At 67.5% G+C, this 113,377-nt stretch carries 109 protein-coding genes and 3 tRNA genes (2 of these 112 running past the window's edge); 77 read left to right on the forward strand and 35 right to left on the reverse strand.

What is annotated here, in order from left to right:
* From MRBLWH7_RS02135 to MRBLWH7_RS02155, 5 genes are all read left to right on the forward strand, one after another.
* Nucleotides 1–749: the 3' portion of an ABC transporter substrate-binding protein gene (locus MRBLWH7_RS02135; RefSeq protein ID WP_341998713.1), read on the forward strand. Its footprint begins 193 nt before the window's first position; the window shows 749 of its 942 coding nt (coding positions 194–942); its start codon lies off the left edge, out of view; the stop codon is at nt 747–749.
* A gap of 46 nt (nt 750–795) precedes the next feature.
* Nucleotides 796–1,728: an amino acid ABC transporter permease gene (locus MRBLWH7_RS02140; protein WP_341998716.1), complete on the forward strand. Its 933-nt coding sequence runs from the start codon at nt 796–798 to the stop codon at nt 1,726–1,728.
* Nucleotides 1,725–2,492 (forward strand): amino acid ABC transporter ATP-binding protein, encoded by a 768-nt coding sequence (locus MRBLWH7_RS02145; RefSeq protein ID WP_341998719.1) that lies wholly within the window; start codon nt 1,725–1,727, stop codon nt 2,490–2,492. The genes MRBLWH7_RS02140 and MRBLWH7_RS02145 overlap by 4 nt, the downstream gene beginning before the upstream one ends.
* Before the next feature lie 201 nt (nt 2,493–2,693).
* Nucleotides 2,694–3,875, forward strand: a complete 1,182-nt coding sequence (solA, locus tag MRBLWH7_RS02150; RefSeq protein ID WP_341998721.1) for an N-methyl-L-tryptophan oxidase — start codon at nt 2,694–2,696, stop codon at nt 3,873–3,875.
* Nucleotides 3,876–3,932: 57 nt separating this feature from the next.
* Nucleotides 3,933–4,607, forward strand: a complete 675-nt coding sequence (locus tag MRBLWH7_RS02155; protein ID WP_341998723.1) for a haloacid dehalogenase type II — start codon at nt 3,933–3,935, stop codon at nt 4,605–4,607.
* A 609-nt stretch (nt 4,608–5,216) separates the two neighbouring features.
* Here MRBLWH7_RS02155 and MRBLWH7_RS02160 read toward each other — a convergent pair.
* From MRBLWH7_RS02160 to MRBLWH7_RS02180, 5 genes are all read right to left on the reverse strand, one after another.
* Complete coding sequence (locus MRBLWH7_RS02160) at nt 5,217–5,951, reverse strand: SDR family NAD(P)-dependent oxidoreductase (RefSeq protein ID WP_341998726.1); 735 nt, start codon at nt 5,949–5,951, stop codon at nt 5,217–5,219.
* A 4-nt stretch (nt 5,952–5,955) separates the two neighbouring features.
* Nucleotides 5,956–7,071, reverse strand: a complete 1,116-nt coding sequence (locus MRBLWH7_RS02165) for an alanine racemase (RefSeq protein WP_341998728.1) — start codon at nt 7,069–7,071, stop codon at nt 5,956–5,958.
* Nucleotides 7,072–7,158: 87 nt separating this feature from the next.
* Nucleotides 7,159–7,635: a RidA family protein gene (locus MRBLWH7_RS02170; RefSeq protein ID WP_341998730.1), complete on the reverse strand. Its 477-nt coding sequence runs from the start codon at nt 7,633–7,635 to the stop codon at nt 7,159–7,161.
* Nucleotides 7,632–8,381 carry a GntR family transcriptional regulator gene (locus MRBLWH7_RS02175; protein ID WP_341998732.1) on the reverse strand — a complete coding sequence of 250 codons (750 nt, stop codon included), beginning with the start codon at nt 8,379–8,381 and terminating at the stop codon, nt 7,632–7,634. The genes MRBLWH7_RS02170 and MRBLWH7_RS02175 overlap by 4 nt, the downstream gene beginning before the upstream one ends.
* Nucleotides 8,382–8,412: 31 nt before the next feature.
* Entirely contained in the window at nt 8,413–9,093 is a 681-nt protein-coding gene (locus MRBLWH7_RS02180) for a haloacid dehalogenase type II (RefSeq protein ID WP_341998733.1), read from the reverse strand.
* 141 nt (nt 9,094–9,234) lie between these two features.
* Here MRBLWH7_RS02180 and MRBLWH7_RS02185 point away from each other — a divergent pair, with 141 nt between their 5' ends.
* From MRBLWH7_RS02185 to MRBLWH7_RS02230, 10 genes are all read left to right on the forward strand, one after another.
* Nucleotides 9,235–10,512 (forward strand): FAD-binding oxidoreductase, encoded by a 1,278-nt coding sequence (locus MRBLWH7_RS02185; RefSeq protein WP_341998734.1) that lies wholly within the window; start codon nt 9,235–9,237, stop codon nt 10,510–10,512.
* A gap of 304 nt (nt 10,513–10,816) precedes the next feature.
* Complete coding sequence (locus MRBLWH7_RS02190; protein WP_341998736.1) at nt 10,817–12,016, forward strand: substrate-binding domain-containing protein; 1,200 nt, start codon at nt 10,817–10,819, stop codon at nt 12,014–12,016.
* A gap of 19 nt (nt 12,017–12,035) precedes the next feature.
* Complete coding sequence (locus MRBLWH7_RS02195; protein WP_341998738.1) at nt 12,036–12,848, forward strand: ABC transporter ATP-binding protein; 813 nt, start codon at nt 12,036–12,038, stop codon at nt 12,846–12,848.
* A complete protein-coding gene (locus MRBLWH7_RS02200) occupies nt 12,845–13,585 on the forward strand; it encodes an ABC transporter ATP-binding protein (protein WP_341998740.1) in 741 nt (246 codons plus the stop codon). The genes MRBLWH7_RS02195 and MRBLWH7_RS02200 overlap by 4 nt, the downstream gene beginning before the upstream one ends.
* Nucleotides 13,582–14,457: a branched-chain amino acid ABC transporter permease gene (locus MRBLWH7_RS02205; RefSeq protein ID WP_341998742.1), complete on the forward strand. Its 876-nt coding sequence runs from the start codon at nt 13,582–13,584 to the stop codon at nt 14,455–14,457. Before MRBLWH7_RS02200 ends, MRBLWH7_RS02205 begins: the two co-directional genes overlap by 4 nt.
* A gap of 92 nt (nt 14,458–14,549) precedes the next feature.
* Nucleotides 14,550–15,611: a branched-chain amino acid ABC transporter permease gene (locus MRBLWH7_RS02210; protein ID WP_342001869.1), complete on the forward strand. Its 1,062-nt coding sequence runs from the start codon at nt 14,550–14,552 to the stop codon at nt 15,609–15,611.
* A complete protein-coding gene (locus MRBLWH7_RS02215; protein WP_341998744.1) occupies nt 15,608–17,233 on the forward strand; it encodes an AMP-binding protein in 1,626 nt (541 codons plus the stop codon). Before MRBLWH7_RS02210 ends, MRBLWH7_RS02215 begins: the two co-directional genes overlap by 4 nt.
* 2 nt (nt 17,234–17,235) lie before the next feature.
* Entirely contained in the window at nt 17,236–17,907 is a 672-nt protein-coding gene (locus tag MRBLWH7_RS02220) for a TetR/AcrR family transcriptional regulator (RefSeq protein ID WP_342001871.1), read from the forward strand.
* Complete coding sequence (locus MRBLWH7_RS02225) at nt 17,904–18,659, forward strand: 3-hydroxybutyrate dehydrogenase (protein WP_341998746.1); 756 nt, start codon at nt 17,904–17,906, stop codon at nt 18,657–18,659. The genes MRBLWH7_RS02220 and MRBLWH7_RS02225 overlap by 4 nt, the downstream gene beginning before the upstream one ends.
* Nucleotides 18,656–19,558: an alpha/beta hydrolase gene (locus MRBLWH7_RS02230; RefSeq protein WP_341998748.1), complete on the forward strand. Its 903-nt coding sequence runs from the start codon at nt 18,656–18,658 to the stop codon at nt 19,556–19,558. The genes MRBLWH7_RS02225 and MRBLWH7_RS02230 overlap by 4 nt, the downstream gene beginning before the upstream one ends.
* 124 nt (nt 19,559–19,682) lie before the next feature.
* Here the strand turns inward: MRBLWH7_RS02230 and MRBLWH7_RS02235 are convergent, their stop codons facing one another.
* Complete coding sequence (locus MRBLWH7_RS02235; RefSeq protein WP_341998750.1) at nt 19,683–20,471, reverse strand: IclR family transcriptional regulator; 789 nt, start codon at nt 20,469–20,471, stop codon at nt 19,683–19,685.
* 108 nt (nt 20,472–20,579) lie between these two features.
* Between MRBLWH7_RS02235 and MRBLWH7_RS02240 the strand changes: the two genes are divergently transcribed.
* Genes MRBLWH7_RS02240 through MRBLWH7_RS02250 form a run of 3 tightly spaced genes read left to right on the forward strand, consistent with a single transcriptional unit; the run spans nt 20,580 to nt 23,216 of the window.
* Nucleotides 20,580–21,380, forward strand: a complete 801-nt coding sequence (locus MRBLWH7_RS02240; RefSeq protein ID WP_341998752.1) for a CoA transferase subunit A — start codon at nt 20,580–20,582, stop codon at nt 21,378–21,380.
* A gap of 1 nt (nt 21,381) precedes the next feature.
* Nucleotides 21,382–22,035, forward strand: a complete 654-nt coding sequence (locus MRBLWH7_RS02245) for a CoA transferase subunit B (protein WP_341998754.1) — start codon at nt 21,382–21,384, stop codon at nt 22,033–22,035.
* Nucleotides 22,032–23,216 (forward strand): acetyl-CoA C-acetyltransferase, encoded by a 1,185-nt coding sequence (locus tag MRBLWH7_RS02250; RefSeq protein ID WP_341998756.1) that lies wholly within the window; start codon nt 22,032–22,034, stop codon nt 23,214–23,216. The genes MRBLWH7_RS02245 and MRBLWH7_RS02250 overlap by 4 nt, the downstream gene beginning before the upstream one ends.
* A gap of 56 nt (nt 23,217–23,272) precedes the next feature.
* Here MRBLWH7_RS02250 and MRBLWH7_RS02255 read toward each other — a convergent pair whose 3' ends face one another.
* Nucleotides 23,273–23,527: a hypothetical protein gene (locus tag MRBLWH7_RS02255; RefSeq protein WP_341998758.1), complete on the reverse strand. Its 255-nt coding sequence runs from the start codon at nt 23,525–23,527 to the stop codon at nt 23,273–23,275.
* A gap of 136 nt (nt 23,528–23,663) precedes the next feature.
* Here MRBLWH7_RS02255 and MRBLWH7_RS02260 point away from each other — a divergent pair, with 136 nt between their 5' ends.
* From MRBLWH7_RS02260 to MRBLWH7_RS02330, 15 genes are all read left to right on the forward strand, one after another.
* Nucleotides 23,664–25,109: a trehalose-6-phosphate synthase gene (locus MRBLWH7_RS02260; protein WP_341998760.1), complete on the forward strand. Its 1,446-nt coding sequence runs from the start codon at nt 23,664–23,666 to the stop codon at nt 25,107–25,109.
* Nucleotides 25,106–25,885 (forward strand): trehalose-phosphatase, encoded by a 780-nt coding sequence (otsB, locus tag MRBLWH7_RS02265; protein ID WP_341998762.1) that lies wholly within the window; start codon nt 25,106–25,108, stop codon nt 25,883–25,885. The genes MRBLWH7_RS02260 and otsB overlap by 4 nt, the downstream gene beginning before the upstream one ends.
* Nucleotides 25,886–25,946: 61 nt before the next feature.
* Entirely contained in the window at nt 25,947–27,665 is a 1,719-nt protein-coding gene (gene ilvD, locus MRBLWH7_RS02270; protein WP_341998764.1) for a dihydroxy-acid dehydratase, read from the forward strand.
* Nucleotides 27,666–27,711: 46 nt separating this feature from the next.
* Nucleotides 27,712–29,517 (forward strand): acetolactate synthase large subunit, encoded by a 1,806-nt coding sequence (locus MRBLWH7_RS02275; protein ID WP_341998766.1) that lies wholly within the window; start codon nt 27,712–27,714, stop codon nt 29,515–29,517.
* A 3-nt stretch (nt 29,518–29,520) separates the two neighbouring features.
* Nucleotides 29,521–30,030 (forward strand): acetolactate synthase small subunit, encoded by a 510-nt coding sequence (gene ilvN / locus MRBLWH7_RS02280; protein WP_341998769.1) that lies wholly within the window; start codon nt 29,521–29,523, stop codon nt 30,028–30,030.
* Nucleotides 30,031–30,054: 24 nt separating this feature from the next.
* Entirely contained in the window at nt 30,055–31,125 is a 1,071-nt protein-coding gene (gene ilvC, locus MRBLWH7_RS02285) for a ketol-acid reductoisomerase (protein ID WP_342001873.1), read from the forward strand.
* A gap of 126 nt (nt 31,126–31,251) precedes the next feature.
* A complete protein-coding gene (locus tag MRBLWH7_RS02290) occupies nt 31,252–33,087 on the forward strand; it encodes a 5'-nucleotidase C-terminal domain-containing protein (protein ID WP_341998771.1) in 1,836 nt (611 codons plus the stop codon).
* Nucleotides 33,088–33,338: 251 nt separating this feature from the next.
* The gene (locus MRBLWH7_RS02295) at nt 33,339–33,545 is read left to right on the forward strand and encodes a hypothetical protein (protein ID WP_341998773.1); all 207 of its coding nucleotides are present in this window, start codon (nt 33,339–33,341) and stop codon (nt 33,543–33,545) included.
* Between the two features lie 82 nt (nt 33,546–33,627).
* Nucleotides 33,628–34,344, forward strand: a complete 717-nt coding sequence (locus MRBLWH7_RS02300) for a copper homeostasis protein CutC (RefSeq protein ID WP_341998775.1) — start codon at nt 33,628–33,630, stop codon at nt 34,342–34,344.
* Between the two features lie 79 nt (nt 34,345–34,423).
* Nucleotides 34,424–37,657, forward strand: coding sequence for a metallophosphoesterase (locus tag MRBLWH7_RS02305; protein ID WP_341998776.1), 3,234 nt, complete (start codon nt 34,424–34,426; stop codon nt 37,655–37,657).
* A gap of 80 nt (nt 37,658–37,737) precedes the next feature.
* The gene (locus MRBLWH7_RS02310; protein WP_341998778.1) at nt 37,738–38,592 is read left to right on the forward strand and encodes a peptidoglycan-binding protein; all 855 of its coding nucleotides are present in this window, start codon (nt 37,738–37,740) and stop codon (nt 38,590–38,592) included.
* Between the two features lie 73 nt (nt 38,593–38,665).
* Nucleotides 38,666–39,202 carry a DNA polymerase III subunit gamma/tau gene (locus MRBLWH7_RS02315; RefSeq protein WP_341998780.1) on the forward strand — a complete coding sequence of 179 codons (537 nt, stop codon included), beginning with the start codon at nt 38,666–38,668 and terminating at the stop codon, nt 39,200–39,202.
* On the forward strand, nt 39,199–39,561 hold the full coding sequence (locus MRBLWH7_RS02320; RefSeq protein ID WP_341998782.1) for a bacitracin resistance protein: 363 nt from the start codon (nt 39,199–39,201) through the stop codon (nt 39,559–39,561). Before MRBLWH7_RS02315 ends, MRBLWH7_RS02320 begins: the two co-directional genes overlap by 4 nt.
* A 129-nt stretch (nt 39,562–39,690) precedes the next feature.
* Complete coding sequence (serA, locus tag MRBLWH7_RS02325; protein ID WP_341998784.1) at nt 39,691–41,295, forward strand: phosphoglycerate dehydrogenase; 1,605 nt, start codon at nt 39,691–39,693, stop codon at nt 41,293–41,295.
* Nucleotides 41,296–41,315: 20 nt separating this feature from the next.
* On the forward strand, nt 41,316–41,810 hold the full coding sequence (locus MRBLWH7_RS02330) for a DUF2867 domain-containing protein (RefSeq protein ID WP_341998786.1): 495 nt from the start codon (nt 41,316–41,318) through the stop codon (nt 41,808–41,810).
* Between the two features lie 81 nt (nt 41,811–41,891).
* Here the strand turns inward: MRBLWH7_RS02330 and MRBLWH7_RS02335 are convergent, their stop codons facing one another.
* Nucleotides 41,892–42,437, reverse strand: a complete 546-nt coding sequence (locus tag MRBLWH7_RS02335) for a TetR/AcrR family transcriptional regulator (protein WP_341998788.1) — start codon at nt 42,435–42,437, stop codon at nt 41,892–41,894.
* A 66-nt stretch (nt 42,438–42,503) separates the two neighbouring features.
* On the opposite strand from MRBLWH7_RS02335, the gene MRBLWH7_RS02340 reads away from it, so the two are divergent.
* The 5 genes from MRBLWH7_RS02340 (at nt 42,504) to MRBLWH7_RS02360 (ending at nt 48,402) form a co-directional block, all read left to right on the forward strand.
* Nucleotides 42,504–44,042 (forward strand): MFS transporter, encoded by a 1,539-nt coding sequence (locus tag MRBLWH7_RS02340; protein ID WP_342001875.1) that lies wholly within the window; start codon nt 42,504–42,506, stop codon nt 44,040–44,042.
* A gap of 7 nt (nt 44,043–44,049) precedes the next feature.
* Nucleotides 44,050–45,102: a 3-isopropylmalate dehydrogenase gene (locus MRBLWH7_RS02345; RefSeq protein ID WP_341998790.1), complete on the forward strand. Its 1,053-nt coding sequence runs from the start codon at nt 44,050–44,052 to the stop codon at nt 45,100–45,102.
* Between the two features lie 60 nt (nt 45,103–45,162).
* On the forward strand, nt 45,163–46,269 hold the full coding sequence (locus MRBLWH7_RS02350; protein ID WP_341998792.1) for a branched-chain amino acid aminotransferase: 1,107 nt from the start codon (nt 45,163–45,165) through the stop codon (nt 46,267–46,269).
* Between the two features lie 71 nt (nt 46,270–46,340).
* On the forward strand, nt 46,341–47,108 hold the full coding sequence (locus MRBLWH7_RS02355; RefSeq protein WP_341998794.1) for a fumarylacetoacetate hydrolase family protein: 768 nt from the start codon (nt 46,341–46,343) through the stop codon (nt 47,106–47,108).
* On the forward strand, nt 47,101–48,402 hold the full coding sequence (locus MRBLWH7_RS02360) for an MFS transporter (protein WP_341998796.1): 1,302 nt from the start codon (nt 47,101–47,103) through the stop codon (nt 48,400–48,402). Before MRBLWH7_RS02355 ends, MRBLWH7_RS02360 begins: the two co-directional genes overlap by 8 nt.
* A 207-nt stretch (nt 48,403–48,609) precedes the next feature.
* Here the strand turns inward: MRBLWH7_RS02360 and MRBLWH7_RS02365 are convergent, their stop codons facing one another.
* Nucleotides 48,610–49,677 (reverse strand): aminotransferase class V-fold PLP-dependent enzyme, encoded by a 1,068-nt coding sequence (locus MRBLWH7_RS02365; RefSeq protein ID WP_341998798.1) that lies wholly within the window; start codon nt 49,675–49,677, stop codon nt 48,610–48,612.
* A gap of 82 nt (nt 49,678–49,759) precedes the next feature.
* Here MRBLWH7_RS02365 and MRBLWH7_RS02370 point away from each other — a divergent pair, with 82 nt between their 5' ends.
* From MRBLWH7_RS02370 to MRBLWH7_RS02395, 6 genes are all read left to right on the forward strand, one after another.
* Nucleotides 49,760–50,731, forward strand: a complete 972-nt coding sequence (locus tag MRBLWH7_RS02370) for a LysR family transcriptional regulator (protein WP_341998800.1) — start codon at nt 49,760–49,762, stop codon at nt 50,729–50,731.
* Nucleotides 50,732–50,742: 11 nt separating this feature from the next.
* Nucleotides 50,743–52,272 carry a glutamate--tRNA ligase gene (gene gltX, locus MRBLWH7_RS02375; protein ID WP_341998802.1) on the forward strand — a complete coding sequence of 510 codons (1,530 nt, stop codon included), beginning with the start codon at nt 50,743–50,745 and terminating at the stop codon, nt 52,270–52,272.
* Nucleotides 52,273–52,341: 69 nt separating this feature from the next.
* Nucleotides 52,342–52,413: transfer RNA gene (locus MRBLWH7_RS02380), tRNA-Gln, on the forward strand.
* Between the two features lie 196 nt (nt 52,414–52,609).
* Complete coding sequence (locus MRBLWH7_RS02385) at nt 52,610–52,810, forward strand: helix-turn-helix domain-containing protein (RefSeq protein WP_341998804.1); 201 nt, start codon at nt 52,610–52,612, stop codon at nt 52,808–52,810.
* Complete coding sequence (locus tag MRBLWH7_RS02390) at nt 52,803–54,008, forward strand: site-specific integrase (RefSeq protein ID WP_341998806.1); 1,206 nt, start codon at nt 52,803–52,805, stop codon at nt 54,006–54,008. The genes MRBLWH7_RS02385 and MRBLWH7_RS02390 overlap by 8 nt, the downstream gene beginning before the upstream one ends.
* Before the next feature lie 20 nt (nt 54,009–54,028).
* Nucleotides 54,029–54,559, forward strand: a complete 531-nt coding sequence (locus tag MRBLWH7_RS02395) for a hypothetical protein (protein ID WP_341998807.1) — start codon at nt 54,029–54,031, stop codon at nt 54,557–54,559.
* 592 nt (nt 54,560–55,151) lie between these two features.
* Here MRBLWH7_RS02395 and MRBLWH7_RS02400 read toward each other — a convergent pair.
* Complete coding sequence (locus tag MRBLWH7_RS02400) at nt 55,152–55,322, reverse strand: hypothetical protein (RefSeq protein WP_341998808.1); 171 nt, start codon at nt 55,320–55,322, stop codon at nt 55,152–55,154.
* Nucleotides 55,323–55,513: 191 nt separating this feature from the next.
* Between MRBLWH7_RS02400 and MRBLWH7_RS02405 the strand changes: the two genes are divergently transcribed.
* From MRBLWH7_RS02405 to MRBLWH7_RS02445, 9 genes are all read left to right on the forward strand, one after another.
* On the forward strand, nt 55,514–56,074 hold the full coding sequence (locus MRBLWH7_RS02405) for a hypothetical protein (RefSeq protein WP_341998810.1): 561 nt from the start codon (nt 55,514–55,516) through the stop codon (nt 56,072–56,074).
* Nucleotides 56,075–56,158: 84 nt separating this feature from the next.
* Nucleotides 56,159–57,163: a diacylglycerol kinase family protein gene (locus MRBLWH7_RS02410; protein WP_341998812.1), complete on the forward strand. Its 1,005-nt coding sequence runs from the start codon at nt 56,159–56,161 to the stop codon at nt 57,161–57,163.
* Nucleotides 57,164–57,233: 70 nt separating this feature from the next.
* Nucleotides 57,234–57,316, forward strand: a tRNA-Ala gene (locus MRBLWH7_RS02415).
* 157 nt (nt 57,317–57,473) lie between these two features.
* Nucleotides 57,474–57,707: a helix-turn-helix domain-containing protein gene (locus tag MRBLWH7_RS02420; protein WP_341998814.1), complete on the forward strand. Its 234-nt coding sequence runs from the start codon at nt 57,474–57,476 to the stop codon at nt 57,705–57,707.
* A 71-nt stretch (nt 57,708–57,778) separates the two neighbouring features.
* On the forward strand, nt 57,779–58,975 hold the full coding sequence (locus MRBLWH7_RS02425) for a tyrosine-type recombinase/integrase (RefSeq protein ID WP_341998816.1): 1,197 nt from the start codon (nt 57,779–57,781) through the stop codon (nt 58,973–58,975).
* Between the two features lie 387 nt (nt 58,976–59,362).
* Nucleotides 59,363–59,638, forward strand: coding sequence for a hypothetical protein (locus MRBLWH7_RS02430; RefSeq protein ID WP_341998818.1), 276 nt, complete (start codon nt 59,363–59,365; stop codon nt 59,636–59,638).
* On the forward strand, nt 59,631–60,599 hold the full coding sequence (locus MRBLWH7_RS02435; RefSeq protein WP_341998820.1) for a hypothetical protein: 969 nt from the start codon (nt 59,631–59,633) through the stop codon (nt 60,597–60,599). Before MRBLWH7_RS02430 ends, MRBLWH7_RS02435 begins: the two co-directional genes overlap by 8 nt.
* A 91-nt stretch (nt 60,600–60,690) precedes the next feature.
* A complete protein-coding gene (locus MRBLWH7_RS02440; protein WP_341998821.1) occupies nt 60,691–60,852 on the forward strand; it encodes a hypothetical protein in 162 nt (53 codons plus the stop codon).
* Nucleotides 60,852–61,655 (forward strand): nuclease-related domain-containing protein, encoded by an 804-nt coding sequence (locus tag MRBLWH7_RS02445; RefSeq protein ID WP_341998823.1) that lies wholly within the window; start codon nt 60,852–60,854, stop codon nt 61,653–61,655. Before MRBLWH7_RS02440 ends, MRBLWH7_RS02445 begins: the two co-directional genes overlap by 1 nt.
* A 156-nt stretch (nt 61,656–61,811) precedes the next feature.
* Here MRBLWH7_RS02445 and MRBLWH7_RS02450 read toward each other — a convergent pair whose 3' ends face one another.
* The 4 genes from MRBLWH7_RS02450 to MRBLWH7_RS02465 form a co-directional block, all read right to left on the reverse strand.
* Nucleotides 61,812–62,225: a cupin domain-containing protein gene (locus tag MRBLWH7_RS02450; RefSeq protein WP_341998825.1), complete on the reverse strand. Its 414-nt coding sequence runs from the start codon at nt 62,223–62,225 to the stop codon at nt 61,812–61,814.
* Nucleotides 62,222–63,091 (reverse strand): helix-turn-helix transcriptional regulator, encoded by an 870-nt coding sequence (locus tag MRBLWH7_RS02455; RefSeq protein WP_341998827.1) that lies wholly within the window; start codon nt 63,089–63,091, stop codon nt 62,222–62,224. The genes MRBLWH7_RS02450 and MRBLWH7_RS02455 overlap by 4 nt, the downstream gene beginning before the upstream one ends.
* A gap of 74 nt (nt 63,092–63,165) precedes the next feature.
* Nucleotides 63,166–63,924, reverse strand: coding sequence for an SDR family oxidoreductase (locus MRBLWH7_RS02460; protein WP_341998828.1), 759 nt, complete (start codon nt 63,922–63,924; stop codon nt 63,166–63,168).
* Nucleotides 63,925–63,929: 5 nt separating this feature from the next.
* The gene (locus MRBLWH7_RS02465) at nt 63,930–64,811 is read right to left on the reverse strand and encodes an aldo/keto reductase (protein ID WP_341998830.1); all 882 of its coding nucleotides are present in this window, start codon (nt 64,809–64,811) and stop codon (nt 63,930–63,932) included.
* Between the two features lie 101 nt (nt 64,812–64,912).
* Between MRBLWH7_RS02465 and MRBLWH7_RS02470 the strand changes: the two genes are divergently transcribed.
* On the forward strand, nt 64,913–66,319 hold the full coding sequence (locus MRBLWH7_RS02470; RefSeq protein ID WP_341998832.1) for an MFS transporter: 1,407 nt from the start codon (nt 64,913–64,915) through the stop codon (nt 66,317–66,319).
* 64 nt (nt 66,320–66,383) lie between these two features.
* Here MRBLWH7_RS02470 and MRBLWH7_RS02475 read toward each other — a convergent pair whose 3' ends face one another.
* Nucleotides 66,384–67,112, reverse strand: coding sequence for an SDR family oxidoreductase (locus MRBLWH7_RS02475; protein WP_341998834.1), 729 nt, complete (start codon nt 67,110–67,112; stop codon nt 66,384–66,386).
* A gap of 116 nt (nt 67,113–67,228) precedes the next feature.
* Between MRBLWH7_RS02475 and MRBLWH7_RS02480 the strand changes: the two genes are divergently transcribed.
* The 6 genes from MRBLWH7_RS02480 (at nt 67,229) to MRBLWH7_RS02505 (ending at nt 73,657) form a co-directional block, all read left to right on the forward strand.
* Entirely contained in the window at nt 67,229–67,678 is a 450-nt protein-coding gene (locus MRBLWH7_RS02480; protein ID WP_341998836.1) for a hypothetical protein, read from the forward strand.
* A gap of 319 nt (nt 67,679–67,997) precedes the next feature.
* Nucleotides 67,998–68,738, forward strand: coding sequence for a DUF5677 domain-containing protein (locus tag MRBLWH7_RS02485; RefSeq protein ID WP_341998838.1), 741 nt, complete (start codon nt 67,998–68,000; stop codon nt 68,736–68,738).
* Between the two features lie 155 nt (nt 68,739–68,893).
* A complete protein-coding gene (locus MRBLWH7_RS02490) occupies nt 68,894–70,828 on the forward strand; it encodes a P-loop NTPase fold protein (RefSeq protein WP_341998840.1) in 1,935 nt (644 codons plus the stop codon).
* A 2-nt stretch (nt 70,829–70,830) separates the two neighbouring features.
* Nucleotides 70,831–71,598: a hypothetical protein gene (locus MRBLWH7_RS02495; RefSeq protein ID WP_341998842.1), complete on the forward strand. Its 768-nt coding sequence runs from the start codon at nt 70,831–70,833 to the stop codon at nt 71,596–71,598.
* Between the two features lie 2 nt (nt 71,599–71,600).
* Entirely contained in the window at nt 71,601–72,893 is a 1,293-nt protein-coding gene (locus MRBLWH7_RS02500; RefSeq protein WP_341998844.1) for a hypothetical protein, read from the forward strand.
* Nucleotides 72,890–73,657: a TatD family hydrolase gene (locus MRBLWH7_RS02505; protein ID WP_341998846.1), complete on the forward strand. Its 768-nt coding sequence runs from the start codon at nt 72,890–72,892 to the stop codon at nt 73,655–73,657. The genes MRBLWH7_RS02500 and MRBLWH7_RS02505 overlap by 4 nt, the downstream gene beginning before the upstream one ends.
* A 234-nt stretch (nt 73,658–73,891) precedes the next feature.
* Here MRBLWH7_RS02505 and MRBLWH7_RS02510 read toward each other — a convergent pair whose 3' ends face one another.
* The 17 genes from MRBLWH7_RS02510 to MRBLWH7_RS02590 form a co-directional block, all read right to left on the reverse strand.
* Nucleotides 73,892–74,458, reverse strand: coding sequence for a hypothetical protein (locus MRBLWH7_RS02510; RefSeq protein WP_341998848.1), 567 nt, complete (start codon nt 74,456–74,458; stop codon nt 73,892–73,894).
* Between the two features lie 11 nt (nt 74,459–74,469).
* Nucleotides 74,470–74,895, reverse strand: coding sequence for a single-stranded DNA-binding protein (locus tag MRBLWH7_RS02515; RefSeq protein WP_341998850.1), 426 nt, complete (start codon nt 74,893–74,895; stop codon nt 74,470–74,472).
* 55 nt (nt 74,896–74,950) lie between these two features.
* Entirely contained in the window at nt 74,951–76,798 is a 1,848-nt protein-coding gene (locus MRBLWH7_RS02520) for a TraM recognition domain-containing protein (protein WP_341998852.1), read from the reverse strand.
* Nucleotides 76,720–77,298, reverse strand: a complete 579-nt coding sequence (locus MRBLWH7_RS02525; protein WP_341998854.1) for a hypothetical protein — start codon at nt 77,296–77,298, stop codon at nt 76,720–76,722. Before MRBLWH7_RS02525 ends, MRBLWH7_RS02520 begins: the two co-directional genes overlap by 79 nt.
* A complete protein-coding gene (locus MRBLWH7_RS02530) occupies nt 77,295–78,788 on the reverse strand; it encodes an ATP-binding protein (RefSeq protein ID WP_341998856.1) in 1,494 nt (497 codons plus the stop codon). Before MRBLWH7_RS02530 ends, MRBLWH7_RS02525 begins: the two co-directional genes overlap by 4 nt.
* A 569-nt stretch (nt 78,789–79,357) precedes the next feature.
* The gene (locus MRBLWH7_RS02535) at nt 79,358–80,818 is read right to left on the reverse strand and encodes an SCO6880 family protein (RefSeq protein ID WP_341998859.1); all 1,461 of its coding nucleotides are present in this window, start codon (nt 80,816–80,818) and stop codon (nt 79,358–79,360) included.
* Nucleotides 80,815–82,191 (reverse strand): conjugal transfer protein TrbL, encoded by a 1,377-nt coding sequence (locus MRBLWH7_RS02540; protein WP_341998861.1) that lies wholly within the window; start codon nt 82,189–82,191, stop codon nt 80,815–80,817. Before MRBLWH7_RS02540 ends, MRBLWH7_RS02535 begins: the two co-directional genes overlap by 4 nt.
* Before the next feature lie 31 nt (nt 82,192–82,222).
* Nucleotides 82,223–82,492, reverse strand: a complete 270-nt coding sequence (locus MRBLWH7_RS02545; protein WP_116193375.1) for a DUF6112 family protein — start codon at nt 82,490–82,492, stop codon at nt 82,223–82,225.
* A 97-nt stretch (nt 82,493–82,589) separates the two neighbouring features.
* Nucleotides 82,590–82,856 carry a DUF6112 family protein gene (locus MRBLWH7_RS02550; protein WP_341998866.1) on the reverse strand — a complete coding sequence of 89 codons (267 nt, stop codon included), beginning with the start codon at nt 82,854–82,856 and terminating at the stop codon, nt 82,590–82,592.
* Between the two features lie 4 nt (nt 82,857–82,860).
* Entirely contained in the window at nt 82,861–84,039 is a 1,179-nt protein-coding gene (locus MRBLWH7_RS02555; protein WP_341998868.1) for a M23 family metallopeptidase, read from the reverse strand.
* Between the two features lie 11 nt (nt 84,040–84,050).
* Complete coding sequence (locus tag MRBLWH7_RS02560; protein ID WP_341998870.1) at nt 84,051–84,731, reverse strand: hypothetical protein; 681 nt, start codon at nt 84,729–84,731, stop codon at nt 84,051–84,053.
* Nucleotides 84,731–85,741, reverse strand: a complete 1,011-nt coding sequence (locus MRBLWH7_RS02565; RefSeq protein ID WP_341998872.1) for a ParB N-terminal domain-containing protein — start codon at nt 85,739–85,741, stop codon at nt 84,731–84,733. The genes MRBLWH7_RS02560 and MRBLWH7_RS02565 overlap by 1 nt, the downstream gene beginning before the upstream one ends.
* Complete coding sequence (locus MRBLWH7_RS02570) at nt 85,738–86,637, reverse strand: hypothetical protein (RefSeq protein ID WP_341998874.1); 900 nt, start codon at nt 86,635–86,637, stop codon at nt 85,738–85,740. Before MRBLWH7_RS02570 ends, MRBLWH7_RS02565 begins: the two co-directional genes overlap by 4 nt.
* A gap of 10 nt (nt 86,638–86,647) precedes the next feature.
* Nucleotides 86,648–87,067 carry a hypothetical protein gene (locus MRBLWH7_RS02575; RefSeq protein ID WP_341998876.1) on the reverse strand — a complete coding sequence of 140 codons (420 nt, stop codon included), beginning with the start codon at nt 87,065–87,067 and terminating at the stop codon, nt 86,648–86,650.
* Nucleotides 87,064–87,678, reverse strand: a complete 615-nt coding sequence (locus MRBLWH7_RS02580) for a DUF2637 domain-containing protein (RefSeq protein ID WP_341998878.1) — start codon at nt 87,676–87,678, stop codon at nt 87,064–87,066. Before MRBLWH7_RS02580 ends, MRBLWH7_RS02575 begins: the two co-directional genes overlap by 4 nt.
* A 38-nt stretch (nt 87,679–87,716) precedes the next feature.
* A complete protein-coding gene (locus MRBLWH7_RS02585; protein ID WP_341998880.1) occupies nt 87,717–88,598 on the reverse strand; it encodes a bifunctional DNA primase/polymerase in 882 nt (293 codons plus the stop codon).
* On the reverse strand, nt 88,598–89,680 hold the full coding sequence (locus MRBLWH7_RS02590; RefSeq protein WP_342001877.1) for an ArdC family protein: 1,083 nt from the start codon (nt 89,678–89,680) through the stop codon (nt 88,598–88,600). The genes MRBLWH7_RS02585 and MRBLWH7_RS02590 overlap by 1 nt, the downstream gene beginning before the upstream one ends.
* A 200-nt stretch (nt 89,681–89,880) precedes the next feature.
* On the opposite strand from MRBLWH7_RS02590, the gene MRBLWH7_RS02595 reads away from it, so the two are divergent.
* From MRBLWH7_RS02595 to MRBLWH7_RS02620, 6 genes are all read left to right on the forward strand, one after another.
* Nucleotides 89,881–90,555 (forward strand): helix-turn-helix transcriptional regulator, encoded by a 675-nt coding sequence (locus tag MRBLWH7_RS02595; protein WP_341998882.1) that lies wholly within the window; start codon nt 89,881–89,883, stop codon nt 90,553–90,555.
* 90 nt (nt 90,556–90,645) lie between these two features.
* The gene (locus MRBLWH7_RS02600) at nt 90,646–91,161 is read left to right on the forward strand and encodes a hypothetical protein (RefSeq protein WP_341998884.1); all 516 of its coding nucleotides are present in this window, start codon (nt 90,646–90,648) and stop codon (nt 91,159–91,161) included.
* Nucleotides 91,161–92,117, forward strand: coding sequence for a hypothetical protein (locus MRBLWH7_RS02605; protein ID WP_341998885.1), 957 nt, complete (start codon nt 91,161–91,163; stop codon nt 92,115–92,117). The genes MRBLWH7_RS02600 and MRBLWH7_RS02605 overlap by 1 nt, the downstream gene beginning before the upstream one ends.
* Nucleotides 92,118–92,119: 2 nt before the next feature.
* Nucleotides 92,120–93,247: an alpha/beta hydrolase gene (locus MRBLWH7_RS02610; RefSeq protein WP_342001879.1), complete on the forward strand. Its 1,128-nt coding sequence runs from the start codon at nt 92,120–92,122 to the stop codon at nt 93,245–93,247.
* Nucleotides 93,248–93,822: 575 nt separating this feature from the next.
* Nucleotides 93,823–94,215, forward strand: a complete 393-nt coding sequence (locus MRBLWH7_RS02615) for a helix-turn-helix domain-containing protein (protein WP_341998887.1) — start codon at nt 93,823–93,825, stop codon at nt 94,213–94,215.
* Nucleotides 94,216–94,234: 19 nt separating this feature from the next.
* Nucleotides 94,235–94,306, forward strand: a tRNA-Arg gene (locus tag MRBLWH7_RS02620).
* Between the two features lie 4 nt (nt 94,307–94,310).
* Here MRBLWH7_RS02620 and MRBLWH7_RS02625 read toward each other — a convergent pair.
* Nucleotides 94,311–95,330, reverse strand: coding sequence for a site-specific integrase (locus tag MRBLWH7_RS02625; protein ID WP_341998889.1), 1,020 nt, complete (start codon nt 95,328–95,330; stop codon nt 94,311–94,313).
* Nucleotides 95,331–96,099: 769 nt separating this feature from the next.
* Here MRBLWH7_RS02625 and MRBLWH7_RS02630 point away from each other — a divergent pair.
* The 3 genes from MRBLWH7_RS02630 to MRBLWH7_RS02640 all read left to right on the forward strand — a co-directional run bounded on the left by MRBLWH7_RS02630 (nt 96,100) and on the right by MRBLWH7_RS02640 (nt 101,921).
* Complete coding sequence (locus tag MRBLWH7_RS02630) at nt 96,100–97,332, forward strand: hypothetical protein (RefSeq protein WP_341998890.1); 1,233 nt, start codon at nt 96,100–96,102, stop codon at nt 97,330–97,332.
* Nucleotides 97,333–98,004: 672 nt separating this feature from the next.
* Nucleotides 98,005–101,490, forward strand: coding sequence for a MobF family relaxase (gene mobF, locus MRBLWH7_RS02635; RefSeq protein ID WP_342001881.1), 3,486 nt, complete (start codon nt 98,005–98,007; stop codon nt 101,488–101,490).
* Nucleotides 101,491–101,570: 80 nt separating this feature from the next.
* Complete coding sequence (locus tag MRBLWH7_RS02640; protein WP_341998892.1) at nt 101,571–101,921, forward strand: sulfate permease; 351 nt, start codon at nt 101,571–101,573, stop codon at nt 101,919–101,921.
* A 98-nt stretch (nt 101,922–102,019) separates the two neighbouring features.
* Here MRBLWH7_RS02640 and MRBLWH7_RS02645 read toward each other — a convergent pair whose 3' ends face one another.
* Nucleotides 102,020–102,832: a GIY-YIG nuclease family protein gene (locus MRBLWH7_RS02645; protein ID WP_342001883.1), complete on the reverse strand. Its 813-nt coding sequence runs from the start codon at nt 102,830–102,832 to the stop codon at nt 102,020–102,022.
* 95 nt (nt 102,833–102,927) lie between these two features.
* On the opposite strand from MRBLWH7_RS02645, the gene MRBLWH7_RS02650 reads away from it, so the two are divergent.
* The 3 genes from MRBLWH7_RS02650 (at nt 102,928) to MRBLWH7_RS02660 (ending at nt 105,612) form a co-directional block, all read left to right on the forward strand.
* Entirely contained in the window at nt 102,928–103,674 is a 747-nt protein-coding gene (locus tag MRBLWH7_RS02650) for a hypothetical protein (protein ID WP_341998894.1), read from the forward strand.
* A gap of 437 nt (nt 103,675–104,111) precedes the next feature.
* Entirely contained in the window at nt 104,112–104,555 is a 444-nt protein-coding gene (locus MRBLWH7_RS02655; protein WP_341998896.1) for a MarR family winged helix-turn-helix transcriptional regulator, read from the forward strand.
* Between the two features lie 58 nt (nt 104,556–104,613).
* A complete protein-coding gene (locus MRBLWH7_RS02660) occupies nt 104,614–105,612 on the forward strand; it encodes a hypothetical protein (protein ID WP_341998898.1) in 999 nt (332 codons plus the stop codon).
* 473 nt (nt 105,613–106,085) lie between these two features.
* Here the strand turns inward: MRBLWH7_RS02660 and MRBLWH7_RS02665 are convergent, their stop codons facing one another.
* The gene (locus tag MRBLWH7_RS02665; protein WP_341998899.1) at nt 106,086–107,252 is read right to left on the reverse strand and encodes an IS30 family transposase; all 1,167 of its coding nucleotides are present in this window, start codon (nt 107,250–107,252) and stop codon (nt 106,086–106,088) included.
* Between MRBLWH7_RS02665 and MRBLWH7_RS02670 the strand changes: the two genes are divergently transcribed.
* The 5 genes from MRBLWH7_RS02670 to MRBLWH7_RS02690 all read left to right on the forward strand — a co-directional run.
* Nucleotides 107,251–107,592, forward strand: a complete 342-nt coding sequence (locus tag MRBLWH7_RS02670; RefSeq protein ID WP_341998902.1) for a hypothetical protein — start codon at nt 107,251–107,253, stop codon at nt 107,590–107,592. The genes MRBLWH7_RS02665 and MRBLWH7_RS02670 overlap by 2 nt on opposite strands.
* 30 nt (nt 107,593–107,622) lie before the next feature.
* Nucleotides 107,623–107,931, forward strand: a complete 309-nt coding sequence (locus MRBLWH7_RS02675; protein ID WP_341998904.1) for a hypothetical protein — start codon at nt 107,623–107,625, stop codon at nt 107,929–107,931.
* Nucleotides 107,932–108,066: 135 nt separating this feature from the next.
* Nucleotides 108,067–109,884 carry a hypothetical protein gene (locus MRBLWH7_RS02680; protein ID WP_341998906.1) on the forward strand — a complete coding sequence of 606 codons (1,818 nt, stop codon included), beginning with the start codon at nt 108,067–108,069 and terminating at the stop codon, nt 109,882–109,884.
* Nucleotides 109,885–110,216: 332 nt separating this feature from the next.
* Nucleotides 110,217–113,111: an SNF2-related protein gene (locus MRBLWH7_RS02685; RefSeq protein WP_341998908.1), complete on the forward strand. Its 2,895-nt coding sequence runs from the start codon at nt 110,217–110,219 to the stop codon at nt 113,109–113,111.
* A gap of 53 nt (nt 113,112–113,164) precedes the next feature.
* Nucleotides 113,165–113,377 carry the 5' end (the start) of a site-specific DNA-methyltransferase gene (locus MRBLWH7_RS02690; RefSeq protein ID WP_341998909.1) on the forward strand. Its footprint extends 1,695 nt past the window's final position, so the window shows 213 of its 1,908 coding nt (coding positions 1–213); the start codon lies at nt 113,165–113,167; the stop codon falls past the right edge of the window.

Here is a 113,377-nt window from a genome sequence, read left to right on the forward strand (position 1 = left end):
AATCCGTGAAGGAGAAGGGCACTCTCACCGTGGCCATGGATCTGCACTATCCGCCGACGACGTTCCTGGCGGAGGACAACGCCACCCCCATCGGCCTCAATCCCGACATCGCCCGCCTCATCGCCAAGAAGCTCGACCTCGACCTCAAGTTCGAGAACACGGGCTTCGACACGATCATCCCCGGTATCGACGGCGGTCGCTACGACTTCACCGTGACGACGATGTCGCCAACCCCCGAACGACTCGAGGTGCTCGACATGGTCAACTATCTCTCGGTGGGCGTGTCGGTGGCGGTCAGTCACGGAAACCCGCTCGACATCAGCAACGACGACATGTGCGGCCGCAACATCGCCGTCACCAAGGGATCGAACGCGCAGCTGGTGCATCTGCCGAACATCTCCGAATGGACCTGTGAGTCGAAGGGCAAGCCCGCCATCAACGGCGTCACGCTGCCGAATGTCCAGGAGGCGCTGACCCAGCTGGTCTCGAAGCGGGTCGACGGCGTCTTCTACGACACGCCAGCCCTCGTCTGGGCTGCCACGCAGCAGCCGAACACGTTCACGGTCCTCGAACCGCAGGTCGACACACGCACGACGCACACCCAGGCGGTCGGTCTGAAGAAGGGGTCCGAGCTCACGCCGGCCGTCCTGGCCGCTGTGCAGTCGATCCTCGACAGCCCCGAGTACGAAGAGTCGCTCGAGAAGTGGGGACTCACCGCGGCGGCCATTGACACCGCGTCCCTCAACTGACGAGTACTTCGTGCTCCCACCGACCTCCCAAGGAAGTGAGACCCTCATGCGTCAGATCGACGCGACACTCAAGCCGAGGATCCGGCGCCGGAGTGTCTTCGAGTACGTGGCATGGATCGTCTCGATCCTCTTCGCCGCGGGCATCCTCTACTCAGTGGCGACCAATCCGAACTTCCAGTGGGCGGTCGTCGCGGAGTACTTCACCGAGGAGACCATCCTCCGCGGCCTGCTGATGACCATCGTGCTGACGGTGATCAGCATGGTGGCCGGCACGCTGCTGGGCTTGGGGCTCGCCATCATGCGGTCGTCGAGCATCAAGCCTGTTGCCGCCATTGCCTCCGTGTACATCACGTTCTTCCGCGGCACGCCGGTCCTCGTCCAGCTCATCTTCTGGTTCAACATCGCCGCGCTGTATCCCAACCTCACGATCGGGATCCCGTTCACGCAGTTCCAGCAGGAAGTCGACGTCAACGCACTGATGGCACCGGTCACCGCCGCCATCATCGGCCTGACGCTGAACGAGGCGGCCTACATGGCGGAGATCATCCGCGGCGGGTTCACGTCGGTCGGCAAGGGCCAGATCGAAGCGGCCGACTCGCTGGGCATGAGCGGCGCCACGAAGATGCGGAAGGTCATCATCCCGCAGGCGATGCCGTCGATCATCCCGGCCACCGGCAACCAGGTGATCGGCATGTTCAAGGAGACGTCCCTGGTCAGCGTCCTGGGGGTTGCGGAGCTGCTCCAGAGCGCGCAGCTGATCTACGCCCGCACGTACCAGACCATTCCTCTCCTCATCGTCGTCAGCCTCTGGTACCTGGTGATGACGCTCATCCTGAGCTACCCGCAGTCCCTGCTGGAGAAGAAGTACTCGCACTCCTCCTCCGTGATTCCCAGGAAGGCGAGGAAGGTCGTTCCGCCCGAGCCTGATGACGTCACGGCACCCGTCACCCTGACCGACCAGGAAGGTGTTTCACGATGAGCGACGACGGAACGATCTTCGCCCGAGGGGTTCAGAAGTCCTTCGGATCCAAGGCCGTACTCCATGACATCGACCTCGAGATCGCCTCGGGTGAGATCTGCTGCATCATCGGACCCAGTGGATCGGGGAAGTCCACCCTGCTCCGATGCATGAACGGTCTGGAGTCGGTCAACCGGGGAGTCCTCAAGGTGAACGGCGAGCACCTGGGCTACTACGAGACCGAGAACGCGTTTCACGCGCTGCCGCCGAAGAAGATCGCTGAGCAGCGCACGAAGGTCGGCATGGTCTTCCAGCAGTTCAACCTCTTCCCGAATATGACGGCCCGCGACAACGTCATGGCGGGCCCGGTTCTGGTCAAGCACGGCAACAGGAAAGAAGCATCCGCGCGTGCTGAGGAGCTCTTGACCAGCGTCGGGCTCAGGCGGTTCGCGGACTATTACCCCGCTCAACTCTCGGGAGGTCAGCAGCAGCGCGTCGCGATCGCCCGCTCGCTGGCGATGGACCCGCGCATCATGCTGTTCGATGAGCCCACGAGTGCCTTGGATCCCGAGAAGGTCGGCGAAGTCCTCGTCGTGATGCAGAACCTCGCGAAGAGGGGGATGACAATGGTCGTCGTGACCCATGAGATGGGCTTCGCGCGTGAGGTGGCGGACTCCCTCCTGTTCATGGACGAGGGGTTCATCGTCGAGCGTGGTGATGCGCGCGAGGTGCTCTCCAACCCGAAGGAGAGCCGCACGCAGGCCTTCCTGGAGAAGGTGCTCTGAGAAGCTGAGCCGAGTCGCCGCGAGCCCTGAGGGCTCGCGGCGACTCGGCTCCCTACACGGAATCTCCTGGCGATCCGGCGCCGCCCGCGCGAGCGGCTCATTGCCCGGGCGGCGCGCAGGGTCGACTGACCGGGCGCCCCAGGAGTTCCGTGACTCGAACCCGACGATGGCGTGCAAGTAGCAGCGAAAGCAGGGAAGCACATGACGGCACTCGAAACAGATGTCGTGGTCGTCGGCGTCGGCTCGATCGGAAGCATGGCGAGTTGGCAGCTCGCGTCCCGCGGCCTGCGAGTCATCGGCGTGGACAGATTCTCGATCCCTGGTCCCTTCTCCGCGTATGGGGGGGAATCGCGCATCTTCCGGAAGGTCTACGTGGAAGGCGCGCACTACACGCCGCTCCTTCAGAGGTCAGAGGAACTGTGGCGCGATCTCGAGCGGACCAGCGGAACCCGGTTGCTCGAGACCGACGGCGCCGTCACGATTTACGACGAGCACAATCCGAAGCTGGCGACACTGATCGCAGCCGCGCAGGAGCATGGGCTCGAGTTCGAGCTGCTCAGGGGTGATGAGGCAAGGTCGCGGTATCCCGAACAAGTGATCAGGGACACGGATGTCACGGTCTTCGATCCCGGGGGCGGTTACCTCAGATCCGAGCGGGCCGTGACGGCCGCACTCGTGGAAGCCGCACGGCTCGGCGCCGAATTCCTCGGGAGCCGCACGGCGCACAGCGTCGAGGCGTACGGGGACCGGTACCTCGTCCGGACGGATCATGAGGAGATCATCGCCTCTCGCGTGGTCATCTCGCCGGGCAACGGTGCCCGCGCGGTCTGCAGGGAACTCGGTGTGCACCTCTCCGTCCTGCCGCAGGTCCTGACTTGGTTCCCCGCCGTGGACCCGTCGCGGCTCCGCTCGCACATGCCCGTCTTCCTCAGGAGGGCCGAGGAGGACGGCAGGCCGGACCAGGCCAGGTTCTACGGCTTCCCGACCGCAGACGGTTGGACGATGAAGGTCGTGGGGAGCGTCTACATGGACGAAGCGGTGTCGATGGAGACGCCGCCCACCTGGGATCCGGGCTTCCTGGACTCCATCCGGGCCTGGGTCCGGGAGTTCCTTCCAGGGCTCATCCCCGACCCGGTCCGCGTCGCCACCTGCGCCGATGGGCACTCGCCGGACGCGACCGGGCTGTTCGGAACGGTGCCTGGAATGGACGGCGTCGTCGCGGCAGCCGGGTTCTCCGGCCACGGCTTCAAGATGGCCTCCGCACTCGGTGCCATCGCTACCGACCTCGTGCTCACGGGCACGACGGCCACCGACGTCGAGTTCATGAACCCCGCCAGGTTCCTCGGACCCGACGCGCGACTCACGTCGTTGGCACTGAGCTGAGCGCAGCGCCGAACCCGAGCCCCAGCAGGCGCAACCCCAATTGAAAGGACAGAAATGATGACGACCACGAACTTCCGACCGAAGTACGTCTCCTTCGACTGCTACGGCACGTTGATCAACTGGAATACCGATCCCACCACGCGTCGACTGCTCGACGGGCGCCTGCCCGAAGACCAATGGCCAGCGTTCAAGAAAGTGTTCCGCGGGTATCGGTTCGACGAGGTCACCGGCGACTACAGGCCCTACGAGCAGATCCTCCAGGACTCCTTCGACCGCGTCTGCCGGTTCTGGGGCCTGGACCCGACCCCGGGCGCCGGCGCGGCGTTGGCTGAGGCGGTGCGCAGTGGGGGTGCCCACGACGACGTGCCCGTTCCGCTCAAGCGCATGGGCGAGAACTACCAGCTCGTGATCCTGTCGAACGCCGACGACAGCTTCCTGGACATCAGCGTTCCTAGGCTCGGAGCCGACTTCCACGCCGTCTACACCGCTGAGCAGGCCCGGGCCTACAAGCCGCGGTACCAGGCCTTCGAGTACATGCTCGACACGCTGAACGCCCGGCCGGAGGACTTCCTGCATGTCTCGTCGCACACGCGGTACGACCTGATGCCGATGCACGACATGGGCTTCCGGAATCTCGTACTGCTGGATCGCGGCTGCGACCCGATCACCGGGGGATACGACTACACCAACGTGCAGTCGCTGGAGGAGCTGAACAAGCTCCTCGGTCTCTGAGGCGGCCGGAACGCGGAGCCTCTGTTCGGCTCACGGCCGTGGGGCGTTCCGCCTGAGAGCACTGGATCGGAAGGATCGATCCTAGCCGCGAGACCCTGTCGCCGGTGCGCGATGGCTGCGCTGATCCGGCGGGGAGTCCTGGCAGCGATGGAGTAGAGCGCGAAGATGTCGGCACCGGGCGTCGGTCCCGTACGTCGACGTACTGTCCCAGCTCCCCGAAGCGCCACAGGGCGTAGCCGGGATCGTTCTCGCGCAGGACGATGCGCTCCTCGAGTTGGCCATGCTGCCCGGACGGAGCCTCTTCGAGATCCGACTTCTGCTGCAGGGATCGTCAGGGTTCGGGCCGCAGAGCGCGGGCCCCTCTTCCGTGGCGACACCACGTTCCTCGGCCGCGCGCTCCGTCGGTGCGCGTCGGCGGTGTGCAGGCCGCGTACGCGCGGTCGATCAGGCGTTCCTCGAGGCGCTCTGACGCGACCCGATGGTCCGCGTTCCGACGGGTGGCCACCGGATCGTCCGGTTCGTTCGAGCCGGACGAAACCGATGCCGGCGACCGTGGCGTGGCCTCGTCGGGTACGGAGGCGAGTCCTTGCCGCGCCGGTGCTGTCGGCGTCAGGCGGCGGTGTAGCCGCCGTCGACGGGGAGGACCGCACCCGTGATGTACGACGACTCCGACGACGCGAGGAACAGGACGGCGTCGGCGATCTCCGACGGCGACGCGAGTCGCTGGAGCGGGATCTGGCTCTCACGCTGACGGCGGTACGCCTCGGGGTCGGACCTGCGCTGGAACGACGATTCGATGATCGGCGTCGCGGTGAGGCCCGGCGCGACCACGTTGACGCGGATGTTGCGTGGGGCCCACTCGATCGCCGCACCCTTTGCGAGCATGATCAGGCCGCCCTTCGCCGCCGAGTAGAGCACTTCACCGGGCATGCCGACCATGCCGAGCCGTGAGCTCACGCACACGAACGAACCCCCGGTCGCGGGCATCAGCGGTGCGAAGTGCTTCAACACGAGGAATGCGCTGAGCAGGTTGCTGTGCAGCACGTTCTTCGCGTCGTCCGCGGCCATCTCGGTGAGCGGGCTGCTGGCCTGGAGGCCGTGGTTGAGCACGACGACGTCCACGGCACCGAAGGTGTCGGCGGCGTGGTCCGCCAGGCCGGCGACGAAGGCCTCGTCGTTGAGGTCGCCAGGGACGTAGACGTCATCGGGCTGAGCGATATCCAGATGCTCCCGACGACCGGTGAGCATCAGGCGCGCGCCCTCCCGCCGGAAGTGGGAGCACACCGCTGCTCCGATTCCGCTGCCGGCACCGGTGACCAGGGCGGTCGCGTTCTCAAGTCTCATCTCATCATCTCCCCGTGGGTCGGACGTCGGTCTTGCGGGCGAGGTCTCCGGCCAGTCCGCCGAGCAGCCCACGCGCGGCGACCGGCCATCGCTCCAGCATCGTCCCTTCGGTGTCCGTCACGACCAGCTCCTCGAAGTTGTTCACGACCGGGCAGACGTGGTTCGGGACCACCGGGATCACGGTGCCGACGCTCGGGCGTGACTCGCCGCCGGGCAGTGCCGCGAACCCGTGGTACTCGTTGAGCTTGGTGAGGATCGCGTGCTTCCCGGCGATGCCGCCGTACCCTCGTTCGGCGTCGCCCTCGCGGCCCAGGGCCTTGGTGCCGACGTCGACGATCACCTGCCCGGGCACCTGGTCGCTGACCGCGGTCGCGGCGACGAACAGCGCGATCCAGTCCTCCTGGCACGCCCCGAGGCGGAGGTTGTTCAGGTCGCAGAAGACGTACTCGCCGGGTCGGATCTCGGTGATCACGCTGCCGGTCGAGAATGCGACCGTCGGCGTCGAGCCTGCGCTGACCACCTCGGCGGTGACTCCGGCGCGCTCCACGCTGCGCACGGCGGCGGTCAGGGCGGCCTCCTGGTCGTGTGCTGCCGGTTCGCGGGAACCCGGCCCGGCGCTGCCGTGTCCCGGATACGTATAGACCCCGACGGGCACCAGCCCGCGATCGCGGGCGGCACGTGCAAGGTCGCCCGCCGCCTCGGGCGGTGCTCCGGATCGACGGGCACCGCAGTCGATCTCGACCAGCACCTGAAGCCGGTCGGCGTCCCCGCCCATGACGTCGGCGAGGGCGCCGATCGCGGCGAGGTTGTCCACGCCTACGCGCAGCGATGTGTCCTGCGCCAGCCGGCGGATGCGGTCGCCCTTTGCACGCGAGGGCCAGACCGGGTAGGCGAGGAAGATGTCGTCGAATCCCGACCGTGCGAACACCTCTGCCTCGCCGACGTTGCCCGCTGTGATGCCGACGGCGCCCGCCTCGACCTGTCGACGTCCCACTTCGATGCACTTGTGCGTCTTGACGTGTGGCCGCAACTTCAGACCGTGCTCTCGCGCGAAGCCTTGCATGCGGTCGATGTTGCGCTGCATGACGTCGGCCAGCACGATCGGCGCGGGGGTGTCCAACCGATCTCCCAGCCGGTCGAGTACTCGTTGGAATCGGTGCATGGTGCCTCGCAATCGTCGGGTTCGGGTCTCGCGATCAGCGCGGCCCTACGCGGCCGTGCAGATCATCTGGATCTCGACCGGTGTGTTGAGCGGCAGACTCGCGACGCCGATCGCGGTGCGAGCGTGCCGACCGTTCTCTTGCAGCACGTCGAGGAGAAGGTCGCTGGCGGCGTCGGCGACCTTCGACTGCAGGCCGAACTCGGGCGTGCTCGCCACGAAGACGAGCATCTGCACGATCCGGACCCGGTCGAGGTCGCCGAGAGCCTCCGCGGCGACGGCGAGCGCGTTGAGGGCGGCATGGCGGGCAAGCTCACGACCGGTGTCGAGGTCGACGTCCCGCCCCAAAACACCTTGACCGAGAAGCTCGTCGTCCTTGAACGGCAGTTGCCCTGCGACGTGGATGCTGGAATCGACCCTGCGGTGGTTGTCGTACTTCGAACTCGGCCGCACCGGCGGCAGTTCGAGGCCGAGGGCCTCGAGCCGCCGCACTGCGGAATCGGTCTGATGGCGCGTTGGGGTCATCTCTTCTGTGACTCCGTGTCGAGGTGGCGGTCGGGTGGTGAGCTCGGCGAGTCGAGCCCGCCGATGCCGGGGCTGATCGAGTCGAGATCCCGAGCGACGGCACCGGGGCCGAGCGCATGGGGGAAGTGGCGGGCCACCTCCCGGCGGAACCCGTCGATGTCCCCACCGAGCACGCAGGCGACCAGTCCTTCGTGCTCGCGGGCGATGTCGTGTGCGTCGCGGTAGGAGCGATGATCGACCGCGAAATAGAGGCGTAGCTTGCTCTCCCACCCGTTCCACAGGTCCTGCAGGATGCGGTTGCCCGAGTGGTCGTAGAAGAGTCGGTGCAAGCGGAGGTGCGCATCGATGCTGGCCGGGACGTCGTCATCCTGGGCGGCCCTGCGGAGGTCCTCGATGGTCCGCATCAACGTCGGCCGATGCCGGCCGCGCAGCGCGTCCATCGCGAGTTCCCCGGCGAAGGGCTCGACCCGGAGCCGGATCGAGGCGATCTCGGCGACATCCCGCGCGCTCACCTCCACGACGAACGCTCCGCGGAAGGGTATCCTCACGACGAGCCCTTCCTCCTCGAGTTTCGTGAGCGCCTCCCTGAGGGGGGACCGACTGATCCCGAGATCCGACGCGATGTGCGCTTCTCGCAGCTGCCCGCCGGGTGGCACGTGCCCATCGAGGATGGCGGCACGCAGGACGCGGTAGACGCCATCAGGCGTGGTCGTGCGCTTCTCGTGCCATTCGAACGTGGGATCCATACTGCAGCCCTCGGGGAATCTCAGGATGCAGTCAGGGACGCGGCAGGCCGAAGAGGACGGGCAGATCGGCGACGTCGGTGATCCGCTCGTAGCCGAGCCAGTGCTCGTCGTGCTCGAACCCGCGGTCCATGTACACCTTGCGCTCGATGCCCATCACCGCCGCGGGGCGATGGTCGTACATGGGGCTCGCGGAAACGTGCACGAGCTCGTCCGGCGTCGCGTCCAGCCGCTCGAACAGGTACTCGAAGGCACGGAGGCGTGGCTTGTATACGCCCATCTCCTCGGCGCTGATGACAACCTCGAACGGCGCCTGGAGGTTCTCGGCGAGACGAACGGCGTGCGCGGTGTCGCTGTTGGTGATGATCACCAGCGGGACCGCCTCGGCCAGGCGGTTGAGCGCCTCGGTGACGCCGGGGTACGGACCCCATGTGGGGACCGTCTCGTAGACGGCCTGCGCGTCGCTCTCGCGGAACTCGAGGCCGACCCTGCGCGAGGCGCGTTCCATCGAACGGGCGACGATCCGGTGGAAGGGCTGGTAGTCGCCCGTGCACTCGTCGATCCGGTAGGCCTTGCACATCCGCAGGTACTCGTCGGCGATCTCGGCCGGCAGTCGATCGCCGAGCACCTCGCGGATGGCATCGTTGATGCGAAACCGGATGAGCGTGCCGTTCATGTCGAACGTCACGAATCGCGGCATGGTGTCGAATCCCATGAATTCCTCCCACGTGGTTGGGTCGAAGCGGAGTGTTCCGCTCTGGTCGATTGTCGACAATACGTGTAGGATCGTCAACTGTCAACAATCTTTGTTGCTCCAGTGCCGTCGCCGGCCCGGGGCCAACGTGAGGAGTAACCGATGAAGTTCACGTCCTACTGGCTCGACACCGCTCCCGCGGGTCATTCGCAGCGATCGCAGACCACGGTGGCAGGGCGCACCGACGTGGCCGTCATCGGGGGAGGCCTCACCGGGGTCGTCGCGGCCCTGCACCTCGCTCGAGGCGGCGCGAACGTCCATCTGTTCGAACAGCACACCGTGGGATTCGGCGCATCCGGGCGCAACGGAGGCATGGCGACCACCGGGATGTCGATCGGCATCCGCGCCGCTGTGGAGCGGCTCGGATTCGACAGGGCGGCCTCCTTGTACCGCAGGTACGGCGACGCTGTCGACCTCATCGAGAAGCTCGTCACCGAGGAAGGCATCGACTGTGCCTTCGCTCGCCCCGGCAAGCTGATCCTCGCGTCGAAGCCCGCGCACTACGAAGGATTCGAGAAGACCGTCGAGCTGCTGACCGACCGCCTCGGGGTGGACACGCGGCTGGTGCCCAAGGGCGAACTGCATCAGGAGATCGGCTCGGATGAGTATCACGGCGGGATGGTCGACTCCAAGAGCGCCGGCCTCCACGTCGGCAGGTACATCCGCGGTCTGGGTGAAGCGGCTGAACGCGCGGGCGTCACCATCCACGAGAACGCGCCGGTGCTGGAGCTGACTCGGCGCGGGTCGCGCCATGAGCTCGTGACCGCGCGAGGGCGGATCCAGGCCGACCAGGTCCTCCTCGCGACCGGCGCTTACACCCGCCGGCCCTTCCGCTGGCAGCAGGTTCGCATCGCTCCCGTCGGCAGCTTCATCATCGCCACCCAGCCGCTGGACGCAGCCGTGTGCGACGACCTGCTGCCCACGCGCAGGATGGCCTCGAACTCCATGAACCTCCTCAACTACTTCCGGATCACGCCCGACAACCGCCTGCTCTTCGGCGGCAGGGCACGGTTCGCGATGTCGAATCCGCACTCCGATGCAAAGAGCGGCCGCATCCTGCGGGATGCCATGGTGCGGACGTTCCCGCAGCTGGCCGACGCGAGGATCGACTACTGCTGGGGGGGCCTGGTCGACATGAGCATGGACCGCATGGTGCACGCCGGCCAGCGCGACGGCGTCCACTACTCGATGGGGTACGCCGGACACGGCGTGCAGATGGCCACGTACATGGGACGCCAGATGGCCGCGTACATGTCCGGCGATCCGGAGGCGAACATCTGGCGCGACTTCGAGTTCCGTCGCATTCCCGGGCACTTCGGACCGCCCTGGTTCCTGCCCGTCGCCGGCGCGTACTACAGGTTCAAGGACGTCGTCAGCTGACTCCGACGCGGACCCCGCACCCCGGCAGCATTGCGCGCGTTCGATGCGCAGCGCGTCCTGGTTGCGCAGGATCCTGAGCGTCGCCGCCGTGCAGGGCAGGGGCGTCGGCAATCTCGAGCGCCATGATGCGGGTGACCGATTCGCGTCTTCGTCGCGATTCGGTAACGAGGGCGGGGGCGAATGCCTCCCGACTTGACCTCCGCGCTTGGGCTTCGTAGATTGCAAGAACCTGAATCGGATCTCATGTTTGAGATCGAAGCACCGGTTCACGCACCAGATCCTTCCAATGGGGAAAGGCACGCACATGCGGGTTACGAAGAAGTTGCTCCTGGGCTCCGTGGTCGTCACGGCAGCGCTCGCCCTGGCGGCCTGCGCGCCGACCACCGAGACGCCGTCGGGCGAGGCGACCGACGGCGGACCGTCCGAGGTGACCGTCGGCGTCGTCACCAGCGAGTCCGGTCCGCTCGCCGGCTACGGCAAGCAATACCTCGACGCGTTCAAGGCAGGGCTCGACTACGCCACCGACGGCACCGGCGAGATCGACGGCACAGCGATCACCGTCGAGTATCGCGACGACGCGGGCGATCCCGACAAGGCCGTCACCGCCGTCAAGGAGCTCATCGGCGAGGGCGTCGACATCATCGCCGGCACCGCCTCGTCGGGCGTGGCGCTGGCCGTCGCCGAGCAGGCCGAGCAGAACAAGGTGCTCTACATCTCCGGCCCCGCCGCCGCCGACGCGATCACCGGCATCAACGACTACACCTTCCGCTCGGGCCGTCAGAGCGCGCAGGACGTCGCTACCGCGGGCACGTTCCTCGACGACCTCGAGGGCAAGACGGTCGCCGTCTTCGCGCAGGACAACGCGTTCGGTCAGGGCAACGTCGCGGCGGTTCAGGCGATCCTCGGCGGCGCGGGCGCCACCGTGACGCCGGTACTGGTCGCCGAAGATGTCACCGAGTTCACGCCGTTCGCGCAGCAGGTGCTCGCGGGCGCTCCCGACCTCGTCTTCGTGGCCTGGGCCGGCGCGACGTCGGGCGCCATGTGGCAGGCGATGAGCCAGCAGGGCGTGCTCGACGAGATCCCGGTGGTGACCGGTCTCGGCGACGCGGCGACGTTCGGCGCGTACGGCGAGGCATCCGAGAAAATCAACTTCCTCAACCATTACTTCCCCGAGGCTCCCGACAACGACGTCAACACCGCCATGGTCGAGGCGATCGAAGAGGCCGGGGGCACGCCCGACCTGTTCAGCCCCGACGGTTTCAACGCGGCGATCATGATCGTCCACGCGATCCAGGAGGGCCAGGGCGACGTCGACGCGATGGTCTCGGCGCTCGAGGGCTTCGAGTTCGAGGGGCCGAAGGGCACGATGACGGTGCGCGAGAGCGACCACGCTCTCATCCAGGAGATGTACCAGGTGAAGCTCGTCGCCGACGGGGGCACCTTCGTGCCCGAACTCGTCGACACGGTCTCGGCCGACGACGTCGCTCCCGCCGAAGCCGAGTGATCAGGGGCTTCGCGAAGCGATGAGCACCACAGTCCCGTCCGCATCCGTCGCGGAGTCCGCGCGCCGGGGATCTCCGCTGAAGATCGAGGGCCTCGGCCTGCAGATCGGTGGCGCGACGATCCTCAAGGACGTCGAGCTCGACGTCGCCGCCGGCTCTCTCGTGGGAGTCATCGGTCCGAACGGCGCCGGCAAGACCACGCTGTTCAACGTGATCTCCGGGCTCATGAAGCCGACCGCCGGCCGCGTCGTGCTGGACGACCGGGACATCACGACGGCGTCGGTGCCCGCGCGGGCGCGGGCGGGACTGGGGCGCACCTTCCAGACCTCGAGCCTCTTCCCGAAGCTCTCGGTGCTCGAGAACGTGCGGCTGGCTGCCCAGGTGTCGCTCGGCGGCTCGGGCTCGCTCCTGCACTTCCCGAAGCGGACGGATGCTGCCACCGAGGTCGCGCTCGAGAAGCTCGAGGCCGTCGGGCTCAGTCACAAGCGTGACGCGCTCGCGGGTGACATCTCGCACGGCGACAAGCGCAAACTCGAGATCGCAGTCCTGCTGGCCACCGAGGCGAGCATCGTGCTGCTCGACGAGCCCATGGCGGGCGTCGCCTCGGGCGACGTCGCCGGGCTCGTCGAGAACATCCGACAGATGCAGCGCGAGAAGGGCTGCACCCTGCTGATGGTGGAGCACCACATCGACGTGCTCATGGGGCTCGTCGAGAAGGTCGCAGTCATGTACTTCGGCACGATCATCGCCTACGACACGCCGCAGCGGATCATGGAGAACCCTCTTGTGCAGAGCGCGTACCTCGGCACCGGGTCGGCGGGGGAGGCGGCATGAGCGGCATCGATGCCGGGGGCGGCGCCGCCAGCGCCCCCATTCTCACCGTTCGGAACCTTCGCTGCACCATCGGGGGTCAGCAGGTCGTGGAGGACGTCTCGTTCGATGTGCCCGCCACCGGCATCACGGCGGTGCTCGGCCGCAACGGCGTCGGCAAGACCTCGTCGCTCCGCGGCATCCTCGGGCTCATCTCGCGTCGCGGCGAGGTGACGCTCGCCGGCGAGCGCATCGACGGTCTGCCGACGCACCGCATCGTGCGACGCGGCGTCGGGTACGTCCCTGAGGACCGCGAGGTCTTCTCGAAGCTCACCGTCGCCGAGAACCTTGCGCTCGCGGAGCGGCAGCGCAACCCGCGACACGAGTTCGTGGCGCAGCTCTTCCCCGACCTCGTCGCCCGTCGCGACCAGCAGGCCGGCACGCTCTCCGGCGGCCAGCAGCAGATGGTGTCGGTCGCGCGGGCGCTGCTCAACGACAACCGGCTGCTGCTCGTCGACGAGCCCACCAAGGGCCTCGCCCCGAAGATCGTCACCGAGGTCGCCGACGCCCTCCAGGAGGCGTCGAAGTCCGTTCCGATCCTCCTCGTCGAGCAGAATCTCGAGGTCGTGCGCCGCCTGGCCGACGACGCCGTGGTCATCGCCGGCGGACGCGTCGCGCACGCCGGCAAGGCGCGCGACATCCTCGACGACGAGGACCTCACCCGCCGCCTCCTCGGCGTCCACGTGGAGCACGCTGCATGAGCACCCTCGTCCTCACCCTCATCACCGGCGTCGGCCTCGGCGCCCTCTACTTCCTCGTCGCCAGCGGGCTGAGCCTCATCTACGGACTCATGCACGTGCTCAACTTCGCGCACGGCGCGTTCCTCACCTTGAGCGCGTTCATGGGCTTCATGGTCGCCCAGGCGCTCGGCACCGAATCCTGGGGATCGTTCCTGCTGTCCGTCCTCGTCGGCGCGGGCGTGGGGGCCGTGTTCGCGACGCTCACCGAGCTCGTGCTCATCCGCCCGCTGTACGAGCGGCACATCGAGCAGGTGCTGGTGACGGTCGGCCTGTCGTTCGCCGCCGTCGCGCTGTTCGAGGGGATCTGGGGCACCGACCCCATCCACATCGGCGGACCCCCGTGGCTCACGCAGACGACGGACGTGCTCGGCGCCCGCATCCCGAACACCTACTGGGTGCTGATGATCGCCGCGGTGCTCGTGCTCGCCGCGCTCGTGCTGTTCCTCCAGAAGACGCGCTACGGAATGATCATCCGGGCAGGCGTCGAGAACCGCTCGATGGTGACGGCGCTCGGTATCGACGTGCGGCGCTCGTTCACCCTGGTCTTCGCGATCGGCGGCGCGGCTGCGGGAATCGGCGGTGTGCTGGCGATGCACTATTCGACCTTCGTGTCGGCGCACCTCGGGCAGACGCTCCTCATCTTCGCGTTCATCGTCACCGTCGTCGGCGGCCTCGGCTCGCTCACCGGCGCGGCCGTCGCATCCGTGCTCGTCGCGGTGCTGCAGCAGTTCGCCAACTTCTACCTCGGCGGCACCGGCGACTTCATCGTCGTCATCCTGCTCGCCCTCGTGCTGCTGGTGCGCCCGACCGGACTCCTCGGGAGGAAGGCATGACCCTTCGGCAGGCTCAGGGGCCGGGCGCCGCCTCGGAGCGCAGCATCCGTCGCGTCATTCCCGCCGTTGTCGGCGTCGTGCTCGTCGCGTTCATGGCGGCGCTGCCGCTGCTCAACCTCTCGCTCCCGGGCATCCTGCCCACACCGACGTACATGCCGGGAACGCTTGCGCTGCTCTCGCTGTGCATGGTGTTCGCGGCGCTCGCGCTGTCGTACAACCTGCTGCTCGGATCCGGCGGGATGCTGTCCTTCGGCCACGCCCTCTACTTCGGCGCCGGCGCGTACGGGCTGGGCATCGCCCTCGAGCACTTCGGCGTGCCGCTGTGGCCGGGCGTCTTCATCGCCCTCGTCGGCGGCATGGTGATCGCCCTCGTCACCGGCGCCGTGTCGATGCGGGTCTCGGGCATCCCGTTCGCGATGGTGACGCTGGCGTTCGCGCAGGCAGGCTCCGTGCTGGTGCGCCGCAACTCTCAGGTGACCGGCGGCGAGGAGGGGCTGAGCCTCAACACCGCGCAGGTGCCCGACTTCCTCATCGGGGTCGTGAACACGCGCAACCTGTACTGGTTCACGCTCGCCGTTCTGGTGATCGTCTACCTCGTCGTCCTGTGGGTCGACACCTCGCGCCTCGGGCACCTCGCCCGCGCGACGCGCGAGAACGAGCAGCGCGTGCGCGTGCTCGGTCTTTCGCCGTACCGCGTCCGGCTGATCGTGTTCGTGATCGCCGCCGGGCTCGCAAGCCTCGCCGGCGTGGCGTACATGCTGCTGCAGTCGGGGACCGTCCCGCGGTCCGTGTCGGCCGACCTCACGATCACCGTCCTGGTGATGGTGGTGCTGGGTGGCGTCGGGTTCCGCTGGGGTGCCATCGTGGGCGGTGTGCTCTACACGCTGCTCGATCAGCGACTCACGGTGCTCGCCGGCTCCGACGCCGTCGCCGGGCTTCCCGACGTGCTGCGGATTCCGCTGTCGGAGCCGCTCTTCCTTCTCGGAGTCCTCTTCATCATCGTGGTGATGTTCCTCCCCGGCGGTATCGCGGGCACGCTCGACACCGCCGTCCGCCGCCGCCGCGGCGAGAAGGTGCGCGGGACGCTGCGACAGCTCGACGACGCCGAGCAGGCACCCGAGACGGCCGACGCGCCGGCTGAGGTGCGCGCATGACCTGGACCGCCGACCCCGATCTCGACGACGGACCGCACACCATCGGCCGGTGGATCGTCGACCGCGCGACGCGCTCGCCCGAGCGCATCGCCATCGACGACCGCGGCGTGACGGCGGACTATGCGACGCTGGCGGCCCGCGCGACGGAACTGGCCGAGGCGCTGCGGCAGGCGGGCTACGGGCCCGGCGACCGCGTGGCGACGGTGTCGGGCAACTCCACCGACCACGTCGTGGCGTTCTTCGCGTGCGCGATCGCGGGCATCGCCTTCGTGCCGCTGTCGTGGCGGCTCACGCCGCGCGAGCTCGCCGACGTGCTCACCCGGTCCGCTCCGGCTCTGGTGCTGATCGAGGACGAGCACGCAGCGCTCGCCGGCGAGGCGCTGCGTCTCGCGGACGGGATGCCGCGCGTCGCGGCGCTCGGTACCACAGGGGTGGAGGCATCCGTTCCCCGCGCAGCGAACCCTGTGCCGCGCCGGCCCGTGCGCGACGACGACCCCCTGCTCGTCATCTTCACGTCGGGCAGCGAGGCGGCGCCGAAGGGCGTCGTGCTGACGCATGCCAACTGCTTCTGGAACAATCTCGCCCTCGCGCAGGCGCTGCCGCTCACGCAGGACGACGTCGTGCTCGCGATGCTCCCGCAATTCCATGTCGCCGCGTGGAACTGCCAGCCGCTCCTGGCGTGGTGGGTCGGCGCGACCGTCGTGCTCGAGCGCTCGTTCCAGCCGGCGCGCGTGCTGCAGCTGATCGCGGACAGGCAGGTCACCGCGATGATGGGTGTGCCGACGCAGTACGCGCTGCTCGCGGGAGACCGCGAGTGGCGGCAGACGGATGCCTCATCCCTTCGCCTCGCCCTGGTCGGCGGCGCGACGATGCCGGCGTCACTGCAGGAGGCGTGGACGGAGCGGGGCGTGCCACTGACGCAGGGCTACGGGCTCACCGAGGCGGCGCCCAACGTGCTGCATCTGCCGGTCGCGGAAGCGGCCGAGGCGCCGGGCGCCGTCGGCCGGCCCTACCCGCACGTGTCGGTGCGCATCGTCGACCCGGCGACGCGGCTCGCGCTGGAGGGCGAAGCCACCGGCGAGCTGTGGGTGCGTGGTCCGAGCGTCTTCGCCGGCTACCTCGGCGACGACGACGCGACCGCCCGCGCGATGAGCGGCGAGTGGCTGCGCACCGGCGATCTCGCATCGCGCGACGCGTCCGGCGTGTACCGAATCGTCGACCGACTCAAGGACATCTTCATCTCGGGCGGCGAGAACGTCGCCCCGGCGGAGGTCGAGTACGCCCTCTGCCTGCACCCGCTGGTGGAGGCGGCCGCCGTCGTGGGCGTGCCGGACGCGGTGTGGGGCGAGCGCGGGGTCGCGTTCGTCGTGCCCGCCGGGGGAGCCGCGCTCTCGGCAGACGAAGTGCTCGCGCACGCGCGGCGCAACCTTGCGGCCTTCAAGGTCCCGGTCCATGTGGAGTTCGTCGACACGCTGCCGCGGTCGACGATCGAGAAGCTCGCACGATCCCGTCTCCGCGACGAGGCGATGCTGCTGGTCGAACCGCGCGCGGACCAGGAAGATCGTGCTGGGGAGCGCGCACCCGTAGTGGTGCGCGAGCGTACGAAGGGGGAATCCCGATGAGCATGTCCGACGAACTCGTCGACCAGGAAGAAGAGCTGGTGTCGTCCGCCACGGGCCGCCCGCTCACCAAACGGGGCGAGGCGACGAGGCGCCGCCTGCTCGAGGCGGCCGAGCTCGTGTTCGCCGAGCAGGGCTACCACGAGGCATCCATCGTCAAGATCACCGAACGAGCAGGGATCGGCCTCGGCACGTTCTACCTCTACTTCGACAGCAAGCAGACGATCTTCGAGGCACTCGTGCTCGACCTCAACCGTCGCGTGCGCCATTCGATGTCGGAGGCGATGGCCGGAGCCTCCGGTCGCCTCGAGGCGGAGCGCGCGGGGTTCGCCGGGTTCTTCCGGTTCACGGCGGCGCACCCGGCGCTGTACCGCGTCGTGCGGGAGGCCGAATTCGTCTCGCCCGAGGTGCTGCGCACGCATTACACGCGCATCGTCGAGGGCTACGAGGCCGGACTGCGCGCCGCGCAGGCGGCCGGTGACGTCGACCGGGCTCTGGACCCCGAGACGACGGCATGGGCCCTCATGGGCATGGGCGAGCTCATCGGCATGCGATTCCTGCTCTGGGAGCGCGACGCCGACGGCAAGCCGCCCGCACAGCTCGACCCGGTGGTGTTTGCCGGCATGACCCGGTTCATCGACAACGCGCTCGCGCCGCGAGCGGGAGAGACGGAGTGACGGTGGAGAAGGATCTCGCGGGCAAGCGCGCGCTGGTCACCGGCGGGGCGAGCGGCATCGGCCTCGCCTGCGCCCACGAATTCGCCGCGCGCGGCGCGCACGTCGTCATCGCGGACCTGAACGCAGATGCCGCGTCGGATGCCGCCACCGCCGTCGGCGGCGAGTCCTGGACCGTCGACCTCGCCGACACCGCCGCGCTCGACGTCCTGACGCTCGACGTCGACATCCTCGTGAACAACGCCGGGATCCAGCGCGTCGCACCGATCGCCGAGTTCGATCCGGACGCGTTCCGGCTCATCGTGCGGCTCATGCTCGAGTCGCCGTTCCTCCTCATCCGCGCGGCGCTGCCGGCGATGTACGAGCGCGGGTGGGGGCGCGTCGTCAACATCTCGAGCGCACACGGACTGCGGGCGAGCGCGTTCAAGTCGGCGTACGTCTCGGCCAAGCACGGTCTCGAGGGGCTGTCGAAGGTGACGGCGCTCGAGGGCGCGCCGCACGGCGTGACGAGCAACTGCATCAACCCTGCCTACGTGCGGACCCCCCTCGTCGAGAAGCAGATCGCAGCTCAGGCCAAGGTCCACGGCATCCCCGAGAGCGAGGTCGTCGAGAAGATCATGCTCACCGAGAGCGCCGTGAAGCGGCTCGTCGAGGCCGACGAGGTCGCCTCACTCGCGGGGTGGCTCGTGTCGGACAAGGCCGGCATGGTCACGGGCGCCTCGTACACGATGGACGGCGGATGGACCGCGCGATGAGCCACGCCTATCGGACGATCGACGTCCCCGTCGACGGCGGCGCGCTCCGCGCCGGCGTGTGGGAGCCCGCGGATGCTGCAGCCGACGCCCCCACCGTGCTGCTGGTGCACGGCGTCACGGCGTCGCACCTGGCGTGGCCGTTCGTCGTGGACCGCCTGCCGGGAGTCCGCGTCGTCGCGCCCGACCTGCGAGGACGCGGACGCAGCAACGGCATCGAGGGTGCCGCGGGGATGGCCGCTCACGCAGCAGACCTCGCGGCGCTGCTGGACGCGCTCGGAATCGAGCGCACGGTCGTCGTCGGGCACTCGATGGGCGGGTTCGTGTCCGTCGTGTTCGCGCACCTGTACCCCGAGCGCGTCTCGCGGCTGCTGCTCATCGACGGCGGGCTGCCGCTCGATGTCCCGGCTGGGCTCAGCACCGACGAGCTCGTCGCGGGCATTCTCGGCCCCACGGCGGCGCGTCTGTCGATGAGGTTCGCGGGCACGGATGAGTATCTCGACTTCTGGCGGCAGCATCCGGCGTTCACCGGCGTGTGGACGCCCGAACTCGAGCGCTACCTCGCGTACGACCTGGTCGACGACGGCGCCGGTGCCTTCCGCCCGGCGACCAGTTACGCGACGACCGCGGACGACACCGTCGACCTGAACGCGGGCACGTCGCTGCCGGCAGCGCTGGCCGGGCTGCAGCATCCGACCCGCCTCATCACCGTGCCGCGCGGCCTGCAGAACGAGCCCCCCGGCCTCTATGCCCCGGAGCACCTCGACCGGCTGCTCACGGTGTACTCCGGGGTCGAGCACGAGCGGGTCGAGGGCTTCAACCACTACACGATCGTCATGTCTCCCGCCGGTGCCGACGTGGTCGCGGCGGCTGTCCGCGAAGAGCTCGCCGCTCGCGTGTGATGGCTCATGCGTCAATCATTCAGGAACCGCGCCGTCGGACGGCAGTGCGGAGCGCCTTTCGGCGCCGGGTTTCCTGAATCATCGACGTGGCGCAGGCGGAACAACGCGCTCGCGTTGAAGGGCGTCACCGGGAGGCGGCGATGCGGGTGGTGAGCTGGTGTGCGTGGGCCAGTAGGGTGCGGCCGAGCTCGGGGAGGCGGTCCGGACCGAAGCGGAACTCGACGCCGGTGAGGCTCAGCGCCCACTGCGGGTGGCCCTCGCGCGTGAAGACCGCGGCGCCGATGCCGTAGGAGCCCTCGACGATGAGCCCGGGGTTCACGGCGTAGCCGCGCTCCTGCGTGTCGCGCAGGCGCGTCCGCAGGCGCTGCTCGCTGTGCGCGACACCCCATTCGAGCGGGAGCCCGGGGTGACGCTCGAAGTAGGCGTCCACATCGTGGGGCGGCAGGAAGGACAGGATCGCGAGACCGGCCGAGGCGACGCCGAGCGGGAACCGCACGCCCTCCGAGAGCACGAATGAGCGGATCGGAAAGCTCCCCTCCTCGCGCAGCAGGCACACCGTCTCGTCGCCCCGGCGGACCGAGAGGAACGCGCTCTCTTCGGTGCGCACGGCCAGCGAGCGCACGATGTCGCGCGCGACAGCGGTGATGTCGTATCGGGATGCCGCGACTGTGCCCATCAGATACAGCTCGGGTCCCGGCATCCATCGTCCGGTTCGCTCATCCTGATCGACCAGGCCTTCGTGGCGCAGCGCGGTGAGCAGGCGGTGCGTCGTAGGGCGCGTGAGGCCGGCGCGGCGGGCGAGTTCGGCCACCGGCATCCCGTTGTCTCCTCCTGACGTCACCAGGCGCAGGAGCTGGGCAGCGCGAGCGACCGACTGGGCTCCGGGAACACTGCGCTTCGAGGTGGTGTCCACAATATGGACGCTACGGGGCAGGGCGGCCACATGGCAAGCAGGGAGGTGGTGCGGTCGCTCGCGGAGCCGCAGGATGGACATCGAGCGACCGGAATGCAAAGGAGCACAATGATCGACAAGACCTGGGGTTCGGCGGCCGAGGCTGTCGCCGACATCCCCGACGGCGCGTCCCTCGCGGTGGGAGGGTTCGGGCTCTCCGGCAACCCCATCGCACTCATCGAGGCGCTGCTGGCGCAGGGCACGAGCGACCTCAGCATCGTCAGCAACAACTGCGGCGTCGACGACTGGGGACTCGGCATCCTGCTGAACGCCAAGCGGATCCGCAAGATGACCTCGTCCTATGTCGGCGAGAACAAGGAGTTCGAGCGGCAGTTCCTCTCGGGCGAGCTCGAGCTCGAGCTGACGCCGCAGGGCACGCTCGCCGAGAAGCTCCGTGCCGGCGGCTCGGGCATCGCCGCGTTCTACACGCAGACCGGTGTCGGCACGCAGGTCGCCGAGGGCGGACTGCCGCGCCGCTACGCCGCGGACGGCAGCGTCGCGGTCGCTTCCCCCGTCAAAGACGTGCGGAGCTTCGACGTGTCGGGCGCCCCGCGCGACTACGTGCTGGAGGAGGCGATCGTCACCGACTACGCCCTCGTCCACGCGCTCAAGGGCGACCGCCACGGCAATCTGGTCTTCAACAAGGCCGCTCGCAATTTCAACCCGCTCGCCGCGATGGCGGGGCGCGTCTGCATCGCCCAGGTCGAGCAGCTCGTGGAACCGGGCGAACTCGGGGCCGACAGCATCCATCTCCCCGGCATCTACGTGCACCGCATCGTGGAAGTCGGGTCGGACATCGAGAAGCGCATCGAACGGCGCACGGTATCGGTCGCTCAGGCCGCTGCGCGCGCGATGCCGGAAGGAGCCTGACATGCCGCTCACCCGCAACGAGATGGCCGCTCGCGCGGCCGAGGAGCTCGCCGACGGCGCCTACGTCAACTTGGGCATCGGCCTGCCGACGCTGGTGCCGAACTTCGTGCCCGACGGCGTGACGGTCGTGCTGCAGTCGGAGAACGGCATCCTGGGCGTCGGGCCCTACCCGACCGAGGAGAACGTCGACCCCGACCTCATCAACGCCGGCAAGGAGACGGTGACCACGCTGCCGGGCGCGGCCTTCTTCGACTCCGCGACGAGCTTCGGCATGATCCGCGGGGGCAAGATCGACGCCGCCATCCTCGGCGCGATGCAGGTGTCCCAGACGGGCGACCTCGCCAACTGGATGATCCCCGGGAAGATGGTGAAGGGCCCCGGCGGCGCCATGGACCTGGTGCACGGCGCCGCGAAGGTCATCGTGCTCATGGAGCACGTCGCGAAGGACGGCTCGGCCAAGATCGTGAACGAGTGCTCGCTGCCCCTCACCGGGCGCGGCGTCGTCGATCGCATCATCACGGACCTCGCGGTCATCGACGTGACGGATGCCGGACTGGTGCTGGTCGAGACGGCCCCCGGCGTCACGGTGGAAGAGGTCATCGCGGCGACCGAACCGGAGCTGACGGTCGCCGTCGGAGAGAGAATCGAAGCATGAACCACGACGACGTCGTCATCGTCGCCGCTGCGCGCACACCGCAGGGGCGGCTGAGGGGCCAGCTGGCTCCGCTCACTGCGGTGCAGCTGGGCAGCGCCGCCATCAAGGGCGCACTGGAGAAGGGCGGCATCCCCGCCGACGCCGTGGACGCGGTGCTCGTCGGCCAGGTGCTCGCGGCCGGTTCCGGGCAGAATCCCGCGCGCCAGGCGGCGGTGGGCGCCGGAATCGCCTGGGACGTCCACTCCGGCTCGGTCAACAAGGTGTGCCTCTCGGGGCTCACGGCGATCATCGACGGCGCGCGCATGCTCGCTGTGGGCGACGCGACCGTCGTGGTCGCCGCCGGAATGGAGTCGATGACCCGCGCCCCGCACCTGCTCATGGGCTCGCGCGACGGCTGGGCGTACGGCTCGATCGAGGTGCTCGACCACATGGCCTACGACGGCCTCACCGACGCCTACGACCGCGAGAGCATGGGCGCGTCGACCGAGCGGCACAACGAGCGGCTCGAGGTGACGAGGGAAGCTCAGGATGCTGTCGCAGCCAGGTCGCACCAGCGTGCGGCGACCGCGCAGACCGAGGGAGTGTTCGAAGCCGAGATCGTCCCTGTCGAGATCCCGCAGCGAAAGGGCGCCCCGGTCGTCGTGACGAAGGACGAGGGGGTCCGCCCGGAGACCACCGTCGACACGCTCGCTGGCCTTCGGCCTGCCTTCGCATCCGACGGGTCGATCACGGCGGGCAACTCGTCGCAGATCTCGGACGGCGCGTCGGCAGTCGTTCTGACCACGCGCTCACACGCCGACGAGAACGGCTGGGACGTGCTCGCGGTCGTCGGGGCGTCCGGTCAGGTCGCCGGGCCCGACAACTCGCTGCACTCGCAGCCGGCGCGCGCGATCGAGAAGGCACTGGCCAAGCAGGGCATCGCCGCGGACGACCTCGACATCGTCGAGATCAACGAGGCGTTCGCAGCGGTGGTGGTGCGCTCGCAGGCGGAACTCGGCCTCTCGGACGATGTGGTCAACCCGCACGGCGGCGGCATCGCGATCGGACACCCGATCGGTGCATCCGGCAACCGCCTCGTCGTGCACGCCGTGCACGAGCTGATCCGCCGCGGCGGTGGCACGGCGGCGGTCGCGCTCTGCGGTGGCGGCGGTCAGGGAGACGCGCTCATCCTCACGCGCTGAGAGAGGTCGTGATACGCAAGCGCCACGGGACCGGCAGGTCTCGTGGCGCTTCGGTGTCAGGACTCGATACGGCGCCTCAGCAGCTTCTTCTCGCGTCCGTGGACGGGGGAGTCGTTCGCGATGAGCTCGCCGCGCGAGGCGCGGCGGACGTCCACGATCGCGCCGATCGCGAGCGCCAGGGTGATGCCCCAGCTGAGCCACGCGAGCGCCATGCGCCATGTGAACGGCTCGTTCTCGCGGAGCCCTCTCATCAGCGTCAGCCCGCCCGTGATCGCGGTGAGGATGCCGGTGCCGAAGAGGTACTTGCGCATAGGGCCACGTTAGCGCGGCGCATCCCGGCATCGCGCCCCTTGACACAGCGCCGTGCGGCGCGTCAAGGCGCGACGGGGCTGTGAGCGGCGCTGTTAGCCTGGGCGTGCCGAGTCCACGAAACCGTCAGGAGACCGCGTGACAGAGCCCGTCCCGCCCGCCGCCCAACTCGTCGTCGTCGCCAATCGCCTCCCCGTCGACCGGGTCGTCGACGTCGCCGATGAGCAGGACTGGCGCCGCTCGCCCGGAGGGCTCGTGACGGCCCTCGAGCCGGTGATGCGGCGCGCCGACGGAGCGTGGGTGGGCTGGCCGGGCCAGCCTGACATCGAGGTCGAGCCGTTCGAGTTCGAAGGCACGCATCTGGTCCCGGTGTCGCTGAGCGCCGAAGAGGTCGAGCTCTACTACGAAGGCATGTCGAACGACACGTTCTGGCCCCTCTACCACGACGTGATCGCGGCGCCGCGGTACCGGCGCCTGTGGTGGGATGCGTACGTCAAGGTGAACCGCCGCTTCGCCGAGGCAGCCGCAGGCGTGGCCGCCGAGGGCGGCACGGTGTGGGTGCAGGATTACCAGCTGCAGCTGGTGCCCCAGATGCTGCGCGAAGCGCGCCCCGACCTCACCATCGGCTACTTCCACCACATTCCCTTCCCGGCATACGGGCTCTATTCGCAGCTGCCCTGGCGACGTCAGGTGCTCGAGGGCCTGCTCGGCGCCGACGTCATCGGCTTCCAGCGCGTGGCGGATGCCGGCAACTTCGCGCGCGCCGTGCGCCGGCAGCTCCGTTACCAGACGAAGGCGACCGGCATCACGGTGCCCGAGCCGGACGGCTCGACCCGCAACGCGCTCGCCAAGGCGTTCCCGATCTCGATCGACACCGGCTCGTACATCGAGCTCGCCGGACGCCCCGACATCATGGCCCGCGCGGCCGAGATCCGCGAGAGCCTCGGCAACCCGAAGAAGATCCTGCTCGGGGTCGACCGGCTCGACTACACGAAGGGCATCCGCCATCGTCTGAAGGCGTTCGGCGAGCTCCTCGAGGACGGCCGGATCGACGTCGAGGACGTCACCCTCGTGCAGGTCGCGAGCCCGAGCCGTGAACGCGTCGAGGCATACATGCAGCTGCGTGACGAGATCGAGCTCACCGTCGGCCGCATCAACGGCGACCACGACACGATGGGGCACACCGCCATCCGCTACCTGCACCAGGCGTACCCGCGTGAAGAGATGGTGGCGCTGTTCCGCGCCGCCGACGTCATGCTCGTGACGGCGTTGCGTGACGGGATGAACCTCGTCGCCAAGGAGTACGTCGCAGCGCGCACCGACAATCGCGGCGTACTGGTGCTGAGCGAGTTCGCCGGCGCCGCCGACGAGCTTCCGAGCGCCATCCGCATCAATCCGCACGACATCCACGGGATGAAGGAGGCGATCATGCGCGCGATCGAGATGCCGGCCGCCGAGCAGGGCCGCCGCATGCGGGCGCTGCGCAAGAAGGTCGTCGAGAGCGACGTCGCCAGCTGGTCGCGGTCCTTCCTCGACGCGCTCGACGCCGCGCGTGCGAGCAAGCGCGCGAAGGCCGGCGCATGACCGCAGCGGACGACGCGATCGCCCGGCTCGCAGCATCCGATCGCCTGCTCGTCGCCCTCGATTTCGACGGCACGCTGTCGCCGCTGGAGGATGAGCCGATGGATGCGCGGATGCTGCCCGCCGCACGGGACGCCGTGGACGCGCTGGTCGCGACGCCGGACACCATCGTCGCGTTCGTGTCGGGGCGGAGCCTCGTGGACCTGCGGGTCATCGCCGAGCACGGCGACGGTTCGAGGGAGCTTCTCGCCGGGTCGCACGGCGCGGAGTTCTGGATACCGGGCGAGGGCATCGCGAGCCACGGCGAAGACGAGGCGGGTGTCGCCCTGCGCGACGCGCTGCGGGGCCACGCGGAGGACGCCACCGCGCACCTCGAGGGCGTCTGGATCGAGCCGAAGACCTTCGGGTTCGGCGTGCACACCCGGCGCGCCACGACCGAGGCGGCCGCCGAGGCGAATCGCCTCGTCGACGAGATCGTCGCTGCCGAAGCGCCGCACTGGCGCCGCCGCACCGGGCACAACATCGTCGAGTTCGCGTTCCGGCACGAGGGCAAGGACTCCGCGATCGCCGAACTGCGCGAGCGCGTCGGCGCGACGGCCGTGCTCTTCGCCGGCGACGACGTCACGGACGAGGACGCGCTGGCGAGCCTCGGAGAGGGGGACGTCGGCGTGCGCGTGGGGGAGGGGCAGACCTCCGCCACGGTGCGGGTCGCCGACATCGCGGCTCTCGCGGCGCTGCTGCAGCGGCTCGCAGCGGCGCGTTCGCTGAGCCGGGCATAGGTCACGCCCCGCCTCCGTCACTCTGGGCGAGCGAGTCGCCGTGCGGGAATACACTGAACCAATGGCCCAGCCCGATTCGCTTGCTGACAACTCCATCGACATCAAGCCCCGCAGTCGCGTCGTCACCGACGGCATCGAAGCCACGACATCGCGCGGCATGCTCCGTGCCGTCGGCATGGGCGACGCGGACTGGGACAAGCCGCAGATCGGCATCGCGTCGAGCTGGAACGAGATCACCCCCTGCAACCTGAGCCTCGACCGGCTTGCGCAGGGCGCCAAGGAGGGTGTGCACGCAGGCGGCGGATACCCCCTCCAGTTCGGCACCATCTCGGTGTCGGACGGCATCTCGATGGGCCACGAGGGCATGCACTTCTCGCTCGTCTCGCGCGAGGTGATCGCCGACTCGGTCGAGACCGTCATCATGGCCGAGCGCCTCGACGGCTCGGTGCTGCTCGCCGGCTGCGACAAGTCGATCCCCGGAATGCTGATGGCATCGGCGCGCCTCGACCTGTCGAGCGTCTTCCTCTACGCCGGCTCGATCGCGCCCGGCTGGGTCAAGCTCTCGGACGGCACCGAGAAGGACGTCACCATCATCGACTCGTTCGAGGCCGTGGGCGCGTGCCTCGCGGGCAAGATGAGCGAAGCCGACCTCAAGCGGATCGAGTGCGCGATCGCTCCCGGCGAGGGTGCGTGCGGCGGCATGTACACGGCCAACACGATGGCCTCCGTCGCCGAGGCGCTCGGCCTCAGCCTCCCCGGCTCGGCCGCGCCGCCCTCGGCCGACCGCCGCCGCGACTACTTCGCGCACCGCTCCGGCGAGGCGGTCGTCAACCTGCTGCGCCAGGGCATCACGACGCGCGACATCCTCACCAAGGAGGCGTTCGAGAACGCGATCGCGCTGGCGATGGCGCTGGGCGGCTCGACCAACGTCGTGCTGCACCTCCTCGCGATCGCCCGCGAGGCCGACGTCGACCTGAGCCTGCACGACTTCAACCGCATCGGCGACAAGGTCCCGCACGTGGCAGACATGAAGCCGTTCGGCAAGTACGTCATGAACGACGTCGACCGCCATGGGGGCATCCCGGTCATCATGAAGGCGATGCTCGACGAGGGCCTGCTGCACGGCGACGCGCTGACCGTCACGGGCAAGACGCTGGCCGAGAACCTCGCCGACCTGAACCCCGGCCCGGTCGACGGCACCGTCATCCACTCGTTCGACGACCCGATCCACGCCAAGGGCGGCATCACGATCCTGCACGGCTCGATCGCTCCCGAGGGAGCCGTCGTCAAGTCCGCCGGCTTCGACGCGGATGTCTTCGAAGGCCCCGCGCGCGTGTTCGAGCGCGAGCGCGCCGCGATGGACGCCTTGGAGGCCGGCGAGATCGCGGCGGGCGACGTCGTGGTCATCCGTTACGAGGGCCCCAAGGGCGGGCCGGGCATGCGCGAGATGCTCGCGATCACCGCCGCCATCAAGGGCGCGGGGCTCGGAAAAGATGTACTACTCTTGACGGACGGCAGATTCTCAGGCGGCACAACCGGACTGTGCATCGGCCACATAGCACCCGAAGCGGTGGACGCAGGTCCCATCGCCTTCGTGCGCGATGGTGATCTGATACGGGTCGATATCGCGGCTCGCACTCTCGACCTACTCGTCGACGAGGCTGAGCTTGACTCCCGCCGCTCTGGGTGGGAGCCGCTTCCCCCGCGCTATACCCGTGGCGTCCTTGCCAAGTACTCCCGACTCGTGCGCTCCGCTGCGGAGGGCGCGACCACCGGTTGAGCCTGGCTTCCGACATCCCCTCCGACCCACTTCAGAGGAAATCACCATGTCAGCCGACACCGCTGCGGCCGTTCCCCGGCCGCCAGCCCGCACCGCCTCGACGCCCGTGCTCTCGGGCGCGGAAGCGGTCGTCCGTTCACTCGACCTGCTCGGAGTGACCGACGTCTTCGGTCTTCCCGGCGGGGCGATCATGCCCGTCTACGACCCGCTCATGGACGACGAATCCGTGCGCCACATCCTCGTCCGTCACGAGCAGGGCGCCGGTCACGCCGCCGAAGGCTACGCGGCGGCATCCGGTCGTGTCGGCGTCGCACTGGCGACGTCGGGCCCGGGCGCCACGAACCTCGTCACCGCCATCGCCGACGCGTACATGGACTCCGTGCCGATCGTGTGCATCACCGGCCAGGTCTTCTCCACCCTCATGGGAACCGACGCGTTCCAGGAGGCCGACATCGTGGGCATCACGATGCCGATCACCAAGCACTCGTTCCTGGTCAAGCGCGCGGAGGACATCCCGGGCGCGATCGCCGCGGCGTTCGAGATCGCGTCGACCGGACGACCCGGCCCCGTGCTCGTCGACATCACGAAAGATGCGCAGCAGGCCGAGGTGCCCTTCGTGTGGCCGCCGAACATCGACCTGCCGGGCTACCGCCCGGTGACCAAGGCGCACGGCAAGCAGATCCACGCCGCGGCTCAGCTCATCGCCGACGCCAAGAAGCCCGTCCTTTACGTCGGCGGCGGCGTGATCCGTGCTCGTGCGTCCGAGGAGCTCCGTTCGCTCGCCGAGACGACGGGCGCGCCGGTGGTCACGACCCTCATGGCCCGCGGCGCGTTCCCGGACTCGCACGCGCAGCACCTGGGCATGCCCGGCATGCACGGCACGGTGCCGGCGGTGCTCGCGCTGCAGGAGGCCGACCTCATCGTCGCCCTCGGCGCGCGCTTCGACGACCGCGTCACCGGCAAGGCCGCGCTGTTCGCCCCCTACGCGAAGGTCGTGCACGTCGACATCGACCCCGCCGAGATCTCGAAGATCCGCACCGCCGATGTGCCGATCGTGGGCGACCTCAAGGATGTGCTCGTCGACCTCGACGTCGCGTTCCGTGCGGTCAGCGGGGGCACCGAGCCCGACATCTCCGAGTGGTGGTCGTTCCTCGACGGCCTGCGCGACGAGTTCCCGCTCGGCTACACGCAGCCGACCGACGGGCTCATGTCGCCGCAGTACGTCATCAAGCGCATCGGCGAGCTGACCGGCCCCGAGGGCGTCTACGCCGCCGGCGTCGGCCAGCACCAGATGTGGGCCGCGCAGTTCATCAAGTACGAGCGTCCGAACGCGTGGCTCAACTCCGGCGGTGCCGGCACGATGGGCTATTCGGTGCCCGCCGCGATGGGCGCGAAGGTCGCCGAACCCGACCGCGTCGTGTGGGCGATCGACGGCGACGGCTGCTTCCAGATGACCAATCAGGAGCTCGCCACCTGCGCGATCAACAACATCCCGATCAAGGTCGCGATCATCAACAACTCGTCGCTGGGTATGGTGCGCCAGTGGCAGACGCTGTTCTACGACGGCCGTCACTCCCACACCGATCTCAACACCGGCCACGGAACGGTGCGCATCCCCGACTTCGTGAAGTTGGCGGAGGCGTACGGCTGCCTCGCGATCCGCGTGGAAAAGGAGGAGGACGTGGATGCCGCGATCCGTACGGCCCTCGAGACGAACGACCGTCCCGTGGTCATCGACTTCGTGGTGAGCGCCGACGCGATGGTGTGGCCGATGGTGCCGCAGGGCGTGAGCAACAGCTATGTCCAGTACGCGCGGGACCACTCGCCCGCCTTCGACGAGCAGGAGGACTGAGACATGACGAGTCACGTGCTGAGCCTCCTCGTGGAGGACAAGCCCGGTCTGCTGACGCGCGTCGCGGGTCTGTTCGCCCGTCGCGGCTTCAACATCGAATCGCTCGCGGTGGGTGTCACCGAAGTGCCCGGACTCTCGCGCATCACGGTCGTCGTGGACGTCGACGAGCTTCCCCTCGAGCAGGTCACGAAGCAGCTCAACAAGCTGATCAACGTCATCAAGATCGTCGAGCTCGACCCCGCTGCATCCGTCCAGCGCGAGCACATGCTCGTGAAGGTGCGCGCCGACAATCAGACGCGCTCGAACGTGCTCGAGGTCGTGAACCTCTTCCGCGGCCAGATCGTCGACTACGCGCCCGACGCGCTGGTGGTCGAGGTCACCGGCGACAAGGGCAAGGTCGACGCATTCCTGCGCGCGCTCGAGCCGTTCGGCATCAAGGAGCTGGCGCAGTCCGGCCTCCTCGCCATCGGTCGCGGCGGCAAGAGCATCACCGAGCGCGTGCTGCGCGGCTGAGGCCTCGCCACGCTCCGCCGCAGCATCCGACACTTTTCCAGAACCGATCAATCAAGGAGAAACACGAAGATGGCTGAGATCTTCTACGACGCCGATGCCGACCTGAGCATCATCCAGGGCAAGAAGGTGGCGATCGTGGGCTACGGCTCCCAGGGTCACGCGCACGCCCAGAACCTTCGCGACTCGGGTGTCGAGGTCGTCATCGCCCTCAAGGACGGCTCGAAGTCGATCGAGAAGGCGCAGGACGAGGGCTTCGAGGTGAAGTCCGTCGCCGACGCGGCCGAGTGGGCGGACGTCATCATGATCCTCGCACCCGACCAGCACCAGCGCGGGATCTACAACGACAGCATCAAGGACAAGCTGACCCCGGGCAAGACGCTCGCGTTCGCGCACGGCTTCAACATCCGCTTCGGCTACATCGACGCACCCGAGGGCGTGGACGTCATCCTCGTCGCGCCGAAGGCACCGGGCCACACGGTGCGACGCGAGTACGTCGCGGGTCGCGGCATCCCCGACATCATCGCCGTGGAGCGCGACGCGACCGGCAACGCGTGGGCGACGGCACTGTCGTACGCGAAGGCCATCGGCGGCACGCGCGCCGGCGTCATCAAGACGACCTTCACCGAGGAGACCGAGACCGACCTGTTCGGCGAGCAGGCCGTCCTCTGCGGTGGCGTGTCGCAGCTCGTCCAGTACGGCTTCGAGACCCTGACCGAGGCGGGCTACCAGCCGCAGATCGCCTACTTCGAGGTGCTGCACGAGCTGAAGCTCATCGTCGACCTCATGTGGGAGGGCGGCATCGCCAAACAGCGCTGGTCGGTCTCCGACACGGCCGAGTACGGCGACTACGTCTCGGGCCCGCGCGTCATCGACCCGCGCGTCAAGGAGAACATGCAGGCTGTGCTCGCCGACATCCAGTCGGGCGCGTTCGCCAAGCGCTTCATCGACGACCAGGACAACGGCGCCGTCGAGTTCCTCGAGCTGCGCGAGAAGGCCGCCGCCCACCCGATCGAGTCGGTCGGCAAGGACCTGCGCTCGCTCTTCGCGTGGAAGCAGCAGGACGAGGACTACGTCGAGGGTTCGGCCGCGCGCTGACCCCCTCACTGAAGGCCCGGTTCCCTGAGGGAACCGGGCCTTTTCGCGTTGCTGAGAGTTTCCTCATCCGGGGAGTCTTGTCGGCGCGCGTGGCCACATGGTTCGATCCTCGCCATGGGAGAAAACATGCCTGATCACGCGCCCGACCACGACCTCGGGACACCGGCGGAGAACCCGCCCCGTTCCGGTCTGAGCCGGCGCAATTTCCTCGTCGGCGTCTCCGCAGCGAGCGTGCTCGCCGCGGCCGGCTGGGTGCAGTCGCCCCATGCCATCGCCGCGTCCGGCGGAAGGTCGGTGACCATCACGGTCATGGGCACGTCCGACATCCACGCGAACGCGCTCAACTGGGACTACTACAGGGACGCCGCTTACAGCGACAGCGCGGGAAACACGATCGGGCTGGCCCGCGTGTCGAGCCTGGTGAACCAGATCCGCGCCGACCGGGGACGGGGCCGAACGTTGCTCTTCGACGCCGGCGACACGATCCAGGGCTCGCCGCTGGGCTTCTACTACGCGACGGTGGACCCGGTGACCGCCTCGGGCGCGATCCATCCGATCGCCGCGGCGTTCAACACCATCGGCTACGACGCCGTCGCGCTGGGCAACCACGAGTTCAACTACGGCCTCGACTTCCTCGACAACTGGATCTCGCAGTTGGATGCCCCGGCGCTCGCCGCGAACGCCGTGCACGCGGGGACGACCGACCCGGCGTTCCGGCCGTATGTCGTGAAGAAGATGAACATCCCCGGCTACAAGCCGATCCGCGTCGGCGTGCTCGGGCTCACCAACCCCGGTGTCGTGATCTGGGACAAGGCGAACGTGAGCGGCCGCATCGACGTGCTCGACGTCGTCGAGACGGCGGCGCGCTGGGTGCCGGTGATGCGGGCGGAGGGCGTCGACGTCGTCGTCGTGAGCGTGCATGCCGGCGACAGCGGTCTGTCGTCGTACGGCTCCGACATCCCGGTCGAGAACGCGTCCGCGCTGCTCGCGGAGCAGGTGCCGGGGATCGACGCGATCCTCTTCGGCCACGCACACCTCGACATCCCGCAGCGCTTCGTGACGAACAAGGTCACGGGCAAGCAGGTGGTCATGAGCGAGCCGAAGAACTGGGGACAGCGCCTCAGCGTGTTCGACCTCACGCTCACGATCGAGCGCGGCAAGTGGGTTGTCACCGCCGCGAAGTCGCTCACCGTCAACACGAACACCGTCGCGGACGACCCCGCGCTCGTCCAGGTCGTGAAGGCGCAGCACGATGCGGTGGTCGCGTACGTCAACACGCCGGTCGCGACGTCCACCGAGGTCCTCTCCGCCGCCGAGTCGTGCTGGAAGGACACCGCGGTCCTCGACTACGTCCACCACGTCCAGATCGATACGGTGTCGAAGGCGATCGCGGGCACGCCCGAGGCATCCCTTCCCATCATCTCGCTCGCGGCGCCGTTCAACCGCGCCGCGACATTCCCGGCCGGGCAGGTCACGATCAAGGACGTCGCGGGGCTGTACATCTACGACAACACCCTGCTCGGGTCGGTGATCACGGGCGCGCAGATCAAGGACTACCTCGAGTATTCGGCCAAGTACTTCCAGCAGGTCGCGCCCGACGCTCCTGTCGCACCCGCCACCTGGACCAACGCCCTCAGCACGCCGGACTACAACTTCGACCAGTTCTCGGGCGTCACGTATGACATCGACATCTCTCAGCCGCAGGGTTCCCGCATCGCGAACCTCGCTTTCGAGGGCGCCCCGGTCACGGCCGACCAGCGGTTCGTGGTGGCGATCAACAACTACCGGCAGTCCGGTGGCGGCGGATTCCCGCACGTCGCGACGGCACCCGTTGTGTACAACGCGCAGGTCGCGATCCGCGAGGCGATCGTCGCGTACGCCTCGGCGACCGGGGTGATCGACCCCGCCGACTTCCACGTCGAGAACTGGCGGCTCGTGCGCGCGGGCACGCCGGTGTTCTGACGCGTGCGGTGAAGGCCCGGCGCTCTCCGGGCGCCGGGCCTTCCCCTCGCTCCAGCACGCCTCGGCGAGATCGCCCGGCGCGACAGTTCGCCCCGCTCTCACGACGAATACCGGACCAGTGCCGGGCGCACCCGATTGCGATACCGGATGCCGCGACCCTGTGTTCACGGCCCTGCGTATCACCGCACCGCGACCGCAACTCACATCACACAGCCTCGCCAACCCGGGCGAGCATCATGAAAGGAACGGCCATGGACGGGAGCACCCTGACCTTCACGGCCGACCGGCTCGATCGCGAGCGGGCGGCCGCCCTGGATCGCGAGAACGAGATTCTCCGCAGCATCGCCGACCGCGGCGCGACAGTCACGCCCGAGAGCCCGGCGTCGCATGTCATCGCAGGCCTCGGCGTGTGGTTCCGCAGCCTCTTCGCGAGGCCGCGGCAGCTGCGATTCTCGTGAACCCGTCGGGACCCGCCGCCCGGGAGCGCGGCGGGTCTCACCATGTCTGCGGCGCGCGACGCGCCCGGACTAGGCTCACGACATGCCTGCGCCGCGCCCCGTCGAGATCGCCGTCCAAGACCCCGCCGGAGCTCGTGCTGCGATCGCCGCCGGAGCCGCGCGCCTCGAACTGTGCCAGGCATTGGACGTCGGAGGCCTGACGCCGTCGCTCGCGACTCTCGAGACGGTGCTGTCCGCCGTCGACCCCTCCACCGTGAACGTGCTGGTGCGTCCGCGCGGCGGCGGGTTCGTCTACGACCCCGACGAGGTCGCTCTCGTCTCGGCCGACATCCGCGCGTGCGTCGATCGTGGCGCAGGCGGCGTGGTCGTCGGCGCGCTGACTTCCGCGGGCGGTCTCGATGTCGACGCCCTGCGCAGATGGCGGGATGCCGCGGGCCCGGCGACCCTCGTGTTCCACCGCGCCGTCGACGCCTCCGCCGACCCGTCGGCCGTCTTCGACGCGCTGGTGGCCGAGCGCGTCGACCGCGTGCTCACCTCGGGCGGGGCGCCGCGCTCCATCGACGGCCTCGCGACGCTGGCGGCGTTCGCATCGCGTTCGGGCGACGTCGAGGTGATGGCGGGCGGCGGCGTGCAGCCGGCCGACATCCCGGCGCTGTTCGCGGCCGGCGTCGACGCGGTGCACCTGTCCGCGCGATCGCGCGTCGGCCACGACGCGCCATCCGGCCCGGGTGGCGGCTCAGCCGGGTACGACGCGACGGACCCCGCGCTCGTGGCCGAGGCCGTCGCCGCCGCCGGCTGAGACAACCGTCCCGCAGCTGTACACCGGATGAGCACCGGGGTGCCCGCGCCGGTTCACCTCGCCCGGTCACGGTCGGCTCGTGCGCGCCACGAACCGTGTGACCACATTCCTTGCGGCATCCCTCGTCCTCGTCGGGATCGCTGCGTCGATGGGCGGCCCCGCCGGTGCGGCGGAGGCACCGCGGGGTGTTGCGTCGACGGGCACCGTGTCGATCGCCGAGGTCTCGCCCGCGGGCGTCCGGGGGCCGACCTCCGGCTTCTTCGAGCTTGCCAATCCGGGGGAACACCCCGTGGACCTCACCGGGTACGCAGTCTTCCGCTGCGACGAGGAGGGGCTGCGCTCACGCCCGTCGGATCCTGAGGCGGACCTCGGCGGCGTCATCCTCGCCGCGGGGGAGCGGCGTGCGTTCCCCACCGCGCGCCTCGCGGAGCGCGGGTACGGGCTCGTCGTCATCGCCCCATCGGGCGAGACCGTCGACGCGCTCGCGGCGTACTCGGATGATCCCGCGCCGACGACGTCGGAGTGCGGCGGGGGTGTCGAGCTTCCCGTCACCACCGCCGCGGCGCTGGGGGAGAGCTGGCAGCGTGCAGGGTCGTCCGGCGACGCACGATGGGTGCGCGCGGTCGGAACCCCCGGCGAACCGAACCGGCTCGCGGACGTCTCCGGTGCGTCCGTGAGGGTCTCCGAGATCGCCGCGGCAGGGCCGGCCGGCCACGGCGACGACCTCGTCGAGCTCGACAACGACGGCGCGACCGGCGTGGACCTCGGCGGCTGGCGGCTGTACCGCTGCACTGCGACCGGAGCCGCGCCGACCGCGGCGCTCCAGCACGTTTTCGGCGCCGACACGGCGCTGGCGCCGGGCGAGCGCCTCGTGGTCGGCGGTCCCGCGTTTGCGCGACAGCCCGATGTCCGAGTGCCCACCTCTCTCGCCGACACCGCATACGGCGCCCTCCTCGTCGCCGCGGACGGGCGCAGGGTCGACGGCATCGGGGTGTCGTCCCGGGAGGACACCGCCTGCCAGACGGGACGCGACAAGGTGCCCTCGACGCTGGACTACCGCACCGGTCAGAGCTGGCAGCGGCAGGCGGACGGCGGCTTCGCGGTCGCGGTCCGCACGCCCGGCGAACCGAACGCAGTGCGCTCTGCTGTCGGCGCGGCGACCAGCGCGACGTTCGCGTACGGCGACCGGGTCGGCGTCGCGGTCAGCGAGATCGCGACGGACCCGGCGATCGACGGGATGCCGCGACGCAACTTCGTCGAGCTCGCGAACTTCGACGCGCGTGAGGTGGACATCTCGGGGTGGACGCTCGTCGCGTGCGGGGCCGACGGGTTCCGGCGGTTCGCCGACCTGGCCGTGGTGCCGTCCGGCACGGTGCTCGGTCCCGACGACACGTGGACGGCCGCCCTCGCGGGCACCCCCTACGCGGACGCCGCCGATGCCGCCTATGACGACGCGCTCGAGCTCGCGGGAGCGGGGGTATGGGTGGAGGACGCCTCCGGACGCCGCGTCGACAGCGTCGGGGTCTACCACCGCAACGAGATGGACAGCAGCGTGGACCGGGAGAGCCCGTGCACGAAAGGGCTCGCCCTCTCGACGTTCGCGGTCGACCGGCTGCGGGGAGAGACCCTGCAGCGCGCCGCGTTCACCGGCGACGACGCACGTGACTTCGTGCCGGCCGCCGCGAGTCCTGGCGTCGTCGCCGGAACCCGCGCGGTCTCCGCCGACGATGTGGTGGAGCGCGCGCTCGACCGAGCCCGGTCGGACGCGGCCGATTCCGCGATCGGCCGGGCCGCAGCATCCGTATCCGTTCCACAGGGCGGGGATGGAGTGCCGCTGGAGGTGATCGCGGCCCACGCCGGGTCCTCGTTCTCGCCCCGCACGAGCCGCAGCGCACCAGGCGAGCGGGAGGTCTCCGCAATAGAGCCGACCGCGCGTGACGACGCATACGACCTGCCTTACGTGCGGATGCGGGTTCGACTTCCCGAGAGCGGCGGCGCCGTCTCGTGGAGAGGTCGCACCGTCGGGCGCGCGGAGGTGCGTCTTTCGGTGTGGGTGGCGGAGTCGGGAACGGGATGGCGGGCACTCGACCACGCGGCGGGCGCGGCGACCGGGACGGATGCCGCCGCCACCGCGGCAGTGAGGCTCGAGGGCGTCGTACGTGCGGAGGAGATCGTCGACGGCACCGCCGACCTGCTGGTGCAGGTCGTGCCCGCCGCGGAGTCGCCGGCCGCCGCCGCGGACGGAATGGCAGACCCCTCGGACTACGACCTCGCGCTCGGCCACATCACCGACACGCAGTACTACTCGGAGGCGCACCCCGAGGTCTACGCCGGTGAGGTCGCGTGGCTCGCCGAGAACGCCGAGGCGCGCAAACTCGCCTTCGTCACCCACACGGGCGACCTCATCCAGAACTGGGTCGATCCCGGCCAGACGGAGGAGCGCGCCCGCCGCGAGTACGAGGTGGCGTCGCGGCTGCAGGGCGTGCTCGATGACAACGGCATCGCCAACAGCGTGCTCCCGGGCAACCACGACAACAAGCGCGGAGTGAGCAACGATCTGTTCAACGAGTACTTCGGCCCCGAGCGCTACCGCGAGCAGCCGTGGTTCGGAGGCTCGCTCGCCTCGGACGACAACAGCGCGAACTGGTCGTCGTTCGAGGCGGGCGGTGCGCGGTTCGTGATGGTCTCGCTTCCGTACGCCTACGGCGAGCGCGAGATCACCTGGGCCGAAGACGTGGTGGCTGCTCACCGGGACGCGAACATCGTCATCTCGACGCACGAGCACCTCACGCCGGCCTCCGCCGAGGACGACGCGGAGCGCTCGACCACGTCACGGTGGGTCTCGCACGGCGACCTGCTGTGGGAACGGGTCGTGGCGCCGAACCGCAACGTCGTGCTCGTGCTGTCGGGGCACTTCCACGGGCTCGGCGCGATCGTCACGGAGAACGCCGGGGGCATCCCCGGACACACCGTGCTCGAGGCGCTCGCGGACTATCAGGAGTTCCGCACTCCGACGGGGGAGCGGGCGACGGGGTTTCAGCGGCTGCTCCAGGTCGATCTCGCCGCCGGTGTGCTGGCCGTCGACACCTTCTCGGTGCCGCTCGGCGCGACCGCGAGCCATCCGTACGACTACACGCAGTTCCTCCCGGACGACGCACGCGAGGCGACGCCGTCGAACGAACGGCCGTGGCGGATCCTTGCGCAGGGGCTGCAGCACCGCTACACCGAGGAGGACGACGCCTTCGCCGTGCCGCTGGCGCTCCAGCACGCGAAGGCGGTGGAGACGGATGCCGTCACCCTGCTTCTCGACTGAGGTATCAGGGCACAAGGAGCGCGCCTCGGAAGCGTGAGGGGTCGCGCGCCCCGCATTCGACCCAGAGCAGAGGAGCTGTCATGAACGTCGAACCGTGGAGCACTGTCGGACCGGGATCGTCGGCGGCGATCGTCCCGGGCATCCAGTACCTCCTGCGTGCGCACGGCCACGCCGTCGCCGTCACCGGAACATACGACCCCGCGACCACCGCAGCGGTCACGGCACTCCAGACCGCGCAGGGCGTGCCGGCAGACGGCATCGTCGGACCCGTGACGTGGCCCGAGCTCGTCATCGCGGTGCAGCAGGGATCGACCGGTGACGCGGTGCGGGCGGTGCAGCAGTTCGGACTCGTGCGATCGCCGGGGGAGGACCCGCTGGTCGTGGACGGGGATTTCGGCCCGATCACGAAAGAGCGCGTCGAGTTCTTCCAGGAGTCGTGGGGCCTCACCATCGACGGCATCGCCGGCCGCGAGACCTGGTCGTTCTTCAGCACGTTCCTGCCGGGCGAGCGCCCGTGGGCCCTCGTGAAGCAGGGTTCGACGCAGGCCACGAACTGGCGCGTCCTCGCTGCGCAGCACCTGTTGCGTGCGCGCGGTGCGACCATCGCCGCCGACGGCGCTTTCGGTCCGCAGAGCGGGCAGGCTGTGAAGACCTTCCAGCAGACGCTGCGGGCCGTCGAGATCTCGACCACGCTCGGCCAGCTCGACTGGCCGAGCCTCATCCTCACCGTGAAGCAGGGCGATGGCCCTGCCGGGGCTGAGGGCGAGGCCGTGCGGGCCGTACAGACGCTTCTCGCCGGCCTCACCGTCGACGGCGACTTCGGTCCGGCCACCGACGCCGCGGTCCGCGAGTTCCAGCAGCTGTTCGCGCCGCCGGTCGACGGGATCGTGGGTCCGGTCACCTGGCACACCCTGATGCTGCGGCTCTTCGAATGAGCGACGCAGGCCCGGGTGCCGCGCCCGCCGCGGGGTGCCCGGGCTTGCAGGGCCGCGGCGCTACGCTGAGAACGTGACCACCGGACGCGACGACGACGCCCTCACCTGGGACGGCGACGACGATCCCACGCTCGACCACGGTGCGAGCGGCAAGCCGGACGACGAGTCCGAGACCGAAGCCGCGTCGACGCCGGTCGAGCTGCCGGAGGGCTTCACCGCCGTCGGCAGGGGCAGCGACACCCTGGTCTCCGCGGATGCGCCGGCCACAACATCGGCCGAAGTGTCGTCGACCGAGGACCCCACGAACGCCCGGCGACAGCCCATGGGGAATGTTGAGCTCGTCTCACTCGGTGTGCTCGGTGGAATCTACGCGCTATTCGCCGTCGGCTGGTTGATCGGCGGACTGCGGCTTCAGGCGCGGCTCTTTCTGGATGACCCGATGTTCTTCGCCAGTCTGTGGCTCGCCGTTCTCGCTCCGCTGCTGTGGTTCGCTACCGTGTTGCTGCTGACGCGTGGCTCTCGCTCATGGATTCGGTTCGTATGGCTCTCCGCGGGCGCGATACTGCTCGTTCCTTGGCCATTTCTAATGCTTGGGGCGGTGGCGGTATGAGCGATGCAAACCGCTCGAACCTGTCGGCAAGACGGATGCCCGTTTGGCTCGTTGTTGCGATTTCCGGCATCGCGGGGCTCTTTTACGCGTTCGCGGTGTGGAGCGCGATAGCCAACCTCGTACAGGCGATCGCCTTCTACGCCAATGGTGGCTACGAGATCAACGCGCTTGGCTGGTTTGTCTGGATCTTTGCCGCGCTTTTCCCGCTAATCGTGTGGGCGATCGCCTTCGCGTTGGGCTATCGCCGCCAGGCGCACGAGTTTCTGCTGCTAATGGTGACAGGTCTCGCGGTCGTCGGGGTTTTCTGGCTGAACGTGGTTGCGTACACCGGCCTGAACACGACCTCTTTCGTCGGCTGACGCCGTCACACGGTCGGGGGCGTCGCCGCGCGGGGGGTAGGCTGGCACAGGCCTCGCCCCCCGACGGCGTGCGGCGCGGCATCCGGTTCTGCTCCGCGCGTTCGCGCACCGCCCCACTAAGGAACACCCGTGCCGAAGCCTGTCGTCCTCATCGCCGAAGAGCTCTCTCCCGCCACGATCGATGCCCTGGGTCCCGACTTCGACGTGCGCAACGTCGACGGCACCGACCGCCCCGCGCTGCTCGAGGCCCTCGCCGACGCCAACGCGGTGCTGATCCGCTCGGCGACGAAAATCGATGCCGAGGCGATCGCCGCGGCGCCCGTCCTCAAGGTCGTCGCCCGCGCCGGCGTCGGACTCGACAACGTCGACATCAAGACAGCCACCACCGCCGGTGTCATGGTCGTGAACGCCCCGACATCCAACATCATCTCGGCGGCCGAGCTCACCGTCGGCCACATCCTGAGCCTCGCGCGCCGCATCCCCGCCGCGCACGCGTCGCTCGCCGGCGGCGCGTGGAAGCGCAGCTCGTACACCGGCACCGAGCTGTTCGAGAAGACGGTCGGCATCATCGGCCTGGGCCGCATCGGCGCCCTGATCACCGCCCGCCTCCAGGCGTTCGACGTCCGCGTCATCGCGTACGACCCTTACGTCACGAGCGCTCGAGCGCAGCAGCTGGGCGTGCAGCTGGTCACGCTCGACGAGCTGCTCGCGCAGAGCGACTTCGTCACGATCCACATGCCGAAGACCCCCGAGACGACGGGCATGATCGGTGCCGAGCAGTTCAAGATCATGAAGCCGACCGCGTACGTCGTCAACGTCGCGCGCGGCGGACTCATCGACGAGGAGGCGCTGCACGCCGCCCTGACCGCGGGCGAGATCGCCGGTGCGGGTCTCGACGTCTTCACGTCGGAGCCCCCAGCGGAGGGCGGCACCGCGGCGGCCCTGCTGGACCTGCCCAACGTCGTCGTCACGCCGCACCTCGGCGCCTCCACCGAAGAGGCGCAGGAGAAGGCGGGCGTCTCGGTCGCGAAGTCGGTGCGTCTCGCGCTCGGCGGGGAGCTCGTTCCGGATGCCGTCAACGTCGCGGGCGGCGTCATCGACCCGTACGTGCGCCCGGGCATCCCGCTGGTCGAGAAGCTCGGCCAGATCTTCTCGGCGCTCGCCCGGTCGCCCCTCACGAGCCTCGACGTCGAGGTACACGGCGAGCTGCAGGCGTACGACGTCAGCGTGCTCAAGCTCGCCGCACTCAAGGGCGTCTTCACGAACATCGTCAGCGAGACGGTGTCGTATGTGAACGCGCCGCTGCTCGCCGAGCAGCGCGGCGTCGAGGTGCGTCTCCTCGTCGACGACGACAGCCCGGAGTACCGCAACGTCATCACACTGCGCGGCGCCCTGTCGGACGGCTCGCAGCTCGCGATCTCGGGCACGCTCACCGGTCCGAAGCAGGTCGAGAAGCTCGTCGGCATCAACGACTACGCGATCGAGCTGCCGATCGAGACCAACCACGTCGTCATGCTCTACACCGACCGCCCCGGCATCGTGGCGATCTACGGCCAGAAGTTCGGCGAGGCGGGCATCAACATCGCCGGCATGCAGATCGCGCGCCAGACGGCCGGCGGTCAGGCGCTCTCCGTGCTCACCGTCGACTCGCCGGTGCCCGACGATCTCCTCGACGAGGTGAGCTCGGCCATCGAGGCCGATCTGTTCCGCCAGATCGAGATCACCGAATCCTGACCTGCAGCGCCGGTCCGACGATGAGCTCCCTCGACGAGCGCGCCGGCGGGCCGGCGTTCCGGAGTCTCGCCTTGCACGGCTGGCCGCGCTTCGACTACGGCGACGTCATCCTCGCCTCGCTGCCACCGGAGGCGACCGACGACCCGCGCGCCTGGGCCGAGACGCTGTTCTCGCCCGCGACGGCGCCCGTCTGGGTCAAGGCTGCGATGGGCGTGCGGATGGCCCTCGCGCCGCTCATCGGCCTCGAGGCGGCTCCTCGCGGCGTGTTCGACGTGCGGCGGGTCGAGGGCGACGAAGCGCTCATCGAGTACGTCGACGCGCATCTCACCTTCCGCTGCGGAGTGGGAGTGGATGCCGCCGCCGCCGTCGTGCGCGTCACCACCGTGGTGCGCTTCAACGACTGGCGCGGCCGCGTCTACTTCACGCCGGTGTCGCTCGTGCATCCACTCGTGGTCGGGGCGATGCTGCGCCGCGCCCGGCGCGCGCTCGCGAAGCAAGGCCGCTTCTCGCGCTGAGCAACGCTGCCCGCGTCAGGCGCCGTCGGACTGAGGACGGGCACTGAGCGCCGAGCGGGCCGCGGCACACGTGGGAATGCGTCAGCCGCGCGTCGCCTGCTCGACGACCTCGACCAGGGCGTCCATCGCGGCGCCGCGGGGGACCGGGCCGGGGATCGAGCCGCCCGAGAGCGCGTTGTTGAAATAGAGCCCGTCGCTGACGAGCATGACGAGATCGAGGGCCGTGGCGTCCTTCGTGTGCGGCCGCAGCACGTCGGCCCACTCGTCGCGGATGCCGCGCAGTGCATCGGCCGCAGCGGTGTTGCCGCCCTGCGCGAGCCGCGACGCCGCCAGGATGGCGCGATCGATGGGGTCGTTCTCCATCGCCGAGGACCGCAAGAAGTAGGCGATGGGCCCCTCGGGTGCGGCTGACATCGCGGCGACATCCTCCGCGACGACTGCGCGCAGGCGATCGATGATCGCGACCTCGAGCGCCTCCTTCGTGCCGAAGTGGTAGAGCAGGCCGCCTTTGGATACGCCTGCAGCCTTCGCGGTGGCATCCATCGTCGCCGCGCGCTCGCCTTCCTCGATGAGGATCTGCTCGAAGGCGTCGAGCACCTTCTCGCGGGCCAGGGGAGGGCGGCTCATGGCCTCGATGGTATCGACAGGTGTCGCGGCATCCTGTTACTATACCGGCTGGACGGTATAGAAATGATGACTCTCACTCAAGAACTCTCGCTCGCCGACGCGCAGGGCCGTAAGGTCGGCTGGCGCGGCTGGGCGGCGCTGGTCGTGCTGATGCTGCCGGTGCTGCTCGTCTCGGTCGACAACACCGTGCTGAGCTTCGCGCTGCCGTCGATCGCCCTCGAGCTGGGGCCCTCGAGCGCTCAGCAGCTGTGGATCATCGACGCCTACCCGCTCGTGCTCGCGGGTCTGCTCGTCACCATGGGCACGCTCGGCGACCGGTTCGGGCGACGACGGATGCTGCTCATCGGCGCGACCGGCTTCGCTGCCGTCTCCGTGCTCGCGGCCTTCGCGCCGAGCGCCGCGTGGCTCATCGCCGCCCGCGCCGCGATCGGCGTGTTCGGCGCGATGCTGATGCCGTCGACGCTGTCGCTGCTGCGCAGCATCTTCACCGACCGCGATCAGCGGCGCCTCGCGATCGCGGTGTGGGCGTCGATGTTCTCCGCCGGTGCTGCGCTCGGACCGATCGTGGGCGGCCTGCTGCTGGAACACTTCTCGTGGGGCTCGGTGTTCCTGCTCTCGGTTCCTGTGCTCATCCCGCTGCTGGTGCTCGCCCCTCTCCTCGTGCCCGAGAGCCGCGACCCGAAGCCGGGCCGCATCGATCCGCTCAGCATCGCGCTGTCGATGGCCACGATGATCCCGATCGTCTATGGCATCAAGGAGCTCGCCGTCCACGGCTTCGCGGTCGCGGCGTGGCTGCCGATGCTCGTCGGACTCGGGTTCGGGGTGCTCTTCGTCCGCCGGCAGCTGCGTGCCAGGACTCCGATGCTCGACATGCGGCTGTTCGGCCTCGGCACGTTCAGCGGTGCGCTGCTGGTGAACCTGCTCAGCGTGATCGCGCTCGTCGGCTTCCTGTTCTTCGTCGCGCAGCACCTGCAGCTCATCGTGGGGCTGTCGCCCATGCAGGCGGGACTGGCACTCGTCCCCGGACTCGCGATGATGATCCTGGCCGGCCTCGCGGTCGTGCCGATCTCGAAGAAGTGGCCCGCCCGCGTGGTGGTGCCGGCCGCGCTCGTGTTCTCGGTCGCCGGCTACATCGCGGTGGCATTCGCCACCGGCCCCGACAGCGTCGGCACGCTCGTCGCGGCGTTCATCTCGCTCGGCATCGGCATCGGCGCGGCCGAGACCGTGTCGAACGAGCTGGTCCTCTCGAGCGCGCCGCCTGCGACGGCCGGCGCTGCGAGCGCCGTCTCCGAGACCGCCTACGAGCTGGGCGCCGTCCTCGGCACGACAGTGCTGGGCGGCATCCTGACCGCGCTCTACCGGTCGAATCTCGTGGTGCCAGACGGCGTGACGGATGCTGCGGCCGCGGCCGCGTCCGAGACCCTCGCCGGTGCGGTGCACGCCGCCGGCCAGATCGGCGGAGCGACCGGCCAGGCGCTCTTCGAGGCGGCGGCGACCGCGTTCGACGCGGGCGTGACCATCACTGCCCTCATCGGGGCGGCCCTCGTGGTCGTCGCGGGGGTCATCGCGGCCACTACCCTGGGAGGGTCCCGCCAGAAGTCGTAGGAGCACCATGTCGCGCGTCGTGAAACTGGCCGTCATCCCGGGTGACGGCATCGGTCCGGAGGTCATCGCCGAAGCGGAGAAGGTGCTCGACGCCGCGACCGCGGGGAGCAGCATCCGTTTCGAGAAGACGCGGTACTCGCTGGGCGCCGGGCGCTTCCTCGAGACCGGCGACACGCTCACCGACGACGACCTCGACGCGATCAAGGACCACGACGCGATCCTCCTGGGCGCCGTCGGGGGAGTGCCGGGTGACCCGCGGCTGAAGAACGCGAACATCGAGCGCGGGCTGCTGCTGAAGCTGCGCTTCGAGCTCGACCACTACGTCAACCTGCGTCCCTCGAAGCTCTACCCGGGCGTGCCGGGACCGCTGGCCGAGCCGGGGGACATCGACTTCGTCGTCGTGCGCGAAGGGACCGAGGGGCCGTATGTCGGCAACGGGGGCTCGATCCGCACCGGCACGCCGCACGAGGTCGCCAACGAGACCTCGGTGAACACCGCGTTCGGCGTCGAGCGGGTCGTGCGGTATGCGTTCGACCTCGCCGAGCGCCGGTCGAAGCGGGTGACCCTCGTGCACAAGACCAACGTCCTCGTGCACGCCGGCGGCATCTGGAAGCGCCTCGTGGACGAGGTGGCGCGGGAGCACCCGGACGTGACCGTAGACTATGTGCACGTCGACGCGGCCACCATCTATCTGGTCACGAACCCGGGTCGTTTCGACGTGATCGTCACCGACAACCTCTTCGGAGACATCCTCACCGACCTGGCCGGCGCCGTCACCGGTGGCATCGGCCTCGCAGCCTCGGGCAACATCAACCCCGACGGCGCGTTCCCCTCGATGTTCGAGCCCGTGCACGGATCGGCGCCCGACATCGCAGGCCAGCAGAAGGCCGATCCCACGGCCGCGATCCTCTCCGTCTCGCTGCTGCTCGATCACCTCGGGCTCACCGACGAGGCACAGCGCGTCACCACGGCTGTCGAGGAGGACATCGCGAGCCGGGGCACGGCATCCCGCACCACCGCGCAGATCGGCGACGCCATCGCCGGCCGGCTCCAGGCGTAACCTGGATCCCGCAAGCGCCTCCATCCTCGCGGATCCGTCCGCACGAAAGCACAGGCCGACATGACTCTCATCGATTCCGACCCCGACACCGGACTCGCGCCGCTCGAGTTCACCGTCAACCGCAACCTCCAGGCGAAGAGCGCCCAGCAGCGCGAGGAGATCCTCGCGAACCCCGGCTTCGGCACCAGCTTCACCGACCACATGGTCGACATCTGCTGGTCGGTCGGCGGGGGATGGCACCGTCCGCGCGTCCAGCCGTACGGTCCGCTGTCGCTCGACCCCGCGGCGGCCGTCCTGCACTACGGCCAGGAGATCTTCGAGGGCATCAAGGCCTACCGCCACGCTGACGGCTCGATCCACACGTTCCGCCCCGACCAGAACGGCCGGCGCCTCCAGCGTTCCGCGCGTCGCCTTGCGCTGCCCGAGCTGCCGGTCTCGTACTTCATCCAGTCGCTGCGCGAGCTCATCGCCGTCGACGGCGCCTGGGTGCCCTCCGGCGACGACCAGAGCCTGTACCTGCGTCCGTTCATGTTCGCCAAGGAGGCGTTCCTCGGCGTGCGCCCCGCGCACAAGGTCGGCTACTACGTGATCGCCTCGCCCGCCGGCGCCTACTTCAAGGGCGGCGTGCAGCCGGTGTCGATCTGGCTCAGTGAGGACTACGCGCGCGCCGGCAAGGGCGGCACGGGTGCCGCCAAGACCGGCGGCAACTACGCCGCCAGCCTGCTGCCGCAGTCCGAGGCGTACGAGAACGAGTGCGACCAGGTCGTGTTCCTCGACCAGGACCGCAACGTCGAGGAGCTCGGCGGCATGAACGTCGTGTTCGTCTACAAGGACGGCACGATCGTCACCCCGCAGTCCGACTCGATCCTCGAGGGCATCACCCGCGACTCGATCCTGCAGCTCGCGGCAGACCGCGGCCACAAGGTCGAGGGCCGTGCCGTGTCGTTCGACGAGTGGCGCCAAGGTGTCGCCTCCGGGGACATCGTCGAGGTGTTCGCGTGCGGCACCGCTGCCGTGCTCACCCCGATCGGCGTGCTCAAGGGCAAGGACTTCCTCGACGAGCAGCCGACCGGCTCGCTCGCGCTGTCGCTGCGCGAGGAGCTCACCGACATCCAGTACGGGCGCCGCGAAGACAAGCACGGCTGGCTCGTGCGCCTCGACGCCTGACCGATCTCGAACGAAGGCCCGCGGGAGACCGCGGGCCTTCGTTCGTCGGAGCAGGTGGCTAGGCTGAGCGGGTGAGGATCGCGCGCTTCAGCCACAACGACGCCATCAGATTCGGGATCGTCGACGAGGGCGAGCTGGTCGTCCTCGCCGGCGACCCGATGTTCGCCGGCTACGAGACCACGGGGGAGCGCGTCCCGCTCGCCGACGTCGCGCTGCTGGCACCGGTGATTCCGCGCTCGAAGATCGTGGCGGTCGGGCGCAACTACCGCGACCACGCGGCCGAGATGGGAAACGACGTGCCCACGGCGCCGATGCTTTTCTTCAAGCCGAACACGTCGGTCATCGGCCCCGGCGACGCCGTGGTTCTGCCGAAGGGGTCGGACTTCGTCAGCTTCGAGGGCGAGCTCGCCGCGGTCATCGGCCGCATCGCCAAGAACGTCTCCGCCGAGAACGCCCTCGACTATGTGTTCGGCTACACGATCGCGAACGACCTCACCGCGCGCGACTGGCAGAAGTCCGACGGCCAGTGGGCACGGGCCAAGGGGTTCGACACGTCGTGCCCCCTCGGCCCGGCGATCGAGACCGATTTCGACGTGACCGGCCCCGCCGTGATCACGACGCGACTCAACGGGGAGGTCCGCCAGCAGGGTCCGATCAGCGACATGATCTTCTCCCTCGCGGACGTCATCGCCGTCGCCTCCGCCGCCTTCACGCTGCTCCCGGGCGACGTGATCCTGACGGGCACACCCGCCGGCGTCGGCCAGATCAGCGCCGGAGACACCGTCGAGGTCGAGATCACCGGGCTGGGGACGCTCCGCAATCCCGCGCGCGATGCCTGAGACCGGGTCAGAACCGGCGGTCGACCTCGCGCCGACCGCCGACGAGATCGCCCGCGTCCAGCGGCGCACGGTATGGGTGCTGTCGGGCGGACAGGTACTCGGCGGCCTCGCGTTCGGTGCAACGCTGTCGCTCGGCGCTGTGCTCGCGGCCGAGCTGTCGGGCGAGGACGCGTTCTCCGGCCTGGCAGCGGCGGCCGTCACGTTCGGCACCGCGCTCACGGCCGTGCCGCTGGCGGCGATCGCCCGCCGCCGCGGTCGCCGGCGGTCGCTCACGACCGGTATGGCGGTCGCGCTCATCGGCGTCGGCCTCGTCATCCTCGCCGTCGCCCTGCGGTCGTTCCCGGTGCTGCTCGGCGGGTTCCTCATCATCGGCTCGGGGCAGGCCGCGAACCTGCAGTCCCGCTTCGCCGCAACGGATCTGGCGACGGATGCCTCGCGCGGGCGCGATCTGTCGGTCGTCGTGTGGGCCACCACCGTGGGCGCGGTGCTCGGCCCCAACCTCACCGGCCCCGGCGAGGTGATCGGCGGGGCGATCGGGATGCCCCCGCTGACGGGAGCGTACCTGTTCACCGTCGTCGCGCAGGGGCTCGCCATCATCCTGTACCTGGTCGCGATGCGTCCCGATCCTCTGCTGCTCGCGCAGCGCGTGGTGGCCTCCGCGAAGGCGGGAAGCCGCGCGATCGCCAAGGCGGACAGACCCGTGGCCGCGCGGTACGCGATCTTCGCGGTCGCCGCGGCGCACGGCACGATGGTGTCGGTCATGGCGATGACGCCCGTGCACCTGGCGCATCTGACGCACGAAGCGTCGGAGGCGGCGACGCTCTCGATCATCGGCCTCACGATCAGCCTGCACATCGCCGGCATGTACGTGCTGTCACCGGTCTTCGGCATCCTCGCCGACAGGGTGGGTCGAGTCCCCACGATTCTCATCGGACAGGTGCTGCTGGCGGCTGCGCTGCTCACGGCCTCGTTCGGTCAGGCGTCGACCACGGCGGTCACCGTCGCCCTCGTGCTCCTCGGCCTCGGCTGGAGTGCCACGACCGTCGCCGGGTCCACACTGCTCACCGAATCCTCGTCGGAGGAGCTGCGCACCAGGCGCCAGGGCATCAGCGACTTCACCATGAGCATCGTCGGCGGCGTCGGAGCGATCGCCGCCGGCGCGCTGCTGGGCTGGATCGGCTACGGCGGCCTCGCCCTCGTCGTCCTGGTGCTCGTCGCCGCTTCTGTGCTGCTCTCGCCGCTCGGCTGGCGGGCCTCGGCCGCGAGGGCACCGGAGGCCGCGTCGGGCTCCTGACCGCGGCCGGACGCGAGCCTCAGAACGCGTCTCGACGAGGTCCGTGATGGCTGGCTCGAGGTCGTCGAGAGAGTCCACGATCGGCACGAGCCGCGACATGTCGAGCGTCGTGCAGGGGCGCGAAGGCCCGAACACGTGGTCTCCGTCGTGGGGACTGCCGACCCGCCGGCAGTCGCGCAATCGCCCGGAGGCCCCCGAGGCGTGTCGTCAGTGACCCACGGCGGCGAGCGCCAGATCGACGTCATCCATGTCGTTGAACACGTGGAACGCCACGCGTGCGCGGCCAGACCGACCGGATGCGGTGATCCCCGCGGTCGCGAGGCGTGCGAGATCGCACCCGTCCGGATCGTCCCACGTGACGATCGCCGACGCGCGCTCGGGCTGTGCGAGGCCGAGCCCGGTGCGGAACGCCGCGGCGAGCCCGGTCGCGTGCTCGTAGAGTTCGGCGGGGTCGAGCGCGGCGAACAGCTCGAGGGCGGGCGCCGCGCCGACGAACGCCTGCCACGCCGGCGACACGTCGAAGCGGCGGGCGTCGGCGGCGAGCTCCACCTGGCCGCCGTAGCACGACGACCACGGGTCGTCTCCGGCGTACCAGCCGGCGTTGAGCGGCGTCATGCGCGCACCCAGGCGGTCCGACACGGTCAGGAACGACACGCCGCGCGGCGCGCACAGCCACTTGTACGCGTGGCACACGACGGCATCGAAGACGGATGCCTCGACCCGCAGCCAGCCGACGGCCTGGGTCGCGTCGCACAGCGTGAGCGCGTCGTGCGCGGCTGCGGTAGCCGCGATCGCCGCGGTGTCCGCCACCTCGCCGGTCGCGGACTGGACCACCGAGAAGGCCACGAGGGCCGTGGTCGGACGAACGTGCGCCGCCAGGTCGGCGAGCGGTGCGGTGCGCACGACGAGCTCACGCCCGGAGTGGATGAACGGCAGCACGACGGACGAGAACTCGCCGTCGGGCACGAGCACCTCGGCTCCCCGCGGGAGCGCGGACGCCACCATCCCCGCCGCGACCGAGGTCTGCGAGCCGATGGCCACCCGCTCGGCACCGACGCCGACGAGCGACGCGAACAGAGCGCGCGAGCGTTCCACCGCCGCGCCGTACGCGGCGAGGTCGGGGCGCCCGGAGGCGGAGGCGTCGAGGTCTGCCAGCACGGCGCGTCGCGTCGCGCGGCTCGGCAGGCCCACCGTGCACGCGGCGAGGTAGTCGCGGCCGCCCGCGAACTCCCGCCGGGCGGCATCGAGAGGGGAGGAAGGAGCGATCGCGAGCATGCATCCAGAGTGGACGGCAGCGAATATTCGCGTCTACGCCAGGTGTTCCATGCCGTACATAACAGATGCTTATGATTCAGGCATGACCGATCCTTGGGACGACGACCCGGGTTTCGACGCGCGCGAACTCCGCGTCGTGAAGGCGATCGCCGACGAGGGCTCCATCACGGGCGCCGCCCTCGCCCTCGGCTACAGCCAGCCCGCGGTGAGCCAGCAGCTCAAGCGACTCGAACAGCGCCTCGGAGTGGCGATCGTCGAACGCGTCGGTCGCCGCGTCCGCCTCACCGACGCGGGCCGCATCCTCGCGCGCCACGCCCCAGCGGTGACGACGGCATTGGATGCTGCCGCCGGCGAACTCGCCGAGCTCCGCGGCCTGCGCTCCGCGCGCGTGCGGCTCGTCGGGTTCCCCTCCGCCTCGCCCACGATCGTGCCGCGCCTGCTCGCGGACCTCGCGCAGCAGCATCCGGGGATCTCCCTCACGTACGTCGAGGCCGAACCGCCCGAGGCGGTCGAGGCGGTTCGCGAAGACCGCACCGATATCGCCCTCACCTTCAGCTACCCAGGCGACCGCGACGACCCGCATGGTTCGAGCGCCCGCGGCCTCGCGGTGCACACCGTCGGCGCCGACGAGCTGCTCGCGGTGCTCCCCGCCGAGCATCCCGTGGCGACCGCGGAGGTCATCGACGTCGCGACCCTCGCCGACGACGACTGGATCGCCGGCTGTCCGCGCTGCCGGGGCCACCTGCTCGAGCTGTGCGGACGCGCCGGGTTCGCGCCGCGCATCGCGTTCGAGACCGACAACTTCGTCGCCGTCGAAGGGCTCGTCGCGCAGGGGATCGGCGTCGCGACGCTGCCGCGGATGGCGGTCGAGTCCTTCCCGCAGCTGCCCGGGGTGGCCGTGGTGCCGCTGCCGGCCGGGGAGCAGCGCCGCATCCACACCGTCACGGCCCGCGGCGCGGATCGCGTGCCGGCTGTGCGGGCGACGCTGGACGCCCTCGCGCGGCTGATCGCCGAGCCCGCGGACGAGCCGGGTCCCGCAGCATCCCGCAACTAGACTTGACGGCGATGTCTTCTTCGCCTGATCCCCGCACCACGACCGCCACCGGCACGGACGTCCGCGTCCGCTTCTGCCCCTCGCCGACCGGTCTTCCGCACGTCGGACTCATCCGCACGGTGCTGTTCAACTGGGCGTATGCGCGTCACACGGGCGGCAAGCTCGTGTTCCGCATCGAAGACACCGACGCGGCGCGCGACAGCGAGGAGAGCTTTCACCAGCTTCTCGACGCCCTCCGGTGGCTCAAGATCGACTGGGACGAGGGCGTCGAGGTCGGCGGTCCGCACGGGCCGTACCGCCAGTCGCAGCGCCACCACATCTACCGCGAGGTGCTCGACAGGCTGATCGCCTCCGGCGCCGTGTACGAGAGCTACTCGACGCCCGAAGAGATCGACGCCCGCAACGAGGCGAACGGCCGAGCGAAGCAGCTCGGCTACGACAACCACGACCGCGACCTCACCGACCAGCAGAAGGCCGCCTTCCGTGCCGAGGGCCGCGAGCCCGCCTGGCGGCTGCGCGTGCCGGACGAGGACCTCACCTACTTCGACCTCATCCGCGGCGAGGTCACCTTCCCGGCGGGCTCGTTCCCGGACTTCGTGCTGGTGCGCGCGGGCGGCGTGCCGCTGTACCCGTTCGTGAACCCCGTGGACGACGCGCTGATGGGCATCACGCACGTCATCCGCGGCGAGGACCTCATGCCCTCGACCGCTCGCCAGCTGGCGCTGTACAGCGCGCTGGTGGATGCCGGCGTCACGACCTTCATCCCGCGCTTCGCGCACATGCCGCTCGTGCTCGGCGAAGAGGGCAACAAGAAGCTCTCCAAGCGCGACCCCAAGGCCGACCTGTTCCTGCAGCGCGACAAGGGCTTCATCCACGAGGGCCTGCTCAACTACCTCGCCCTGCTCGGCTGGTCCATCGGACCCGACCGCGACGTTTTCTCGCTCGAGGAGCTCGTCGCCGCGTTCGACATCGCCGACGTCAACCCGAATCCGGCTCGCTTCGACCAGAAGAAGGCCGAGTCGATCAACGGCGACCACATCCGCATGCTGCAGCCCGACGACTTCGCCGACCGCCTGGTGCCCTACCTGGCCGCGGCCGGCGTGGTCGACGATGACCCGACGGCGGCGCAGCGGGCGATGCTCGTCGCCGCCGCGCCGCTCGTGCAGGAGCGCATGCAGCTGCTCGGCGACGCCCCGGGACTGCTCGGCTTCCTGTTCTCCGACGTGGTCTCCTACCAGGATGACGCCCTCGCGTCGCTTCCCGCGAACGCGAACGAGGTGCTGGTCGCGTCGGTCGGCGCGCTCGAGCTCGTTCCCGACACCGAGTTCACGGCCGCGGCCGTGCAGGACGCCCTCGCCGGCGCCCTCATCTCGCCGGTGGAGGAGGGCGGCCTCGGCCTCAAGCCTCGCGTCGCGTACGGCCCGCTGCGCGTCGCGCTGAGCGGGCGCCGCGTGTCGCCGCCGCTGTTCGAGTCGATGGAGCTGCTCGGCAAGTCCCGGTCGATCCGCCGGCTCGGAGCACTGCTCGACGCGCGCGGGTGACGGCTCGGTTTGGAGCAGGTGCCGGCGTCGCGTAGACTCTATCCTCGGCACGGCTTCGGCTGACAGCCTTGGGGTATGGTGTAATTGGCAACACGGCTGATTCTGGTTCAGTTGTTCTTGGTTCGAGTCCAGGTACCCCAGCAGTAGTTTCCGCAGGATTCCGCAGCAGAATTCAGCCTCGTTTCGAGGCGTCTCGACCCGTCCGATCGGGCTCGGGACCACAAACGGGACCAAATACTCGCACGCGTGCATGCGCGCGGAGTTGGTGTCCCGATCTCCACGTTCTGGAGGCATCCCGTACGGGTGTCCACGGACGACGCCGGCGCACCTGATGTGTATGGACATCGGCGCTTCGGGAGTGGCACCCCCGGCCTTCAAGACGCAGGCGGAGATCGCCGAGATCATCAAGGTGCCCGAGCGCACGCTCGAGGACTGGCGCCTCAACCATCTCGGCCCGCCCTACATGAAGCTCGGCCGTCACGTCCGCTACGACCTGCTCGAGGTCGTTGCCTGGGCGCGGGAGCAGCGACATGCCTAGGCCCCGGATCCAGGCCGGCGAGGTCGGCGCAGTTCAGATCACGAAGCTGGCCGGCGGCCGCGTGCGTGCCCGTGCGCGTATGCGCGACGATGCCGGCGATCTCCGCCAGCTCAAGGTCACGGCCGACACCGAGGAAGATGCCCGCGCCGAGCTCCAACGTGCAGCCGCTTCCCTCACGTCGGGCGGCGCGGGGGCACTCACCGGATCGAGCACACTCGCCGAGGCTGCCGACGCCTGGCTCGTGCACGCCAACGGGCGTGCCGACTCGGGAAGCCTCGCCCACTCCACACTCGAGTCCTACGAGTCGGCCGTGCGGCTCATCCTGAAGCCGGTGTGCGGTGCGGTCACGCTGGATCAGCTCACGGTCGGTCGGTGCGATCGGATCGTCCAAAGCATCATGCGCGACGGGTCGGTCTCAAGGGCCCGCAAGGCGCGTGCCGTGCTCGGACTGATCTGCGGCTACGCCGTCCGGGATGACGCGATCCCACGCAATCCCGTCCGCGACGTCCAGCGCCTGCCGATGCCAGAAAAGAAGACCTCAGCGCTGACCGCCGAACAAGTGGCGGCGATCCGCGACCTAATGCACGCCTGGCGGGCAACGGGCGGATCCGGTCCTCGCCCGAACTACCGTGCGCTGGTCGATGGCATGGCCATCATGCTCGGCACCTCGGCGCGCGTGGGGGAGTGCATCGGCCTGCGGCGCAAGGACGTCGACATGACGACCTCGCCGCCGACGGTGCTCGTCGATGGAACCATCGTGAGCACCAAGAAGCAGGGGCTCCACCGAAAGGATGCGCCCAAGCGTGCGCGGCAGCGGCGTCGAATCGCGTTGCCGGCCGTGGCTGCCGCCGCTGTGCGCAACCGACTGGTTCTCGCGGGGCCAGGGGACGAGGCGTACCTCTTCCCGACGAAGACGGGGCGACCGATGAGCGTGAGCAACTACGAGCGGCTGCTGCGTACCTTCGTCGACGACAACGCCCAGGCACTGACTGATTTGGGCGTCAACGTCGACGAGTTCACAACGCATGTATATCGCCGCACGACCGCGACATTCGTCGAGCGCGCCGCGGGCATCACGCTCGCGTCACGACTGCTCGGACATGCGAACGAGCAGATCACGCGTGCAAGCTACGTCGTCTCAGCAGTCGAGGTTGACCCGATCACGATCGACATCTTGGACGAGATCCTCGGATCCTGACGAGGGAAGGAAGGCGCGACATGAGAACGGGACGACCGCCCATCGAAATGGGCGCGCATGGCAAGATCTCCACCGAGGACATCGGCGACGGGCGCACCCGCGCCGCGGCACGCATGCGGACATGGGATGGGGACATCCATCGGGTCACCGCGGTCGGCGAAACTGCCGCCGATGCTCGAGCGCTGCTCGAACGCCGGATGGCGGATCGGCTGCGACTTTCCGAGCTTCATGCCTGGCGGTATCTCACGGCAGACGACCCCTTCGCCGACGTTGCGGCATACTGGCTCGACTGCCTCTGGGAATGGACGACCGTGAGCGACGCCGCCATCGCCAGCTATCGGCGGGTCGTGCAAAGGCAGCTGACTCCCGGGTTCGAAAACGTGACGATCGGCGAGCTCACGATGGAGCGGGTCGAACGGCACCTGGCCGCCCTGGGCAGGGCAGAGTCGGCGGCATCTGCGAGGATGGCGCCGGAGGTGCTCAACCTCATCCTGGAGTTCGCGCTCAGAGAGGGTGCGCTCGCCTCGAACCCGCTCGGCGCGGAGGAATAGATCGAGCGCTCCTAGAGCGACGGAGCTTGACTCGGTTCCCGGGCACGCCCGAGCATGCTCCGCGGCAAGGTGGTGTCGGTTGACGTGGCTCGCAGAATGACCGAGCCTGCGGGTGTCCAAAGGGAGACATGTCTGCCGACCGCACCGCCGACGCCAGATGGCTTGACACGGAGCCCGGCCCTTCGGCTGAACCGTCACAGTGCTGCCTCGAACCCCACGGTCAGCGGATCTCATCGAAGAAGAATGAGGTAGCGGAATGACTGCTTTTGGCCGGACGCGTCAAGCACGTAATCGGCGTCGACCCCGACTGTGACCGCGTCACCGCAGCTGCCATGAGTGTTACGTGGCAAGGAGAGCCGGCATCGGCGACGTTCCCAGGCAACGAGGCGAGGAGACGGGCAGGTGATCAAACTGTGGAGAACGCGCACCGGCGACGAGCAGCCACGTTGGGCTGGGCAGACGGGACCCGATTCAATGCCCACTGCTCCAGCAGCGCCAGACGGTGCACTGGATCTCAGGATGGATGCGCCGTTGCGTGCAGCCGGGGTTGATGCGGGACGGGCGCGAATCGGTGGGGTAACGCGGTCGCTCTTCAGGCGTCCTTGCTACGGCGGCTGGCCGCGCGCCGAACGAAGAAGAAGATCAGCGTGCCTACGAAGAGGATCACGCCGATTATTCCCAGCCAGAGCAGGCCCTCGAGCGCGAATCCGACCACCGCCAGGATCGCCCACACCACCAGGAGGATCACGATCACCGTTGTCATCTCCTCACGCTACTCGCGCGGACCGCACATGGGTAGGGCGCGACCAACCTGGTGACACCCTCGCCCCTCCGCACAGTCGGCGCGCGCTTCAAGCGGCCGGCGGGCGCGGCCTCCCGGGCCGCGGGCTCGGCGACACGCGCTCGTGCACCGAACCTGTGAGTCGCACATGTGGGAGGCGTAGCGTCCGGGGTATGGACACGCACACACGCACGAGTGACGCACATTCGGCGACGCTTGGCCTGGGATCGGTGCTGGTGGCTTCGCTGCCGGCTGCGCTGATGACTGAGGCAGCGCCTGACCGCTACACGGTGGAGGCCGTATTCACCCGCCGCCCTGAGAAGGAAGAAGTGGCGGAGATTCTGGGCACCCGCACACGTGACGATCTCGTCAGTGCCGGGTACCCAACGGTGGAGCTAGCGGTCGCCGACCGACGCCTCGTGATCGCCAACACAAACCTGGAGGAGTTGCGCGACGGACTCGCAGCCGTCATCGCCGACCGACTTGCCGCGATCAGCACGAGGATCCGCGAGAAGCAGGATGCCGCCGCGATCCGGTTCGAAGAAGCAGCAATGCGCGAACATACACGTGCCGCAGCAGTCACCGCCCTCGCAGAATCGATCACATTCGAAAGTCCACGGAGTGCAGCGAATCCTCACCCCGACTCGACGGATGCCGCCGCCAGCAACGACGACGACGAGCAGATCGCGGGTTGGAGCAGCGAGGGTGGGCACGGGCGTTACGCGCGACCGTGACGGAACAATGACCATGGCGTGAGTGGTCCAGACAAAGGCGATCGCAGTGGTCCGCCACTCCGTCCGCTCGACGACGGGTCCAAGGTGACCGCGACAGAGTCGGCTGCCGAGACACGCCGACACGCTGCCGTGGTCTACAACCCCATCAAGGCTCGACTTGACCCGATTCGCAGCGCAGTCATCGACCAGGAACGGGCCAACGGGTGGGATCGAACACGCTGGTACGAGACGAGCAGCGCAGATTCCGGACGATCGGCCGCAGCACAGGCGCTGGGCGAGCAACCTGCCGTCGTCGTCGTGGTCGGCGGTGATGGGACGGTGCGAGCCATTGCGGAGGTGATGCACGGAACCGGCATCCCCGTCGCGTTGCTGCCCGCCGGCACCGGCAACCTACTCGCACGCGAACTCAGCACGCCCCTCAATGACGTCGCCGCGTGCATCGCCGCTGCGTTCACGGGCGACGACCGCGGGATCGATGTGGGGACAGCTGACCTCGAGGACGAGACCGGAACACGCAGCACGCACGCGTTCGTGGTCATGGCGGGCATCGGCCTCGATGCGGATATGGCACAGCACACCAGCGCGATCGCGAAGAAGCACCTCGGATGGCTCGCATACGTCACCCCCATCGCCCGATCCATCATCAGGAACCGCCTCTTCCATCTCAATTACCGGATCGACGACGAGCGCGTCAGTTCCACCCGCGCCCACACCGTCATCGTCGGAAACTGCGGAACACTGACAGGGAACCTGCTCCTGCTACCGGCCGCAGTCATCGACGACGGACTATTGGACGTCGTGATGATGCGCCCGGAGGGTGCATTCGGGTGGGCGCGGATCGGGACACGGCTGACCCTGCAGGGCATCGCCCGCCAATCGCGGGTGACGGGAAGCATGATGCGGCGGACCCCAGACCTCCTCTCGCTCGCCTATGTCCAAGGCCGGCAGTTCGAAGCACGCTTCGACACGCCACACGTCATCGAGCTCGACGGAGATAGCTTCGGACACGTCACACGCGTCAGAATGAGCCTGCACCCCGGCGCACTGCTCGTTCGGGTCGCCCCACAAGCGTTCCGCCGTCGGGAATGAGCGCGTAAGACCCAAGTAGACCAGGAACACAGGACAGACCATGGCCTGCGGCGCGGCTGCAGCGGCCCCCGGAGGCTCCCCTCCGAGGACAAAGTCGGGTGCACCTGGACGGCATGCAGGGGGTCAGGGGTTCGAGTCCCCTCAGGTCCACCAAAACTCCCGGTAAAGCACCGAAACTTCACTCCCTGTACAGGGAGTTTGAATGTTTGGTAGTCGTTTACTGGACACTTCGCCGAGTCGCCAGAGGGCGCTTTCGAGCCTTCTTGGGGTATCTGGAGGGTACGCGGCACAGCCCGCGCACCTTCGCGATATGGACGGCGTTGGCACCTCAGATTCGGGACACGGGAACTATGTCTCGCTCGCTGAGCTTGCCGCGCAGCTGAAGGTCTCCGTCCAGACGATCTACGACCTTCGCAGCAAAGGGCGCGGACCCCGCGGGTTCCGTGTCGGCACCCAGTTGCGGTTTCGCGAGAGCGAGATCGACGCGTGGGTCGAGCGCATGGAGCTGGCCGACGAGCAGCGCCACGCCGGTGGCGCATCGTGAAGGGTGGGCGGCCATGCACCCAGATCGGCTCGTACGGCACCATCAGCGTCAGCAGGAGAGGCGCTTCCTACGTGGCGCTCGCGCGCATTCGGGATGCTGACGGGCGCCTGCGGAGAGTCACCGGCGCCGCGCGCACCGACTCGGCGGCCCGGGCGAGGTTGAAGCAGCGACTGCTGGAACGGCCGAGCTTTGGTACGGGTGGCCTGCTTGATCTCACCAGCTCGTTCCGCGACCTCGCCGAGCTGTGGCTGGAGGACCTCGCGCTGCAGAAGCTCTCCGACGGTACGAAGGACAACTACCGCGACGACTTGCGCCTCCACGTGTTGCCACAATTTGAGCACTTCACTCTGGGGGATATCACGACCGGGCGCGTCGAGTGGTTCCTCCGTTCTGAGGCGGCTGTGTCCTTCTCCCGCGCGAAGCACTCGCGGACAATGCTCAATCTGCTGTTCGGGTTCGCGCTCCGACACGATGCGATTCCGCGCAACCCCGTGCAAGGCACGAGCCCACTCCGCCGTCCCAAGGGCGAGCCACAGGCCCTGACGGTCGACCAGATCAATGCGATCCGTGACGCCGCGAGTCGCTGGCGGACCGGTCCCGACGTCAGGGGACCCAAGCCGGATGGCCAAGTCCGTGACATCATCGAGGTGCTCCTCGGAACCGCGCTGCGCATCGGCGAGTGTCTCGCTCTCCGTGCGTGCGACGTCGATGACGGTCCATGTGGGATGACGATCTCGGTGACGGGGACCGTCGTGTTGCGAACGGGGAGCGGCGCTGTGCGTCAAGATCACCCGAAGACCGAGCACTCAATCCGCCGCATCGCGGTCCCGGACTTCGCAACTGCCGTGCTTCGGGCCCGCCTCGCTGGCATCCCGACCAGCGACCGTCAACGGACTATCTTTGCCAACCGCGCAGGCAAGCCTCTGAGCCCGTTCAACGTGCGACGGACCTTCCGCGCCTTCCTCGAGGTGGCGGATCTCGCGGGGGAGGGGATCACCCTTCGCTGGTATCGGCGCACGGGCGCAACCGTCATCGCGCGAGGTGCGAGCGCGGACGCTGCCGCGACCTTCCTCGGCCACGGATCGACGGCGATCACAGAGGGGCACTACATCGAGCCTGATCGCACTGTGGACCGGGGGCCGGCAGGAATCCTCGAGCGGACTCTGCGCCGCACGAATCCGGACACCTCGCTTCTCTCGACAGACGACGGGGCGGCTGACGATCCGGTGCTCGACTTCCTTGACGAGGAAGATACCGAAGCCGCGTAGAAGATGATCGACCTACCGGTTCGGGTCGCTTCGGCCCCAACTCGCGATCGGTCCACCTCTCGGCCCATGAGCTTGAACGAACGCGGCGTGTACGCGCTCGCAGGCGACGTTGAGGCTCGTTGACCAGCCGATGACCTCTCGCTGAAAGGTAGCGCGGTAGCGGACGTCGGTGGCGTTCACGCGGCGGATCTCGATGGTGCCGTACACGCGCTCGAACCCGTCGAGCAAGCTCCACGTGCCCGGCGGACCTTCCCTCGCCGCGAGGATCGGGTGCCATCGGCTCGACTCGGCCATTGGGTCTCCTCCTCCGGCCGAACACCCATGAGCGTAGAAGGGTCACAGACACCGCCGGGCGACGCTTGGGCGCGGAATGTGCACCTTCCTGCCATGAGTGATCGTGAGCACGCTGACGCCGTCCTGGAGCACGTAGCTGTGCTCGCCTTCCTCTACTACCCCGGCATCGAGGCGGATGATCCGAGCTACAGCCTCGACGAGGACATCGAATGGTGTCTGGCGCGCCTCGGCGACGCTTCCGACGCCGAGCGGGGCCGACTGGCTGCCCTATTCGGGCGAGCGATCACCGACCCCACTGCGACACGTGAAGAGTTGTTCACTGCGCTCGCGGAGCTCGACGGCGTGCTCGTCGCAGATGACCATGAGTGACACCCCCTCGAGTGATGAGGAGCGTGCGGCCCGCCTGGCCGCACAGCGGAAGGCCTGGAACGAGGCGCACCCGGGCTATTACGCCGAGTACCGGGAGCGCAATCGCGAGGACATCCGTCGCAAGAATCGTGACCGTGAGCGCGACCGCGCGCAACGGGAGCGGGAGGAGAAGGCGCGACGCCAGAAGGGTATCGATCGCGCAAAGGAATGGGCGAAGGAACACCCGGAGGAGCGTCAGCAGGCGCGCGAGCGGTACAAGCAGAAGCACCCCGAGGCATACAAGCAAGCACAGCGCGACTACTACCACCGGAATCGGGACGCGATCGCGGAGCGTCGTCGCGCACGTGAGGCGGCCGACCCTCAGAAGGCGAACGAAGCCCGCAGCCGCGCTGTCGACCGCGCCAGGGCCGGCGGTCGCGACTCTGCCTGGTCGCCCACTCCGGATCAGCGTGCAACGTATCGAGAGCGAGAGAACGAAGCGAGGCGCCTCGCCCGTCGCCGGGCGCGTGCCGGGCTCCCCGAGCGACAGCTCCACCGGGTACACGCTCCGGATCGACGCCACAACGACGCTGCTGCGGACGAGTTCTTCGCGAAACCGCGCAGTGGTGAGGAAGTCGCCCGAATCAGAGAACAAGACGTGCCGACCCCACCCGAGTTGGTTCACGCGATGCAGGAGCGTTCGGAGAACCGACGTGTCGTCCGCGAGATCCTCGCGATCGCTGAGGAGTACTTCGCCGAACACGAGGTGGAACTTCGTGCGCGCGTCGCAGAGGTCTCGCGGGTGAGATTCCGGGGTGGGATGCTGCCCCTGGACGTGTACACCGAGCCGCGCCGTCATGCGCTCGAGTTCGCCAGCCGCGGCTACCTCCGCGCTAGCGTTGCTTCACCGACGGCGTCGATCGCCGTCTTCCGCTGGCTCGCGACGGATCTCGCTAAGCGCGGGCCCGACATCACGCTCTGACGCGACCCTTGACGGGCATTGGGCGATCAGCGCAAGTTTACAGTCGCGTGTACCGGGGTGCGACGTCGTCACCGACCCCTAGGCTGACCACATGATCGACTTTGGGGAAGTCGTTTTGGACGGCTTCGCCACGGGATTCGGCATGCTGTGGGCGGCGCTCACGGCGAACCCGTGGATTGCTCTTCTGTTCGCGGGGATCGTCGTCGGGGCCCTGTGGCTCCAGCTCACCCCGGCGCGGCGGCGTCGGCGCTGATGACGACGACAGATCCAACCGAACAGTTCGGAAGCATCCCCGCCGCTGCGGTGATCGCCGCCTGCCTTCAGGCTCAGGCCAGCGTTCCGCCGCGATCAGGTGTCTCGCGCGTGTTCGGTCGATCGCCGCTCTCTGATGACTCGCGCCCCTGGTACCTCGGTGCGCTGGGCGAGCTGCAAGTCGCGGCACGGTTGGCCAAGCTCGGTCCAGGGTGGAAGGTCTTACATTCCGTCCCGATCGGAGAGCGCGGCAGCGACATCGATCACGTTGTCGTCGGCGCAGCAGGAGTCTTCACGATCAATACGAAGTTCCATGAGGATGCCCGGATCTGGGTCGGCAGCAAGCGGCTGCTTGTCAACGGCCAGAAGACCGACCACCTCCGCAACTCGCGGTTCGAGGCGCAGCGCGTCGCACGAGCGCTCACGGCGCCCGCGGGTTTGCCGGTCGATGTCCAACCCGTGATCGTTCTCGTCGGGATCCGCAACATCACGGTGCGCGAGCGACCCGTAGATGTGGCGGTGGTCCGGGACACGGAATTGCTCCGCTGGCTTCATCGCCGGCCCACCACACTCGATGCTGACCTGCGGGACCGCCTAACCGCGGCGATGGCGCAGCGGATTCACTGGGCTGCGCCACCTGCCCAGGCATCCGAGCCGGACCTGCCAGCATTCGCCGCCCTCCGTCGAGAGGTTGATACCGCGCGACGTACGCGCGTGCTGTGGGCTATGACCGTGCTGGCCGGCTTCGTGACAGTTGCCGCCACGCTGGCCGTCAGCACCTACTCATCACTCCTCGGCGGATAGAGAGCGCTGACGTCGGTTCCCCGAGTGACCCCGCCGGCGCCCGGGTGCGCCCCGTTCAGACCCGATCCCTCTGCGGGCATCCGCCCATGAAGGGTCGGTTATCGAGCATCCCGCGATGTCAGGGCATCAGTCCTGATGCTCTAAGAAGTTAGATGCTCAATCGCGGGCGGGCGGATATTCTGCGGCTCGCCCCAGTTCAACGCTCGCAAGGTAGGCGTTGTCGTCGACGCGTTCCTGCCAATCCACGGTGGCTTCGTCGGGTGCCATCGCGGCGATCGCGACATGGGCCATGAAACGGTCCGGCGTCGCACCGTGCCAGTGCCGCACGCCGGCTGGCGTGAAGTGCGTCGTACCTGCGGTTACGAGGACAGGATTTTCGCCTTCGATGTGCACGATGGCGATGCCGTCGGTCACGTGGAGGGTCTGCCCCAGCGCATGGGAGTGCCAGGCGGTCCGGGCGTTCGGCGCGAACCGCACAATCCCGGCGCTAATACCGGCCTCCGGTGGTGCGATGAGGTCCACCCAGACATCGCCGGTGAACTTCGCGGCGTCGCCCTTCTGCGTGCTCACTCGGTGACCTCTGACGCTGCCGCCGGTGTAGCGGCGAGGCTGCCGAGCAGCCGCAGCCGCTCTCCGGTCGGGGTATCAAGGGCGGGCGTCATTGTAAACATGAGAAGGCCCGGGTCGGCGGGCAGTTCGAGGGCTTCGTAGTCGAAAATGAGGTCGCCGACGTCGGGGTGGTGGATGCGCTTGCTCCCGGTGCGATGGAATCGGACGTCGTGGGCCGCCCACCGGGTACGGAAGACATCGCTGCGGGTAACGAGTTCACCGATGAGGTCGGTGAGTGCCTTGTCGTGCGGGTTGCGGCCCGCTTCAACGCGCAGCGACGCGACGATGCTGTTCGCGCCCGCCTCCCAGTCGATGTAGAAGTTCTGCGACGCGGGGTTGAGGAACGTGAATCGGGCGTTGTTGCGTGCGTTGGCGGGGTCGTCGATGATCGGCGCGAACACGGCGTGGCCGATGTGGTTGACGGCGAGGAAGTCCTTCCGGGTGTTAGCGATGTAGGCAGGTGCCGTGATGCTGTCCAGGAGCCGCTGAAGCGACGGGCGGACGACGTTCGCGGTGCTGCGAGGCTTCTTACGTGCGAGGCCCGTAGGTGCGGCCGCGCGCGCGAGGTCGTGCAGGTGCGTTGTCTCTGCCTCGTCGAGGTGAAGAGCTCGAGCAAGGGCGTCGAGGACTTCTGGGGAAACGCCCGAGAGGTTGCCGCGTTCCATGCGCGCGTAGTAGTCGACGCTCATGCCCGCGAGCATCGCGGTCTCCTCGCGCCGCAGTCCCGCTACGCGGCGCCGGCCGCCGCCGATGATGCCCGCCTGCTCGGGGGTCAGCCGGGAGCGACGTGTCATGAGGAACTCGCGCACCTCGCTCCGGTTGTCCATGTTCCCCACGCTATGCCTCCTACGGTTCTCGATGGGTCGTGCCGGCCGAGCTATCGCGCTCGGCCGGCACGTTGTCAGTGTCGGCGCCCCAACGCGTCCAGATCTTTGTGGACGCGATCGGGTTCGTCGTGGATCGGCATGTTGTCCGGGTCCAGCGCTCCGTCGATGTCGGTGTCTGCGGTCAGTGCAGCGAAGAGCGGACCCAGGTCGTCCTGCGCGGCACCGTGGTCGGCGACCAGCTCGAGCGTCTTGTGATCGGCGGTCTGGCTGGTGAGGCTGTCGACGAGGACCCGGGCGAGTTGGTCACGGGCGATGACGCCGTCCGCGGGTGACGCGGTGCTGAACCGGTCTCCCTGCCGCATCACGATGCGTCGCTGGTCCGGCTCGTTGTAGTCGAACCAGCCCGGACGGACGATCGTGTACGCGTTGCCGGATGCGCGGACGAGCCGCTCCGCCCGCCGTTTCCAGTCGTGGCCCTCTCCCGCGCGATCGGTGGTGCCGACAGCCGTCATCAGCGCGACCCGGACCGGACGGTCACCCAGCGCGGTGAGGGCGTTGCGCACCGCACCGTAGTCCACGCGCTCCGCCTCGCCCGGGGCGCCATGGGAGCCGTGGACGAACACGATCGCGTCGACACCGTCCACAGCGCCGGCGAGGCCCGCAACCGAAGTGAGGTCGCCGGTGACGATCTCCGTCGCCGGCGGGAGGTTCCGTGCGCGCGATGCGTCCCGCACGAGTGCCCGCACCCGATGGCCCTGGCTGAGCGCTTCGCGCACCACATGAACGCCGACGCTGCCGGTCGACCCGACGACGAGGACGGTGAGCTGGGACATCCGGCTCACTCCTCCGGGATGTCGCGGCCGAACGCTTCGAGGGTGATGACCTCGGGCTCGGGTCCACCGCGCACACCGGTGTCGAGGTCGTCGATGCGTGCGATCTCTTCGGCGGTGAGCTCGAAGTCGAACACGTCGAAGTTCTCCGCGATGCGTGCGGGCTTGACCGACTTCGGGATGGCCTGGACGCCGTGCTGGATGTGCCAGCGCAGCATGACCTGGGCGGCGGACTTGCCGTGGGCTTCGGCGATCGAGACGATCACCGGGTCGTTGAAGGTGCTCTTGGAGTCATCGCCGCGGTAGGAGGTGATGCCGCCGATCGGCGACCAGGCCTGGGTGAGGATGCCGCGCTCGGCGCCGAAGGCCTGCAGCTCGCGCTGCTGGAAGTAGGGGTGGACTTCGATCTGGTTGACCGCCGGCACGATGTCGGTCTCCGAGAGCAGGCGCTCGAGGTGTTCGATCATGAAGTTGCTGACGCCGATCGCGCGGACCTTCCCATCGGCGAGCAGCGCTTCGAGGGCCTTGTAAGCGGCGATGGTCTTGTCGAACTCGCTCGGCAGCGCCTGGTGGAGGATGAACAGGTCGATGACGTCGACCTGCAGCTTGCGGGCGCTCTTCTCGTACGCGTGCAGCGTTTGGTCGTAGCCGTAGTCGGAGATCCACACCTTCGACTCGAGGAACACCTCGTCACGGTCGAGCCCGGAGGCCTTCAGCGCGTCGCCGACGCCGCGTTCGTTCGCGTATGCGGCAGCGGTGTCGATCAGGCGGTAGCCGGTCTCCAGTGCGGACGCGACCGCGACCTGGGTCTCGTCGGGCGGGGTCTGGAAGACGCCGAAGCCGATCGCGGGGATTTCGACGCCGTTATTCAAGGTCAGGTGGCTGGTCATGGCATCGACGCTACGGCGGCCCAGCACCCGGTGGGAGTGACTGTCATTACATGGATAACCCGTCACTCCCACGCGCGAGGTCGGCGCGGTCGGATGGTGTCATGGCCTCCACTGTTTCCGCCACGACGCGGCGCGTATCGCGCCCGGGCGTGGTGCTCGTCGTCGTCCTGGTCAGCTACTTCATGATCGTTCTGGACAACTCGATCGTGTTCACCGGGCTCGCCCGCATCCGCGACGATCTCGGCTTCAGCACCGCCGGTCTGTCCTGGGTGCAGAACGCCTACGCGCTGGTCTTCGGCGGACTGCTTCTTCTCGCCGCACGCGCCGGAGACATCGTCGGCCGCCGCCGCATGTTCCTCATCGGCCTCACGATCTTCGCTTCCGCGTCGTTGCTGATCGGGCTCGCGCCGACTGCGGAGTGGATGATCGCCTCCCGCGCGCTGCAGGGCGTCGGCTCGGCAATCCTCGCCCCTACCTCGCTCGCGCTGCTCACCGCCAACTTCCCCGAGGGTCCCGCCCGCACCAGGGCGATCGCCGCGTACGGCTCGACCGCCGGCATTGGCGCCAGCCTCGGCCTCGTCGTCGGCGGTATCGTCGCCGACCTCACCTCTTGGCGCGTCGGATTCCTGATCAACGTCCCCATCGGCATCGCCCTCGGCATCGCCACGCTCCTGTACATCAGCGAGACATCACGGTCGCGTGGCAGGTTCGACATCGCGGGTGCCATCACCTCCACGCTCGGCATGACCGCGCTCGTGTACGGCATCACCCGGACCGCCGACGAAGGATGGTCCGACCCTGTCGCACTGGGCGCACTCGGGGCGGGCCTCCTCGTGATCGCCCTGTTCGTGCTCATCGAGACTCGCGCCGTACAGCCGATTCTTCCGCTGCGTGTGCTGCGTAGCCGAGTCCGGGGCGGAGCGTTCGTCGCGCGGATGCTGTTCGCGGGGTCGATCTTCGGCTACTTCTTCTTCATCAGCCAGTACATGCAGGCGGTGCTCGGCTTCACCCCGCTGCAGGCAGGCCTCGCGTTCCTTCCCATGACAGTGGTGCAGTTCGCGCTGTCCCTCCTCGTGCCCCGCCTGACCCGACGCTTCGGGAACGCGACACTCGTCACGATCGGCCTTGCCATCACGTTGGCCGGCATGACGTGGCTCGCCTTCATCGACGCGCACAGCGGCTACTGGACGGCGGTCGCCCTTCCGATGCTGCTACTCGGAGCCGGGCAAGGCCTGGGATTCGCGCCCCTCACCGCCGCGGGCGTCAACGGCATCGAGCCGCGGGATGCCGGTGCCGCATCAGGTGCGGTGAACGTCGCCCACCAGCTCGGCGGCGCGCTCGGCGTCAGCGTCATGGTCGCCGTCGCATCCTCACTCGCGTCAGGTGAGAGTACGGCCGCGGTCGCCACAGAGTCCGCCGCCGGGATCGCCACGGGAGCCGTTCTCCTCGCCCTCGCACTTCTCGCGGCGCTCTTGCTCGTCCTGCCCGGCGCCCGCCAGCGCCACTGACGCCGCCGACATAGCGAACGGGGTCGGCATCTGAGTGAGATGCCGACCCCCTTCCCTGCTTCGGTCAGAGCTGCGTGGCTGGCCGCAGGAGGACTTCGTTGATCGCGAGGTGCTTCGGGCGCTGCACCACGAACGCGATGATCTCCGCCACGTCCTCGGCGGTCACTGTCGCCTCCGCGTACATCGCGTTGACGGCGGCGTTGGTCTGCTGGTGTGTGATGTGCGTCGGCAGCTCGGTGGCCACGACGCCGGGTTCGATGAGCGTGACCCGCACGTCGGGCAGCAGCTCCTGCCGCAGCGACTCTGACCAGCCGTTGACGGCCCACTTGGTCGCCGCATAGACGCCGTTACCCGCACGCGCGGTGCGCCCCGCCACGGAGGAGATGTTGACGATGTCGCCGCCGCCGTCGACCAGCTGGTCCAGGAACACCTCCGTCGCGGTGATCGCGCCGAGGAGGTTGACGTCGACCATCCGGCGGTAGTCCTCGCGCTGCTCAGGCGAGAATGGCCCCAGCAGCATGACGCCCGCGTTGTTCACGAGGATGTCGACCCGTCCCAGCTCCGCTCGCATTCGCGCGGCCGCTGCGACGAGCGCGTCCCGGTCCGTCACATCCGCCGCGATCGCGATCGCGCCATCACCCAACTCGGTCGCGATCGACTCGATCCGGTCAGCCCGCCGCGCGAGCAGCGCAACCTTGTAGCCGGCGGCGTGGAACGCACGCGCCGTTGCCTCCCCGATGCCGGAGGAGGCACCGGTAACCAGCGCGACCCGAGTGTTGCTGTCAGTAGTCATGAAGATTCCCTTCGTCCAAGGCATCACACCGCGGCGCCGGCCACACGACCAGTGACCGGTTATCCGTGTAACAGCAGACCCTCCCTCGTGCGACCCGCGCGGCGTAGCGTCGCACCATGCCACGCAAGACGACCACACACCTCAGCCGGCGTCCCTACGCGGCGATCGCGCTCACCGCAGCGATCTCGCCGCTCGCCGCATGCGCCGGCCCCGCGACAGTGCCCCCGACCACCGCGCCGCAAGAGACGGAGACGAACGTGCCCCAGACCTCCGCGTACGTCGACGGCGAGCACAGCGCACGCGGCTGGTACGGATCACTTCCCTCCCACCAGGACGTCACGCTCACCATCGACGACGGCGCGGTGACCGAGGTGCAGATCACCACCCCCGCCGAGGATGAGACCTCGCTCGGATACCAGCAGCGATTCGCGCAGGCGCTGCCCGGCGCGATCATCGGGCGGTCCCTCGACGAGATCGCCATCGACCGCCTCGCCGGTGCGAGCGGATGCTCCGAAGGATTCATGAACGCCCTCACCCAGATCCGCGAAGCCGCTACCAAGAACTGAGCAACGACGGAGTCGTCGTGACGCAGAACGTCAGCTGCGCACACTAGCTTGGAGGCGACATTGCCCCAAAACTCGCGCACCTTACCGACGACTTGTCTTCGACCGCGGGTGGGCGCCGCCAGCTGTCAACGCCCCGGACGCGAGCTCACCGCCGATGTCGCGCAGCTATCCATTTAGCGGCATCGAACAGCAACGGCTCCCAGCGCCCATCTGGATTCCCATACGGGCAATGCGCGATTGCGGGACGTCCGCGTGCTGGGGTTCCGGTGGACGCTGACGCGGTCAGGTTGCCTGACCGGTCCCGCCATACGGTAGGTGAATGCCCAACGTTCCTGAAGCGGCCCTGGGGGGCTGGATCCGCGCCTGCGTCTCCAGCCTGCGCGATGTCAACGGCTTTATTGTCGACAAGGCCCACGCCGACGAGTTTCTCCTGCTCTACGGCCTGATCGCGCGGACGTTCCGCTATAGCAATGCCTACCTGATACTCGTTGACGCCGAGATGGAAGGCGAGGCGGTCCCGCTGGCGCGCGCGGCACTGGAACACGCCATCACCCTGCAGTGGGTTTTCGTCATCGACGGCGGGGTCAAGAAGTACCGAAACTCGGTCGCGCACGATCGGGTCGAGCACTACGGCAAACTCGCCCAGTGGCTGGACAACGAAGGTCTGCGCGAGGCCTTGACCGAGCTCGGTCCGGTCCCCGAGGGGAGCCGACTCGGCAAGTTCATGGACATGGTCCGCGACCTTGACGAAGACGCCTTCCTCGAGACGAGCTACCACATACTCTCCCAGCACGTGCACGTCACCCATAGTGCCGTGACATCGTTCCTTCAACCTGGCGAGGGCGAAACGCACATCCTTTACGACCAGGAGTATGCCTACCGTTACCAGGCAACCTACGCGTGCGCCATTGCTTGCATGCTCGCACGATGGGTTCTCGCGCGGCTGAGCGACGACGACACGTCGCTGGAAGAGCTCGACCAACTCTCGGATGAGCTCCAGCTCCCCATGCACCTCGCTGACCAGATAAAACCGCCGCGCAAGCGACGCACCGGCATCTGAATTTCACGTGATCGCTACTGTTCGCGATACACACGGGAGCAAATGGGGCGATTCCTGACGCTCAGCTAATGCCGGTGGTGGCATATTCAGACGTGCAGCGAAGCATCTGCGAGTTCGCGGATGAAGCGCGGAGAACTCTACTGGGGGATCTGAGCATGACGGAACCGGAGCAAGGCATTGCCGATTCGAAGCGTTACCCGCTTCTGCTCGATGAGCCGACGGAAGTTGACCTGCTCTCCTTTGATGCTGTCGCGTCGACGGTGGTGGATGCAGTCCTCGATCCTCGCCTCGATCCCATCGCACTCGGCCTTTCTGGTAGCTGGGGCAGCGGTAAGACCTCAGTGCTTCGTATCATCGGACGCCAACTACGCCCGGCCGGGGGCGCGAAGCCGACCCGCATCGTGATCGAAACCGACCCTTGGCGATACGATCCACAGCTCGGCATCAAGGAATCGCTGATCGGCGAGATCCTCACTGCCATCGAGGCCGCACTCCCAGCCGATGGCTTGGGCGAGAAGTCGAGGTCGCTTCTCAAGCGTCTGGTAAGACGGGTCGACTGGACCAAGGCGATGAAGCTTGCGGCGACCTCTGCGATCACGGTCACCCTGCCGTCCGTCGACAAGGTGCTCGAACTTGTGAAGCCGAAGGGTGAAGTCGAGGGCGATGCACAGCCTGAACCGATCACTGACATGGTGCAGTTCCGAGCCGAGTTCGAGAAGCTCCTTGAGTCTGAGGGTTTGGCTGAGATCGAGAACGTCGTGGTGCTGGTCGATGACCTCGATCGCTGTCTTCCCGAGACCGTAGTTGAGACGCTCGAGACCATCCGACTCTTCCTGTCGGTGCCGAAGATGTCCTTCGTTATCGCGGCCGATGAGGAGCGCGTTGCGGAAGCGATCGCGACCCGCTTTTCGGATAGCGGCGAGATCGGCGAGGAGTCCCCAGCGCGACTGTATCTCCACAAGATCGTTCAGACGTCCGTCCCTGTTCCGGCGCTCAGCGATTTCGACACTGAGGCCTACCTCGTGCTGCTTCAGATTCGCTCGCTCGTGCCCGACGATTCTGACTACGACGTGATCGTCGCTGAGGTTGCCGAAGCGCGTCGCGCGGCCGCGACCCTCGAGTCCGTCAAGTCATTGCAGCGCGCGGGCTTCGCCGAACAGCGCAACAACGCGGCGCGCATTCGTCCGATCATCCATGAAAAGACCCGTGGCAACCCACGCCGCATCAAGCGGTTCCTGAATGACCTCTCCGTGAGGCTCTCGATCGCTGCCAAGCGAGGTATCGCTCTCGATGAGGCGACCATCGCCAAGCTGATGGTGCTTGAGCAGTATTTTCCCGAAGACTTCAAGACCCTGACGGATTGGCTCCGTCAGCGCACACTTCGCACCAACCTCGAAGCGCTCGAAGCCCTCGCGGGTACGCCAGAACCGACCGAATCGACTGAAGAGACGCCGGGTAGCGAGGTAGCCGAGCCTGCAATCGAGCCCAAGTCTGATGCGAAAGGCAACTCCGACGCAGGGGGCTCTAGGAAGGCGGTCGCGAAAGCTGCGAAGCCCGAGCAGCCGGAAGCCAAGCCTCAATTCAGCGAGGGTCTTGTTCGGTGGGCTCGGCTCTCGCCTGCTCTCGCGAAAAAGGACATCACGCCGTACCTCGTATTCGCGGCGAGCTTTAAGAGCGTCTTCCTCGAGTCTGACGCGCTTCCGGAGTCGACCCGTGACATGGCAACGCAGCTGCTTTCTCGTTCTGTGGGCGAGGCTCGTCGCGTCACTGACGACATGCTTCAGCGGCTCGAGCCAACCAATGCGACGCGCCTCGTCTCCTACATCGGCGGCGTCATTGTGGACGAGCCGGCTCGCCAGACCCAGGGCGTCATCGCTATGCTGCGCATCGCCCGGCTGCAAACGAACTCTGTCGAGTCGGTGGTGAATGCACTCAAGCGCATCAGGCCTTCCGATCTCAAGGTCTCTTCGCTTACGACCCTTCGTGCGACCGATTCTCCCGAGATCCTTGCGCAATTCGAGGCGATGACGAACGCCAGCGGCAAGGAAGCGCTCGTGGGCGCGTTCGGTGCCGTAAAGGAAGGCATCTAGTCGTGGGTACGAGCTCGTCCTACAAGGGCTCGACGAGTAAGGCCGCGAGTGCGCTGCGCGACGGCGTTGATTCTTGGTCGCAGTCGCAGACCGACGGATCCAAGACTCCGGTACCACCGAGCGTGGTCGCGCAGGCGCTCAGAATCCCTGTCTTCTCGCGCTCGGGTGGCGGTTCCGGAGGAGGCGGCGGCGGTGCTGGTGGAGGGGGTCGCCAAGGCGGAGGGTCCAAGAAGCAGAGTTCCCCTCGCCGCGATGCGCGTGCCTACGCTTCAACCGCCAGTCGTGCCGCCGGGCTCGCAAGGGCGTTTCGAGAGGGCGACCGCGACGCGCTCGCCAAGGCGGGCCTCGACTTCGATCGTCTTTCCGAACTCCCATCTCGCTCCGAACTCGTGCGGGCGATTCTCGATGTCGTCTGCGACGCCGACATGGGTAGCGACATCCCCGCTGAGGAACAGCGGGACATCGCTGCGCATCTGCTCGACTGGATGTTCGACACGGAAGAGAACCCGACTTTGCCGGACGCTGTCGCGACGGCTGAGCATGCCATTGGGCTGATCGTTGCCGAGATCTTCTTGTCCGAAGCTGGTGAATTCACGTCCACCGATGCGGTGTCGCGAGAGGAGTTCATTAGCGGCGTGTACGAGTCCAGCCAACAGCTCGCGGCGGGATCGAACCTGGCACAGACTGGTGCAAGCCAAGAGGAGATCGATAAGGCCATCCAGCGAGGACTGCGGTGGCTTCGCCGCGCGCATGGAAGGAATGACGCGTAAGCATGTTTGAGTTTCGCCTCTCGGTCCTTCCTCCGACCGATCCGCTCCCGGCAGACGCCGCCACAACGTTCTTCTGGCACACCAAGCACAGCCTGCCGTACTTTCATGCCAACGTTGGGCCGCGTCTTGCGGAGTATGGGCTGGTCAAGCCCCGCAACGTTGACTTCGTCCGAATTGCTGCAGCGGTGCTTGCTGCTGATCGATCAGCCAGCCGCTCGGGGCGGCTGTCGCGCTGGAACCAGCGGGACATCTCACTCACAATCGACGTTCTTGCCGTCGGCCCGTGGAATGCAGTTAAGGCGGATCTCGAACGGCTCTTGGGTTTCCTGACCGGCGATGCCTGGTCGCTCACCTTCCGGCGCGAGGTCGGAGCGCCGGAGCAACTGGGTAGCGCTGCCGTTGGAGCGAAGCGCGCCGTCCTGCTTAGTGGTGGGGCGGACTCCGCCACCGGTGCACTACTCTCGGCGATCGACCTTGCGAGTCGAGGCGAGCAGCAGGTGCTCGTGTCTCACTGGGCTTCGACCAACCTGCGTCCTCTTCAGACGCGTGTCGCCAGCGAGATCGAGCGCATCGCGAGGGGGACCACTGCGGATCACATCAAGGTACGCATCGCGCGGGGTCGACACGCGCCGGGCGGTAAGTCGTACGGACGTGAGAACTCGACTCGTTCTCGTTCCCTGCTCTTCATTGCGCTTGGTCTTGCCGTGGCGTCGGTCCGCGAGCTGCCCCTTTGGCTCCCGGAGAATGGGTACGCCTCGATCAACCCACCGCTCTCGAAGAGTCGGCGCGGTAGCCTCTCGACAAAGACGACGCACCCGAAGTTCATTGCTGACCTCAAGAGAGTCCTCGCAGCGGTGGGCGCTCACCATGACGTGGTGAACCCATACGCCTACTTAACCAAGGGCGAGATGTTCTCGTCGGTGAGTGACGCGATCGGTGCAGCGGAAGCCAGCACTTTCTTGTCGGTGACGTGGTCTTGTTCCCACACGGGTGCTCGCACCTACGGCAGCGGACCCAATGTGGCGTGTGGCGTGTGCTTCGGATGTGTTCTGCGGAAGGCCTCGTTCGTGGCGAGCGGTCTCGACGACCACACGCATTACCTGGTGCCGGCGAATACCGAGCAGCGCAATTGGCTGGCTGACAAGACTGTCGTCCCCGCAATGCGGGACTTCCTCGCCGCGCCGTTCGGCGAGTATGACCTTTCTCGCCTGCAGATTCCGGCGGACATTCCGCTTGCCGATGTCGCGTCGCTGGTCGACCGCGGCCGCGATGAGCTCAGACACCTGGCGCTATGAAGACTCCGCCCCCTCTTGATACTCATGCGCACCTCGCTGTGGATATCGATGCATCGGCCGTGCGTAGTCTTGGCGCGTTCGTCTTCGCAATGACCCGATCCCTTGACGAGTTCGCAGCGGTGTCGTCGCGAAGTGATCTTCGAGCCAGTTGGGGTGTCGGCGTGCATCCAGGGCTTGTCCGCACTATCAGGGCGTTTGACCCAACCGCCTTCAGCAGGGCCGTTGCATCTGCCGCCGTCGTCGGAGAAGTGGGGCTCGACGGAGCGAGCCGTGTGCCGATGGCCGAGCAGGTGCGGGTCTTTCGCGCTGTGCTCAAGGAGCTTTCGCGCCAGCCGCGGGTCGTCAGCGTCCATAGTTCCGGGGCGCATTTTCAGCTGCTTCGTGAGCTTCATAGGACGCCAGTCTCCGGCGTCATCCTTCACTGGTGGACCGGATCGCCCGAGCTCACCGAGGAGGCTGTGCGGCTCGGCTGCTACTTCTCGCTGCCTCCCGCCATGATGTCGTCGCTCGACGTGATCGATCTCATACCGCTCGAGCGGGTGTTGCCCGAGACGGATCATCCGTACGGCGACCGCCGGACGAGTGCTGCGAAGCAACCTGGGGAGGTGGGCGAGGTCGAACACCGGATCGCGAAGCTGCGCGGCCTCGAGCCACGTGACGTGCGCATTCGGTTCTGGAGGAACCTTCGCATGCTCGTCGATGACGTGGACGGTCGGCATCGGTTTGGCGCTGCGTGGCAGACGACCTTTGAGCAGCTCGACTAGCGCTCTCGCCCCGTCTAGCGTTGCGCGAGAGAGGACCACCTCGAACTCTGGTTGCCCGTTTGTGCACCGGGGAGCGATCATTGACCGCGAGTAGGCAGTTAGCCTGACGTCCACCGGACGGTCGACCTCGTAGGACCCGGACGGTCGTCGGCGCGTTCAGCGGAGCGCTTACGAACAGCTGTCGCTGCCTACACGCCCCCGGTACGACGCTCAGCGGTCGACGACCGTGCACGGCTACTCGCGCTCGCCTTCACCGGCGATGAACGCGTCCTCCACGGCCCTCCGTCGGGCGACGTCCTCGACGACGAAGGTTCGGAAGTCTGCAGCCCTGTCCTGGATAGGCGATTCGGCGACCGTGGGCGCGGGATCTTCTCCCGGCCATGCCGTCTGGCGGGTGGCCCGGTCACGGTCGAGGCGCGAACCGGACGCGGCTACCCAATCGTGCAGGCGTTCGCGTGCGGCGGCGAAGTCTTGGTGCCAGCCCAGCGGCGCTGATCCGTGTTGCTGCTCGTCGTAGGCGCAGAGCCAGTGGAGGTGAAGGGCGGAGAGCTCCCACACGAGTTCGGGGTGCCGATGCCAGAGAGGCGGGATGATCGACGGGCCGAGGCCGTATGTCCGTCGCAGCCAGTTCACCCACCTGTCGAGCTCGACCCACTCGAACGCGGCGCGGTCTGAGGTGAGAGTGTTCCAGTTCACCGGCCGGGGGATGGAAGGAAGTCCTTCTGGCTCGGCATCCGGCTCATCGGGCGTGGGCGGCTCGAACTGGTAGCCCGGGATGTGGAGGGGCTCGTCCGCAGGCATCGGGGTGTCCCTCAGAGGGAGACGGGACGCACGGCGGGCTTGCTCGCAGCCGGCGTCGAGGGCGCCAGCGACGGGACGGTGCGGCGGCGCTGCAGCGTGTAGTTCGTGCGAGCGGAGTCGTGGCCGAGGCGCTTCGCAACGAACTCTTCGGTCTCGACCGTTTCGCCGTCGCACTGTCGGGATGACGTGTGAGTGTACCCCTCGGCGATGAAGGCGTCGCCCTTGTTGAACATCGCGTAGGCGCGTTCGGCGTTGCGTCGGAACATCACGAGGTCGTGGTACGTCGTCTCGGTCTGGGTGAAGGTGCCGTCGTCGTTGCGCTCGAAGTGCTCCTGCCCGATGCGTGCCCAGAAGCGGGCCTCACCTTTCGCGTTGAACGCGAGTTGGGGTTCGGATGCGAGGAAGCCGGAGAGCGACTGTTGGGTGTGGATCGTCATCGGATGCTCCTACCGGGGAGGCCGCGGGTCGGCCATCACCAAGGAGGTGCGTCGGCTATCCCCGGCGCAGTCGCTCCTCGATGCGCGCGCGGTCGTCGCGGAGGGCGGCGCCGTCAGGGCGCGAGTTCCATTCCCGCAGTTGCGTGACGATCGGTGGCGCCGCGCGCAGCATCAGCAGTGCGGTTCCGTATGGCAGAGTCCGGATCACATCGGGCGGCATGATGGGGACCCGCCGTGTCGAACGCTGGTTGGAGCGAAGTCCGCGCTCACCGACCGTGATGGAGTGGGTGACCTCGTCGCGGTCGCCGATCAGGGTGGAGATGTCCTGAAGATCCCGAGATCCGGATGCGCCACCCAGCACGATCTTCGCGATGCTCGCGTCCCAGATCGCCGTGGCCGCGTTGTCGCCCCAACGCTGTCGGGCCTGCGCGAGCGACTGGAGAACTGGCATCGTTGTGATCCCGGTGCCGCCGCCTTCCGCCATCAGAACGGGCAGCGATGGCAGCGGTGCGAGGTTTCCGATCTCGTCAAGCGCGAGGAGCACGGGCGGGTCCAGTCGTGCCCCGGGCGAGCGCGCCGCGATCCGTCGGGTTGTCTCGACGAGGTCCTCGACGAGAGCGGCGACCAGAGAGGAGGAGGCGCCGGCGCCGGCTCCCGTCGCGAGGAGGTACAGCGTGCCGTTGTGGCGGAGGAACGCCTCAGGATCGAAGTGCTCTTCCTCGCCTGGACTGACAGCATCGAGGACGCGCGGGTCAGCAAGGGCAGCGAGCGCGAGGGAGACTCCCTGCCAGATCGAATCGCGCGTTCGAGGGTCCGCATCGATCATCGCCTCGAGCGACTCCGCCCAGCCGACCGCCGCCGCGGGGTTGCTCGTGAGAATCGCGACCGCTTCCTGCGCGGCCGCCGGGTCGAGTGTCCAACGGTAGAGCTCTGCGGGGGAGCGCCCGTCGAGCGCCGCCGCGTGCAGGAGCGCCTGCAATGCGGTGCGGGTCTTCCCCTCCCAGAAGCCGCCGTTTTCGACGCCGACGCTCGACAAACCGGTGCCCGCCGCGAGTCCTGCGGCTCGGATCATCGCGGTGAGCGGGATCTCGCACCCGCGCACGGGTGACCACCGCAGCCCTGCCGGCACTCCGGGGGCGAGCTGTTGCGGATCGAACACAGCGATGGGCCCGCGCTTCATCCGCGCCCGAATCGTCGTCGTCAAGTTGTCCGGCCTGGTGGAGGTCGTCACGACCGCTCCCGGTGCGTCGAGGATGGCGTTGATGACGATGTGGGCTCCCTTGCCGGATCGTGGCGGGCCGATGACGAGGATCGAGTCTTCGACCGAAGTCCAGACCTTCGACCCCCGGGCTACCCCGACGAGATATCCGACATCGCTGGGCTGGGGCTTGGTGACGGATGCCCGCAGGTGGGCGGCTCGGGAGAGGAGCGCGCGGTCGGAGGCGGCGCGTCGCACGTCTGCGGGGGAGGCGATTCCTGCGATGCGGTTGGGATCCGACCGGGCGTAGCGGGTGAGGTTGCGCAGAAGCCGCCACACCGACCACCCGGCAACGGCGACGAGCGCCACAAGCAGAGCCACAGCAACCCAGTACGCGATCGGATTGAGCCCGGCGGAGCCCAGCGCCGCCCCGGGCTCTGCCGGGGTACCGAACACGCCAAGTCCGGCGGCGAGACCACCGGTCGGTTGCGCCGCTCCGGTGAGGAACGCGGCGACGTTGCCGGCGACACGGAGGACCGCGGCGATAACGATGACCACACCCAGTCCGAGGAGGGCGAGGTTGGCGAGGCCGTCGCGACCCGAGATATCCAGGTCGGGGGCGCCGTTCACGTGAGGTCTCCGATGACGCAGGTGCCGGAGATGCGCCCCACGAGGACTACTTCGCCTGTGGCGCTGACCTGGCATATTCCCGGCTCCAGGAGAGCTCGGGCGGAGCCGTCCGCGGATGCCTTGATGTAGCGAACGATGATCGCGACGGCGACGTCCTCTCCGGGGATGAAGCCGTCTTCGCCGAGAACTACCCGCGGCGGTGCGATCAACGGTGCCGCATCGATCAGGGCGTCCGAGCCTTGAACGGCTCTGACGGGGGATTCATCGCGCGGCGGCGGCGAGATCGGGTCAAGCTCCCGTTGCAGCGGTCTGGCGATGAGGTCGGTGAAGACCGTGCCGTCGGTCTCGTAGACGAGCACCCGCACCGGGGAGCCGCGGTCCTCGAGCACGGAGTCGATGACGGCGGCGAAGGAGGATCGAACCCACGGTGGGCCGAACCGAGGCGGTTCGAGCGCTACACCGTCCACGGCGACCGTCATGGTTCCGTCTGCCGCGATCGTCATGGCGATCACCGGAAAGACCGGCGGCACGTTGAGGGCATCTGGTGCCCTCCGCATCGCGTGCGTTGTGCTCATTTCATGACCTCCGTCATCCGACTGGTCGTATCGAAGGCTGCGAGCTCTGCGGGATGCAGCTGATGCTGCACGACGAAGCTGCGGTCCTTGATTCGCCACAGACCTTGACCGGTCCCGAGCCCCGGCAGCAGGCTCTGCTCCGTTCCCGTGAGGCCGAGCGCGCTCGCGGTGGCGCCGAGCTGGTCGGCTTCCTGACGGTAGATGATTCGGGTCTCGGCGTTGGCGAGGAGGGAGGATGCAATCGCCCGCATTGCGGACCCTTGGTCGCCGACGTTGTCCAGGTCGGAGAGCTTGTGGAACACGAGGAGGTTTGCGATCCCGTAGTGGCGCGCGAGCCGCCACTGGGCGTCCATGCGCCGCAGCAGAGCGGGGTGCGACATCAGCCGCCAGGCTTCGTCGTAGACGACCCATCGCTGCCCGCCGTGTGGGTCGAGGAGGGCGGACTCCATCCAGGCGGACGAGCAGGTCATGAGTACGGAAACGAGTGTCGCGTTTTCGGCGACGCGGGAGAGGTCGAGCGAGATCATCGGCAGGCTCGGATCGAACGTCACCGTGCTGGGGCCGTCGAAGAGCCCGGCGAGGTCTCCGGCGACCAGTCGGCGGAGCGCGTGACCGACCACCCGGCCGTCTTCCACGAGCCGGCGATCGGCTTGATGAGACTCGTCGGGGGAGAGGATCCGTTCGACGACCATCGGCAGGATCGGTGTCTCGCAGGAGCGCACAGCGTCGGCGAGCGCGAGGTCGATCGCCGTGTGTTCGAGCGGGCTCAGCGGTCGATCGAGCACCGTCTCGGTCAGCGCACCGATCAGATCGCGGCGACGTGACACGACCTGGCCGGCCCAGCTCTCATCGGAGAGACCTGACGGGCGGTGGCCTTCGTCGAGGGGATTGAGGCGGTTCGACATCCCGTGTCCGAGCACGATCGCCTGCCCGCCGACAGCTTCGGCGACGGCGGTGTGCTCGCCTTTGGGGTCGCCGGGCACATACACCCGCCGCCCGAAGGGCATGGATCTCGTGTAGAGACTCTTCACGAGCGAGGACTTGCCGGAGCCCACGATCCCCGCGAGCACGATGTTCGGGGCGGTGATCATCCCGCGGGAGTAGAGCACCCACGGGTCGTAGACGAACGAGGCGCCCGAGTAGAGGTCCTGCCCGACGAAGACGCCTTGAGAACCCAGCCCGCCCTCGGCGAGGAACGGGTACGCGCCGGCGAGGGTCGCGCTCGTGTCCTGGTGGCGGGGAAGACGGAGGCGACCGGGTGTGCGCAGCGAGGCAGGCCGCGACTCGCCGGATGCGGGGAGATAAGTGGTCGCCCGCTGATCAGCCCGTAGCGCTTCCCACTGGGCGCGCCGAGCCGCAGAAGCAGTCGCTCGGGAGTCGGCGGCGAGTCGTTGCGATGCTGTCTTTCTTGCACGGCGGTCCCTTCTGCGTTCCCCGGCGGGGTCCACGAGCACCGCACTGTGGACTCTTTGGTCATCTCGTGCGTTCACAGCGACATCCCGTTTCGTCGGCGGCTCGCGGGCGCTGCCCGGCGGAACGACGAAGGTCGCACTCCCCGTTGGAAGGAGTCGTCGGCATCGATCCGTGGTGCGATCAATTCGGTCAGCAGTAACGGTGGGGTCGGCGACCCTGCCCCCCATGCGATGCGTCCCGAGTGCTGGGATGCCTGGTCTACGGCGATGCCTGCTCGGGCAACGAGAGTCGAAGCGCGTCGGAGCGCACTTGCGGCGGCGTGTGCTTCCTCGATCCCGGCCCAGGGATCGCCGTCGCTCGTGCGTGCGATCGCAGTCTCGCTCGTATGCGCCGAGGCGAGCTGCTCCAGAACCTGTTCGAGCGATCTCAAACCGCCGAGCACGTCTCCGACGACGGTGTAGGTCTCTGCAGGTTGGTCGAACGAGCGTGTGGCGTGTGCGAGGGCGCGCAACGCCTGGCATGCTTCCTCGCCATCCACGACCGGATCTTGAAAAGTGGGCATCTTGCTTCCCCTTGCTGCGGAGTCTTTGAAGAGGTGCGTGTGAGTTCCCCAGGAGGTTCGCCGTGATCGTTATGGCGCGGCAGGTCAGATGTTTCGGCAGAGTGGGAGGGCAGCCGCGGCAAAAGATTGTGCTTGCTGCCCCACGAGCCGTCGTGTCTCGCACGCTGCCTGCACGGCGGCCTGCTCGATCGCGGCGACAGCGGCGTCGAGCTCCTCGACCGACGGTGCAGACACGGCGACGAGGCCGGTGTATCGCAGCACGCCGTGCCCCGCCGTGAGGTCTGACTCCTGCTGGACGACGTCGTTGTATTCGGCGGTGCGCGCGGCATCCTCGATCTGACCGATCTTCGCGCGCTGTGCGGCGTCGGAGAGGAGTCCGACCTTCTTTCTCCGGATGTCCCGCGCTGCGACATCCGCGCGGACCGGAGTGCAGATAAGGGTGAAGGTGCGTTGGATGCCGGAGGTCAGGAGCAGGGGAGAGAGGAATCCGGGAAAGACCTGCGATCGCGGCCACTCAGAGACCCAGAGGACGGCGTGATGTGCAGAGTCAGTTCGCAGATGATCCCACGACTCGGTGACGGCAACGGGGCCCGCTGTGGCGAGCGACCGGCCGATGTCGCCGTGGCGCTCGAGGGCCGGCGCGGCGGCGGGGTCATAGGCAGAGCGGAGGGCGACGGCCACCTCGCCCGGAGTCAGCCACTCTGAGGGTGTGAGGTCCGCGGCGCGCAACGCTGCGGCGAAGGTCGTCATCTCCTGGCGCAGGACGCTGGCGGCTCCCTTCACACCGCCGCCCGCGGCGCGGATCTGTCGAGCTGCGGCGCGCGTGTCGAGTGCGAGAGAGATCGTTGTCGCATGTCGTTCGCCAGCGGGTCCGGCGCGCTCGATGAGCTCCTTGTATGTCACTGCGGGCCAGCTGCCATCGTCACTGCCGTGCCGGGTCCACCATTCAGCGAGCCCGCTGCCTGAGCTGGGGACCGTGCGCTCGCAGATCTGCACTCGGGCGATGCGGCCCGATCGGCAGACGGTTGCGAGCACGCGGCCCCATCCCGCGACACGTCGTTCCTGCTCGCCGCTGTCGAGCAGGACGAACGCGGGATGGCTGATGCTGACCACGGCGGTCAGCGTCTGGGCGTGCGGGTCTTGGATCATTGCCGCGCCCGTCTCCGGGTCCACCCACTCACGCAGCGCCGCGGCGTCTCCTGGGAGGGCGAGCGTGCCGGCTGGGCGGGGGCGCACGACGTCGGCCCGGAACCGAAGCTGGCCGCCGATGCTTCGCCACACCCAGCGAAGGGCAATAGGAACCCACTCGATCACCTTTCGGCCGCCGAGCGGGACAAACGAGAGAATCAGGCTGGTCGCCCAGACCGGCGAGGTCAGGCCGAAGAGGATGCCGCCGCCCACGTAAACCGCGGTGGTGAACGCGATGAGCCCGATGGCGAGAGTGACGACTTGGGCCAACGACAGGCCGAGCAGCACGCCACGCTTGGGCAATCGCGAGAACTGCACCGGCCGAAGCTGATGTGCTCGATGAGAGTTGGTGATCATGCGGGTGTCCTTTCGCGCGGAGCCGGGACCGGACGCTGGGGAGTGGCCGTGGGTTTCGGAAGGGGAGCGGCAGGAGCTCCAGATTGGGTTGCCGTCGCGGGTGGCAGCTCGGTCGGTGCGGCGCCTTCGGCGTGCCCTGAAGCGGCGGCGCCCGCTGCGCTGCCGAGCTTGGGACCGGCAGCCGCTGCCTTGCTGACCACCCGGCCGCCGATGACAACCGCCGCGGCGGGGCCGGCGGCGGCCGCAGCGCCCGCGCCACCTGCCCCCGCGGCTCCCGCTCCGGAAGCTCCTGCCCCGGCGGCCCCCAATCCCGCGCCTGCGCTCGCACCGCCCGCGCCGGACGCGACTCCAGATGCGGCGGACGTCGAAGGTGCTCCCGAGCCCTTTGATGCGCCGGCGCCGTCCAGAACCGACTTCGCCGACCTCGCCGTAGCTGAGTTCACCGGCACGGGCACGGGACGATTCATCGCGCTCTTGGCCTCCTGCTCGGTCGACATGGCGTGGTACATGTCGACGCCGACGAACGAGATGAACTTGTAGGTCATATAGGGCGCGAAGGCGGCCACAAGCATGAGGACGACACCGGCGACGGGGTCGCTGATGGAGGCAAGGTCCATATCGATCGGGGCGGCGGTCTGATTGACAGCGACGAGGAAGAGGACGACGAGCACCAGCTTGGAGAAGACGAGCGCGACCACGAACGCCACCCATTTTCCGAACCAACCGCGCGCGGCATCCCACGAGAACCCCGCGAGTGCGATCGGCGCGAACACGATCGCGACGAGCAGCAGCGCCTTTCGGATGAGGAGGGAGAACCACACGATCGCGGTTGCTGCAATCGCGAGTCCGGCGAGGAAGATCGTCATGATCGCGCCCACGCCGGGCGTTGTGATGTTGATCGCCATCAGCCCCGCCGCCATCAAGGCGATGCGTTCACCCATTCCCTCCACCGTGTTTCCGGTTGCCTGGACGATACCGATCGCCAACCGGTCGGTGATCTCGAGCAGCGTCGCGGTGAGCGTGATCGCGACGAAGGATCCGAGGACCGACTTGCCGAGGCCGACCGCAGCCCGTGAAAGAGCGGTCGGATCGCGATGCGCCAACCCGGTGATCAGCTGCAAACAGAAGAACACGAGCATCACGAACAGAGCGACGCCGAACAGCAAGTTGTAGACCTGGACGTACTGCCCGCCGGTCACATCGACGAGGGTGGTCGTGTCGAAGACCGCCCAGACGGCCTCGAAGAACCACCGCGCGGCGGCGCCGAGCGTGTGAGCGAGCCAATCGAACGGCGCGGCGACGAGTGACACGACACCGGAGCCGACGTTCTGACACACGTCGGCGATGGCCGGGATGTCGCATACGCCACCCACGCGCGTCGCCTCTCTCGACGGCCCCGTCAGCTCACACCGACTGGCCGACGCCCCAGAAGAAGTTGACGAGGGTCACTGAGGCGCCGCAGATCACGGCTGCCCCGCACGCGACCAGCACACCGAGCTTCCCGCGGGAGGCGAGGTGAGGGTTGGATGAGTTCGCGCCGTACCCCCACGCGACCGCGGCGATGATGAGGGCGAGCACGGCGAGGATGAGTCCGACGGTCATCACGGCGCCGACGATGACGCGGAGCTGCTCGATGCCGGGAAGTCCCGACCCGTTGGGTGCGATATCAATCACGGTCTTGCTCCTTGTCTGGGCAGAAACGAACCTGCGTACAAGGTGCGTGCGGCGTCCCCGGGATCCGCCGGACTGCTTTCGCACGCGAACACGCGCACTACAGCTGCTGGCCTACTCCGATGAGGAAGTTCATCCACGCGACCCCTGCGCCGGCGAGCACCGCAGCTCCCACAGCGACGAACAGCCCAGCGCGCGATCTCAGCGCCGACTGGTAGTTGCCGCTCGAGGATGAGATCGCCCAGGTGATCGCGCAGACGAGTATCGCGAGTACGGCGAAGATCAGCACGTACATGAGGAGTGCGCCCACGATCGCGCGAAGGTCACCTGCGCCACCGACAGCACCGAAGTCCGGGAAGATGTCCACGCGATCACCTCGAGGTGGCGCCCGCGAGGCATGCGGACTGCCCCGACGTCGCGGCATCCAACCCGGCGGCGCCGTGCTCGGCGAGCCACCGCTCGGCGTCGACCGATGGCTCGAACGAACCACCCGGTCGGATCTCGAAGTGCAGGTGGGCGCCCTGCGACTTGCCGGAGGCGCCCACGTCGCCGATGTGCTGGCCGGCGGAGACGCGCTCACCGACCGTGACATGGACACCGGAGTCCCACATGTGCGCATAGGCCGACGCCACTCTGCGGCCGTCGACCGTGTGCTCGATGATGATCAGCTGCCCGTACAACCCGGCCGGACCCGCCCAGCTGACGACGCCGTCGGCGATCGCGAGGATTGGGGTTCCATCGGCGGCGGCGTAGTCCGTGCCTGCATGCAGCGCTCGCTTCCCCGTCATCGTGTCGTCCCGCCAGCCATACCCGCTCGACCGAACCCAGGTACCGCTCGGCAGCGGAAAGACCACGCGGGATGTCTCAGAGACGGTGTCAAGCGGAGCCGCCGAGCTGTCTCCCCGGACGGTGGGCTTGGTCAGTGTCTTGATGATGGCTTCCGCGACCGGCTGGTACTCCTGGTAGCGGTCGGGGTACGCCGAGCGCTCGACCGACTGGGCAGCGGATCCTGGATCCGCGGTCTGCCACCCCGCAATGTCCAGGAGACCTGCCGGAGACGGATAGTTGGGCCCTTCGGGCCCACCGAAGAAGGCGCGCACTTGGTACTTCGGATCCATGAGCTCGGCGACGGTGCCCCATCCGGAGCTCGGCCGCATCTGGAACAGGCCGAGGGAGTCATGGTCGCTCCCCAGACCGTCGTTGGACATGTTGAGCGATTCGGGGTGCGCTGCGTTCGCGAGCATCCGCAACGTGGACTCTGTGAGCGCCGCCATGAGCGCGATCAGCACGCCCTGCCGCCCCACGTCTTCGACGCCGCTGCCGACGGTGATGATCGTCGCCGCGTGCGTGAGCTGCGTGCGCCGGAGAGTGACGGAGACGCCGTCGGCTCGGGCAGCAGTGAGTTCGTCGGGCACGCCGGAGACAACGAGCTGGCCGGACATCTGACACGCGGCGAAGGCTGCGGGGGAGAGGACGATCGGAATAGCGAGCAGCCCTGCGAATGGAAGCGTGAGCACAGCCACCACAAGGCAGATCGCGAGCTTCTTCATGATCGATGCCGTCAGCGAAGCGGGTTGTCCACTTCGGAGAGCCGAAGGAGGTGGCACTCGTTGAAGCTGGGCTCGCAGGCGATGAACATCGTGAACGCGATCGGCCGCGACGTCTCCTGAGCGTCGGTGCCGACGACGCCCGCGCGATGGCGTGTGCCCGAGATCGTGTAGGCGATCGTTCCGGGAAGCAGCTCGCCTTCGGTCGCCTGCGCGAGCGCGTCGTTCCAGGATGTCGGGACGAATACCTCGTCGATCGTCAACCACTGGCGCGTGCCATAGATGCGCAGCTGTGCCCACGCGTCCGTTGTCGGGAAGTAGCTGCGCACATCGGAGGCGAGCGCGGCGGACTCGATGCCCGACGGATCGCCGGCGTCGACGATCACCTGGGCGTAGTCCGTCAGCTCGAACTCGGTGGTGTCCCAGGTGATCAGCGCCTCCGCCGCGTCTCGCGCGAAGTCCTCCGCATCCGTCGTCGACCGGATCACGTGCGGCGCGACGCGCGACTCTGTCGGCCCTGGTGCGGTGGGCGCGACGTCCTGCGGTGTCGGGGTGGCCGTCGGTGAGCCGGCGTCAGGCTGGGGTGCAAGCGTCAGGCCATACAGTCCGACACCCACCAACGAGGCGAGGATCCCTAAGCCGATCGCGACGAGAACGATGACACGCCGGTGAGCGGGATGCGGGGAGACGGCCATCACGCGATCTCCCGCCTCGCTTGAGCGCGAGCCTCGCGGAGCGCGGCGAAGAACGCCACCGTGGAGGCCAGCGTCTCCTCAAACTGAATGAGCTGCTCGTCGGAGAGTTCGGTGGCGACGGCGGTGACGTCGAAGTGCGTCCACCACAGGTCGAGGTCCTCCCAGACGCGCACGAATGCCCGGACCGGGAAGACGTGCACCGAAGCGGACCGGGCTTTGGGTCTACGCCCCTTGCGCTTCGCCTCTTTGACTCGGGCGAGCGCAGCGTTCGCGAGTTGCTCGAGTTCATCGGGCGGCTCGAAGTCCTCGGGTGCTTCGAAGTCTTCGAACGCACGGGGCGGTTCGGGATCGAGGAACTCTCGGATGCGCGCGTGTGACGCTGTGACACTCCCTCCCTGGTCGATGAGCTGCAGTTCGTCGTGGGCTCGTTCTCTCAGCTCAGGGTCGGTCGTCGGACTGTTGACGAGCCGCTGCAGTTCCGCGATGCGCTCGAGGGTCGTGTATGACGCCTTCCCCGTGACCATCTTCGCGGCCTGCGTGCGGCTCTTGCCCGGCTTGAATTGCGGTGGTGCCACGGTGGCACCACCGTAGTTTCCGGCGAAATCGTCCCCGCGGCTGAACTGCGTCGCAGTCTGACGTCGCAGCGCGTCCTCGGCGATGTACGACTTCAGCTCGGTGTAGAGCGTCGCGGCTTCGGTCGGTGTGAGCGGCTTGTGGAGCACGTTCTCGGCCTGTTCCGCGAGCAGTTCGGCGAGGCGATCCGAGATCCCGGATCTCACCCAGACTTTGATCGTCTTCTCGCCCAGACGCTTGAGGGCTTCGAGTCGTCGGGCGCCGCAGACGAGCACGCCTTCCGGCGTGACGGTGACCGGCTGGAGCAGGCCGTCGCGGGTGATGGACGCAGCCAGCTCGTCGATGTCGCCGTACTCGTGGCGGTGACGGTTTCCGACGACGATCGACGTGATCGATCGTTCGAGTTCGATGTGGCCGATCCGGGTGCTCACGGTCACCGCCCCGCTCTCGCGGCCGGGGCGGCCAGGCTGACGGCGAGAACAAGGTCATCGTCCGTCAGCAGGGATCGCAGCGGTTCGCCGATCAGCAGGCGGAGCAGGATGCCGCGGCCAGCAGTCGTGCGCGCGACTTCAGGTTCGGGGTTTCCGAGCACGGCGCGGAGGATCCCATTCCATGACGCGGAGGACAGGTCGAGGAGTGTCCGTCCGTGGACGTCTCGCCGGAGTGACTCCCATGCGGTCGCGCGCGAGGGCACTTCGCTCAGTCGAGCGCAGATGTACTCCATCGCGGTGCGGGCGGGCGTCCGCGGCCAGCCGAGAAGCGTCATGAAGGCGATCGCGTTCTCGACGGCTTCGGGGATGCCGGCGCCCGCGTGTGGGTCGTCGTCGGCGTCTAGGTCCTCGGCCGATTCCACTCTGAGCGCCGGGTGATAGTCGCTCAGTGGGTTCTCGCGATCGCTGAAGCGTTCGGGTTCGTGGAAGGACGAGAACTCGGGTCGACGCGCCTGGTAGACCGAGCACAACAGTCCGTTCGCCCGCTCCTCCGCAATCATCGTGACCTGGACTGCGCGGGTCACGACCGCCCAGGGATCATCGGCGTTTCGCACGGACGGCAGGCGCATCGCGTCAAATGCAGCGGCCGCCGCATCCCACGGGTCGAGCCCGTGCTTGCGGGCGAGCTTCGCGTAGCGCTTCACAACGTGGGCCATGAGCGCGGCAGCTTTCTTGTCGTGGCGCCACGCCCCGTGCTCCTGAGCGGCGAGTCGCTCCAGCAGCTCGCGAAGACCCTCCGAGGTCTCGAACGACTCACGGGCATCGCTGCCCTCCGCCGTGTGCGGGATACACGGGGCAGACTTCGGTGCTGCCGCGGGCGACCACGAGCGCTGGGTGTCCATGACAACCTCGCTAACGACCGATCCCGGACCGCCGTACCGCGCCGTGCGCGTGGCGACTTGTACCGAACGCCGTGACGGGCGGCAGTTGCAGTGCGCGATCGCGAATGGCTCGCCGCGTGGCCGCAACACCCTGAGTGGGAAGGGCGCGGGCGCGTCGCGCGATCGACGATTCGAGGTCGATGCCTTGCCCCGCGACCCGGCCGGTGACCGCGGGAACGAGTTCCGTCGGGCGCATCCAGACGATCTCGCTGCGGACCGTCTCGGAACCCGACAGGCTGAGCGGCTGCCTCGCGAGCGAGGGATCGCCGTGCCGAGCGAGTTCGGACACCTCCTCTCCTCCGGGCTTGTCCGCGGGGTCGCCGAAGCGAACGGGCGCACTGGGCCGCCGGTAGCGAGCGTCAGCGGGTTGCTCTGGTGCGTACTCGTTCATGGCGTAGCTCCTTTCTCAAGGTCAGGTATGTCGAGCGTCCCCGCGAACCATCGGCCGACTGTGGACGGATGCACTCCCGTGGCGCTCGCGATCTCCTTGTTCGACATGCCGCGCTGACGCATCAGCGCCGCGATGTCTCTACGGGCACCCTTCTCTGGAGCATCGGTGTGTTGGCGAAGGTGCACGACTTCTGTGGATGGCGCGTCCGCGTCCGGCGCTGTGGAGGAAAGAGGAACTCGAAAGCGCTGGGTGAGTACAACGGTCAGGTGCGTGATTGCGAGCAGGACCAGAGGGGGTACCGCAGCGACGGATGCCGCGAGCACCGATGGCACGTCGGCGTCCGCGGCAACGATCGCGTGGATGGCGTTCGCGGCGACCGATGCCGCAGCGCCCGCAATCAGCAGCATCCACGGGTACCAGGCGTCGCGTCGGCCCGCCAGCGCGACGACCGCGACTGTGCCGACGACGATGATGCCGTCGACGATGAGGGGCCATGCCCATGCTTGAGTCGGGGCGATACCGGATCGGTTCGCGAGATCGGCGAGCGCCGTGAATGACAGCCAGAAGGCTCCGATGGCGATGAAGATCGTGCCTGCAATCGCGGTCCACACGGCGATCCGGCCTGATCGCGGCTGTCCCCACTCAGGTATCACAAGACCACCTGCCCGGTCACCGGCCTGCCGCCGGGGCGGTCTCGAAAGGGCGCCGCCAAGACCACCGCCGTCCGGTACGCAGATCGGATCGTCGTCAGGACCTCGGACTGCGGGAGGCCGGCGTGCTCGGCGGCGGGGCCGAGAACGTCCCGCGCGCGCTGATCCGACACGCCATTCTCCGCCAGCCGGCATGCCGCCCAGTAGAGAGCGCGGTTGCGCTCGCCCTCGACCCGCGAGGCGAGCCAAGCCGCGATCCGAGTCGGGTCCAGGTCGCTCCTGTCGTGAGCGGACGGGTTGGGCAGGGGAGTCGGCTTCGGATCGAGGAACTGCCGGAGTGCGGCGGCGTCGACGGATGCCGCCTCCCCTCGTCCGCGTCCGATCAGCTCGTAGTCGGACCTATTGCCTTCGAACATCACCCGCGACGGTGGAACGACCACATAGCCGCCATCGCCACGAAAGTCGATGCCCGCCCTCGCCGCTTGCCACGAAGGCTGAGGGCGGTCGGGATCCGCCGGATAGTACGCATGCATCCCGCCGGACGCTGTCTTCACCAGTACCTGCCAGCGATCCACGAGTCCCTCGCGCCGAGCGAGCTCGAACGCGGCGAAGCCCCGCACCCGACCGTGCACATCGATATCGACCACGTCGAGTCCTGAGGTGGCGCCGGTCGGCATGCCGATATTCGCCTCTGGCCATTGAGTCCACCACCTTCGGATCAGGTCGATGTCGGCGCTCGCGTCGACGAAGCCGTGCCGCGTCAGCGGCCGCTTCTCCGCGGCCTTGCAGGGGAAAACCGGAACACCCGCCGCAGCGAAACGCTCCACGCCCTCGCGTGGCGGAAGCCCGATGACGGATGCGAACAACGATGCGGTGTCCATCAGAGACCCAACCCCGCAGGCGCGGCCTGATTGCGGCGCCCGTGAAGCGTGGCGTCGTGTCCTCCCAAGCCGCGTCTGGCGGCGATTACACCGGCCTTCGGCGCACGTGCCAATCCCGGCGGATCGCCGGACCCCACCTGCGCCGTATCCAATTGCGAAAGAATCGCTAGCGCGGTCGACCGGACCCGCTCGGTCGTCGCCTGAACGACTTCTACCGGCGTCTTCCCGTCGACGGATGCTGCCCAGGTCGACACGTAGGGCACGGTGTAGTCCGATGTGTCGAGGCCATGCGCCGCGCCGATCATCAGCGCGACGGACTCCGCTTCGACCTCGCTAATGCCGCGATGGAGTGAAGCGTCGGGGTGATCGGGCCCATGAAGATCCACGTGAGCGAGCTCGTGCGCGAGAGTCTTCGCGCGCGCTGCCGGCTCGATGTCGCCGCGAACCGCGACACTCCGCTGGATGTAGTCCGTCATTCCGTTCGCACCTCCGAGATCCCGATCGCTGTCGACAAGGCGCAACGAGTACCCCCGTGCACGCACCGACGCCGTCAGCCCTTCCCACATCCCCGCCGGCGCCTGCCCCTCGAGGAGCTGGGGCCGGGGTGGCTCAGGGATCGGGGTACCGCTGGTCTGGGACACGTCCCACACGTATGCAGGACGCACGCCGATCAACCGCGACTGAAGATCTTCGCCGCGCTCTGGACCCTCACGCGGCGCGAGCCGACGCCACGACTCGGCCACCTGCGGCGTGCGCGAGGCGAACCGACCGACAACCGGGGCGAGGATCATGTACCCGCGCTGGCCGCGATCGACGGATCGCCCCAGCGTCAGCCACTGGCGGAAGCCGGCGACGTACGTCGGCGTCGGATCGAAGACCCGGCCCTGCTCGAAGGCCGATGCGTGCTGCATCCAGATCAGCAGTGTGTTGTTGAACGACCGAGAGCGGAACCGAGCGGCAAACGTCATCGCGCGCTTCCAGTCCTCACCGGTCACGAGATCGGCCACCGCCTCAGCGAGTTGGTCATGGAGCCGGTCAAGCTTCGCCTGGGCGGCACCGATATCGGACTTCTGGTGAACCATCGCGCCGTACCCCCTTCGCAGTCGCCTCGTGGCGGCTTCATCAACAGAGGTAGGTGTCGACTCACCGTTGTGGCCCCTTATGAAGCGGCGGTAAGCGGGGGAGTGCGCAGGAGCGATATGCGTACATAGGTGCAAGATACGCCGGATGTGCCGAAATAGATAGCAAACGCCAACGCTTTGCGGAGCGATAACCTGTCGTCGTGGGTAGACGTTCCCAGGGCGAGGCCGGCGCGTGGTCGATGGACCTGGTGCGCGCGATTTCGACTCTTCGTGACGCTGCGGGCATGACGAACCAGGAACTGATCGATCGCTCCGAGATGTCGGCGAGCTACTTCTATGGTCGACTGCGCGGTGCCGCGCCCTTCGACGCGAACGACATCGAGAAGCTCGCACAGGCACTCGGGACTCATCCGCACGAGATCTCTCGCGTCGCAGCATCCCTCGGCGACGCTCGCGAGATCGAGCCCATCCTCGACACAGACGCCAGGGAGCTGGGACGCCGACTGACCGCGGTGTCGCGCGCGCCCCGGCTGGACGGATCCGCATTCGACATCGACGGTCTCGTCAGTGAACTTGACGAACGCGGTGTGGCGTTGGATCGCGACGAATGGGCGAGCCTGCTCGCGGGGGATGCGAGCACACCTATTCGCGTGAGGGTGCTGGAGGGCGTCGGCGCCTATGCCGGGGTCCCCACGGCATACCTGCTCGACCTGGGCGACGCAGCCGCGGTTGAAGCAGCCGAGGCAAACTTCGAATTCCGCGAGGCACTGAAGGCGTCAGGCGCGGATTCGGTGTCAGCACGAGCCGTCGGCGAGATCTCGCCCGCCGCCCTGCGCGCGATTGCGCAGACCTTGAGGTCCATCTCTGCGCACTAGCGCATTCACCTGACCTTCACTGCGCATCGGCGTACAGTGAGGAGCATTCGGGCGATCGCTGTGCGAGGTCGTGATCGGAGGTAGGGCGTCATGAGCTACCGCGCATCTCGAGATCATCTAGAGCTGCGCGCCCGCGCAGAGGCGCAACTCGAGCGCCTCGATCTCCCAGCCGACGTGGAGCTGGAAGACATCGTCAGGCACGTTGCAGCGGCCACCGGCAAACGGATCGACATCGAGCCGGTCGGGGATCGGGACTGGGAGAACATCACCGGTCTAGTCCTGCTAACAGCTGACTCGGCCAAGATCCTTGTGCGAAAGTCAGACCCCCGCTGGTACCAATTCCACACCGTGCTGCATGAGTTGTCGCACGTGCTGTTCGAACATGCAGGCTGTGCGACCTTGCCCCTCAAGCATCCCGGATCTCGTCATGTGCGCGCGGGTCAGACCGTGCTCGCGCGGGGCATCGTTACTCCGGACTTCGAACTCGACTTGGACTTCGCCGACACCGAACTCGTGAGCGAAGCCGAAGCTGAGAAGTTGTCGCAACTCTTGTCTCGACTCCTCCTTCGGCCTCGCCACGGCCCTGACGAGGCGGTGTTCGGCTGATGGAGCTCAGGATCGAAGTCGTCGCATTCGTCGCGTTGCTGGTACTCACGTTGGTCCGGTTGCCGTCAGCGATCCGCCAGCCGTCGAGTCGACTGACGTGGATCGCCACTATCACGGGGCTCGCAGCGGTGTTCATGGTGGGAGTCGTCGTTCCGCTGCCGATCGTCGACGGCTGGCTGGGCGGAGCAAACGTCGCAAACCTCGTCCAGAACATCCTCGCGACCACTGCATTCTGGTTCGTCATGCAGGCAGCCCTCACGCTCGACGGCAGCAGGTTCGATCCGCGCAGTCTCTGGGAACTGCCCGCGATGTTCCTCTCTTTCACCATTCCGTTTCTGTTGATCGCCGATCGCGGATCGACGACGGACGACTTCATCAAGGAGTCGGCGGGTCAAATCGGCTTGTGGGCGTACGCATCGATCTATATGGCATGCGTGGTCCTGATCATGGCCCGGATGCTTCGCGGCATCCACGGGCGCAAGCCTCGGCCGTACATTCTCATCCGCATCGGGGCATGGTCGATCCTCGTGGCAAGCCTCATCGAGATCGCCTATCTCACGCTTCGCGTCGCGGGTATGGGGCGGACGCCGCCCGTCGAAGGAGTCGGGGCACTGTTCACGATTCCGTTCTACGGCGGAGTGGTGCTGGTATGCGCGGGGATCATCGTGTTCGCCGTCGCCCGGGCCGGCCGGCGATCGATGAACGCGACCTTGGGGCGGCTGCTCGCGAAGGCAAGCCTCGATCGCGGGATGATCGTTAAGCCGATTCCTGACGAGGACCCCGTGCACGAGACATACCGACTTGCCGTTCGACTTACCGACATCGCCAACAGTCAGGAGTTGACCAAGCGTGAGCGAGTTATTCTCCGTGCCACGACCGAGATGCTCGATCGACAGATGCGGGCGCCAGCCGTGGTGCGGATGTCGAGTGGGGCGGGGGCGGTGAGCGCACCTTGAAGGTGGTCGGCGTACTTGCCGCGGTGGTTAGCGTGCTTCTCGCAGCGACCGCAGGCATGGTGTGGATGTTGGCGCGTCGCATTGTCGGGGTGGATCCGCGACGCAGGACGGTCACGGTCCGTCTGGTCGGCGACGATCTCGAGCTGCCGCGGAGCGATCTTACGGTTGTCGAAGGGAGCTATGGCCTCTGGTTTGGGGATCGCTTCCAACAGCACGCGGTTATCGGGCCCGTGGTGTGGTCGGACAATGACCGTGTCATCCGTCGCGTGCTCAACACGACCGCGCCGATGGGTACGCGACCCTTCGAGGCGCAATGGACCGGTCACCTCATGAGCGGGCCCGGGGACATCGATCCGAATTGGGAGGACGTTGCGGTGCCTCTTCGCGACGGCGGATCGGCTCCCGCCTGGCTCTTCCGAGGCACTTCGCCCCCTGTACCTTGGGTGATCCACGTTCAGGGCATTCGCACATCGAGACTCGTCACGTTGCGCTCCGTAGCGGTGGCACAGAGCGCCGGCTTCACCTCGTTGGCAATCACGTATCGAGGCGCGGGGGACGGGCCACGCGTATCCGCATCCACACTGGGGCTGCACGAGGCGAGCGACCTCGGGGACGCGGTCAGGTATGCGCGCTCTCACGGAGCCACCGCCGTTTATGTCGTGGCATGGTCAATGGGGGCCGGTCTCGCGCTCGAACTCCTTCGTCACGACCCCGCGGCGTTCGATCGACTTGCACTGATAGCGCCGGCGACGAACTGGCGAGAGATAGTCAGGCAGGGCATCAAGCGCGCGGGTCTGCCGGGGTTCTTAGCTCCCATCGTGATGTGGGCGCTCGGCTCGCGCGTCATGAGCCGGCTGATCGGGATGCCGGCGGTGGTCGACTTTGATCGGCTCGACTGGGCTCGCGATCTTGCGATTGGTGTGCCGACGATCGTGGTCCACTCGAGCGGGGACGAAGAGATCCCGTTCGAACTCACGCGCAGCTTCGTGACCGCCCACCCGCACGTCGCGCTCGTGGAGACCGCAGTCGCTCCCCACGGCTGGGAGGCGAACGTCGATCCCAACCTGTTCAGGTCTGCACTGACGTCGTGGCTCAAAGGCTCAGTTTCAACGGTTCCCAGGCGATCGTGAAGGGTGTACTCGGCCAAGCCACCGGTGAGCCAACTGGACGCGATCTCAGCATTTCCGGAGCACGGACACTCAGCTCGAGAGCTTCAATTGAGACGGTTTCGCCGGCGGGATTGCTTCGCGCGACGCAGCCTGGCGTTGCCTCCCTGGCGTGGCGGTGGGCGTATAGCGAGTATTGACTCATGGCGCGGTGGGCGAGCGGCCACGAAGACCAAAGCGGAATCCGTCTGACTGAGACTCAGGCGGCGGTGCTCGCATGGATCGTCGAAGGGTGTCCCGCCGGTGTCTATCCCGACGACTCATTCGGTCACCGGATCACGGCGCGCGCGCTCGAGAGTCGCAGCCTCATCAAGATCGAAGGGCATGGCTCGTCGTGGCGCGCGACTGCCACGGACCGCGGGCGTAGTTGGCCAAGTCTCAGCGATGCTGACCGAGTGGAGCGGGCAGCGCGCCGCACCAGGACAGAAACAGAGTTGGCGCTCGGAGTGCCGAGTCCAGCACCTGAACGAGCCAAGGCGATCACGCCAGCTTCGAGCGTCCGACGACAGGCTGGCTGCGCCAAGGGGCAGGAGAGTTTGATGCGGTACAAGGTGGTCGTCACACGTGTGCAAGTAGTTGAGCGATGGATAAAGGCAACCGACGAGGAGGACGCAGCGCGGAAGATTCGCGAAGAGTTCGAGAAGCCGTATGCCTATGTCGGGCACTGGGAGACGAAGGCGTCGGAGGTTGAGATTGTCGACGCCGCCCCTACGGTGCTCCCTTCGCCGAGCGTGCCTGACGAGTCGGGTGCTGTGCTGCTCTCGCTGAGGGATGCGGCGAGCGCGCTCGGCGTTCCGTATTCCGCCCTCTACAAACTGACGAACCAGGGGGCGATACAGTACACAGCCATCGGATCGAGACGATACATCCCGCGAGTGGCGCTCGCCGACTTCGTTCTGGCGAACACCCGCAGTGGGTGGGCGCGGGACTGACGATAGGATCGAGGGGTCAGCCTCTGTAGCTCAATGGAAGAGCAGTTCCGTCCTAAGGAAATGGTTGGGAGTTCGAGTCTCTCCAGGGGCACACTTCAGCCACATACCTGATCGTTCGTGCTTGCTCCGCCGCGGCGTTTGTGATCGAGTGACGCGGGCAGATCGCCCATTGCGTCGTTCATTCGCTTTGCGACGGAGTCGAGATCGTCGTCGAAGAGGTCGGCGTAGGTGTCGAGAGTCATCGCGGCAGACGCGTGTCCGAGCATCCGCTGGACGGCCTTTACATTGGCGCCAGAGCTCACCGCCAGCGATGCCGCGGTGTGGCGGAGATCATGCGGCGTCACTCGCGGCATCAGTAGATCTATGGCGCGCGCGCGGCGCACCGCTGTAGCGAACCATCCGCTACTGTCCGTCTCGTTCTTCATGTGCGTAACCCCGTTTCCGAAAAGAAGTCCTTCCGGGGGCTTGCCGGCGCAGGCCTCGTCGATCAGCGGTGCGAGCTGTTCGGGATACGGGACGGACCGCCGCTCATGCGTCTTGGGCGTGCCAACATGAATCTCCCAGCCAACGAGAACGGCGTTCTCCTCGACGGTGAGGCGCCGCCGTGAGCGGTCCACGTTCCGCACGCGGAGCGCGGTGACCTCGCCCCATCGGAGTCCGGTGTACGCCAGCACCAGAACTAGCGTGGAGTGCTTGGCATTTGCGGCCAGCAGCTGCACCTGCTCATGAGACAGATACGGGCGGCGCTTTGGGGTGGAGCGCTGCGGCAGGCTTCGAAGGTTTCGCGCTGGGTTGCTCTCGAGGCGGTGGTCGTCGACCGCAGTATCGATGATGCCGGCCAGCACGCCGAGGGCCCGGAGGACAACCGTCCGCGAGCGACGGGATGCGAGATCCGCGACCCAAGCCTGAACCTCTGACCGTCGGATCGAAGATAGATCGCGGTCAGCCCAGACTGGAGCTACGTGGGCGTTCCATGCGAGCACCAACGGCTGAAACGATGACGGCTTCATCATTGGTGGTCGCTTCGAATCCAGCCAGGCTTCGGCCAGGTCTCCCACCCTGATCTTCGAAGAGGCTGGATCGATGTAGGTTCCCTTTGACTTGGACAAGGTCACCGACGAGAGGAAGAGCTCCGCTTCACCCTTTGTTCTGAATCCGCGCTTCTCCTTCTCACTGTGATCGGGTTGACGGTATCTCACTCGATACCGCCGCCCGTGCGCAGTCTCATACGGTCTGATCGAGCCCATTTCGTCACCTCGCGTATCGATCTTTACACTGACTGCAGCTTGGACGACACGACAGGAGGTGGCGTCGCGCCTCCCGCCCACTGAGGCCGCCGAACTCAGGCTCCGGCTCAACGTCGTGGCACGTTTACTGATCGTCGGGAAGCAGAGCAAGTCGACTCGCACCCGACACGAGGAACGCGATCCTGACGGGTTGAACTGTCGGAGTCGCAAGCATCGATAGGCTCACCGTGTGGCAAGCCCTGTGGTCGTAGACGGCCGACTCGCCGAGGAGAACTGACTGAACTCCTACAGCTCGCTGTTAAGTTCCCCGCGCTCGACGAGAAGAGCACCCTGAATATCAGTTACACGGGCACAAACTGGGAACCGCGAAAGACCTCATCGCCATGATGAACACTGGCGGTGGGTGCATCACCGTGGGCGTCAACGATAAAGGTCAGCCGGACTTCTACGCGGTGCCTGCCAATGCCGCGGGCTTCAACTCTGCGGACCTCGCCGCACTCGTTGCCAGGCACGTCTCAGCGCCGCCGATAGTCACTTCACAGATTCACGCCGCAAATGGTCCACGGCGTATCCACCGCGTCTCCGACGAAGGAGTGACGAGATCTTCAAGTTGAATGTGTCGCGGACCCAGTGGGCCGTGGGGAACGGCTTCTTCCACAGCGGCAGTGTTGCTTCCAGCGCTCGATCAGTTAACTACGTCTACGACTGTGGCGCTCGTGCAGATACGCAATCCGCCCTCACGAGGGAAGTGGATGAGTTGGCCGAGAGGATCACGACGGCGGACTTCATGTTCGTATCGCACTTCGACTTCGACCATGTCTCTGGTATTCCGTCGCTCACCGCGAGCGTAGACATTGAGCGCTTCATCATCCCGATGGTGCCCGTCCCGGAGCGCCTATTCATCCTTGGCGGCGGTATCTCAGACGGCACGCTGGACGGCGGCCCGGCTGATACAGCTTTCTACGATGGCTTCATAATCGACCCCTCCGCCGCGCTCGCTGCCTTGGGGTCGAACAATGCGACGCCTGCCGAGGTGCAGGTTATTCCCCCGGCGCAAGCAACCCCGACCAGTGGCGGTGCTGAGCCACCCGAACTCCTGTCCCCGAGGAAGATCCCGGCGGCAGCACTCAACGCCGCGCTCACAGTGCGCTTTGAGAGCCAGCGCGTGCTGTGCGAAGTCGGAGGTGACATCGTCTGGGAGTGGTTCCCATACGTCGCCATGCAAGCTACGGGGGCTATCCCTGAGTTCACGAAGGCCCTGATTCGACGCAAGCTCATCAGGGCCGAGTCAGAGATGCACGACTCGCGTCGCATCAGCCACCTTGTTCGTCGTAAGCGGGAGGAGTTGGCTCGCGCCTATGACGACGCGGTGAAGGCCGCTGGCGCCTCGTTCACGCGAAACCTTACTTCTCTCATGATCTACTCGGGGCCGGTGGTCGGCACGGCGCATCGGGCCTATAGGACCCGGAATTCCTACGTTGAGCGGGCAGAGATCGGCGCCTGGAATCCTCGGCCCGGTTGGCTGGGACTGGGTGACGCCGACCTCCGCGCTAACAAGCGCGTGGACGAAGTGAACGCCGCGTTCGAAAGCCGAAAGCCATATGTAGGGACCTTCGCTCCCTCCCACCACGGATCCGCGAAGGACTGGGACGAGACGCTGATGACCGGGTTCGACCCGACGGCAGCGCATTCGCCTACTTATGTCTTCGGGGCTGCCGGAGCGTACCGATCCCCACGTGACAAAGCGGTGCTTCATCCGGACGGTGACGTGCTTCTGGCCATCAACGAGGCAGGCGGGACCGCCGTCACGGTCGGCATGTCGGAGGCCTCACGGTGGACGGAGTCACTAAGCGTCTTCGTCCAGCCGTAGACGGAGCGGTCGTCGGCCCCTAGCTTCGGGAAGCCAACGTTGGTGACGATTGCCGCGTGAGCCCTGAGCCAACTTTGCCCAGTCGACAGGGATATCAGAGCGTTTGAGGTTCTGATGCGTGCGAGCTTCAGCCTCCATCCGCCCGTCACATCGAGCTCGGTGTGGACGAGGCCGTTGATGTCGCTCGGTAGCTCGACGCCGAGCTCATACAGGACCACCACGCGCTCGCGTCCGATCAGATCGAAGAAAAGCCAAAGTCGAACACGACGTTCTGGGCCCTGGGGCCGCGTCTGCTCGGGCAGGATGCTGCGCAGCAGATCAACTTCCGCGACCACCGCGGCTTCACGAGCATTCACCGTCGCCGAGCCGTACGCGCTGGACTTCGGCCACGGACTCGTGGAGACGCGTTCGGGAAGGGCGACAGCCGCACAGCAGGCCACCGGTCCAACGCGCCACCGGTCAATTGGCAGCGACCCACAGGAAGCCGGCAACGGCTGTGGGCTCCGATCAGGAGTAGTTGTGTCAAGCGCGCCCGGGCATGGGTTCCGGTCTTGAGCGTTCCCCCGTCTTGAGCGTCCACACGTCTTGCAGATCGAGGTCCGTACCCGGAGTGGCGGGCGCGTCGGCACCACCTCTCTGACATAGGAGAGGAGGCACCGGGTGTCGGTGTCGATGCGGGTGATGAGCGCGGGGGATGGGTACAAGTACCTCCTCCGCACGGTAGCCGCGGCCGACGGCGAGCGACCGCTCTCTACCCCGTTGACCCGCTACTACGCCGAGGCGGGCACGCCGCCGGGCCGCTGGCTCGGGAGTGGTTTGTCAGCGCTGGCCGACGGCAGAATCGACGCGGGATCGCGGGTGTCCCAAGCGCAACTCGAGCTGCTCCTGGGGATGGGTCGTGACCCCGGCACCAGCGCCCCGCTCGGCCGGGCGTATCCCGAGTACGCGGTATCCGAGGCGAGCCCGGACCAATGGGTTGCAGACGCGCCACCGCCATCTCGCCGCCGCGCCGTCGCTGGCTACGACTTCACGTTCTCGCTGCCGAAGTCGGCATCCGTCCTCTGGGCTGTCGCCGACGCCAACACTCAGGCCACAATCGCAGCCGCACACCACAAAGCGATCGATGACGTGCTCGCCTTCATGGAGCGCGAGCTCGCCGCGACCCGAGCCGGCGAAGCGGGTCGCGACGGAGCAGTAGCCCAGGTCGAGGTCACCGGCCTGATCGCCGCAGCGTTCGACCACTTCGACTCCCGCGCGGGTGATCCGCAACTCCACACGCACGTCGTAGTGAGCAACAAGGTGCGCACTGTGTTCGACGGCAAGTGGCGGTCGCTCGATGGACGTCCGCTGCACGCGGCGACGGTTGCGCTGTCTGAGTTGCACACAGCTGTGTTCGCTGACCACCTGTCGCGTGCGCTCGGCGTCCAATGGGAACGGCGCGAGCGCGAAGCCGGCCGCAACCCGGTGTGGACGATCGCAACCGTTCCCGTGCATCTCGCTGCCGAGTTCTCGTCTCGGTCACGCCACATCGATGTCGAGAAGGACCGGCTCATCGACAAGTACGTCGCCACGCACGGCCGCGCGCCGTCGAAGGTGACGATCATCCGTCTGCGTCAGCAGGCGACGCTCGCGACGCGCCCCGAGAAGCAGCTCCGATCGCTCGCCGATCTCACGCGAGAGTGGCGTACCCGCGCGGGCCGAGTGCTCGGCCGCGACGCGAGCGCCTGGTCGCGCACAGCCGTGAACCACCAGGACGGCCCGAAGCCATTGCGTGCCGATGACATGGAGCCCAGCATCCTAGCCCAGCTCGCAGGGGGAGTCGTGGAAGCCGCAAGCGAGCGCCGTTCGACATGGACCCGCTGGAACCTTTACGCGGAGGCCGCGCGCCAGACGATGAGGTGGCGCTTCGCCGCGACCGAGGACCGTGAGGCGATCGTCGGCATGATCACGGATGCTGCGGAGCAGCGCTCTACGCGCCTCACGCCACCGGAGCTCGCAGTCTCGCCCGCCGAGTTCCGACGCGCCGATGAGACGAGCGTCTTCCGCCCGCGCAACTCCGCCCGCTACTCGTCCATTGCGCTGCTGGATGCGGAGGAGCGACTGCTCGCCGCGTCGCACGCGACAGATGCGCCGCTGGTCAGCGCTACAACTCTCGAGCGCGCGGAGCGTGCGCGCCGCAATCACGGGATCGTGCTGGGCGAGGATCAGCGCACGGCGCTCCACTCGATCGCAACGTCCGCACGCGCACTCGACGTGCTGATCGGCCCGGCCGGCGCCGGCAAGACCACCGCGATGCACGCGCTCCGCCTCGCGTGGGAGCACGAGCACGGTCGCGGCTCGGTCATCGGGCTCGCACCTTCAGCTGCGGCCGCGCGCGAGCTCGCTGATGACCTAGGCATCACGACCGAGAACACCGCCAAATGGCTTCACGACCACAGCCAGGGCCGCGCAACCGTGCGCGCATCACAGCTCGTCATCATCGACGAGGCATCCCTCGCCGGCACACTCACACTCGATCGCATCAGCACGCTCGCAACACGGGCAGGCGCGAAGGTCCTCCTGGTGGGGGACTGGGCGCAGCTGCAGTCTGTCGACGCCGGCGGCACGTTCCGGATGCTCGTCGAGTCCCGCGCCGATACCCCTGAACTCGCCGACGTGCACCGCTTCCGCAACGCCTGGGAGAAGGATGCCTCCCTCGACCTCCGCAACGGGAGACTGCAAGCCCTCGACGCGTACGGCAGGCACGACCGGATCATCGGTGGAGACGCCGACGCAATGGCGGATGCCGCGTACAGCGCCTGGCTCCAAGACATGGCCTCGGGCATCTCGTCGGTGCTCGTCGCCGAGACGGGCGAGGCGGTCGCCACCCTCAACCGACGGGCGCGCGCCGAACTGATCCTCACGGGCGTCGTGGATGCCTCGACCGAGTCATCGCTGCGTGACGAGTCCGCGGCATCCATCGGTGATGTCATCATCACCCGCAAGAACGACCGCCGCCTGCGCTCGGGACGCGACTGGGTCCGCAACGGCGCGCGGTGGAAGGTCGTCGCAGTTCGTCGCGACGGCTCGCTGCGCGTGCAGAACACCGACCGTGCCGCCGCGCGACCGCTCACTCTGCCTGCCGAGTACGTGGCCGAGAACGTCGACCTCGGCTACGCGGTGACCGCCTACCGTGCGCAGGGGATCACGACCGACACCGCGCACGCCGTCGTCGAGCCCGGAACGACGCGCGAGAACCTCTACGTCGCGATGACGCGGGGGAGAGCCTCGAACATCGCGTATGTGGTCGTGTCGCGTCCCGACGAGAATCACTCCGCTCGGCATCCCGGCGAGCGTCCGGATGCAACGGCCCGCGACATCCTCGCCGGCGTGCTCGCACACGTCGGGGCCGAGCTTTCGGCACACGAGACGATCGCCGCCGAGCAGGACGGTTGGGGGTCGATCGCGCAACTCGCCGCCGAGTACGACACGATCGCGGCATCCGCCCAGAGGCCACGATGGTCGAGTTTGATTCACGCCAGCGGGCTGCCTGTCGAGCTGGTCGATTCGACGATCGCGTCGGACGCCTTCGGGGCGCTGACCGCGGGCCTGCGACGCGCCGAGGCGCTTGGCCACAACGTTGAGTCTCTTCTGCCGCGAATCGTCGCCGTGCGTGGATTCGACGACGCTCAGGATGCGGCGGCCGTGCTTCACGAGCGCCTCGAGCGCGTCCTTGCTGAGCCGTCGAGCGGCAGCTCGCGCGGCAGTAGGCGACGGCTGATCGCTGGCCTCATTCCGGCGGCGATGGGAGAGGTGGATACCGAGATGCGGCGTGCCCTCGACGAACGGGCACACCTCATCGAGGATCGCGCGTTGGCTCTCGTCGATTCTGCGGTGGTGTCGGGGGAGAGGTGGATCACGTCGCTCGGACGCATCCCCGTCGATTCGGTGCGAGCAGGTGCCTGGCGGCACCAGGCGCGGGTCGTTGCCGCCTACCGTGACTGGTACGGCGTTTTCGAAGATGACGCGCTCGGCGCTCCCGCCCCGTCGCCGAACCAGCGAATTGATGCCGCGGCCGCAGCCGTAGCGCGGGATCGCGCGATCTGCCTCTCGCGGGCGGATGCTCCTGCACAGTCACGGCGCGCGCCTGCGCACACGCACGCCGTCCAGAGCCTGTAGATGGTCCTATCCACGCCGAAGGGGTGGGCGTACCCTGACCGCAACCGCAAGCCGCACGTCTGAAGGAGGAGGCCTGGCCAATGTTCCAACTTCTGATCGCATTCGTGAGTCGCATCTACGCCTTCTTCCAGCGGACGATGCCGACGAACATCCTCATCCGCGCCACGCACACACGCCGCGGGCTGGAGTGGGGTGTGCCCGCAATGCTCTTTGCGATCGTCTACGTCGTAATCGCCGCCGCACTCGCACAGTGGGTCGCCGGCGGAGCGCCAGGATGGATCAACCTTCTTGTGCTGGTGTGCCTTTGGAACGCGATCAAGTTCGCGGTGAATGGGCCGATCACGCTCGTGCGGCTCGTGCGTGTGCGGGCGCTCGAGCGTCGTCACCACGACGCGGAAGTGGCCTCAAGCGAGTCGCTGTCGGTGGGCTGATACCTGACCCGTAGGCCGGACGTGGTGGGAGAGCGCACCTTATCCCAGTTCCGTTGTTGACCCCAGGGGTCGCAGCCGACGGCCGCCGCTGGGGTGCGTCAGTTGCGGTTCAGTCCGTGGCGCCTGGAGTCGAGTGCGTCCTTGAAGTGGCTCTCAGCGACGTCGATGTCGCGCGTCGGCGTCGAGGGATCGAACACGCGCAGCAGTGAGAAACGGAAGCTCGACGGGTCGAGACCGCGAAGCTCGACGTTTCCGCCGTGCCCGTTGGTCGCGTACGCGCTCCAACGCTGGCGAATGCTCTCCTCGCCGTCCGCCTTGCCGACGTAGTGCCGCCCATCACGGGTGTCCGTGATCAAGTAGATCCCGAAGACCGACGACAGCGCAGTGCGCCACGACGCGTAACGGTGTTCCCGCATCACGGCTTGCAGGTCCACGTGGCTCAGGACGAGCCGGTCGAAGCCGGGGAACGGGATTGGCTCGGCGTCCGCGATTCCGACCACCGGATAGCGTGCGGCGGTCGATGCACTCATTTTCCAGGTGCGCGGAGACTTCCAGCCGATGACAAGTCGGCTACGGAGGTCTGCCATTACGTCAGTCTCCGCGAGCTCGAAGGTTCGGATGATCCCGTTGTTGGCGATCTCCCCGCGGTTCTCCACCACTGACCACAGTCGCGCTTGGTCGCCGCCTTCCTTGATGAAGACCACCCAAATGCGCGGGGGGTCGGCCGGGAAGCTTCGCGTACTGGCGGACTGATTCCGCGTGTACTCGAAGATCTCCGCGTGGGTCGAGTTGGCGTGGAGACCCGTCAAGCCGCTCTCCTCGGACTCCTGGGCGAAGGCATGACGGATCACGAGCGCCCGCGCGGGGTCGATACCGGCGTCGATCAGCAGCGGGCCAAGCGTCAAAGGCATGGCCGTGACGATACCGGCCCGGGGCAACGGGGCGAACTCGCAACCTCCGCCAGTCGGGTGGCGAGCGCGTCGCCTACCGACCGTAGTCTTCAGCTGTGACCTCGACGCCGCAGTTGCTGACCGACCTTCGTGTCGCCGCCGATCATCTCGACGCACTCGGGCGTCCGCTCACGTATGACGAGTTCGTGGCTGAGCTTGAGAGAGCGATCCCAGATTCTTCGAGTGACGTGCACTGGATGGCCGACAATCAGCTCGTCGGCATCTTCTTCGCACGCCAGACTGTGGAGCCTCGCGAACTCACCGACCGCTTCCGGGAGTGGATCGTAGAGTTCAGTCGATGGACGGTGGATGGGCTGCGACGAACGGGCTTTGAAGGGTTCGTGCCGTTTGCTGAGCTCCCTGCGGCCGACGTGCCGACCGCGCCCGGTGTGTACGTCGTCGTGCGCACCATCGACGAGCCGCCGCGCTTCCGAGACGTCAGTCCGGCCGGACGCTTCAAGCAGCGCGACCCGTCCGTTGCCGTTGCCAGGTTGAAGGCGGAATGGGTCACCGGCACCGACGTCGTATATCTCGGGGTTGCCACCGCGGGTAGCCGCGGCACCCGCGGCATCGCGAAGCGACTCGACGAGTACCGTCGCCACGGAGCCGGCGAGCCCGTCGGGGACTGGGGCGGACGCTTCATCTGGCAGCTCGAGGACAGCGACGCGCTGCTGGTGGGGTGGAGGACGGAACCATCGGAAGACCCGGAAGTCGTCGAGGCGCGCCTCATCGCGGAGTTCAAACGGGATCACGGAAATCGCCTGCCGTTTGCCAATCTGAAGCAAGGTCGACGAACAGGGTAGGCGTCCGGTGGTTCCCACCGGACTCGTCTGTGCAGGGGCTCGGCGGCGCAGTGTGCGAAGCAGGGTGACTCACCCTGAGGTCGTGCTGGGCGGCTTGACGGATATGGTTTAGATATCTAAACCATATGGCATGAAGACCTCCGCCGACTCACCCACCGACGTCGCTCCCGCGGCGGTCTCGCAAGAAGCCGTTCCGGTTCAAGCTGGGCGTCGGACTGCTGATCCTTTACCCGCTGATATGGCTCTTCGCAGCAGTCGTACCGTTCCTGCCGCTTGACGTCGAGACCAAGGCTGGGGTTGTAGCCGGCGACCTGGCTGCGGCTGAAGTCATCTTTGTGCTCGGCGTCGCTTTTGTCGGCAAGGAGGCGTACCAGGCAATCAAGGCACGGCTCTTCAAGAAGAAGACCGGTACGCCGGCCGCAGAGAAGAAGTAGTCAATGCCGAACGAAGCCGAGGAGCACCTCGTAATCGCCGCGGCCCGAATCAACGCGCTCGTCTTCGAGTTATGGCTCGCGGTCGAGCGTGACGGCCCCCGCTATGACGAGTTCGAACTGACAGGGCAGCAGCACGCCGTGCTCGGGCGGATTGTCGCGGATCCGGACATCACGCCGCGCGCGCTGGCGGAGGCTCTTGGCGTCACGAAAGGGGCGATCAGTCAGCACCTCACGCTTCTCAAAAGGGAAGGTTATCTCTCGCGGCGTCGCAGCGACCGCGACGGACGGGTGCATGTACTCCACCTCGAAGAACGTGGGCGCGACTATCAAGCCATGCTCCAGCGCTACCAGCAGTACTCGATCGACAAGTACATAACCAAGCTGTCCGCGACTGACGTGGATGAGATCGTGGCCGCGCTGGAGAAGCTGCGAAACGCCTTCGCATAGACGCGCCGTCAGCGGGCCGCAGAGCCGCGAGGATCGCTTCACCGGAGAGGATTAGCGCATGCTGCGCGTCTACCTCGATCAGAACAAGTGGATCGACCTCGCCCGTGCCGCCACGGGCCATTCGTCCGGCGCGCGCTACGTCGACGCTCTGAACGCTGCCCGTGCTGCCGCAGCCGCAGGAACCGCATCATTCCCTCTGGACATGTTTCGCTATGCCGAGACGGGAAAGCGTGCCAACGAACGGTCGCGTAACGACGTCGCCGACGTCATGATCGAACTCTCACGTCAGCACACCATGGCGCTCGGCAGGGACATCCTGCCCGCGGAGGTGGACGGCGCACTCAAGGTCCGGTACGGACGGCCGGGGCAGCCTCGGCAGGTCGAGGTCTTCGGCGTCGGGGCGCGTCACGTGACGAAGGAGGGCGTGACCTGGCCGGAGTTGGATGAAAGCAAGCTGCGCGCAGCGGCGGGCGACATTCCGGAGCGCCATTACCCCGAGATCCAGAAGATCTACACGAGGCTCATCGAGGAGCAGGTGCTCCGTGCCGGCCCCGAAGTGGTGCGTGCGGCCGGGCTCAATCCGGACACTCGCCACATCGACCAGCAATACGTGGATTACGAGAACATGATCGGCTCCGAGATCCGGGCCAGGGGCCTCGCGGGGGACATGATCGACCTCGCGGTGCGTGCCTCAGATCTTGGTGACATCCGCACCGCAGTCACGGAGGCGCTCAACCGTGTCGGTCTCACCTGGGAGGAATTCCTAGAGGACCTGGGCCCTGGAGGTGTGGTCGGATTCATGGACGACCTGCCAATCCGGTACGTCACGAACGTGATGCGATCGGCCAAGCTCCGTCAGGCCGAGCAGAAGTGGGAGCTGAACGACTTCAACGACATCTTGGCGCTCCCGGTTGCTGCCGTGTACTGCGACGTTGTCGTCACGGAGGCGCAGTGGGAGCATCGCTTGACCCAGGGAAAGATCGAGGCGCGGTACGGCACGAAGGTGCTCCGGAGCGTCGCGGACCTCGCCGACATTCTGGCGGCGAGTCCCAACTAGCCCGGTTTGGGTGCTTACTCGCCCCCCGGTGGGCCGTGCGCCGACAGGCTGTCATCTGACAGAGGTGGCCCATTGTGGAATAGACAACGGGTATTGACTTTTCTGACCGCTCGTTCAGTAACCGCTCGTCCACTCCTCGTCGGGCTGCGATGTAGCGGCCCCCACCCGGGGATCATCCATCGCTTCCAATGAGGAGGCTCAGCATGGCTCAGAATGAACCCGAAGTGCCGGCTTCGGCACTCGGACCAGTCCGCCCGTTTGCAACTGCCTGCGGCGGGCAGTCGACCCGCCGTGCCTACGACATTGAGGCGCGCGGCACCCGATCCGGACCCGCACCGCCGACTGTCACAACCCCCCACTACAGTCGAACATCAGTTCTTAGTTTAGGAGGCGAGATGCGGCTAGCAATCCGTGAGGACATTTGTCGGCGACGCTTGAGAACTGGTCAGTTCCGACGCCTTGCATTCCAGCGGTCATCGCAACGAGGGCTGATTCTCGGACATTAGCAGGGTGGCGAAGAGGTCCGCGGGTGCGCGGTCGCCGAGCGTCATTCGGGGTCGGCGATTGAGCTCGTCCTCGACTCTGGCGAGGTCCCGCGGCGTGTGGACGGCGAGGTTCGTCGACTTGGGGAAGTACTGGCGCAGCAACCCGTTTGTGTTTTCGTTGCTGCCGCGTTGCCAGGGGCTGGCGGCGTCGCAGAAGTAGATCTTCGTGCCGGTGTCGGCGGTGATGTCGAGGTGCTTGGCCATCTCGGTGCCTTGATCCCAGGTCAGCGTCCGCCGCAGCCCCTGCGGGAGAGCGCGGAGGGCCCGCACCAATGCTGCGTGCAGTTCGGATGAGGTGGGCGCGTTCAGGTGCAGCAGCTTCACGTAGCGGGTCTGCCGCTCTACGAGTGTGCCGATCGCGGAGCGGTGGTGCGGGCCGACGATGAGGTCGCCCTCCCAGTTGCCCGCCACCGATCTGTCTGTCGGTTCGAACTCGCGGTCGTGGATCGACAGCATCGGCTGCGCGAACCGGCGTCCGGCTCGGATCAGGCGGGTGTGCGCCCTGCGGTGGTCGCGTCCTGTCCGCAGCGGTGACGGGTCGGGTTTGCGGAGAAGCCCTGTTCCGGGCCGGTAGATCGCGAGATAGATGCTCTCCGTCGCGACCCGCATGCCGGCATCGTCGGGGTGTGCGGCGCGCAGGGCGCGGCTGATCTGCTGCGGACTCCACCGCTCCTTCAATCTCGCCTTCACGTACGTGCGCAGCACTGGATTGGTCGACAGCTTCAACGGCTTCGGGCGCCGGCGACGGGTCGCGGCGATGCTGTGCGCGTGGAACGGTCGGTACTGGCCGGACTCATGTGCGTTGCGTCGCAGCTCCCTACTGATCGTCGACGGCGACCGGCCCAGCGTCTTGGCGATCTCCGTCGGTCCGGCGCCCCTGCTCGCGAGGTCGGCGATCCGGATGCGTTCCTCCTCGGACAGGAAGCGGGGCGAGATGGGGCGAAGCGCAAGCGGCTCGAGCGGCGGCACGACTTTCACCGTGCCATCCTTTCGCCGCACCGTCGTGCCGTCTCTCCAGATATACGCCGTGGTGCGCACGACACCGACCTCGCGCGCCGCGGCGGCCAACGGCCACCCTTGCGCGAGCAGCTCCATGAACCGCTTCCGCGCCAACGACTTCGGCCTCCGCCCAGGACCCTTCGGAACACGACGTGACGACAACATGACCTCCAACTGGTGTGATCACGTTGCGACGATCACTGGAAACCACCCCGCCGGAACTGACCAGTTTTCAACCGCCGCCGACAACATTCAGCTCTGGCAAGAGGGCGCCCTCCCGGCACGCCTCATTTGGCGCGCCGAACGCTGGCGCATCATCGATCAGCCCTCCCTCCAATCCAGTGGCCCACTCTGGGACAACTGGCGCTTCACCGCCCGATCCGACGTTGATCACCGCACGGCCGTCATGGACGTCGAGCACGTCGGCGACCGCTAGATGCTTGTCGCCTCGTGGGACTAACCCGCCGTGGGGCAGAACCGTCGCTACGACCTGGTCGGGCGCGACATTGAAGGCGCCGACCGGCTGCGGGAGAGAACCGGCTCACCTATCGGCCTCTCGATCGACGAGGTGCGCGCCACTGGCCAGCGGCGAGATGCCCGCGAGCCCATCCCCGTGACGGCACGGCTCCAGTTTCAGGTCGCGCTTGTCGAACCTCGCGAGGTGGATGCCGTGGTGATTGCCTGGACGGACACGGCAGTGCTTGTCCGATGGTGCACACCGAACGGACACGAGCACCATGCGTGGATCTATGCCGGGGCGGTACGGCGGCGCTGAGCTGACGGGTCTTGGCGCGGGGCGGGCGGGTCAATCGAACGCGGCCGGGACCATCTAGTCGTCAGGTCGGCGCCACCGCCGAGCCGTGAGTACCTCGGGTCTCATTCCACGCTGGTGTCGACCCCTCCTGGAAGGATGAGCACCGTGGACGTTGAAGCGCTGGCGGTTGCCAAGATCCAGGCCATGGTCGCGCGCTGCCCACATCTGAAGCCATTCATTGCGTCGAACGACAAGACCCCTTTCACCGACGGTCACATCGATGTGTATTCCGGGCTCGGTCAGAAGAAGACTGACTGGCTGGGAAGGGTGTCGGTGCAGGTCAAGGGTCGCTCGCACGCAGGGAAACACCCCACGCAGGTATCGTTCGGCGTCTCGCGCATCGATTTGCTCGGGTTCCAGCGAGACTCGGGCGTTCTGTACTTTCACGTCGCCGTCGACAAGCGCGGCCGCTGCACTCCCTACTACGCGCTCCTCTCACCGTTCACGATCGAGCACGTCTTGAATTCCGTGCCGGCCACGCAAGCGTCCATCTCGGTCGTGTTCAAGCGCTTCCCCAACCAGCCTGTCGAGATCGAGCGGATCGTCGCCCTCGCACTGAAGACCCGTGACCAGCGAACGTCGGTCGGCTTTGACTCCGGTGTCTTCGAGAGGATGAAGAGCCTCACTGTCCACTCGGCGATCGATCTGGATCTCAGCGCTCCGTTACGGCTCACGCCGGATGAGCTGGACTACGCCCTCGAACTCACGACCGTGGGCGGACTTACCCTGCCGCTCGGTGGCGAGCTGCATATCTACCCCCAGACGTACCTGGAACAGGCGACAGACATTGCGATTGGCGCCGGCGGGGTCACGTATGAACATGTCTCCATTCGCCGCATTGACGAAGAGACTGTTGAAGTCCGCCTCGGGCCAGCCGTGACGCTTACGATGCGGGAGAACGGAACTCAGCGGATCTGGAACGTGGGTTACACCGCCCCAGGCAACTTCGATGAGCGGCTCAAGGCTACCCGCTTCCTTATCGGGTTGATCGAGAAGCAAGGCGTCGAGATTAATGGCGCGCCCAGCCCGCTCGGCGGCGCAACAGGTGACGTTGCCAGTCATCTAGACGAACTCCGCGGCCATCTCTCATCTCTCTCGGAGCTGGAAGAGCTGTTTGACCACCTTGGGGTGGACGGTGCGCTGATCGATCTTGACGAGATCAGCACCCAAGCCTTCACCTGGCTGAAGGCGCTGCACCGAGCGTTTGTCCGCGGAGAGGAGCTGCGAAACGAGTCCGGCGACACCGCGCGGGGCCTGGTGCATTTTGGGCCTTGGGCAGTGATGCTCATGACAGTGCGAGGCAGCGAGCCCGATACCTGGCGCTACATCGACCCGTTCGACCCGGCCGCACCCCATATGTTCCGCTGGAGCGCTGAGGATGACGATGCCGCCAATGCCTTCCCAGTCACCGCATATGACATCGTCGAGCAGGAGCACTTGCCAACGATTCTGAACCTCCGACTCGATCGCATTCTGGATGCCTACGAGCCCATCGCGGACAGCGACCGCACGATGAGTCTCGCCAACCAGCGCGTCCTGGCGCTCGTCCTCGCGGCAGACTCGAAGGCGGTGCGAAAGGAAGAGTTCCTCCGCGCCGCGAGTGCGCTCAACGAATGGATCATCGAGCACGAGGGCGAGACGCCCGTCCACCTCATCAACCGTTGGCAGATACTTCATCGGACCACCGGACTCTCTACCGAGCAGCTGAAGATGATCCGCGCTACGAGGCGGGAGGCTGGACGGTCAATTCTGGCGATGGCGGAGGAGGTCGAGCTGTCATGCGCGATCTTGCTCGGCGATCCGGACGACGTAGCGTATCTCCTCAGCGAGATCGCCGAGGACAAGCTCGCGACGATTCGGACCTGGCCAATCTGGAACCTTCGCCCTACAGAGCCAGGTGTGCTTGAGGCGTAGCCGTGCCCGCCAAGGTCAAGCAGCTGCCTTCCGAGGGTGCGGCGGGGGAGCGACCCGACGCGGCATGCGGGAGGCGCCCAAGATTCCATCGCGTGGGGAGGGGAGTTGGCGTCGTCGATGATTTGACGCATTGCGGGTGTCAGAGCATTGCTCCCCGCCGCGCCCTTACGTAATCCCGGCTCCCGATCGGCTGGTCGATACCCTGAAGGGCATTCGGACTTTGGATATCAACTAACCCGCCACGAAACCGTGGGGAGACTGACACAGCGTATGGGGAACAGAGAATGGTGGGGCACGACTCCAGTCGACCGTCACCAGGCGGGGCTCTACTCGTGACTGACCTGACCGACTACCAGGCGAAGTATTTCGCGTACGAGCTGCAGCGTAGCTACGCGAGCGATCACGTCGGTAAGCTCGCCGGATTGCTCTTCGATGCTCAGGTGGAGCCAAAGCCGCATCAGATCGACGCGGCTCTCTTCGCTTTGCAGACGCCCTACCTGCCGGGCGTAATCCTCGCCGATGAGGTAGGCCTCGGGAAGACGATCGAGGCTGGCATTGTCATCTCTCAATACTGGGCAGAGCGGCGTCGTTCGATCCTGATCGTCACGCCGTCGAGCCTTCGCCAGCAGTGGAAGCAGGAGCTCTTCGAGAAGTTCCTTATCCCAGCCAGCATTCTCGATCCGAAGTCGAAGGACGCGCTGCTCCAGCGGGCTGGCACCGGCAAGGGCGAGGTGCTGATCTGCTCGTACGAGTTCGCGCTACGGAATGAGCAGTCTCTGCTCCATGCCTGGGATCTCGTGGTCGCAGACGAAGCGCACCGGCTCCGCAATCACTGGACGAGCAAGGGTAAGGTCGCCGAGGCCATGGCTCACGTCATCGGGGGCGCGCACAAGACGGTGCTGCTCACCGCGACGCCGCTACAGAACAAGCTGGAGGAACTCTACGGCCTTGTGTCCGTGTTCGATCCTGGCTACTTCTACTCACTTGATGCCTTCCGCGAGCGATACATCAAGAACCGGGACGACGCGGGCGATGACCTCGCCGAGCGCGTCGCGACGATATCGAAGCGCACTCTCCGACGAGACGCGGATAAGTACATCCACTTCACCAAGCGACTCCCGCTGACTGTCGAGTTCACACCGAGCCCCGCTGAAGTTCGCCTGTACGAGCTGGTCAACGACTATCTGCAACGCGACGAACTCTTCGCGTTCACCGGCGCACAGCGCCATCTGTCCGCTCTCATCATTCGCAAGCGTCTCGGTTCCTCTACGTACGCCGTCGCGAGCACCCTGGAGAACATCGCCAATCGTCTGGCGGCCGAGGTCGCCGCTGGTCAACGCCGCGACGCTCGCGGTGGTCTGATCGCTGCGGACTTCGATGGAGACGACCTCACGAGCGAAGAACTCGAAGAGTCAGAAGAGATCGAGGCTGATACCCCGCCGATCCGCGGAGACCGTTCAGGCGCAGCGGACTCGCCGCTCATGGAAGCCATGACGGCCGAAGTCGGCGAGCTCCGCGAGTACGCAGCGTTTGCGCGATCAATCACGGTTAACCAGAAGGCAGCAGGGCTCGCCGAGGCGATCGACCTTGGCTTCGAACGCCTGCGGGCTCTCGGCGCTCCCGAGAAGGCGATCATCTTCACGGACTCCACGAAGACGCAGGAGTACATCGCGCGTGCGCTCCACGACGCGGGCAAGGGCGACGGGCTCGTGCTCTTCAACGGCTCCAATGACGGGCCGGAGCAGACCGCGATCTATCAGGCCTGGCTCAAGGCGAACCGTGACGGCGACCTGATCACCGGTATCCCGGCCGCCGACCGCCGCAAGGCGCTCGTCGACTACTTCCGCACGCAAGGGACGATCATGATCGCGACGGAGGCAGCCGCGGAGGGCATCAACCTCCAGTTCTGCTCCATGGTGGTCAACTACGACCTCCCGTGGAACCCGCAGCGTGTCGAGCAACGGATTGGCCGCGCGCACCGCATCGGTCAGCAGTTCGACGTCGTCGTTGTGAACTTCTCGAACAAGGGCAATCTCGCGGAGCAGCGCATCCTCGAACTCCTCGCCAACAAGTTCCATCTCTTCTCCAGCGTCTTCGGGGCGAGCGATGAAGTGCTGGGCGCCATCGAGGACGGCCTGGACTTCGAGAAGACGATCAGCGACATCCTGACGCGCAGCCGCACCGATGCCGAGATCGATGCAGCATTCAAGGATCTCGACGCCCGCTACGCCGTCGAGATCTCGACCGAAATGGCGAGTGCCAAGGCCAAGGTCTTCGACAACCTCGACCCGCACGTCCAGGACCGCCTGAAGGCGTATGACGCGCAGTCGGGGGAGGTGCTCAACAAGTTCGAACGGCTCCTTCTCGCGGTGACTCGACACGAGCTGTCCGAGCGCGCAACGTTCGAGGGTGACGGCCGCACCTTTGTGTTGCACGAGTCGCCGGTCGTCGAGGCGCCGTCAGGTCGCTACTACTTCAAGAGCAAACCGCTAGAGAACGCGCACCAGTACCGGTACGCCAGCCCACTCGCTCAGCACGTCGTTGACACCTCGAAGAGCCGAGAGACTCCGCCGCGCGAGCTGACATTCAGCGTCAGCGAGTCCGAGCGGGCCAGTTCGGCCGTCAAGGGCCTCGTCGGTCAAAGCGGCGAGCTTGTCGTCGATTTGGTGACTTTCATGATGAAGGCGCGGGACGAGGACGTCTCCGAGTCCTACATTCTCGCCGCGGGTGTCAGCGATGACGGACCAGTCCTCGACGACGAGTACGTGGCGGACATACTCGACCTGGCGTGCGTCGCGGTCGGGCAAGATCCCGCCTTCATCGACGAATCCAAGATCGCGCCGCTCCTCGACGCACGCCGAGGCGAGCTCGAGCGCGAAGTGCAGGGGCGGAACTCCCGCTACTACGACCAGCAGGAAGAGCTGATCTACCGGAATCAGCAGGACCGCAAAGCTGAGCACGAAGGCTCGATCCGTGAGTATCGCGCGAAAGAGAAGGAGGCTCGCCGGCTGGCCCGACAAGCCGACGACCCAATGGAGCAGCTCCGGCATAAGAAGGACGCGCGCCGCTGGGAGCAGCGTGCGGAGGACGCCGACGAGCAGTTCCGGGAGACACGGCGAAAGCTTCGCGATGAAGCCGACAAGTACCTCGACCTCATCGAACAGTCCCTACGAGGCACCCAGTCCACAGAACACTTGTTCTCGATCCGCTGGCGCATAGAGCCGTAGCCGGCGTCGAGAAATCAACGATAGCAACCGAAATCTTGAAAGAGACCCACCGAATGAACGACGACATCCACGAGACACCATCGACAACCCCAAACTTCCAGACCGAGCTCGCCGCACAGCTGGCGGAGCTCGTACCTGAGGCGATTGCCGACGGCAAGATCGACGTCGCCAAGCTGCAGGAGCTCCTTGCCGCGGATGCAACCGACGCCAATGAGCGCTTTGGGCTCTTCTGGCCCGGCAAGAAGCGGGCGCTGCGCGCTGCGCAG

Source organism: Microbacterium sp. LWH7-1.2 (genome assembly GCF_038397755.1).
In the GTDB taxonomy this organism is placed as follows: Bacteria; Actinomycetota; Actinomycetes; order Actinomycetales; family Microbacteriaceae; genus Microbacterium.

Bases quoted from the DNA above. Each gene is read 5' to 3' on its own strand.
- MRBLWH7_RS02670 (WP_341998902.1), top strand. From the start codon at position 107,251: ATGAACCGCTTCCGCGCCAACGACTTCGGCCTCCGCCCAGGACCCTTC.
- MRBLWH7_RS02605 (WP_341998885.1), top strand. From the start codon at position 91,161: ATGGAGCTCAGGATCGAAGTCGTCGCATTCGTCGCGTTGCTGGTACTC.
- MRBLWH7_RS02320 (WP_341998782.1), top strand. From the start codon at position 39,199: ATGAGCGATGCAAACCGCTCGAACCTGTCGGCAAGACGGATGCCCGTT.
- MRBLWH7_RS02500 (WP_341998844.1), top strand. From the start codon at position 71,601: ATGTTTGAGTTTCGCCTCTCGGTCCTTCCTCCGACCGATCCGCTCCCG.
- MRBLWH7_RS02170 (WP_341998730.1), bottom strand. From the start codon at position 7,635: ATGACCCCAACGCGCCATCAGACCGATTCCGCAGTGCGGCGGCTCGAG.
- MRBLWH7_RS02655 (WP_341998896.1), top strand. From the start codon at position 104,112: ATGCCGAACGAAGCCGAGGAGCACCTCGTAATCGCCGCGGCCCGAATC.
- MRBLWH7_RS02590 (WP_342001877.1), bottom strand. From the start codon at position 89,680: ATGGTTCACCAGAAGTCCGATATCGGTGCCGCCCAGGCGAAGCTTGAC.
- MRBLWH7_RS02250 (WP_341998756.1), top strand. From the start codon at position 22,032: ATGAACCACGACGACGTCGTCATCGTCGCCGCTGCGCGCACACCGCAG.
- MRBLWH7_RS02210 (WP_342001869.1), top strand. From the start codon at position 14,550: ATGGCGGCGCTGCCGCTGCTCAACCTCTCGCTCCCGGGCATCCTGCCC.
- MRBLWH7_RS02345 (WP_341998790.1), top strand. From the start codon at position 44,050: ATGTCGCGCGTCGTGAAACTGGCCGTCATCCCGGGTGACGGCATCGGT.
- MRBLWH7_RS02390 (WP_341998806.1), top strand. From the start codon at position 52,803: ATGCCTAGGCCCCGGATCCAGGCCGGCGAGGTCGGCGCAGTTCAGATC.
- MRBLWH7_RS02295 (WP_341998773.1), top strand. From the start codon at position 33,339: ATGGACGGGAGCACCCTGACCTTCACGGCCGACCGGCTCGATCGCGAG.
- MRBLWH7_RS02180 (WP_341998733.1), bottom strand. From the start codon at position 9,093: ATGGGATTCGACACCATGCCGCGATTCGTGACGTTCGACATGAACGGC.
- MRBLWH7_RS02440 (WP_341998821.1), top strand. From the start codon at position 60,691: ATGATCGACTTTGGGGAAGTCGTTTTGGACGGCTTCGCCACGGGATTC.
- MRBLWH7_RS02480 (WP_341998836.1), top strand. From the start codon at position 67,229: ATGCCACGCAAGACGACCACACACCTCAGCCGGCGTCCCTACGCGGCG.
- MRBLWH7_RS02665 (WP_341998899.1), bottom strand. From the start codon at position 107,252: ATGGAGCTGCTCGCGCAAGGGTGGCCGTTGGCCGCCGCGGCGCGCGAG.
- MRBLWH7_RS02535 (WP_341998859.1), bottom strand. From the start codon at position 80,818: ATGATCACCAACTCTCATCGAGCACATCAGCTTCGGCCGGTGCAGTTC.
- MRBLWH7_RS02560 (WP_341998870.1), bottom strand. From the start codon at position 84,731: ATGGCCGTCTCCCCGCATCCCGCTCACCGGCGTGTCATCGTTCTCGTC.
- MRBLWH7_RS02310 (WP_341998778.1), top strand. From the start codon at position 37,738: ATGAACGTCGAACCGTGGAGCACTGTCGGACCGGGATCGTCGGCGGCG.
- MRBLWH7_RS02155 (WP_341998723.1), top strand. From the start codon at position 3,933: ATGACGACCACGAACTTCCGACCGAAGTACGTCTCCTTCGACTGCTAC.
- MRBLWH7_RS02435 (WP_341998820.1), top strand. From the start codon at position 59,631: ATGAGTGACACCCCCTCGAGTGATGAGGAGCGTGCGGCCCGCCTGGCC.
- MRBLWH7_RS02490 (WP_341998840.1), top strand. From the start codon at position 68,894: ATGACGGAACCGGAGCAAGGCATTGCCGATTCGAAGCGTTACCCGCTT.
- MRBLWH7_RS02515 (WP_341998850.1), bottom strand. From the start codon at position 74,895: ATGACGATCCACACCCAACAGTCGCTCTCCGGCTTCCTCGCATCCGAA.
- MRBLWH7_RS02615 (WP_341998887.1), top strand. From the start codon at position 93,823: ATGCGGTACAAGGTGGTCGTCACACGTGTGCAAGTAGTTGAGCGATGG.
- MRBLWH7_RS02360 (WP_341998796.1), top strand. From the start codon at position 47,101: ATGCCTGAGACCGGGTCAGAACCGGCGGTCGACCTCGCGCCGACCGCC.
- MRBLWH7_RS02190 (WP_341998736.1), top strand. From the start codon at position 10,817: ATGCGGGTTACGAAGAAGTTGCTCCTGGGCTCCGTGGTCGTCACGGCA.
- MRBLWH7_RS02340 (WP_342001875.1), top strand. From the start codon at position 42,504: ATGACTCTCACTCAAGAACTCTCGCTCGCCGACGCGCAGGGCCGTAAG.
- MRBLWH7_RS02455 (WP_341998827.1), bottom strand. From the start codon at position 63,091: ATGGACAACCGGAGCGAGGTGCGCGAGTTCCTCATGACACGTCGCTCC.
- MRBLWH7_RS02275 (WP_341998766.1), top strand. From the start codon at position 27,712: ATGTCAGCCGACACCGCTGCGGCCGTTCCCCGGCCGCCAGCCCGCACC.
- MRBLWH7_RS02510 (WP_341998848.1), bottom strand. From the start codon at position 74,458: ATGCCTGCGGACGAGCCCCTCCACATCCCGGGCTACCAGTTCGAGCCG.
- MRBLWH7_RS02660 (WP_341998898.1), top strand. From the start codon at position 104,614: ATGCTGCGCGTCTACCTCGATCAGAACAAGTGGATCGACCTCGCCCGT.
- ilvN (WP_341998769.1), top strand. From the start codon at position 29,521: ATGACGAGTCACGTGCTGAGCCTCCTCGTGGAGGACAAGCCCGGTCTG.
- MRBLWH7_RS02470 (WP_341998832.1), top strand. From the start codon at position 64,913: ATGGCCTCCACTGTTTCCGCCACGACGCGGCGCGTATCGCGCCCGGGC.
- MRBLWH7_RS02230 (WP_341998748.1), top strand. From the start codon at position 18,656: ATGAGCCACGCCTATCGGACGATCGACGTCCCCGTCGACGGCGGCGCG.
- MRBLWH7_RS02195 (WP_341998738.1), top strand. From the start codon at position 12,036: ATGAGCACCACAGTCCCGTCCGCATCCGTCGCGGAGTCCGCGCGCCGG.
- MRBLWH7_RS02555 (WP_341998868.1), bottom strand. From the start codon at position 84,039: ATGAAGAAGCTCGCGATCTGCCTTGTGGTGGCTGTGCTCACGCTTCCA.
- MRBLWH7_RS02215 (WP_341998744.1), top strand. From the start codon at position 15,608: ATGACCTGGACCGCCGACCCCGATCTCGACGACGGACCGCACACCATC.
- MRBLWH7_RS02570 (WP_341998874.1), bottom strand. From the start codon at position 86,637: ATGGACACCCAGCGCTCGTGGTCGCCCGCGGCAGCACCGAAGTCTGCC.
- MRBLWH7_RS02370 (WP_341998800.1), top strand. From the start codon at position 49,760: ATGACCGATCCTTGGGACGACGACCCGGGTTTCGACGCGCGCGAACTC.
- MRBLWH7_RS02520 (WP_341998852.1), bottom strand. From the start codon at position 76,798: ATGCCAGGTCAGCGCCACAGGCGAAGTAGTCCTCGTGGGGCGCATCTC.
- MRBLWH7_RS02475 (WP_341998834.1), bottom strand. From the start codon at position 67,112: ATGACTACTGACAGCAACACTCGGGTCGCGCTGGTTACCGGTGCCTCC.
- MRBLWH7_RS02395 (WP_341998807.1), top strand. From the start codon at position 54,029: ATGAGAACGGGACGACCGCCCATCGAAATGGGCGCGCATGGCAAGATC.
- ilvD (WP_341998764.1), top strand. From the start codon at position 25,947: ATGGCCCAGCCCGATTCGCTTGCTGACAACTCCATCGACATCAAGCCC.
- MRBLWH7_RS02205 (WP_341998742.1), top strand. From the start codon at position 13,582: ATGAGCACCCTCGTCCTCACCCTCATCACCGGCGTCGGCCTCGGCGCC.
- MRBLWH7_RS02585 (WP_341998880.1), bottom strand. From the start codon at position 88,598: ATGGACACCGCATCGTTGTTCGCATCCGTCATCGGGCTTCCGCCACGC.
- MRBLWH7_RS02335 (WP_341998788.1), bottom strand. From the start codon at position 42,437: ATGAGCCGCCCTCCCCTGGCCCGCGAGAAGGTGCTCGACGCCTTCGAG.
- MRBLWH7_RS02365 (WP_341998798.1), bottom strand. From the start codon at position 49,677: ATGCTCGCGATCGCTCCTTCCTCCCCTCTCGATGCCGCCCGGCGGGAG.
- solA (WP_341998721.1), top strand. From the start codon at position 2,694: ATGACGGCACTCGAAACAGATGTCGTGGTCGTCGGCGTCGGCTCGATC.
- MRBLWH7_RS02330 (WP_341998786.1), top strand. From the start codon at position 41,316: ATGAGCTCCCTCGACGAGCGCGCCGGCGGGCCGGCGTTCCGGAGTCTC.
- MRBLWH7_RS02465 (WP_341998830.1), bottom strand. From the start codon at position 64,811: ATGACCAGCCACCTGACCTTGAATAACGGCGTCGAAATCCCCGCGATC.
- MRBLWH7_RS02505 (WP_341998846.1), top strand. From the start codon at position 72,890: ATGAAGACTCCGCCCCCTCTTGATACTCATGCGCACCTCGCTGTGGAT.
- MRBLWH7_RS02445 (WP_341998823.1), top strand. From the start codon at position 60,852: ATGACGACGACAGATCCAACCGAACAGTTCGGAAGCATCCCCGCCGCT.
- MRBLWH7_RS02485 (WP_341998838.1), top strand. From the start codon at position 67,998: ATGCCCAACGTTCCTGAAGCGGCCCTGGGGGGCTGGATCCGCGCCTGC.
- MRBLWH7_RS02460 (WP_341998828.1), bottom strand. From the start codon at position 63,924: ATGTCCCAGCTCACCGTCCTCGTCGTCGGGTCGACCGGCAGCGTCGGC.
- otsB (WP_341998762.1), top strand. From the start codon at position 25,106: ATGACCGCAGCGGACGACGCGATCGCCCGGCTCGCAGCATCCGATCGC.
- MRBLWH7_RS02405 (WP_341998810.1), top strand. From the start codon at position 55,514: ATGGACACGCACACACGCACGAGTGACGCACATTCGGCGACGCTTGGC.
- MRBLWH7_RS02645 (WP_342001883.1), bottom strand. From the start codon at position 102,832: ATGCCTTTGACGCTTGGCCCGCTGCTGATCGACGCCGGTATCGACCCC.
- MRBLWH7_RS02400 (WP_341998808.1), bottom strand. From the start codon at position 55,322: ATGACAACGGTGATCGTGATCCTCCTGGTGGTGTGGGCGATCCTGGCG.
- MRBLWH7_RS02220 (WP_342001871.1), top strand. From the start codon at position 17,236: ATGTCCGACGAACTCGTCGACCAGGAAGAAGAGCTGGTGTCGTCCGCC.
- MRBLWH7_RS02255 (WP_341998758.1), bottom strand. From the start codon at position 23,527: ATGCGCAAGTACCTCTTCGGCACCGGCATCCTCACCGCGATCACGGGC.
- MRBLWH7_RS02290 (WP_341998771.1), top strand. From the start codon at position 31,252: ATGCCTGATCACGCGCCCGACCACGACCTCGGGACACCGGCGGAGAAC.
- MRBLWH7_RS02245 (WP_341998754.1), top strand. From the start codon at position 21,382: ATGCCGCTCACCCGCAACGAGATGGCCGCTCGCGCGGCCGAGGAGCTC.
- MRBLWH7_RS02160 (WP_341998726.1), bottom strand. From the start codon at position 5,951: ATGAGACTTGAGAACGCGACCGCCCTGGTCACCGGTGCCGGCAGCGGA.
- MRBLWH7_RS02680 (WP_341998906.1), top strand. From the start codon at position 108,067: ATGAGCACCGTGGACGTTGAAGCGCTGGCGGTTGCCAAGATCCAGGCC.
- MRBLWH7_RS02300 (WP_341998775.1), top strand. From the start codon at position 33,628: ATGCCTGCGCCGCGCCCCGTCGAGATCGCCGTCCAAGACCCCGCCGGA.
- mobF (WP_342001881.1), top strand. From the start codon at position 98,005: ATGCGGGTGATGAGCGCGGGGGATGGGTACAAGTACCTCCTCCGCACG.
- MRBLWH7_RS02350 (WP_341998792.1), top strand. From the start codon at position 45,163: ATGACTCTCATCGATTCCGACCCCGACACCGGACTCGCGCCGCTCGAG.
- MRBLWH7_RS02240 (WP_341998752.1), top strand. From the start codon at position 20,580: ATGATCGACAAGACCTGGGGTTCGGCGGCCGAGGCTGTCGCCGACATC.
- MRBLWH7_RS02185 (WP_341998734.1), top strand. From the start codon at position 9,235: ATGAAGTTCACGTCCTACTGGCTCGACACCGCTCCCGCGGGTCATTCG.
- MRBLWH7_RS02640 (WP_341998892.1), top strand. From the start codon at position 101,571: ATGTTCCAACTTCTGATCGCATTCGTGAGTCGCATCTACGCCTTCTTC.
- MRBLWH7_RS02200 (WP_341998740.1), top strand. From the start codon at position 12,845: ATGAGCGGCATCGATGCCGGGGGCGGCGCCGCCAGCGCCCCCATTCTC.
- MRBLWH7_RS02145 (WP_341998719.1), top strand. From the start codon at position 1,725: ATGAGCGACGACGGAACGATCTTCGCCCGAGGGGTTCAGAAGTCCTTC.
- gltX (WP_341998802.1), top strand. From the start codon at position 50,743: ATGTCTTCTTCGCCTGATCCCCGCACCACGACCGCCACCGGCACGGAC.
- MRBLWH7_RS02385 (WP_341998804.1), top strand. From the start codon at position 52,610: ATGGACATCGGCGCTTCGGGAGTGGCACCCCCGGCCTTCAAGACGCAG.
- MRBLWH7_RS02430 (WP_341998818.1), top strand. From the start codon at position 59,363: ATGAGTGATCGTGAGCACGCTGACGCCGTCCTGGAGCACGTAGCTGTG.
- MRBLWH7_RS02140 (WP_341998716.1), top strand. From the start codon at position 796: ATGCGTCAGATCGACGCGACACTCAAGCCGAGGATCCGGCGCCGGAGT.
- MRBLWH7_RS02420 (WP_341998814.1), top strand. From the start codon at position 57,474: ATGGACGGCGTTGGCACCTCAGATTCGGGACACGGGAACTATGTCTCG.
- MRBLWH7_RS02525 (WP_341998854.1), bottom strand. From the start codon at position 77,298: ATGAGCACAACGCACGCGATGCGGAGGGCACCAGATGCCCTCAACGTG.
- MRBLWH7_RS02175 (WP_341998732.1), bottom strand. From the start codon at position 8,381: ATGGATCCCACGTTCGAATGGCACGAGAAGCGCACGACCACGCCTGAT.
- MRBLWH7_RS02600 (WP_341998884.1), top strand. From the start codon at position 90,646: ATGAGCTACCGCGCATCTCGAGATCATCTAGAGCTGCGCGCCCGCGCA.
- MRBLWH7_RS02575 (WP_341998876.1), bottom strand. From the start codon at position 87,067: ATGAACGAGTACGCACCAGAGCAACCCGCTGACGCTCGCTACCGGCGG.